Origin of the sequence: Amantichitinum ursilacus, from assembly GCF_001294205.1 — a bacterium.
Lineage (GTDB): Bacteria > Pseudomonadota > Gammaproteobacteria > Burkholderiales > Chitinibacteraceae > Amantichitinum > Amantichitinum ursilacus.
In genome coordinates, this window is record NZ_LAQT01000001.1 from 461371 (window position 1) to 568633 (window position 107263).

At 59.5% G+C, this 107263-nt stretch carries 96 protein-coding genes (1 of these 96 cut by a window edge); 48 read left to right on the forward strand and 48 right to left on the reverse strand.

Annotation, left to right across the window (positions count from 1 at the left end; translation table 11 throughout):
- A protein-coding gene (locus WG78_RS21960; RefSeq protein WP_083458701.1) for a DUF3761 domain-containing protein crosses the window boundary here: on the forward strand, positions 1 to 211 show its 3' portion. 86 nt of this gene lie to the left of the window's left edge; the window shows 211 of its 297 coding nt (coding positions 87-297); its start codon lies off the left edge, out of view; the stop codon is at positions 209 to 211.
- 285 nt (positions 212 to 496) lie between these two features.
- On the opposite strand, the gene WG78_RS22280 is transcribed toward WG78_RS21960, so the two are convergent.
- On the reverse strand, positions 497 to 1231 hold the full coding sequence (locus tag WG78_RS22280) for a putative endonuclease domain-containing protein (protein ID WP_152969019.1): 735 nt from the start codon (positions 1229 to 1231) through the stop codon (positions 497 to 499).
- Between the two features lie 199 nt (positions 1232 to 1430).
- A complete protein-coding gene (locus tag WG78_RS22620) occupies positions 1431 to 1598 on the reverse strand; it encodes a hypothetical protein (RefSeq protein WP_161805053.1) in 168 nt (55 codons plus the stop codon).
- Between the two features lie 205 nt (positions 1599 to 1803).
- Here WG78_RS22620 and WG78_RS01910 point away from each other — a divergent pair, with 205 nt between their 5' ends.
- Together WG78_RS01910 and WG78_RS01915 are read left to right on the forward strand one after the other, a co-directional pair.
- Positions 1804 to 3222, forward strand: a complete 1419-nt coding sequence (locus tag WG78_RS01910) for a DUF2252 domain-containing protein (protein WP_053936078.1) — start codon at positions 1804 to 1806, stop codon at positions 3220 to 3222.
- Positions 3223 to 3480: 258 nt separating this feature from the next.
- Complete coding sequence (locus WG78_RS01915; protein ID WP_053936079.1) at positions 3481 to 4050, forward strand: BPSL1445 family SYLF domain-containing lipoprotein; 570 nt, start codon at positions 3481 to 3483, stop codon at positions 4048 to 4050.
- A gap of 56 nt (positions 4051 to 4106) precedes the next feature.
- On the opposite strand, the gene WG78_RS01920 is transcribed toward WG78_RS01915, so the two are convergent.
- From WG78_RS01920 to WG78_RS01930, 3 genes are all read right to left on the reverse strand, one after another.
- Positions 4107 to 4811, reverse strand: a complete 705-nt coding sequence (locus tag WG78_RS01920) for a glutathione S-transferase N-terminal domain-containing protein (RefSeq protein ID WP_053936080.1) — start codon at positions 4809 to 4811, stop codon at positions 4107 to 4109.
- 168 nt (positions 4812 to 4979) lie between these two features.
- The gene (locus WG78_RS23295) at positions 4980 to 6062 is read right to left on the reverse strand and encodes an outer membrane beta-barrel protein (RefSeq protein WP_053936081.1); all 1083 of its coding nucleotides are present in this window, start codon (positions 6060 to 6062) and stop codon (positions 4980 to 4982) included.
- A gap of 302 nt (positions 6063 to 6364) precedes the next feature.
- A complete protein-coding gene (locus WG78_RS01930; RefSeq protein ID WP_053936191.1) occupies positions 6365 to 8575 on the reverse strand; it encodes an OsmC domain/YcaO domain-containing protein in 2211 nt (736 codons plus the stop codon).
- A 244-nt stretch (positions 8576 to 8819) separates the two neighbouring features.
- Here WG78_RS01930 and WG78_RS22625 point away from each other — a divergent pair, with 244 nt between their 5' ends.
- The 5 genes from WG78_RS22625 to WG78_RS01950 all read left to right on the forward strand — a co-directional run bounded on the left by WG78_RS22625 (position 8820) and on the right by WG78_RS01950 (position 12734).
- Positions 8820 to 8996, forward strand: a complete 177-nt coding sequence (locus WG78_RS22625) for a hypothetical protein (RefSeq protein ID WP_161805054.1) — start codon at positions 8820 to 8822, stop codon at positions 8994 to 8996.
- Between the two features lie 172 nt (positions 8997 to 9168).
- Positions 9169 to 9867, forward strand: coding sequence for a PEP-CTERM sorting domain-containing protein (locus WG78_RS01935; protein WP_053936082.1), 699 nt, complete (start codon positions 9169 to 9171; stop codon positions 9865 to 9867).
- Between the two features lie 64 nt (positions 9868 to 9931).
- A complete protein-coding gene (locus WG78_RS01940; RefSeq protein WP_161805055.1) occupies positions 9932 to 10678 on the forward strand; it encodes a PEP-CTERM sorting domain-containing protein in 747 nt (248 codons plus the stop codon).
- A 454-nt stretch (positions 10679 to 11132) separates the two neighbouring features.
- Complete coding sequence (locus WG78_RS01945; RefSeq protein ID WP_053936084.1) at positions 11133 to 11873, forward strand: M24 family metallopeptidase; 741 nt, start codon at positions 11133 to 11135, stop codon at positions 11871 to 11873.
- Between the two features lie 72 nt (positions 11874 to 11945).
- On the forward strand, positions 11946 to 12734 hold the full coding sequence (locus WG78_RS01950; protein WP_083458703.1) for a PEP-CTERM sorting domain-containing protein: 789 nt from the start codon (positions 11946 to 11948) through the stop codon (positions 12732 to 12734).
- Between the two features lie 62 nt (positions 12735 to 12796).
- Here WG78_RS01950 and WG78_RS01955 read toward each other — a convergent pair whose 3' ends face one another.
- A complete protein-coding gene (locus tag WG78_RS01955) occupies positions 12797 to 14296 on the reverse strand; it encodes a DUF1254 domain-containing protein (RefSeq protein ID WP_053936086.1) in 1500 nt (499 codons plus the stop codon).
- A 298-nt stretch (positions 14297 to 14594) separates the two neighbouring features.
- Here WG78_RS01955 and WG78_RS01960 point away from each other — a divergent pair, with 298 nt between their 5' ends.
- From WG78_RS01960 to WG78_RS01975, 4 genes are all read left to right on the forward strand, one after another.
- Entirely contained in the window at positions 14595 to 14957 is a 363-nt protein-coding gene (locus WG78_RS01960) for a DUF805 domain-containing protein (protein WP_053936087.1), read from the forward strand.
- A 2-nt stretch (positions 14958 to 14959) separates the two neighbouring features.
- Positions 14960 to 17176: an FAD-binding protein gene (locus WG78_RS01965; RefSeq protein ID WP_053936088.1), complete on the forward strand. Its 2217-nt coding sequence runs from the start codon at positions 14960 to 14962 to the stop codon at positions 17174 to 17176.
- Complete coding sequence (locus WG78_RS01970) at positions 17176 to 18210, forward strand: hypothetical protein (RefSeq protein WP_053936089.1); 1035 nt, start codon at positions 17176 to 17178, stop codon at positions 18208 to 18210. The genes WG78_RS01965 and WG78_RS01970 overlap by 1 nt, the downstream gene beginning before the upstream one ends.
- Positions 18211 to 18431: 221 nt before the next feature.
- The gene (locus WG78_RS01975; protein WP_053936090.1) at positions 18432 to 19679 is read left to right on the forward strand and encodes a dicarboxylate/amino acid:cation symporter; all 1248 of its coding nucleotides are present in this window, start codon (positions 18432 to 18434) and stop codon (positions 19677 to 19679) included.
- Between the two features lie 103 nt (positions 19680 to 19782).
- On the opposite strand, the gene WG78_RS01980 is transcribed toward WG78_RS01975, so the two are convergent.
- Together WG78_RS01980 and WG78_RS01985 are read right to left on the reverse strand one after the other, a co-directional pair.
- Positions 19783 to 21762: an acid phosphatase gene (locus WG78_RS01980; protein ID WP_053936091.1), complete on the reverse strand. Its 1980-nt coding sequence runs from the start codon at positions 21760 to 21762 to the stop codon at positions 19783 to 19785.
- A 214-nt stretch (positions 21763 to 21976) separates the two neighbouring features.
- Complete coding sequence (locus WG78_RS01985) at positions 21977 to 22618, reverse strand: TetR/AcrR family transcriptional regulator (RefSeq protein ID WP_083458720.1); 642 nt, start codon at positions 22616 to 22618, stop codon at positions 21977 to 21979.
- Between the two features lie 109 nt (positions 22619 to 22727).
- On the opposite strand from WG78_RS01985, the gene WG78_RS01990 reads away from it, so the two are divergent.
- Positions 22728 to 23966, forward strand: coding sequence for an alkaline phosphatase family protein (locus tag WG78_RS01990; RefSeq protein ID WP_053936092.1), 1239 nt, complete (start codon positions 22728 to 22730; stop codon positions 23964 to 23966).
- A 191-nt stretch (positions 23967 to 24157) separates the two neighbouring features.
- Positions 24158 to 25435, forward strand: a complete 1278-nt coding sequence (locus tag WG78_RS01995; protein ID WP_169788453.1) for a cytochrome-c peroxidase — start codon at positions 24158 to 24160, stop codon at positions 25433 to 25435.
- 67 nt (positions 25436 to 25502) lie between these two features.
- On the opposite strand, the gene WG78_RS02000 is transcribed toward WG78_RS01995, so the two are convergent.
- Together WG78_RS02000 and WG78_RS02005 are read right to left on the reverse strand one after the other, a co-directional pair.
- Positions 25503 to 26480 carry an aldo/keto reductase gene (locus WG78_RS02000; protein ID WP_053936093.1) on the reverse strand — a complete coding sequence of 326 codons (978 nt, stop codon included), beginning with the start codon at positions 26478 to 26480 and terminating at the stop codon, positions 25503 to 25505.
- A 149-nt stretch (positions 26481 to 26629) separates the two neighbouring features.
- Entirely contained in the window at positions 26630 to 27535 is a 906-nt protein-coding gene (locus tag WG78_RS02005; protein ID WP_053936094.1) for a LysR family transcriptional regulator, read from the reverse strand.
- 140 nt (positions 27536 to 27675) lie between these two features.
- On the opposite strand from WG78_RS02005, the gene WG78_RS02010 reads away from it, so the two are divergent.
- The 3 genes from WG78_RS02010 (at position 27676) to WG78_RS02020 (ending at position 30856) form a co-directional block, all read left to right on the forward strand.
- Positions 27676 to 28905 (forward strand): Bcr/CflA family multidrug efflux MFS transporter, encoded by a 1230-nt coding sequence (locus WG78_RS02010; RefSeq protein ID WP_053936095.1) that lies wholly within the window; start codon positions 27676 to 27678, stop codon positions 28903 to 28905.
- Between the two features lie 29 nt (positions 28906 to 28934).
- Positions 28935 to 29777 carry an SDR family oxidoreductase gene (locus tag WG78_RS02015; protein WP_053936096.1) on the forward strand — a complete coding sequence of 281 codons (843 nt, stop codon included), beginning with the start codon at positions 28935 to 28937 and terminating at the stop codon, positions 29775 to 29777.
- 86 nt (positions 29778 to 29863) lie between these two features.
- Complete coding sequence (locus tag WG78_RS02020) at positions 29864 to 30856, forward strand: aldo/keto reductase (RefSeq protein ID WP_053936193.1); 993 nt, start codon at positions 29864 to 29866, stop codon at positions 30854 to 30856.
- 60 nt (positions 30857 to 30916) lie between these two features.
- On the opposite strand, the gene WG78_RS02025 is transcribed toward WG78_RS02020, so the two are convergent.
- From WG78_RS02025 to WG78_RS02040, 4 genes are all read right to left on the reverse strand, one after another.
- Positions 30917 to 31966: an NAD(P)-dependent alcohol dehydrogenase gene (locus tag WG78_RS02025; protein ID WP_053936097.1), complete on the reverse strand. Its 1050-nt coding sequence runs from the start codon at positions 31964 to 31966 to the stop codon at positions 30917 to 30919.
- Between the two features lie 141 nt (positions 31967 to 32107).
- Positions 32108 to 32767, reverse strand: coding sequence for a carboxymuconolactone decarboxylase family protein (locus WG78_RS02030; protein ID WP_053936098.1), 660 nt, complete (start codon positions 32765 to 32767; stop codon positions 32108 to 32110).
- Between the two features lie 241 nt (positions 32768 to 33008).
- Positions 33009 to 33902 carry a LysR family transcriptional regulator gene (locus WG78_RS02035; protein WP_053936099.1) on the reverse strand — a complete coding sequence of 298 codons (894 nt, stop codon included), beginning with the start codon at positions 33900 to 33902 and terminating at the stop codon, positions 33009 to 33011.
- 17 nt (positions 33903 to 33919) lie between these two features.
- Positions 33920 to 34813, reverse strand: a complete 894-nt coding sequence (locus WG78_RS02040; protein WP_053936100.1) for a LysR family transcriptional regulator — start codon at positions 34811 to 34813, stop codon at positions 33920 to 33922.
- 148 nt (positions 34814 to 34961) lie between these two features.
- Here WG78_RS02040 and WG78_RS02045 point away from each other — a divergent pair, with 148 nt between their 5' ends.
- A complete protein-coding gene (locus WG78_RS02045; protein WP_053936101.1) occupies positions 34962 to 36119 on the forward strand; it encodes an MFS transporter in 1158 nt (385 codons plus the stop codon).
- A 612-nt stretch (positions 36120 to 36731) separates the two neighbouring features.
- On the opposite strand, the gene WG78_RS02050 is transcribed toward WG78_RS02045, so the two are convergent.
- From WG78_RS02050 to WG78_RS02075, 6 genes are all read right to left on the reverse strand, one after another.
- A complete protein-coding gene (locus WG78_RS02050) occupies positions 36732 to 37418 on the reverse strand; it encodes a YoaK family protein (RefSeq protein ID WP_053936102.1) in 687 nt (228 codons plus the stop codon).
- Positions 37419 to 37433: 15 nt separating this feature from the next.
- A complete protein-coding gene (locus tag WG78_RS02055) occupies positions 37434 to 37856 on the reverse strand; it encodes a DoxX family protein (protein ID WP_053936103.1) in 423 nt (140 codons plus the stop codon).
- Entirely contained in the window at positions 37853 to 38011 is a 159-nt protein-coding gene (locus WG78_RS02060; RefSeq protein ID WP_053936104.1) for a XapX domain-containing protein, read from the reverse strand. The genes WG78_RS02055 and WG78_RS02060 overlap by 4 nt, the downstream gene beginning before the upstream one ends.
- Complete coding sequence (locus tag WG78_RS02065) at positions 38008 to 38235, reverse strand: DUF1427 family protein (RefSeq protein ID WP_053936105.1); 228 nt, start codon at positions 38233 to 38235, stop codon at positions 38008 to 38010. Before WG78_RS02065 ends, WG78_RS02060 begins: the two co-directional genes overlap by 4 nt.
- Before the next feature lie 11 nt (positions 38236 to 38246).
- A complete protein-coding gene (locus WG78_RS02070) occupies positions 38247 to 40097 on the reverse strand; it encodes an amidohydrolase (RefSeq protein ID WP_053936194.1) in 1851 nt (616 codons plus the stop codon).
- A gap of 99 nt (positions 40098 to 40196) precedes the next feature.
- A complete protein-coding gene (locus WG78_RS02075; RefSeq protein WP_053936106.1) occupies positions 40197 to 40850 on the reverse strand; it encodes a hydrolase in 654 nt (217 codons plus the stop codon).
- Positions 40851 to 41141: 291 nt separating this feature from the next.
- Between WG78_RS02075 and WG78_RS02080 the strand changes: the two genes are divergently transcribed.
- Complete coding sequence (locus WG78_RS02080; RefSeq protein ID WP_053936107.1) at positions 41142 to 41777, forward strand: response regulator; 636 nt, start codon at positions 41142 to 41144, stop codon at positions 41775 to 41777.
- Between the two features lie 12 nt (positions 41778 to 41789).
- Here the strand turns inward: WG78_RS02080 and WG78_RS02085 are convergent, their stop codons facing one another.
- The 4 genes from WG78_RS02085 to pfkB form a co-directional block, all read right to left on the reverse strand.
- Positions 41790 to 43199, reverse strand: coding sequence for an alginate export family protein (locus WG78_RS02085; RefSeq protein WP_053936108.1), 1410 nt, complete (start codon positions 43197 to 43199; stop codon positions 41790 to 41792).
- Positions 43196 to 44107 (reverse strand): hypothetical protein, encoded by a 912-nt coding sequence (locus tag WG78_RS02090; RefSeq protein ID WP_053936109.1) that lies wholly within the window; start codon positions 44105 to 44107, stop codon positions 43196 to 43198. Before WG78_RS02090 ends, WG78_RS02085 begins: the two co-directional genes overlap by 4 nt.
- A 103-nt stretch (positions 44108 to 44210) precedes the next feature.
- A complete protein-coding gene (locus WG78_RS02095) occupies positions 44211 to 44582 on the reverse strand; it encodes a DUF4124 domain-containing protein (protein ID WP_053936110.1) in 372 nt (123 codons plus the stop codon).
- A gap of 130 nt (positions 44583 to 44712) precedes the next feature.
- Complete coding sequence (pfkB, locus tag WG78_RS21965; RefSeq protein WP_161805056.1) at positions 44713 to 47895, reverse strand: 1-phosphofructokinase; 3183 nt, start codon at positions 47893 to 47895, stop codon at positions 44713 to 44715.
- A 194-nt stretch (positions 47896 to 48089) separates the two neighbouring features.
- Between pfkB and WG78_RS02105 the strand changes: the two genes are divergently transcribed.
- Positions 48090 to 49343: a 6-phosphofructokinase gene (locus WG78_RS02105; RefSeq protein WP_053936111.1), complete on the forward strand. Its 1254-nt coding sequence runs from the start codon at positions 48090 to 48092 to the stop codon at positions 49341 to 49343.
- Between the two features lie 36 nt (positions 49344 to 49379).
- Here WG78_RS02105 and WG78_RS02110 read toward each other — a convergent pair whose 3' ends face one another.
- From WG78_RS02110 to WG78_RS02120, 3 genes are read right to left on the reverse strand one after another with little or no spacing between them, the layout of a single operon-like run.
- Complete coding sequence (locus WG78_RS02110; protein WP_053936112.1) at positions 49380 to 50852, reverse strand: efflux transporter outer membrane subunit; 1473 nt, start codon at positions 50850 to 50852, stop codon at positions 49380 to 49382.
- Positions 50849 to 54046 (reverse strand): efflux RND transporter permease subunit, encoded by a 3198-nt coding sequence (locus WG78_RS02115; RefSeq protein WP_201782326.1) that lies wholly within the window; start codon positions 54044 to 54046, stop codon positions 50849 to 50851. Before WG78_RS02115 ends, WG78_RS02110 begins: the two co-directional genes overlap by 4 nt.
- Positions 54043 to 55218 carry an efflux RND transporter periplasmic adaptor subunit gene (locus WG78_RS02120; protein WP_201782328.1) on the reverse strand — a complete coding sequence of 392 codons (1176 nt, stop codon included), beginning with the start codon at positions 55216 to 55218 and terminating at the stop codon, positions 54043 to 54045. The genes WG78_RS02115 and WG78_RS02120 overlap by 4 nt, the downstream gene beginning before the upstream one ends.
- A 165-nt stretch (positions 55219 to 55383) precedes the next feature.
- On the opposite strand from WG78_RS02120, the gene WG78_RS02125 reads away from it, so the two are divergent.
- The 3 genes from WG78_RS02125 to WG78_RS02135 all read left to right on the forward strand — a co-directional run bounded on the left by WG78_RS02125 (position 55384) and on the right by WG78_RS02135 (position 58635).
- Positions 55384 to 56013 carry a TetR/AcrR family transcriptional regulator gene (locus WG78_RS02125; RefSeq protein WP_053936113.1) on the forward strand — a complete coding sequence of 210 codons (630 nt, stop codon included), beginning with the start codon at positions 55384 to 55386 and terminating at the stop codon, positions 56011 to 56013.
- Between the two features lie 291 nt (positions 56014 to 56304).
- Complete coding sequence (locus WG78_RS02130) at positions 56305 to 57855, forward strand: methyl-accepting chemotaxis protein (protein WP_053936114.1); 1551 nt, start codon at positions 56305 to 56307, stop codon at positions 57853 to 57855.
- A 240-nt stretch (positions 57856 to 58095) separates the two neighbouring features.
- Positions 58096 to 58635 carry an isochorismatase family protein gene (locus WG78_RS02135; protein ID WP_053936115.1) on the forward strand — a complete coding sequence of 180 codons (540 nt, stop codon included), beginning with the start codon at positions 58096 to 58098 and terminating at the stop codon, positions 58633 to 58635.
- A gap of 93 nt (positions 58636 to 58728) precedes the next feature.
- Here WG78_RS02135 and WG78_RS02140 read toward each other — a convergent pair whose 3' ends face one another.
- Positions 58729 to 59511 carry an inositol monophosphatase family protein gene (locus WG78_RS02140; protein ID WP_053936116.1) on the reverse strand — a complete coding sequence of 261 codons (783 nt, stop codon included), beginning with the start codon at positions 59509 to 59511 and terminating at the stop codon, positions 58729 to 58731.
- Between the two features lie 174 nt (positions 59512 to 59685).
- On the opposite strand from WG78_RS02140, the gene WG78_RS02145 reads away from it, so the two are divergent.
- Positions 59686 to 60477 carry an RNA methyltransferase gene (locus WG78_RS02145; protein ID WP_083458708.1) on the forward strand — a complete coding sequence of 264 codons (792 nt, stop codon included), beginning with the start codon at positions 59686 to 59688 and terminating at the stop codon, positions 60475 to 60477.
- Between the two features lie 166 nt (positions 60478 to 60643).
- On the opposite strand, the gene clsB is transcribed toward WG78_RS02145, so the two are convergent.
- Positions 60644 to 61810 (reverse strand): cardiolipin synthase ClsB, encoded by a 1167-nt coding sequence (gene clsB, locus WG78_RS02150; protein ID WP_053936117.1) that lies wholly within the window; start codon positions 61808 to 61810, stop codon positions 60644 to 60646.
- A gap of 1 nt (position 61811) precedes the next feature.
- Positions 61812 to 62561: an endonuclease/exonuclease/phosphatase family protein gene (locus tag WG78_RS02155; protein WP_053936118.1), complete on the reverse strand. Its 750-nt coding sequence runs from the start codon at positions 62559 to 62561 to the stop codon at positions 61812 to 61814.
- Between the two features lie 283 nt (positions 62562 to 62844).
- Here WG78_RS02155 and WG78_RS02160 point away from each other — a divergent pair, with 283 nt between their 5' ends.
- Positions 62845 to 63405, forward strand: a complete 561-nt coding sequence (locus tag WG78_RS02160) for a hypothetical protein (RefSeq protein ID WP_053936119.1) — start codon at positions 62845 to 62847, stop codon at positions 63403 to 63405.
- A 118-nt stretch (positions 63406 to 63523) separates the two neighbouring features.
- On the opposite strand, the gene nudB is transcribed toward WG78_RS02160, so the two are convergent.
- Positions 63524 to 63982 carry a dihydroneopterin triphosphate diphosphatase gene (gene nudB / locus WG78_RS02165; RefSeq protein ID WP_053936198.1) on the reverse strand — a complete coding sequence of 153 codons (459 nt, stop codon included), beginning with the start codon at positions 63980 to 63982 and terminating at the stop codon, positions 63524 to 63526.
- Between the two features lie 55 nt (positions 63983 to 64037).
- On the opposite strand from nudB, the gene WG78_RS02170 reads away from it, so the two are divergent.
- Together WG78_RS02170 and WG78_RS02175 are read left to right on the forward strand one after the other, a co-directional pair.
- Entirely contained in the window at positions 64038 to 65252 is a 1215-nt protein-coding gene (locus tag WG78_RS02170) for an aminotransferase class V-fold PLP-dependent enzyme (protein WP_053936120.1), read from the forward strand.
- Positions 65249 to 65674 (forward strand): SufE family protein, encoded by a 426-nt coding sequence (locus WG78_RS02175; protein ID WP_053936121.1) that lies wholly within the window; start codon positions 65249 to 65251, stop codon positions 65672 to 65674. The genes WG78_RS02170 and WG78_RS02175 overlap by 4 nt, the downstream gene beginning before the upstream one ends.
- Positions 65675 to 65686: 12 nt before the next feature.
- On the opposite strand, the gene WG78_RS02180 is transcribed toward WG78_RS02175, so the two are convergent.
- The 9 genes from WG78_RS02180 to hemN all read right to left on the reverse strand — a co-directional run bounded on the left by WG78_RS02180 (position 65687) and on the right by hemN (position 76384).
- Positions 65687 to 66916 (reverse strand): PQQ-dependent sugar dehydrogenase, encoded by a 1230-nt coding sequence (locus WG78_RS02180; RefSeq protein WP_053936122.1) that lies wholly within the window; start codon positions 66914 to 66916, stop codon positions 65687 to 65689.
- A gap of 95 nt (positions 66917 to 67011) precedes the next feature.
- The gene (locus WG78_RS02185; RefSeq protein WP_053936123.1) at positions 67012 to 68574 is read right to left on the reverse strand and encodes a SpoVR family protein; all 1563 of its coding nucleotides are present in this window, start codon (positions 68572 to 68574) and stop codon (positions 67012 to 67014) included.
- A gap of 26 nt (positions 68575 to 68600) precedes the next feature.
- Positions 68601 to 69878, reverse strand: coding sequence for a YeaH/YhbH family protein (locus tag WG78_RS02190; RefSeq protein ID WP_053936124.1), 1278 nt, complete (start codon positions 69876 to 69878; stop codon positions 68601 to 68603).
- A gap of 66 nt (positions 69879 to 69944) precedes the next feature.
- On the reverse strand, positions 69945 to 71867 hold the full coding sequence (locus WG78_RS02195; protein ID WP_053936125.1) for a PrkA family serine protein kinase: 1923 nt from the start codon (positions 71865 to 71867) through the stop codon (positions 69945 to 69947).
- 347 nt (positions 71868 to 72214) lie between these two features.
- Positions 72215 to 73165, reverse strand: a complete 951-nt coding sequence (locus WG78_RS02200; protein WP_053936126.1) for a GGDEF domain-containing protein — start codon at positions 73163 to 73165, stop codon at positions 72215 to 72217.
- Positions 73165 to 73782: a chemotaxis protein CheC gene (locus WG78_RS02205; protein ID WP_053936127.1), complete on the reverse strand. Its 618-nt coding sequence runs from the start codon at positions 73780 to 73782 to the stop codon at positions 73165 to 73167. Before WG78_RS02205 ends, WG78_RS02200 begins: the two co-directional genes overlap by 1 nt.
- Positions 73779 to 74147, reverse strand: coding sequence for a response regulator (locus WG78_RS02210; RefSeq protein WP_053936128.1), 369 nt, complete (start codon positions 74145 to 74147; stop codon positions 73779 to 73781). The genes WG78_RS02205 and WG78_RS02210 overlap by 4 nt, the downstream gene beginning before the upstream one ends.
- A gap of 85 nt (positions 74148 to 74232) precedes the next feature.
- Entirely contained in the window at positions 74233 to 74913 is a 681-nt protein-coding gene (locus WG78_RS02215; protein ID WP_053936129.1) for a sulfite exporter TauE/SafE family protein, read from the reverse strand.
- Positions 74914 to 74962: 49 nt separating this feature from the next.
- Positions 74963 to 76384, reverse strand: coding sequence for an oxygen-independent coproporphyrinogen III oxidase (gene hemN, locus WG78_RS02220; RefSeq protein ID WP_152969021.1), 1422 nt, complete (start codon positions 76382 to 76384; stop codon positions 74963 to 74965).
- Between the two features lie 182 nt (positions 76385 to 76566).
- Between hemN and fnr the strand changes: the two genes are divergently transcribed.
- Positions 76567 to 77313, forward strand: a complete 747-nt coding sequence (fnr, locus tag WG78_RS02225; protein WP_053936131.1) for a fumarate/nitrate reduction transcriptional regulator Fnr — start codon at positions 76567 to 76569, stop codon at positions 77311 to 77313.
- 111 nt (positions 77314 to 77424) lie between these two features.
- Here fnr and WG78_RS02230 read toward each other — a convergent pair whose 3' ends face one another.
- A complete protein-coding gene (locus tag WG78_RS02230; RefSeq protein WP_053936132.1) occupies positions 77425 to 77631 on the reverse strand; it encodes a YjfB family protein in 207 nt (68 codons plus the stop codon).
- Positions 77632 to 77765: 134 nt separating this feature from the next.
- Between WG78_RS02230 and dnaE the strand changes: the two genes are divergently transcribed.
- The 9 genes from dnaE to WG78_RS02275 all read left to right on the forward strand — a co-directional run bounded on the left by dnaE (position 77766) and on the right by WG78_RS02275 (position 90580).
- Positions 77766 to 81212: a DNA polymerase III subunit alpha gene (gene dnaE, locus WG78_RS02235; protein ID WP_053936199.1), complete on the forward strand. Its 3447-nt coding sequence runs from the start codon at positions 77766 to 77768 to the stop codon at positions 81210 to 81212.
- A 253-nt stretch (positions 81213 to 81465) separates the two neighbouring features.
- A complete protein-coding gene (locus WG78_RS02240; protein ID WP_053936133.1) occupies positions 81466 to 83760 on the forward strand; it encodes an NADP-dependent malic enzyme in 2295 nt (764 codons plus the stop codon).
- Between the two features lie 109 nt (positions 83761 to 83869).
- Complete coding sequence (locus tag WG78_RS02245) at positions 83870 to 84139, forward strand: PhaM family polyhydroxyalkanoate granule multifunctional regulatory protein (RefSeq protein ID WP_053936134.1); 270 nt, start codon at positions 83870 to 83872, stop codon at positions 84137 to 84139.
- Between the two features lies 1 nt (position 84140).
- Positions 84141 to 85340: a murein transglycosylase A gene (gene mltA, locus WG78_RS02250; protein ID WP_053936135.1), complete on the forward strand. Its 1200-nt coding sequence runs from the start codon at positions 84141 to 84143 to the stop codon at positions 85338 to 85340.
- 363 nt (positions 85341 to 85703) lie between these two features.
- Positions 85704 to 87173: an anthranilate synthase component I gene (trpE, locus tag WG78_RS02255; protein ID WP_053936136.1), complete on the forward strand. Its 1470-nt coding sequence runs from the start codon at positions 85704 to 85706 to the stop codon at positions 87171 to 87173.
- 168 nt (positions 87174 to 87341) lie between these two features.
- Positions 87342 to 87911, forward strand: coding sequence for an anthranilate synthase component II (locus WG78_RS02260; protein WP_053936137.1), 570 nt, complete (start codon positions 87342 to 87344; stop codon positions 87909 to 87911).
- 45 nt (positions 87912 to 87956) lie between these two features.
- Entirely contained in the window at positions 87957 to 88997 is a 1041-nt protein-coding gene (trpD, locus tag WG78_RS02265; protein WP_053936138.1) for an anthranilate phosphoribosyltransferase, read from the forward strand.
- Positions 88998 to 88999: 2 nt separating this feature from the next.
- Positions 89000 to 89788: an indole-3-glycerol phosphate synthase TrpC gene (gene trpC, locus WG78_RS02270; protein WP_053936139.1), complete on the forward strand. Its 789-nt coding sequence runs from the start codon at positions 89000 to 89002 to the stop codon at positions 89786 to 89788.
- Between the two features lie 192 nt (positions 89789 to 89980).
- Complete coding sequence (locus WG78_RS02275) at positions 89981 to 90580, forward strand: PEP-CTERM sorting domain-containing protein (protein ID WP_053936140.1); 600 nt, start codon at positions 89981 to 89983, stop codon at positions 90578 to 90580.
- A 68-nt stretch (positions 90581 to 90648) separates the two neighbouring features.
- On the opposite strand, the gene WG78_RS02280 is transcribed toward WG78_RS02275, so the two are convergent.
- The 3 genes from WG78_RS02280 to WG78_RS22285 are packed head-to-tail and all read right to left on the reverse strand — an operon-like array spanning position 90649 to position 92922.
- Entirely contained in the window at positions 90649 to 92259 is a 1611-nt protein-coding gene (locus WG78_RS02280; protein WP_053936141.1) for a PepSY-associated TM helix domain-containing protein, read from the reverse strand.
- The gene (locus tag WG78_RS02285) at positions 92246 to 92506 is read right to left on the reverse strand and encodes a hypothetical protein (protein WP_053936142.1); all 261 of its coding nucleotides are present in this window, start codon (positions 92504 to 92506) and stop codon (positions 92246 to 92248) included. Before WG78_RS02285 ends, WG78_RS02280 begins: the two co-directional genes overlap by 14 nt.
- Positions 92503 to 92922, reverse strand: a complete 420-nt coding sequence (locus WG78_RS22285) for a hypothetical protein (RefSeq protein WP_152969023.1) — start codon at positions 92920 to 92922, stop codon at positions 92503 to 92505. The genes WG78_RS02285 and WG78_RS22285 overlap by 4 nt, the downstream gene beginning before the upstream one ends.
- A 12-nt stretch (positions 92923 to 92934) precedes the next feature.
- Here WG78_RS22285 and WG78_RS02295 point away from each other — a divergent pair, with 12 nt between their 5' ends.
- Both WG78_RS02295 and WG78_RS02300 read left to right on the forward strand, forming a co-directional pair.
- Positions 92935 to 93678, forward strand: a complete 744-nt coding sequence (locus WG78_RS02295) for a dienelactone hydrolase family protein (protein WP_053936144.1) — start codon at positions 92935 to 92937, stop codon at positions 93676 to 93678.
- Between the two features lie 194 nt (positions 93679 to 93872).
- On the forward strand, positions 93873 to 94733 hold the full coding sequence (locus WG78_RS02300) for a ZIP family metal transporter (protein ID WP_053936145.1): 861 nt from the start codon (positions 93873 to 93875) through the stop codon (positions 94731 to 94733).
- Positions 94734 to 94752: 19 nt separating this feature from the next.
- Here WG78_RS02300 and WG78_RS02305 read toward each other — a convergent pair whose 3' ends face one another.
- A complete protein-coding gene (locus tag WG78_RS02305) occupies positions 94753 to 95094 on the reverse strand; it encodes a hypothetical protein (RefSeq protein WP_053936146.1) in 342 nt (113 codons plus the stop codon).
- Positions 95095 to 95330: 236 nt separating this feature from the next.
- On the opposite strand from WG78_RS02305, the gene WG78_RS02310 reads away from it, so the two are divergent.
- From WG78_RS02310 to WG78_RS02335, 6 genes are all read left to right on the forward strand, one after another.
- Positions 95331 to 95939, forward strand: coding sequence for a paraquat-inducible protein A (locus WG78_RS02310; RefSeq protein WP_053936147.1), 609 nt, complete (start codon positions 95331 to 95333; stop codon positions 95937 to 95939).
- Positions 95936 to 96610 (forward strand): paraquat-inducible protein A, encoded by a 675-nt coding sequence (locus tag WG78_RS02315; RefSeq protein WP_053936148.1) that lies wholly within the window; start codon positions 95936 to 95938, stop codon positions 96608 to 96610. Before WG78_RS02310 ends, WG78_RS02315 begins: the two co-directional genes overlap by 4 nt.
- Positions 96603 to 98300 carry a PqiB family protein gene (locus WG78_RS02320; protein ID WP_083458710.1) on the forward strand — a complete coding sequence of 566 codons (1698 nt, stop codon included), beginning with the start codon at positions 96603 to 96605 and terminating at the stop codon, positions 98298 to 98300. The genes WG78_RS02315 and WG78_RS02320 overlap by 8 nt, the downstream gene beginning before the upstream one ends.
- Positions 98297 to 98941: a PqiC family protein gene (locus WG78_RS02325; RefSeq protein WP_053936149.1), complete on the forward strand. Its 645-nt coding sequence runs from the start codon at positions 98297 to 98299 to the stop codon at positions 98939 to 98941. Before WG78_RS02320 ends, WG78_RS02325 begins: the two co-directional genes overlap by 4 nt.
- A gap of 171 nt (positions 98942 to 99112) precedes the next feature.
- Positions 99113 to 100039, forward strand: a complete 927-nt coding sequence (locus WG78_RS02330) for a tetratricopeptide repeat protein (protein ID WP_083458711.1) — start codon at positions 99113 to 99115, stop codon at positions 100037 to 100039.
- Between the two features lie 39 nt (positions 100040 to 100078).
- A complete protein-coding gene (locus tag WG78_RS02335) occupies positions 100079 to 100546 on the forward strand; it encodes an Mpo1 family 2-hydroxy fatty acid dioxygenase (protein WP_053936151.1) in 468 nt (155 codons plus the stop codon).
- A 2-nt stretch (positions 100547 to 100548) separates the two neighbouring features.
- On the opposite strand, the gene ltaE is transcribed toward WG78_RS02335, so the two are convergent.
- The 3 genes from ltaE to WG78_RS02350 form a co-directional block, all read right to left on the reverse strand.
- Positions 100549 to 101583 (reverse strand): low-specificity L-threonine aldolase, encoded by a 1035-nt coding sequence (gene ltaE / locus WG78_RS02340; protein WP_053936152.1) that lies wholly within the window; start codon positions 101581 to 101583, stop codon positions 100549 to 100551.
- 66 nt (positions 101584 to 101649) lie between these two features.
- On the reverse strand, positions 101650 to 102630 hold the full coding sequence (locus WG78_RS02345; protein ID WP_053936153.1) for a glycosyltransferase family 9 protein: 981 nt from the start codon (positions 102628 to 102630) through the stop codon (positions 101650 to 101652).
- Between the two features lie 197 nt (positions 102631 to 102827).
- Positions 102828 to 103598, reverse strand: a complete 771-nt coding sequence (locus WG78_RS02350; RefSeq protein ID WP_053936154.1) for an HAD-IIA family hydrolase — start codon at positions 103596 to 103598, stop codon at positions 102828 to 102830.
- A 125-nt stretch (positions 103599 to 103723) separates the two neighbouring features.
- On the opposite strand from WG78_RS02350, the gene WG78_RS02355 reads away from it, so the two are divergent.
- The 3 genes from WG78_RS02355 (at position 103724) to WG78_RS02365 (ending at position 107208) form a co-directional block, all read left to right on the forward strand.
- Positions 103724 to 104731: a serine/threonine protein kinase gene (locus WG78_RS02355; protein WP_053936155.1), complete on the forward strand. Its 1008-nt coding sequence runs from the start codon at positions 103724 to 103726 to the stop codon at positions 104729 to 104731.
- 44 nt (positions 104732 to 104775) lie between these two features.
- Complete coding sequence (locus WG78_RS02360; protein WP_083458712.1) at positions 104776 to 105816, forward strand: TIGR03790 family protein; 1041 nt, start codon at positions 104776 to 104778, stop codon at positions 105814 to 105816.
- A gap of 114 nt (positions 105817 to 105930) precedes the next feature.
- Entirely contained in the window at positions 105931 to 107208 is a 1278-nt protein-coding gene (locus tag WG78_RS02365; protein ID WP_053936156.1) for an MFS transporter, read from the forward strand.
- Positions 107209 to 107263 lie beyond the last annotated feature (55 nt).

A 107263-nucleotide genomic window follows, 5' to 3' on the forward strand; every position in this document is an offset into this window, starting at 1 on the left:
GCAATCCGCTCAGGTTGGCGCTAACAATCAGCTGATCGAGCAAGGCAGCTACGTCAATAAGGCCGGGCAGACTGTTCATAGCCCGGCGCACACAAAAAACGGCGAGGCTCCGGACGGCGCAACAGCACGCTGTGAAGATGGCTCGTATAGCTTTAGCCAGAATCATCGCGGTACATGCAGTCATCATGGTGGCGTGAGCGATTGGCTTTGAGCGGAAGCCCGGATTGAGATGGTTTGTAGCAAGAGCCGCAAGTTCTCATTGGCTGGGAACTGCGGCTTTTGCTTTCAAAGCAAACTAATACTTAGTTCCTATAATGTATATTATGTAAAGTCATAGCCGTATTAAGCAACCTCAGCAAGGTTTGCATGAAGCCGCTGGGAGTGCCAAAACCACACCGGTCGTAGTTCCCCATACCAATCCGTCCAAGCCGTTTGATTGCCCTTCAACCGCAGAAGGATTCTTTACGATGCAATGTCCCAAAGAAACGTGTCTGGCCTACAGCGTCATTCCATCCTTCGCCAATAAATCCGCAAACATCGCCCGCAAATCAGCAGCGGGTGGTACGTGATAAAACCGTCGGGTGGAAATCCCCGCCTCTGCAAGAAAACCATCGCGAGTTCGGTCTTTTTCCTCTTTGCCGATATGCGTCACATCATCCAGTTCAATGACAAGAACAATATCCAGATTGCGGTTGCAGATCGACACCTGCACAAAAACAGCCCACTCTGGCGGCGCCAACTCAGTCAGCAGTCGATACATCTGGCGTTCATGCAAAGACAGCCATTTCTTTCGCATGAAATGCATTCGGGCGTCTGGCCCGGCTTTGCGGCGACCTGTTTTCCAGGGATTGCGGTTGGATCGCTGGCCAAAAATTCCAATCGCAATAGTGATTCCGGAAACCACTAATAAATAGGGTAGCAACGGTTTGATGAGTGAAAATGCATCGATCCGCACACTGCCAGGATGCGCCGTATTGACCACAGGTCCTGCATTTGCAGCAGGCAGTACCGGCGCGGCAGAGATTCGGGTGTCCGAATTGTTCTGCGGAAATCGTTGAGGAATAGACACGTTTTGCGAATTGACCGAATGGTTATCCGTATCATTCAAACAAGGTTTGTCCTGGAATACATGCACGCCATTGGGCGCGACGCATTCCCATACTTTGACCGCAAATACCGGTGTGGAATAAAGACTAATTAACGCAAGGAATAAGACGACAATTGATCGCATAACGCCCCCAAAGAGGGCGCTAGCATATCAAGCGATGGTTAAAGAAGGCTACGGAAGCCCCGCCCTGCGCCAATTGCAAGCGCGCCAGGCGCGTTTTGATCTGATTGCCGTGTACGCTGTTTGATGCGGCTGGACATCCTTGAGGGCGACCGCCGTGATAACACCGGACCCGCCAGGAGCCCGGTTCAAGGCGACGCAATTAATTGCTGGCTGCAGCCGAAGCGGCGGGCGTTTTGGTTTTCTTGTGTTTTACGCGTTGTTTTTGCGTTTTTTGGACGGAGTCCGGCGTGGCCTTCTCCGGCATTTCATCGGCAAACGAGACGCCTGCAAAGCAGAAAGCGACAGCGGCGGCGATCAGATATTTCATTGGGTGTGCTCCAGTCAGATTGAGTGCGGTTTGCGCTTTAACTTTAGTCATAAAAATGCCGCAGACAAGACGATAGGTAGATACCAGCGCGAGCGCCCTCTTCGCGTCGCGAGGTGGTTAACGCCCAAAGCAATTGCTACTGGCGCAGTAGCGTGGCTACGCCTATACCGAGAACGCCTCTTTTCAAAATCAAAAGGTTAACGCCATGCTTAGCGATACTTCGCCGGTACTTGATCGTTTTGAATTCGGTCGTTCAATTCGACAAACCATCAAACGATCCAGCCATACCCATACCGGCAACACGCGGCGTGACGTGATTGAACTGCTTAAAAGCAATAGTGAAGGTCGGGTGGAAAAACTGGTGCCGCTGCGTTATGCGCGCATGCTGGTTTCACCGTTTACGTTTTATCGCGGCAGCGCAATTATTCAGGCGCACGATCTGGCGGGTACGCCGGATAGCCAATTGCATTTGCAGATTTGCGGCGATGCACATTTGTCCAACTTTGGCGGCTTTGCCACGCCCGAGCGCAATCTGATTTTCGATTTGAATGACTTTGATGAAACCCACCCCGGCCCGTGGGAATGGGATTTAAAACGGCTGACGGCCAGTCTTGCCGTTGCGGCGCGGCACCTGGGCCATGGCGAGCGTAATGCGCGAGAAGCCGCGTTTGAAGCCGCCGTCAGCTACCAGGAAAACATGGCCAAATATGCGCAAATGGGCGTGCTCGATATCTGGTACGAGCGCATTACGTTTGAGCGCCTGGTCGACAGTGCGCGCACGGAAACCGGCAAAAAGATGGTGCGCAGCGGTATCGAAAAAGCGGGCAAGCGCACCTCGGCCGAGTTGCTGCCCAAGCTGGCGGGCCAGGCCGACGGCGCGTGGACGATCCGCGACACGCCGCCCGCCGTGTTTCATATCCACGGCAATACCACGCTGTTTGAGGCCGACGACGACTGGATGTTGCTGGGCAGCGGCGAGGCCTTGCTGGAGCGTCTGCGCAAGGAATATCTGGGCACCTTGTCCGGCAGCCATCGCAAGTTGCTGGAGCGATTTACCGTGCAAGACGTTGCCTTCAAGGTGGTGGGCGTGGGCAGTGTCGGTACGCGTTGCTTGATTGCCTTGATGATGGATAGTCAGCATCAGCCGCTATTCTTGCAGATCAAAGAGGCGCGCCCATCCGTACTGGCGAAATTTGTTAAAGAACGTAGCGGTTTTCAGCACGAAGGTCGGCGCGTGGTCGAGGGCCAACGCCTGATGCAGGCCTCCAGCGATCTGTTTCTGGGCTGGTCGACCGGGCCATCCGGGCGGCACTTTTTTGTGCGCCAGTTGCGCGATATGAAGGTCTCGGCCGAGGTGGAGTTGATGGATGCCACGCGCCTGCAAGGCTACGGCCGGATTTGCGGCTGGGTGTTGGCACGGGCGCATGCGCGGGCCAGCGGTCTGGCGCCGGAAATCAGCGGCTATATCGGCGAAAGTGACCGCTTTGCCGCCGCCCTCGCCCGCTATTCCACCGACTACGCCGACCAGGTTGAGCGCGATTATCAGGTGTTTGCCCAAGCCTGCCGCAGTGGCAAATTAAAGGCCCGCACCGACGCCGATTACGCGGCGGATTTCTCGGTCTAGCCACGGTGACATTGGTTGCCCGGAGGGGCCTTCAGCGCCTCAAGTGTGGGCAGAAATCTCCGCCTGACCAGGGCGCAGACACGTTAAGCATGAAAAAAGCCATCGACGGTGCCATGAAGAAGATGGAACAAGCGAACGGCAGCAGCAATTAATCCTTACCGCTCGCGCCGCCCATGGTCTGGCCTGCCCCGCTGCGTGCGCAAAGGCCGGGCTTCAACAAACAGTGACACGGTCAGTTGTTGTGTCGGGAGAACCATCGTGGAACGTCGTTATTTTGTAGGGCTGTTACTGGCCGCATCAATGCTGGCCGCAACGGGTTGTAGCACCACCAGCGGCAGCAAAGGCAGTGCGGCGGACAAGCGCACCGCAATCGATGCCAACGTCGATAGCGCACTGGCCAAACTGTATGCGTCGGCCAAAGGCTCGAAGGAACTGGTGGCCAAATCGCAAGGGGTGCTGGTCTTCCCCAGTGTGCTGGCAGCAGGCCTGGTGGTGGGCGGTGAATACGGCGAAGGCGCATTGCGCACCGGCGGCACCAGTAGCGGCTATTACAGCACGGCAGCAGTGTCGGTCGGCCTGCAGGCCGGGGCGCAGTCGAAAGCGGTGATCTTCTTGTTCATGACCAAAGAAGCGCTGAACAAATTTACTGCCAGCAAGGGTTGGACTGCGGGCGTGGATGGCTCGGTGGCGTTGGCCAAAATCGGGGCCAATGGCGACGTGGACACCAGCAGCGTATCCGCGCCGGTGGTGGGCTTTGTGCTGACCAATGCCGGCTTGATGGCCAACCTTAATCTGGAAGGCACCAAGGTCACCAAACTGGATCTGTAAACGACATCGGGCCGCTTTAATTGCGGCCCGATTCAAGTTACAGCGCCAAGAGATATTTAATCGCGCGCTGGAATCGCAATTCCTTTCTGCACCGCCGGACGCGCTTCAAATGCCTGCAATACCCGCAATACATTCGGATAATTGCTCAGGCCCACCACTTCGGCCGCATCATAAAACCCGCCAATAATGCGCACCCACGGAAAAATGGCCATATCCGCAATGGTGTATTCGCTACCCATGATCCAGTCGCGGTTTTGCAAACGTTGCTCCAGCACATTCAGCAATCGCTTGGTTTCGTTCACATAACGCGTTAGCGGGCGTTTATCTTCGATGTCTTTGCCGGCAAAGCGATGGAAGAAGCCTAATTGGCCAAACATCGGGCCGACACCCCCCATCTGGAACATCAGCCACTGTATCGTTTCATAACGCGCGGCCGGGTCGCTTGGCAAAAACTGGCCGGTTTTTTCCGCCAGATAAATCAGGATGGCGCCCGATTCAAACAAGGCCAGCGGCTGGCCATTGGGCCCATTCGGGTCAAGAATGGCCGGGATTTTATTATTGGGATTCAGCGACAGAAATTCTGGCGACATCACACCCTCCTGGTCCAACGTCACCAGATGGGGCTCGTACGCCAATCCGGTTTCTTCCAGCATCACCGAAACCTTGATGCCATTGGGTGTGGGCAAGGAATACAGCTGGATCTGGTCAGGATGCGCTGCGGGCCATTTTTGTGTGATGCGAAAGCTGCTGAGATCAGGCATTGATTGCTCCAGTAAAAACGCAAAATCAGACCGCCCAGAGCCTGCCATCATGCAGCCCGGACCGCAACGGTGCGGTGCAATCCGCCGAATATAAAAAGGCAAAGGCCGCCTTGATGACGGTCTTTGCCTTGATTTACCTCGCGTGAGCCTAACCCATGCCCAACGCGCTTATTGCGTGGAATTTTCCTGCATATGCACTTCTTCGTGCACGCCCTGCACGTCAATTTCCACGCGGCGATCGGGCGCCAGACATTCGATCAATTTCTTGCGATTCTTGATCTTGGCGCAGGTATCACCGGTTACCGGATCGGCCTTGCCCTTGCTTTGCGCGTCGATCTTGTCGGCCGGCACCCCTTTGGTGACCAGATAGTCCACCACCGCTTTGGCGCGACGATAACCCAGGTCCATATTGTATTTCTCGCTGCCGATGCGATCGGTATAGCCCACCACGATGGCCTTGCCTTCTTTCGGATCGAGACCTTTTACCTCGTCGTACAGCTTGTCGAGCTCATCCTTGCCCTCGGGCTTCAGCGCGTTTTTGCCAAAGGCAAACAGCACGTCGGTCTTCAGCGAGAAGTGTTTGGTCACCACTTGCGGCTGTGGTGCGGGCGCGGGCGTGGGTGCGGGGGCAGGTTCTGGCGCTGGAGCCGGTGCGGGCGCCGCTACCGGGACGGGCGCAGGCGCCGGGCTGCCAAAGTAGTAATTCAGATTAAGCGTATAGCTGTTGCTTTTGAATTTGACGCCGTTGTCGCCAACGCGCATTTGCGTCCATTCGGCCGCCAGACCCCAGTGTGGCGCCAGTTTGTATTCAAGGCCTGCGCCGCCATGAAAATCGTTGCCGCCAAAGTTGTTGATCAGGCCATCCCCGCCCGACCCTTCCAGCCGGCCATAACCCAGCTTGAGGTAAGGCAGAAATTTGTTAACCGGCACGCCCAGTTTGAAATCAGCGCCGCCCAGGCGCGCGCCGTAATTGCTGGTCAGGCCGGTGGTCAGCAAATTGTGGTCGGATTTATCGACGTAATCGTAAAACCCGCTCAGGCCAATCAAAAAGCTGTCCCATTGCACGTTGTAGCCAATCTCGCCCCCGGCGGTCACGGCGTTTTTGCTATCGGTCTGGAAATTACCCGAAGTGCTGGAACGGTTATCGCCGGCTTTAATCCCGACAAAGAAGCCGGCAAAGTCGTCGGCGGCAAGGGCTTGGGTACAAATCAAGGCAGTGAGTATCGACAGGCAGAGTCGCTGTTTAATCATTTTTTAAATCCCCTTCTCCAGAAACATAGCGGCCTGCATTCCGTCTTTTGACAGAATGCGCAGCGACGGCATGGGTAATACCGCCCGCGGCCACACAGATTGCGACTATAGGCAATGGGATTTATGACTGATTGTTACAGGTAGATGTGTTCTGATGTACGGTAGTAGAAAGCAATCTCGTTGCCTGGAAGCAACACGAATGGGTCACGCTAATCGCGCGCCCTTGACCCGGCGCCAAAACATACCGGGTGAATTCAATGGCTTGCGCAATCGAAATCCACCCGGCCTGATCCTTACGCTACTCAAGAATTGACGTTAATGCCCGCCGCGGTTGCCCGTGCGGTATGCAGCTTTTTATAGCTATCGATCAGCCGCTGATGCCGATCCAGGCCTTCCAGTTTCATGCTGGTGGGCGTCAAGCCGTAAAAGCGCACGCTGCCATCCACCGAGCCGAGCACCGCATCCATGCGCTCGTTGCCAAACATGCGCCGGAAATTGGCTTCGTAATCGGCGATATCCAGTTCGTCATTCAGCGTCACTTCCAGCACCACATTCAACGCTTGATAAAACAGACCGCGCTCTAGTGTGTTGTCGTTGTATTGCAGAAAAGCGCCCACCAGATCATGCGCGTCATCCAGGCGTTTTAACGCCAGATTGATCAGCAGTTTTAATTCCAGCACATTCAACTGGCCCCACACCGTGTTTTCATCGAATTCGATGCCAATCAGCGTAATGATGTCGCTGTAATCGTCGAGTTCGTTGTTTTCCAGTTTGCGCAGTAGAATCTTGAGGCCCGCGTCATTCAAGCGATGGATATTCAGAATATCTTCACGGAACAAAAGCGCTTTGTTGGTGTTGTCCCAGATCAGATCTTCCACCGGATAAACCTCGGAATAACCGGGCACCAGAATGCGGCAAGCGGTGGCGCCCAACTGGTCGTAGACCGCCATATAAGATTCTTTGCCCATGTCGTGCAGAATGCCAAACAGGGTGGCTGCCTCATCGGCATTCGAGTTTTCACCGTGCCCGGAGAAATCCCATTCCACAAAGTCGTAATCTGCGTTGGCGCTAAAGAACTTCCACGACACGATGCCGCTGGAATCAATAAAGTGTTCGACAAAATTATTCGGCTCAGTCACCGCCTGACTTTCAAAAGTAGGCTGTGGCAGATCATTCAAACCTTCAAAACTGCGGCCTTGCAGCAATTCGGTCAGGCTACGTTCCAGCGCCACTTCAAAACTCGGATGCGCGCCAAAAGACGCAAAGACGCCGCCGGTGCGCGGGTTCATCAACGTCACGCACATCAACGGATATTTGCCGCCCAGGGATGCGTCTTTAACCAGAACCGGAAAGCCCTGCTCTTCCAGGCCCTTAATGCCCGCCACGATGCGCGGATATTTGGCCAGCACGGCTTGCGGTACTTCGGGCAAGGTAATCTCGCCTTCCAGGATTTCGCGCTTGACCGCACGCTCAAAGATTTCCGACAGGCATTGCACCTGCGCTTCGGCCAAGGTATTGCCCGCGCTCATGCCATTGCTGACGTACAGGTTTTCAATCAGGTTGGACGGGAAATACACCACGGCGCCGTCCGAATGCCGCACAAACGGCAGCGAACACACGCCGCGCGCTTCGTTGCCGGAATTGGTGTCAATCAAATTGGATGCGCGCAATTCGCCATCGGGGTTGTAGATATCCAGGCAATATGCGTCGAGGATTTCGCTAGGCAAGGCATCGTGCGGCCCCGCTTTAAACCAGCGTTCATCCGGGTAATGCACAAAAGGGGCATTCGCGATCTCTTCGCCCCAATAATTGCCGCCATAAAAATGGTTGCAATTAAGCCGTTCGATAAACTCACCCAGGGCGGATGCCAGTGCGCTTTCTTTGGTTGAGCCTTTGCCATTGGTAAAACACATCGGCGAATGCGCATCGCGTATATGCAAAGACCACACATTGGGGACGATATTGCGCCACGATGCAATTTCAATCTTCATGCCCAAACCGGCCAGCACGCCGGACATATTGGCAATGGTTTGCTCCAGCGGCAGATCTTTGCCCGGAATATAGGTGGCAGCCTCGGCCGCGGGGTTCAGCGTCAGCAGTGCCTGCGCGTCGGCATCCAGATTCTCGACTTCTTCGATTACAAATTCCGGACCGGTTTGCACCACTTTTTTGACGGTGCAGCGGTCGATTGAACGCAAAATGCCCTGGCGATCTTTATCGGAAATATCGGCGGGCAATTCCACCTGGATTTTAAAGATCTGCTGATACCGGTTTTCCGGATCAACAATATTGTTCTGCGACAAGCGGATATTTTCGGTGGAGATATTGCGGGTTTCGCAATACAGCTTGACGAAATACGCCGCACACAACGCCGATGAGGCCAGAAAATAATCGAACGGGCCTGGCGCCGAGCCATCGCCTTTATAGCGGATGGGTTGATCGGCGATGACCGTGAAATCATCGAATTTGGCTTCGAGCCGAAGCTTGTCGAGAAAGTTGACCTTAATTTCCATAGCAAAAATCCAGATAGTGCCCAGTTGACTGGCCGCCATTATCCGGGTTTTTGCGGCAGGCAGCCTGCGCTTGTACATAAGCGCCGCCAACCGGCCCCGGCGCGGCATCCCGATGCGATCGCGCAGCCGCACATCGGATGCCGATTCTGTGGTCATGCTTTCACGACATGCGGCAAAACTTACTTCACGCTGTGTACTAAGGTGGTGATGCTGTACTCATCCAGCCCTCCGCAGGAACACCGTCATGCGCCTCACCCTGATTGCCTTGTTGTTGGCATCCGCGCCAGCGTTCGCCTTCGTCACGGTTGGCTACACCGGCTTTTTGGCCACTTTCAGGCATAGCCTTACGCCGACCGCGACGGGCGATGTGATTTCGGGAGGCCGCATTTCTGCCGTTAATGCGAGCGAGCTGTTTACGTAAGTGCAATTCGCTGCTTAGAACCCACCGTGCAACCGCTCTCGGCGGTGCCCGGGTGGGAAACCTGAGCGATGCCGGGCCGCGGTTTTGTTGCGCTCACCGCCCGCGATATCCGTGGGCGTGCACGCGGATTAATTGAACGCCTCTTCTTATTTGATCCAGCCAGGAAATCACCATGAGACTTGCCAATCGATGGGCCGCAATCGCGGCATTTTCCGTTGTTGCGACCAGCGCGCACGCAACCGCTTTACAAGCCAATTTCAGCGCCACCATTACCTTGAGCGGAGATATCAGCTTTGGCGCGTTAACCGTGTCGACGGAAGCCTATGTGGATGACGCTTACTTTACGGCGCCGGTGGCGTCGCTGTTTGACCAGTCCTACCACGGCGCCACCATGCTGGCAGAGACCAGCCATGACGCCAGCGGGTCACACCTCACCTTCAACGCATCTTCGTTTCAAACCTACCTGAGCCTGAGCGGTACTTTCGCGCAAGCCCTCCAAGTTGGCACGGGCGGCGGCACGATCAGCATTGCTTATACCTTTGATGGCGCATCGCCCGACACGGGCTACGCCGCCGGCTCCGTCACCAACTCGGGCTACATCATCGGCACGATAGGCGACCAGTACAGCCTGCCGTTGTCGTGGTCCCTCGGTAGCAAAGGCGATTCGCGGTTAACCAGCGATGTGTTCAGCTATACCCTTGCGCCGGGCCAGAACGTGGGACCGAAGACGTTTTATCTGGACATTCATGAGGGTCTGATCGACGAGGCGCCGCCGGCCGCAGTGCCGGAGCCGGAAACCTGGGCGCTGATGGGTCTCGGGCTGGTTGCTCTGGTCGCGGGCGCTGGTCGTAAACGCAAAGCGCGGCGCTAAGCCAGCACGCCACACCCGGTGCGGCCTGCAGCGGGTGTTTTTGATGATCAATACGGAGCGTTTCATGAACCGACTTGCCAAGTCAGTTGCCGCAGCCCTTAGCCTGACCGCCGCCAGCGCATTTGCCGATGTACACCTGCAAAGCGACACTGGGGTGCTGATCACCGCGTCGGGAGACGTCGTGCTGGGCGCGCCCGCGTTTTCGAATATGTATTCGGTGATCAATGAATTGACCGGAGCTCCCCAGCTCACCAACCAGAGCGGTAGTTTTGATTACCAGACTGCTGCGGGCAGCATTGCGCTGACCACCACCGCCGACGCTACAACGCAACGTATCCAGCTGGCCAGCACCGCCAAATTATTGGCGGGTAAGTCGCTCGGCAGCGCCAGCGGTTATTTTTCGTTTGAAGAGATCGTCAGCGTGGGCGCGGGCGGCGGGACCATCAATCTAAGTGACTGGTTTAACGCCAACCTGCCGGACACCGGATTCGGTCCCGGCTCGGTGTATGCGTCCAGCAGTTTCTTCGTGTTCACCATCGATGACGCGGGCAACCAGTTTCCGCTCAATTACAGTTATCACCTTACAGAGAAAGGGAGCTCGGCTGCATTGGGGGATGCCGGCGTTATCGATCTGGCGGCAGGCGATCCTCGCACCTTCAAGCTCGAATTCAGCCTGGTCAGCGAGCTGACTGATAGCCGTACCCCACCCACCTTGCCGCCTGCGGTGCCGGAGCCGGAAACCTGGGCGCTGATGGGTTTGGGTTTGGTGGCCAGCGTAGCGGCGGCGCGGCGCAAGCGCGTTCAGGGTTGATGGCGGGCCAGGTGATGACCTGGCTACGGACAAAGCAAAACGGGCGGCCCGCATCTGCGGCACCGCCCGTTTTTATGGCCGATCAGATTGAAATCAGACCGGCGTGGCCGAGGTCGATTCAGTCTTTTCCTTAACCAGTTTCTTCAGCAGAACGCCCATCACCAGGCCCGCAATAGCTGTACCAATCAACGACTTGATCATTGTGTTTCTCCATGAGCGAATGTGCTGACGCTAGTTTTGAGAAAACGCGTCCAGGCCGTTAGCAGGACAACGCCTAAAGCCGTGTAGTCGCTGTTCCGATGCCGCGTCATGCGAGTCCGCGTTGTCTTGATACACAGCGTTGCAACTTACAGTGCGCCGCATGGTTCCCGGCTGGCCCGGATTACGCCACACTGGGTGTCCAGCGTCAGCCGCACGGACCTGGCCCTCTGCATTTTCTGGAACCCCTCTCCTTATGAATAGCCCGATTCACGATCCGCGCGAAGCGGTCGGCAGTGTTTTTTCGCTTGATGCGATGCTGCATGCACGCGCCCAAACCATGGACGCCGTCCAGCGCATCGCCGCCGTGGTTCAACCCGGCATGACTGAACAACAAGCCTGCGATGCCGCTAAAGACATCCTCGACGGCATGGGCATGCAGCGCATCTGGCATCAGATCATCGTGCGTTTTGGCGAAAACACGCTCAAAACCTTTAAAGAGAAAATCACGCCAGAACAAACACTTGGCTCAAACGATATGTTCTTTATCGATTTGGGCGTGGTGTGGGACGGCCATGAGGGCGATGCCGGCGACAGCTTCTCGGTGGGCGATGACGCCGAAATGGCCGCCTGTGCCGAGGCCGCGCGCGTGCTGTGGCAGCAGACCGGTCAGTACTGGCATCAACATCGGCCGTCGGGCGAAGAATTGTATCGTTATGCGCAAACGCAAGCCGAGGCCGCGGGCTGGAAACTGAACCTGGATATCAAAGGCCACCGCGTCTCGGATTTCCCGCACGCCATTTACAAGGCAGGCAGCCTGGGCAGCTTTGATGCATGCCCCAATACCGGCTTGTGGATTCTCGAAATCCAGATCGCCCACCCCACCCGCCCGTTTGGCGCGTTTTACGAAGATTTGCTGGTGGCGGGCGAATGGCCAACGCGCCAGGCCTCTGCAGATGTACCCGCTGTGACTGCGCTCACGCAGCACGCGTTTTAGCACGGTGGCGCGCAGTGAAGATGCCACAACGCTTCATCGCATTGTAATCATGGCTTACTAGTAACTGATAAGATGACCGCGATTTACCCGCACAATATCTTACCTATTACGGAAAAGATCATGAGACTTGCCAAAACTCATTGGGCTGCAGCTGCGGCCCTACTACTTACGTTCGCGGCGCCTTCGCATGCTGCCGTGCAACTCAGCTACCCCGGCTTCAATCTCTATTTTGGTTACGGCGTTACGGCCGACGCCAGCTCAGGCACGCTGACGACCAGCAGTGGCCTGACTGGCGACTACGGCGGCTATCAATATCATTACGATAAAACTACGGTGTCAGGCATTACCTATACCGCCCGGGATCAAAGCAGCACGGGTGCGCTTTATACGCAGTATTCGCTTGCATGGCTGGCTGACAGCGGCTGGCAATTGAGCTCTTTTACCAACGTGACCACAGGCTTGGTAACGGGTGCCACGAGTTGGGCATCAGGCAGTTTTGTATCTGTGACGGGGGCCACGACGGTGGGTAAGGATACGGTGACGGTGTCGCCCCGCCAAGGTGGCCAGTCTTCGAGCTGGACTGAATCGTATAACAATACGATCGCCTCGGATCCATCCCAAGCGGGCTGGGTGGGCACGAACTGGAGCGGGGGTTCCCGGTTTGACGGCTATGGCAACGGCAACGTGCCGGTCGTAGCAACGGATATTAATGGCATTGCCAGCTTCACCGCTTACCGCTTCTACGACCCCATCCCGACGGCTGCCGTGCCGGAGCCGGAGACCTGGGCCATGTTGGGCATGGGCCTCGTCGGCGTGGTTGCCGCAAAGCGTCGTCGCGACCCACAAAGCCCCCGCGCCTGAGCATCAGGGCGTATACGGCTAGACAGCCGGGTGATGTCGCGGCGCAGCATCACCCGCAGCCTTTATTGCTTATGCAGATCGCCCGGCTTCCACGTCTGGTCAAAGAACGCCTGCTTGGGCCCATACAGCCGCACGATCACCAGCACGCCCTTGCCTTTGACCGTCTGAATCCAGTTTTTGCCCGCGCCGGGCGAGGTCGGGCCGAAATAGATGTCGGTTGAGCCATCGGCGTTCTGCACCGGCTTGTCCATCTGGTTCAGCGATGGAAACGCCTGGCCATTGGGCATGCCCGATGCGCTCAGGCCGTCGTACGCCGTCACCGACCAGAACAATGCCGCGGGCACGTCGGCGGGCAAGGTCATTTTGTAGCTTTTGCCGCCATCCAGATAATTGCCGTCCGCATCGCGTGAGGTGGCCGGGTATTTAGCGCCAGCGCCGACGATATTCATCACCATGCCCGGGCTATCCGAATACGCCGAGGTAAAGAACGCCACGCGTTGTTCCAGATTGGTATAGCTGCCGCTGGACTGGAATTCGGTGTTTTCGCCGGCAAAGGTATTCACGTATTGGCGATCTTTGTAATACAAGCCGCCCGCTTCATTGACCAGCAAATCATTGCTGATGACCTTGCTCATTTTAAAAGCGGTGCGTGCCGCCTGATCGAGCAATTTGCGACGTTTGGCGTCCGGGGCAAATGGTTTGCCTTTTTCAATGCCTAATGTATGCAGAAAGCCGCGCATATCCATATCGGCCGGGTCCACCGCTTCCGCTTCGATAAAGCGCGACAACATATCAAAGTAAGCGCCGTCATGCGGAAACAGCATATTGATTTGCGCGCCGGTCGCATCGGGAAATTGCATCGGCAAGGCCGTGTCTTTCTGGCCCAGCGGATAGATGTGCGTTTGCTCCACTTCAGCCACCGGCGTGGTCAAATCAGCCGGGTTTTTAAAGAAGGTGCGCCAGAACAAAAACACATTGTTGGTGCGCGATCGATAAACAAAGCCTTCCTTGGGCTCCGGGCCATTGTAGTCCGGCGGCAGCAGCACATAGGTGCCGCCTTTGCCTTTATCCGGGCCCGCCAGGCCCACATCGCCGCGCCAGGTTTTGCCCTCGATGGTCGGGCCTACCAAGGGCCTTTGAAAGAAATCATCAAACATACCCTGCACGCCCGGTGGCGCTTCCACCACCAGGGGGCCGTATTTTTTCAGATCCAGATAACTCATGGCGTAAACCAGATCGGAATTAGGCGTGGTGACCAGGGTTTTGGCGTTAATGCGCCCTTTCCAGGTTGGCAGAATGTTATATCCCGCGCCAAATTGCTTTTCAGAGGCCTCTTTCATGGCCCAGATATTAATGGCCGGTAACGACCATAAATAAGCTTGCGTTGCCCGCTGGAATATCAATTCATCCGCCAGTTTCTGGCTGGATGCTTTGGTGGGAAAACCGTTTTTAAAAGGCAGATTGGCTAGTTCGTCATAACGTGATGCGGCATACGCCTGGCTGGATAAAGCAATTGCCAACGCAATGGCGGTGACTTTGGGAAAGAATTGCGAACCATGCATTCGACGTTCCTCGCGATCTGTAGGGGCGGTTAAACCGCCCTGCGATTTGCGCGCAAGGACAGCCAACCGAAAGGTCAGCATAGTTGCGACGGCAGAATTTGCAAGAAGCGTGCAAATCGAGCTGACGTCAGTAGCGAGTTATCTGCCCGAGCTTGTTCGGATAGTGTCTGCGTATCGTAAGTCGATGCCTTGAGTATCGAAACGTTGCATGGTTGCATCGCCACCCGCCATTTCGTAGTAGCCCGCGCTGCGCCTGGGTAAGCTGCCGCTTCCACCATGTCGCCACCGATGAGTGCTCATGAACTATTTCGAGATGTTTTTCTTTGCGCAGGGCCGCATAACGCGATTGACCTATGCGTGGCGCTTGCTGGTCCTGGCCATCGCCTGCACCGCCTTGGGCAGTTTGTTTGGCGATGTTGCGGGCGCGCTGCCTGCCGCGTTGTTTGCGGCGATTTTTGTTTACGGCGCAGTCGCGCTCAGTGCAAAGCGTTTGCACGATATCGGCCGTGGCGCGTGGATATTGCTGGTGGCGGTGGTTCCGGTACTGGGCCCGCTGTGGTTGTTATTCCAATTGCTGCGCGCCGGGGTGACGGGCAGCAATCGCTTTGGCGCAGATCCGGCTGCCCGCGCGGGTTATCTGGTGGTGGAGCTGGGAAAATAACCATGACCACTGTCAATGACGTGACCGGCCTTAATCGCATCCCGGTATTTGCCATTACGCGCCCCACCAGCACCGAAGAAGTCGCCGCCGCAGTCCGCAGCACCACGCTGCCGGTTTCGGTGGGTGGCGGGCATTTCAGCATGGGTGGCCACACCGCCAGCCCCGGCAGTCTGCATCTGGACTTGCGCGCCCTGAATGCCATCCTCGCCTTCGAACCCGCGCGAGCCCTGTTGCGCGTGCAAGCGGGCACGCGGTGGTGCGATATCCAGCGCTTTATCGATCCGCATGGATTCGCCGTCAAAATCATGCAGACCTATGCCAACTTTACGGTGGGTGGTGCGCTGTCGGTTAACGCGCACGGGCGCTATATGGGACTGGGGCCGGTGGTGTCGTCGGTGCGCGCGCTAACGCTGGTGCTGGCCGATGGCCGCATTGTGGTCGCCAACCGGCAACAGAACGCCGAGCTGTTTCGCGCGGCGATCGGGGGCTATGGCGCGATTGGCATCATCACCGAAGTGGAGCTGGAACTGGCCAGCAACCGCCGCGTGGAGCGGCAGCACAAAACCCTGCCGGTGGCGCAATACCGTGCGTGGTTTGATGCCCATGTCGAAGGCCGCGCCGACGTGGTATTCCACAATTTTGATCTCTACCCGCCGCACTATCGCCATGGCCGCGCCGTCAGCTGGGTGCATACCGACAAACCCGCCAGCGCACCGCGATTGCAACCGTTGGCGCGGCGTTTCTGGCTGGCGCGCTATCTAATGTGGGCCATTACCGAAACGCCGATGGGCAAGCTGCGGCGGCAGCATGTTTATGATCCGGTCTTGTATTTGCGCAAGCCGGTGCACTGGCGCAATTACGAAGCCGGCTATGACGTGGCCGAGCTGGAGCCATTGGATCGCGAGCGCCGCACCTATGTGCTGCAGGAATATTTTGTGCCGGTGGCCCGCTTCGAGCAGTTTGCCGCAGCGCTGGGCGCCACGTTGCAGGCGCATCGAGTGAATGCGGTCAACGTCTCAGTGCGGCACGCCACTGGCGATGACACCACGCTGCTGAACTGGGCACGCGGCGACACCTATGCGTTTGTGCTGTATTACAAACAGCGCACCCGTGCCAATGCCCAGGAGCGCGTGGCGGTCTGGACGCGCGAGTTGATCGAGCACGTGCTGGCCGCGGGCGGCACTTACTATCTGCCGTATCAATTGCATGCGACGGCGGATCAGTTTCATCGCGCTTATCCCCGCGCTCGCGAGCTGTTTGCGCTCAAGCAACAACTGGATCCGGATTATCGTTTGCGCGGCGCGTTGTGGGATCGCTACTACGCGCCACAGCGCCAGGCCGAAATCCAGCCCGCGTCGGCGCCGGCCCAGCGCCCGCAGCTGTTTGCCGCGGTCTACGATCAGACCGAATCGGCCGATCGTTTTTATCGCTTTTTGCAGAACATCTTTAACGTGGTGCCGGAAGACCGCCTGCACACGCTGATCAAACAAGCGTTAACGCAGCATCGTGATGATGAAGCTATCTATCGCGCCATCCAGTCCGGCTTGCCCGCGATCACGCCCAGGCTGGCGGCGCTGACCCACGCCTTGCCGTCGCTGGCCACGCAAAAACAAGAGATGGGCCGCCAAACCGCGCAACTGATTGCGCGGCGCGATCTGGTTGATTACGTCGAGATTGGTTCCACCGGCCGCTACGTTAATGCGCTTAAAAAACATCTGCGCTTGCGTGGCCGCGTGACTCTGGCGCATGAGCTTGCACCGGGGATGTCGCCGGTAGATATCGTCGAACGCGGTCAGATTCGCCCCGTGGGCGAGTATGTCCCGATGCGCGCGTTTGAGCCCTTGTCGCTGCCCGACGCCAGTGCCGATCTGGTCAGCTGCTTTGTGGGTTTGCACCATATGCCCACCGCCAGACTGCAGCCGTTTTTGCGCGCGATTGCCCGGGTGTTGCGGCCTGGCGGTTATTTTGTGGTGCGCGACCATGATGTCACCACACCGGAGATGGACCAGTTTGTGGCGCTTGCGCACACCGTGTTCAACGCGGGCCTGGGCGAGCGCTGGGAAACCAATCAGGCCGAGCCGCGCTTTTTTAACAGCGTGCAGTACTGGGTCGAACAGATCGAGGCCGCCGGCTTGCGCCACACCGGTGACAAGTTGTTGCAGGCGGGCGATCCGTCGCAAAACGTGCTGATGGCGTTTGTTAAAGCGGAGTCCGTCTGATGTTGCGGCTACTTAAATATGGCGTGCTGAGCGGGCTGTTCTGGATGGCGGTGGCGCAAGCCAGCGCGCCCAGTCTGGTGCCGTCTGACCAGCAACGCAGCGCTGAGCAAACGTTGCTGACCTATCCCGAGTGGTTTCTGGTGCACAGCCCGGCGCAATACGCGCGCACCTTGCGCCAACAGCCCTCGCAGGATTTTCCGTTTGTGGCGCATGTGGGGCAGCTGTGGTCCAGCTATTACCTCGCCACGCGCGAACAATGGCGCGGCCACTATCCGTCCAACCCCGGCTATCACGTGATGATTGTGGTGTTGGCCAGCAGCACCACGCTCGAATACGGGCTGCGCGCCGCTTACGAAAACACCCTGGGCCGCATCAGTTGGGCCTTGGGCGGCAACCAGATGACGGCCGAAGATCGCTTTGCGGCGCAAGCGGCACAGGAATACGTCGACTTTATCCGGCAACAGCCGTGGTATCTGTTTGATTTCCGCAGCCGCCTGACCCGCCTGTGGCGCGATGTGCCGCTGACCGGGCCGGGGCTGCTGCGCAAATGGGAGCGGCGCTATGCGCTGACCACCGAATACCTGATCAAAGCCGCCTACGGCAAGCTGATCGAAAAAGCCACGCGCGCCACGTACGAGGTGGCATTGATGAATACCGATGTGGTGATTGCCGCCCCGCCCGCGCCGCTGCATCTGCCCGCCCGCGTTGACGTGCTGAAGAATTATGCCGATGGCCGCCAACTGTTAAGCCTGCCGCGCTATTTTGATTTTCGCATTGCCGCGACCGCGCTGGCGCAGCAAGGCGTGCGCTTTGACGATATTGCGGGCAATCAGGGCGACATTCTGGTGACGCTGTGGCAGCCGGATCAGCAGCCGTTGCCGCTGGACGCAGGGCGCATCCTGTTTACCCAGGCCATGGCGGAGCCGCGCCATATCCGCCGCGTGGGCGTGTTGCTGCCGGTGGCGCAACTGGCGGATCTATTACGCATTGCGCCCGCCCGCGGCTGGCAGATCGAACACGTGCACGATTACTGAACTCGATCCGCCCGTGCCGTCGGGCGCCGACAACAGGCGGCCCGGCGGCGGCACACCGCATGGCAGCGTTGCGACGCCACTACAGCGCGCCCCTGATGCGGAAACTACCTGGATACGGCGTTTCAAACGCAAGTTAATGTAGTTAATATTCCGGCACTACAAGACCGGTCGGTCGCACTTATAAACCCGAAACTTGCCAGCAAGCGATGGAGCGAATACGGATGAGGCAATTACATAAATCGTTGTATTTCTGGGTGGTGCTGGCCATTGTGGCCGGTGGTTTGATTGGTTATTTCGATCCCCCATTGGGCGTGGCGCTTAAACCCTTGGGTGATGGTTTTATTGCGCTGATCAAAATGCTGATTGGCCCGGTCATTTTCTGCACGGTGGTATTGGGTATCGCCAATGCCGGGGATATGAAAAAAGTGGGTCGCGTGGGTGGCAAAGCGCTGTTGTATTTTGAAGTGGTGTCGACCTTTGCCCTGGTGATTGGTTTGTTGGTGGCCAATATTCTCAAGCCCGGTAAAGGCTTTAACGTTGATCCGCATACGCTGGACCCCAAACTGGCGGCCGAATACGCGCAAAAAGCGCATGAGCAGCATGTGGTCGATTTTATTCTGCATATCATTCCCAAAACATTTGCCGATGCCTTTAGCGGCTCAGGCGATTTGCTGCAGGTGTTATTAGTGGCGGTGTTGTTTGCGTTTGCGCTTAACAAGATCGGCGCCAAAGGCGAACCCGTCCTGCGTTTTGTCGAAGGCCTGTCGGATATCTTTTTTGGTATGGTGCGCGCGCTAATGTGGCTGGCCCCGCTGGGCGCGGGCGGCGCAATGGCGTTTACGCTGGGCAAATATGGTCTTAAAGCGCTGCTGCCGCTGGCCAGTTTGATGGCGTGCTTCTATCTAACCTGCGTGTTGTTTGTGCTGGTGGTGCTGGGAGTGATTGCGCGATATCACGGCTTTAGCATTATCAAGTTTGTGATTTATATCCGCGAAGAATTGCTACTGGTATTGGGCACGTCTTCTTCCGAAAGCGCGTTGGTACAATTGATGCGCAAAATGGAAAACGCGGGTTGTCCCAAAGCAGTGGTGGGCCTGGTGGTGCCAGCGGGTTACAGCTTTAATCTGGATGGCACCAATATCTATCTAACGCTGGCAGCCTTGTTTGTGGCGCAGGCCATGAATATCGATCTTAGCCTGTGGCAGCAATTGTCGATTTTATTGGTGGCGATGCTGACGTCCAAAGGCGCATCGGGCGTGACCGGCGCGGGGTTTATTACGCTGGCCGCCACGCTGGCTGTGGTGCCCGATATTCCGGTGGTGGGCCTGACGTTGATTCTGGGCGTAGACCGTTTTATGTCCGAAGCCCGCGCGCTGACCAATATCGTGGGTAATGGCGTCGCCAGCATCGTGGTGTCGCAGTGGGAAAAAGAACTGGACCACGACAAGCTGAAACAAGCGCTGGGCTAAGCGAAAGCCTGCAGATTAAAACGGCGGTGCTGAGATTATCAGCACCGCCGTTTTTATTGCCGCGTGATCAACGCGCCCTGCCCGGCCAACAAACTGCCAAAGCTTAAGCCGCGCTATCCAGATGCAGCGTCAGGCCGGTCGCGCTATAGGTTGGCGTTGCCTTGAAGCCATTGACCGTGATGCTGCTGAAGGTGCCATTCAACGCCTTGGCATTGATCAGCGTCAGCGTGCTGCCCACGCTCGGCGTATAGCCGCTGGCGAAAGTGATATTGAGCGTGCCGCCGGCAAGAGTGACATTGCCGCTGGCCTTGATCTGGCCTTGCGTGCCGCTGCCCATCACCAGTTGCGACGCGCCGGTGGCCAGTTGCGTGTAGTTGGCCACGCTGAGCGCGCTGGCGGCGGCGATCACGGCCGTGCCCTTGCCCACATACACATCGCCATTGCCAAAGCCACTGACGCTATCCGCTTGCAAGGTGCCGCCTTCGATATCGGTGCCGCCGGTATAGCTGTTGGCGCCCGCCAGATGTAGCGTGCCGGTGCCTTTCAGCGTCAGCTTGCCGGCGCCCGCGATGTCGTTGCGCCAGGTGTCAGCGGCGTTGTAACCGCCCAGGGTGGCGTCCATGGTAACTGCCACGTCGCCGTTGAATGCGCCAAAGCCATCGCCCGCCTTGAACAGATCAATCCGGCCCCAGCCTTCGGCGTCGTCCATGACCGGATAGCCCGATGTCAGTGCGGTGGTTTTTAGCACCACGCGGCGCTGGCTGTAGGTCAGGTACGGGAAGCGCGTCTGGATCAGGATTTCCGCGCCCTTCGGCACCGTGGCTGGTTTGGTGGCATCACCGATCTGGCTAAAGCCATAGGTCAAACGGCGCGCATTGTTGGCCTTGTTGGTGGCGTAATCGGCAAAGCGGTCGGTACTGCTGCTGGCCGAATGCGCATAGCTGATGAAATCGGCTTCGGTGCTGACACCGGCCGCCGCCATCAACGTGCTGTGCGCCTGGGCATACGCCACATCGGCCACGCCGGTATTGGCGCGCAGGTTGGCGGCCACGGTGGCCAGCGCCTGGATGCGGCCGCCGATCACGTCCAGCGGCGAATGCATGCCGGCCAGAATGCGGTTTTCCCCGAGCTCCAGGCCGCGCGAAACCATTTCCTGGAAGCGCTCCGGCACCAGCCACGCCATGGTGAACGCATCGCGCCCGGCTTCGGCCGAGTGGCCGCTGGGGAAGCCGCCATCGGTGTTGGGCGTGCTGCTTTCGGCGGGCACCAGCGCGGGCACCACCACCACGCTGCTGCTCCAGCGGAACGGCCGTGCGTATTTAAAGAAGCGCTTGGCCGGTTCGGTCGAGGCATTGGTGCCCACGGTGGTGCCCAGCAGATCCACCACATTGCCAAAGCGGGTGTTGCTGGCTGCGCCCACGCCGACGTTATTGCCGCTGTCGTTGTAAACCACGCTGGTGGCATCGGCCGCCACGCTGGTGATGCTGGTGGTTTGTTGCGCGGCGGTGCGCCAGGCCGTGGTCAGCGGACCCATGCCATCGGTCACGCTATAGCCCTTGCCGCGGCGGTCATCCAGATACGCCGCCGTGGCCTGGTCGGCGGTGCGGCCGGTGGTGGCGGTGACCACGTACTGGATGTTTTGCGCCAGCACTGCGCTGTTTACCGCTTTGCCGTCGGTGCTGTCGCCCGGTATGCCGGTCCAGCTGCTGGCGACCACGGCCGGAAACGTGCCATAGGCCGCAGCGGTGACGCCCGCATCCACGATCAGCGAGCTGGGTGTCCACAGATCAAGGTATCGGGCCAGTACACGTACGCCCGCGTTGGTATCAATAGTGGCGTAACGCGCATCGCCGCGCTGGTTGGTATACGCGTAATCCACAAACGGCAACACGGTGGATACGTCTTGTACGCTGGCGATGTCCTCAGCACCGGTGCCGGTGGGCGCGGCCGGAATCGTCAGCGTGGGGTTGGTGACCACAGGCGTGCTGGTTGACGCATCGCTATCGCTATCGCCGCCGCAACCGGCCAGGGCCAGTGCCAGCGCCAAAGGCATGACGGCGAGGGTGAAAGATGTTTTTTGCATTATGAGTCCGTGTCAGTGAAGGAGTCGGCAGACCCCGGCTGTGTGAAAGCGGACTGAATGCTAGAGAGGCAACATGATCGAAAGATGACGGTTTTGTATCTGTATCGACCGGCACGGATACGTTTCCGCTGGGGTACAGCGGGCAAAGTCGCGCCAGCGCTGGGTTTGGCGCGCACAACGGCTTGCCGCAAATCAAAGCAAAAAAGTTAAACGCTTAACCCGCGTCGGCAGTATTGGGGGTGGATTCGCTGCTGGCGGAGGCAGTCGCCTCGGCCCGGCGCGCCGCCAGCTTCTGCTGCAGGCTCTCGGGCATGGGCCATTGCTTGAGCACCCATTGCAGCGCGGCGGTCAGTTTGGCGCGGTCGTAATCAAGGCTGAACACATGCAGGCTGGCGCCGTGCAGCATCAAGCGCCAGGCCAGCAAATCGGGTTCAAACGGGGCGTCGGGGGCAAAGCCGAAGATGCGGCGATCGGCGCTATCCATGATTGGATTCAGCCGCTCGGCCAGGCGTTCGTCCCCGCGCGCGGCCATCCACAATTCCAGCACCGCCAGCGAATCGGTCTGCCCTTGCGCATGCGCCAGGCCATACAGCGCCAGATACATGCGTTCACGCGGGTTAAACAAGCCGGCGGGGTCGATCTTGCCGCCTTCGATGTCGATCAACTCGTCCAGCAAGGCGGGCAATAAATCGAGCAAGCCTTCAGGAAAGTGGTAGCGCAATGCACCGCGACTGACTCCGGCACGGTCGCATACGCGCGTTTCGGCCAGCCGGGCATAACCCTGCTCGATCAGAAGCTGGCGGGCGGCATCGAGCAATGCCTGGCGGGTCTGGCTGGAGCGGCTCTGGCTATTCATGCGCGCCATTCTAACGGGCCACGCGCCCGCTGCCACGTCATAAAAAAGACATACATGTATGTTTACATGTGCGCCCCGATACACGATCAAAACACAGGGACACAACACGATGAGCATCAACTTAAAACGCTGGCTGACGGCGGCTCTTGGCGGCATCGTCATGGCCGGCGCGCTGGTGGGCTGTAACAGCGGCGACGACAGCGCAAGCGCCACGCCCACCATCAACAGCATCAAGCACGTTTTTGTGCTGACGCTGGAAAACGAAAACTACAGCACCACGTTTGGCGCCAATACGGTGGCCAAATATCTGGCGCAAGATCTGGCCAGCCAGGGCGCGCTGCTGCAAAAGTATTACGGCACCGGCCACGTTAGCCTGGATAACTACATCGCGATGATCTCGGGCCAGTCCGGCAATCCGGTCACCAATATGGATTGCCAGTCGTTTAGCGAATTTGCGCAAACCGGCACCGATGCGGACGGCCAGGCCATCGGCAGCGGCTGTGTCTACCCCGCTTCGATCAAAACGCTGCCGGACCAGCTGACGGCCGCAGGCCTGACGTGGAAAGGCTACATGGAAGACATGGGCAATGACCCGGCACGCGAAAGCGCCAGCTGTGGTCATCCGGTGATCGGCGCGGTGGATTACACGCAATCGCCCGAAGCCTCCAGCGTGGCCGTGGCCAAGGGTGACCAGTACGCCACCCGCCACAATCCGTTCATGTATTTCCATTCCATCATTGATAACAACGCCGATTGTGGCAAACACGTGGTCGAGCTGAACACGCTGAAGGCCGATCTGGCCAGCGCCGACACCACCGCCAACTTCAACTTCATTACGCCCAATCTGTGCCATGACGGCCACGATGCGCCGTGCGTCACGGGCGAAGCCGGTGGGCTGACCTCGGCCGACGCCTTCCTGAAAACCTGGGTGCCGATCATCACCAACTCACCCGCGTTCAAGAAAGACGGCCTGCTGATCATCAACTTTGACGAAGGCAGCTATGCCGCCACCACCGTGGCCAGCGGCGTCATGAAGCTGACCTACGCCGGCGAAACCTGCTGCAACCAGAAGAAAGGCCCCAACCTGGGCGACTATCCGCAAACCTCGGCGCTGGGTACGTACAACGGCCTGCAGATTCAGGTTTCGTACAACAGCTTTGGCGGTGATAACACGGGCGCGGTGTTGATCTCGCCGTTTATCAAGGCGGGCACGGTCAGTACCACCGCCTACAACCATTACTCGCTGCTACGCAGTATTGAAGACATCTTCAAGCTGGGGCATCTGGGCTACGCCGCGCAAGACGGGCTGACGCCATTCGGCGCGGACATCTTCACCAACCTCAAGTAGAGAGGACCACCGCAGCGCGACCCTCTTGCGACCCGGCGGTACTCGGAACCCTCACGTACAACACGTACGCTGCGGTTCCGCCGTTCCGGCGGTTCGCAACCTGGTCACGCTGCGCTGGCCCCGACACGGCTGTGGCAACCCATCGCAGCGCGGGGTTGCGCGCCGTTTACCTTTTCGCGAATCCAGAGCTCATGAACCTTATTTCTCGTCGTAATGCCTGGCTGGTACTGTTGCTGGCGGGCATGGCAGCGGCCTCGATCTTGCTGCAAGCGCGCGCTCGCGCCACCAACTCCCCTGCTGTGGCCGCTGCGCCTGCCGCCACAGCGACGCCGGACAAAGCGGCATTGGCCGCACTGGGCCGACAATTGTTTTTTGATCGCGGCTTGTCGGCATCGGGCCAGCAAGCCTGCGCCACCTGCCACGCCGCCGCGCGCGCCTACGGCCCACCGAACGGCCTGCCCGCGCAGTTTGGTGGCGCCGACATGACCCACCAGGGCATGCGCGCCGTACCGTCGCTGCGCTATACGCTTAACAAGATGCAGGCGTGGCACGTGGAAAGCCCGTCCAGCATGATGGAACGCGCCGAAGCGCAAGAATTGCCGCCCACGGGCGGACTGACGTGGGATGGGCGTTTTGATGCTTTGCACGAACAAGCCACCTTTCCGCTGCTTAACCCCGATGAGATGGCCAATGGCACGCCACAAGGCTTTGCCGAGCGCCTGCGCCACAGCAGCAGCGCCAGCGCGTTTAACCAACTATTCGGCCGCGCCATTCTCAATAACGATAAGCAAGCGCTGCATTACGCGGGCCTGGCGCTGGCGCAATTCCAGCTGGATGACGCCAGCTTTCATCCGTACAGCAGCAAGTTCGACGCGTGGATGGATGGCAAAGCCACGCTGACCCCGCAAGAAGCGCGCGGCAAGCAGTTGTTTGACGACCCGAAAAGCGGCAATTGCGCGTCTTGTCACTTTGATAATCAGGGCGCCAACGGCGCGCATCCGTTGTTTACCGATTATCAGTTTGAAGTGCTGGGCGTGCCGCGTAATGGCGAACTGGCGGTCAACAAGAATCCCCGATTCTTTGATATGGGTTTGTGCGGCCCGCTGCGCCAGGACCAGGCCAAACAAGACGGCTATTGCGGCATGTTTCGCACGCCCACGCTTCGCAATGTGGCAACGCGCGAAGTGTTCTTTCATAACGGCAAATTCCACGATCTGAAAACCGCACTGCAGTTCTACGTGCAACGCGATACCGCACCGCAAAAGTGGTACTCCAGCGTGCATGGCAAGGTGCAGAAGTTTGATGATCTGCCTGCGGACAAGCGCGCCAATGTCGATACCAACGACGAACCGCTGACACGCAAACGCGGCGGCACGCCTGCGTGGAATGAGCAAGATGTGGATGATGTGATCGCGTTTTTGAATACGCTGACCGACCGCGATGCGATGGTGGTTGCGGCGAAGAAGTGATTGCGTCAGGCGCGGCGATGCGACGGCCTGGATTGCCGCCGCCCACCGCCGCAAGCCGGGCTAGCGTTTAGCGATTCACCGTTTTCATCATCTCGGCCGGATAGCGTTCGCCCTGCACCGGTACGCGCGCCAGCATGTCGTTCAGCTCGCGCACTTCATCGGGCGAGAGCGTCAGCGCCGCCGCGCCGATGTTCTCTTCCAGTCGTTGCAGTTTGCTGGTGCCGGGGATAGGCGCGATCCACGGCTTTTGCGCCAGGATCCACGCCAACGCCACCTGCGCAGGCGTGGCCTGCTTGCGCTGGGCAAATTCGCCGATGGATTGCACCAGCTTGAAATTGGCAGCGCGCGCCGCGTCATCGTTAAAGCGCGGCAGTTTGTTGCGCATATCGTCGCTGTTAAACGTGGTGCTGGCGTCAATGGCGCCGGTTAAAAAACCACGCCCCAGCGGGCTGAACGGCACAAAACCGATGCCCAGTTCTTCCAGCAGGGGCAGGATTTTGTCTTCGGGCTCGCGCGTAAACATCGAGTATTCACTTTGCAGCGCCGATAAAGGTTGCACGGCATGCGCGGTGCGGATGGCAGCCACGCCCGCCTCCGACATGCCAAAACCGCGCACCTTGCCCTGCTGGATCAGATCGCGCACGGCACCGGCCACGTCCTCCAGTGGCACTTCGGGATCGACGCGATGTTGGTACAGCAGATCGATGTAATCGGTTTGCAGATGCTTAAGCGATTTCTCCACCACCGCACGAATGCGCTCGGGATGGCTGTCGAGCCCTTCGGCCGGATTGCCATTCTTGAAGCCAAACTTGGTGGCCACCACCACCTTGTCACGAAACGGCGCCACTGCCTCGCCGACAATTTCCTCATTCAACTGGCCATACGCTTCGGCCGTATCAAAAAAAGTAACGCCGCGTGCATACGCGGCGCGGATCAGCGCAATGGCGTCGGCCTTGGCGGTGGCGGTGCCATAAGCCATGGTCAGCCCCATGCAGCCCAGCCCGATGGCGGAAACCTCGAGTTGGCCCAGATGACGTGTTTGCATGATGGTGCTCCTGTGTAAGTAGCGGGCCGCACGGCGGTCGCAGCGCGGCGTTGCATGCTCAGAGTACACATTGCACCAGGTGTTCCTGGCTTTGTCGGATCAATCTCATAAAACGAACTGCGTGCCCCGCGTGCCCGCCCCAGTTCGCGCTAAGCAGCGTTGCCGTTATTCCAGTCGCGCACCGCCTGGGCAAACAAACGCAACACTGTGGGCGGATGCCGATTGGCCGGGTAATACAGGCACAGCCCCGGCTGGGCCGGGCTCCAGTCCGGCAAGACTTGCACCAGCTGCCCACTGGCCAATGCATCCGCCACCAGCGCCTGATTAACCCATGCAATGCCGATGCCGCGCAGCGCCGCTTCCACCGCCAGCCGCATGCTGCCCACGGTCATTGGTCCGTTTACATCCAGATTGATCGGCCGCCCGTGCAGTTGCAGATCCCAGCGATACAGCGCGCCGCTTTCAAAACGAAAGCGCACGCAGCGATGGTGCAGCAAATCCAGCGGCACTTGCGGTGGCGCGTGCCGGACAAAGTAGTCGGGCGAACCCACCGCCACAAAGCGCAAATCCGGGCCGAACTTGACCGCAATCATGTCTTTGGGCACGGCCTCCTGGATGCGGATGCCGGCATCAAAACCGGCGGCCACGATATCGACCATGCGGCTATCGACCACAAATTCGACGTGGATGTCCGGGTATTGCTGGAGAAAGCCGGGCAACACGTGCTGGATTAGCGGCAGCGCCGCCGCTTCTGAACTATTGATGCGCAGCGAGCCCGACGGCCGTTCGCGCGCGTTGGTGACTTCCTGCAGCGCCTCGTCGATATCGGCCAGGGCCGGGCGCAAGCGGTTGAGCAGTTTTTCGCCCGCCTCGGTCAGCGCCACCGAGCGGGTGGTGCGATTGAGCAAACGCGCACCTAGCCGTTCTTCCAGCGCGCGCATGGCGTGGCTGAGCGCGGACGGCGATACATCCAGCAAACGCGCCGCCGCGCGAAAGCTGTGCTGTTCGGCAATTACCGCAAAGGCCGTCAATTCCGAAATGCCGGTTTTTAACATTGATGAATTTTCCTCAGGAGCAGATGCAATCCACGCTGGATTGTTGAGGATATCACCCGCTTTTAGACTGTGCTTCATTCTGAATGCACGCTCGCGGAGCCATCCATGTTGTTACTTGCACGCTCAACCGGCCTTCAACGATGACGGACCCTCGCCAGCAAGCCGCTGCCCACAGCCTGCGCTTGATGCTGCTACTCAGCGCGTTGATGTCGTTTTCATCGATCGCCACCGATTTGTATCTGCCTGCCCTGCCCACGCTGGTACGCGATTTACATGCCGATATCGGCCGGGTGGAACTGACCATTTCCACTTTTCTGATCGGCTTTAGCCTGGGGCAAGTGTTATGGGGTCCGATCAGTGATCGCAAAGGTCGGCGCGGACCGATCGCGGCCGGGCTGCTGCTGTTTGCCATCGGTTCGATCGGCTGCGCCAGCGCCACCAGCATCACGCAGTTGCTGGTCTGGCGCGTGATCCAGGCCGTGGGCACATGCGCCGGGCCGGTGCTGGCGCGGGCGATGGTGCGTGATGTGTATCCGCGCGAACGCTCGGCGCAGATGCTGTCGTTGCTGATACTGATCATGGCGGTAGCGCCGTTGGCCGGGCCGTTGCTGGGCGCGCAAATCCTGCAGCGATCGACATGGCGCGCCATTTTTGGCGTGCTGGCCGTGTGTGGCGTGGCCGCGCTGGCCGCGTTGCGCTGGCTGCCCGAAACGCTGCCGGCCGAGCTGCGTCATCGCGCCCCGTTGCGCAATACCTTCGCCGAATACGGCCAGCTGCTGCGCGATCCGCGCTTGCTGACCTACGCCCTGGCGGGCGGCTGTTATTACGGTGGTTGCTACGCCTTTATCGCCGGCACGCCGTTTGCCTATGTTGGCTACTACCACGTCGCCCCCACCGCTTTTGGCTTGCTGTTCAGCGTCAACATCATCGGTTTGATGGCGATGAATTTCCTGAACACGCGGCTGATTCCGCGACTGGGCAGCGAGCGCCTGTTCCAGGTTGGCGCATTGATCGTCGCAATGGCGGGCGTGGCCCTGATCATCGATGCGCGCAGCGGCTGGGGCGGCGTGGCGGGCCTGGCGGTGCCGATCTTTTTCTTTATGGCGCCCAGCGGTTTTATCGTCGCCAATTCGGTGGCCAGCGCGCTGTCGTTCTTTCCGCGTCAGGCCGGCGCGGCCTCGTCGCTGCTGGGCGCGGTGCATTACGGCAGCGGCGTGCTGACCGCCGCGCTGTTGGGCTGGCTGGCCGACGGCACGCCGTGGCCGATGGGGCTGATCGTCGGCGTGGCGGGCATCGCCTGCCTGGCCATCGCCTTGTTGCCGCGCCTGCACCCGGCGTTCTCATCCCGGACCGCGCCAGCGCGTTCCTGAGCTTTCCACATCACACAGGAAAATATCAAATGACCCCACGTACCTGGCTGATCACCGGCATCAGCAGCGGCTTTGGCCGCGAAATGACCGAGCAATTGCTGGCTGCGGGCCACCGCGTCATCGGCACCGTGCGCGATCTGGGCAAGGTGGCTGATCTGAATGCGCAATATCCGCAAACCTTTAGCGCCGAATTACTCGACGTGACCGATACCGACGCCATCGGCAATCTGGTGGAACTCAGCTTTGCCCGCTTCAAGACCATCGATGTGGTGATCAGCAACGCTGGTTATGGCCTGTTTGGGGCGGCGGAAGAGCTCTCAGATAGCCAGATCGACCAGATGATCGCCACCAACCTGGTGGGCTCCATCCAGCTGATTCGCGCGGTGATTCCGCATCTGCGCGCGCAAGGCGGTGGTCGCATTATTCAGCTTTCTACTTACGGCGGCCAGGTGGCGTTTCCGGGCAACTCGCTGTACCACGCCACCAAGTGGGGTATCGAAGGCTTTGTCGAAGCGGTAGCGCAAGAGGTGGCGTCGTTCAATATCGGCATGACGCTGGTGGAGCCCGGTGGCGCGCGCACCGAATTCCGTTATGGCAGCGCCCAGGTGGCCAAACTGCTGCCGATTTACGACGGCACGCCCGCGCATGCGTTCCTGCGCATGCTCGACCCGGCCAACGGCCTGGCCCCGGGCGACCCGGCCCGGATGGCGGCGCGCATCATCGAAAGCGTGGAGCAGAACCCCGCGCCGTTGCGCATGGTGCTGGGCTCGCAAGCGCTGCACAGCACGATCAGCACCTTGCGCAAACGGCTGGCTGATTTTGAGACGCAAACGGCGCTGGCGGCGTCAACCGATTTTCCAGCGGGCGAATGAGCGCCCGCTCGCGTCAGCGCCCGCTTCCATCCATTGTTAAACCGGGCCCGCTGCAGCGTGCAGTGCGGTCCGACAAGGAGCCAACCATGCAATATCGTCAATTAGGTCAGGGTCTTGAAGTCTCGGCATTAGGCTTGGGATGTATGAGCATGAGCAGCGCCTACGGCCCGGCCGCTGAGCCCCAGGCCATGATCAAACTGATCCGGAGTGCGCACGACCTCGGCGTTACGCATTTCGACACTGCGGAAGCCTATGGCCCGTTTGCCAACGAACAACTGGTGGGCGAAGCCTTGCAGCCCATCCGCCATCAAGTGGTGCTGGCCACCAAGTTCGGGTTCGACATTGATCTGGCGACAGGTGAGCGCCGCGGCGGCACCAATAGCCGACCTGAACATATCCGCGCCGTGTGCGACGCGGCATTGCAGCGTTTGCGTACGGATTACATCGATTTGTTTTACCAGCACCGCGTTGACCCCGCGGTGCCGATTGAAGACGTTGCAGGCGCGGTGAAAGACCTGATCGCTGCGGGCAAGGTTAAACACTTCGGTTTGTCCGAAGCCAGTGTGCAAACCCTAAGGCGCGCGCATGCGATCCAGCCGCTGACCGCGGTGCAAAGTGAATATTCGCTGTTCTGGCGTGGCCCCGAAGCTGAACTGCTGCCCACCTTGCAGGAACTGGGCATCGGCTTCGTGCCGTTCAGTCCGCTGGGTGCGGGGTTTTTGACTGGCAAGATCGACGAAACCACGCAGTTTGACGCGAGCGATTTTCGTAATAGCGTGCCGCGGTTTGCACCCGCCGCGCGCAAAGCCAACATGGCGCTGGTGGAAGTGATCAAGGCCGTGGCAGCGGGTAAAAACGCGACGCCCGCGCAGGTGGCGCTGGCGTGGTTGCTGGCGCAAACGCCATGGATTGCGCCTATTCCGGGCACCACCAAACTGCATCGGTTGCAAGAGAATCTGGGTGCGCTGGATCTGGTGCTTGCCGATGCGGAGCTGAAGGCCATCACGGACCAGATCGCCCGGATCGAGGTGCAAGGCGCGCGCTTGCCCGAAGCGGTGCTGAAGATGACCAATCTGTAAACGCTACCCCAAAAAAACGCCCCTCGCGCGCGCTGCACGAGGGGCGTTTTGCGTGGCCGGTTACGCTGCCGGCAGCGACGCCATATCGATCACAAAGCGATAGCGCACATCGGCTTTTTCCATGCGCTCAAACGCTTCGTTAATCTGGTCCATACGGATCATTTCGCAGTCGGGCAGGATATTTTTTTCGGCGCAGAAGTCGAGCATTTCCTGCGTTTGCGCGATGCCGCCAATCGGCGAGCCCGCCACACGGCGACGGCCCAGCAACAACGGCACCGTGCTGGCTTCTTCTATCGGGCCCACCTGCCCGACGATGACCAGCGTGGCATCCACATCCAGCAGCGGCGTGTACAGGTCGAGGTTATGTTTGACCGGCACCGTATCGATAACCAGATCAAAACTGCTGCCCGCCTTGGCCATTGCATCGGCGTCCGACGACACCAGCAAACGCGCCGCGCCCAGCTTGAGCGCATCGGCTTCCTTGTCGGCGGTGCGGCTGAGCACGGTGACATCCGCGCCCATGCCCACGGCCAGTTTCACCGCCATATGGCCCAGCCCACCGAGGCCGATCACGCCCACGCGGCTGCCGGCCTTCACGCCCCAGGTGCGCAGCGGCGAATAAGTGGTGATGCCCGCACACAACAGCGGCGCGGCTTTTGAGATGTCCAGACCATCGGGCATGCGCAAACAAAACTCTTCGCGCACCACCAGATGTTTGGAATAACCACCCTGCGTGTTTTCGCCGGTGATGCGATCGCGGCCCGCGTAAGTGCCGGTATTGCCCTCGCGACACAACTGTTCTTCGCCTTTTTTGCATTGGTCGCATTCCATGCAGCTATCGACCATGCAACCGACAGCGACATGGTCGCCCACTTTGTAGCGCTTGACTGCCGCGCCGACGGCCAACACGCGGCCCACGATTTCATGGCCCGGCACGATCGGGTAATAACTCCAGCCCCAGTCGTTGCGTGCGGTGTGCAAATCGGAATGGCACACGCCGCAATACAGAATTTCCATCGAGACATCATTGGCGCGTAATTCGCGGCGCTGAAACACATACGGCTTGAGCGGGGTGTCGCGGGTATAAGCCGCATAACCTTGGGTCTGCATGGACTGACTCCGGTGAAGGTGTAACAAGAGAAAACAGCACGCCTGGGCTGATCATAGAACGTTGTGCCGCCCGCGCACGGCTGCTTGCCGTCATCAAATAGTAAGCGGCCACGGCGGCCGTCCTGCGGTGCTTGCGGGCGTTTATTGTTTCGCGCTGGCGGCCAGATTTTTTTCCAGCGCATCGCGCATGCGCTGGGCGGCGGCATCCTGGCTGGCATCACTCAGTCTTTGCGCCACCTGACGGATCTGCGCCGCGCTGATGCCCACATGCAGGCTGATGCGAACATGCGATTGCAGTTGCGATTCCACACCGGTCAATGCGGCCAATGCGCCGATGGTGGCCAGTTCGCGGCTGGGCCAGTCCAGGTTGTCACGCGCAAAAATATCGCCAAACAGATGCGCTTTTAAAAACTGGTCGATAGCGGGGGCAAAGTCGAACAAGGGGCCTTTGACGGGCGCGCCGGTCAGTTGCGTCTGGTTGGCTGTGCCTGCGGCCAAAGCCTGATCGCCCGCGGGCACCGGGCCCGGCTCGCGCCCCGGCGCATCGCTTATGCCGCGCTGCTTGCGCGCCTTCAGTACTTTCATCAATGCACTCAAACCGTTCAGGCTGCGCGGAAAGCCGGTGTAGGCATACATCTGCACCAGAATTTCTTTGCTCTCGCTGATCGTCAGACCCGCATCGAGCCCGCGATTGAGCGCGGCATCCAGCGCGGGCATATCGCCGATGGCCGTCATCGCAGCGATGGGGGCGATGGCGAGTTGCTTGTTGGAAAGCGGGCTTGCGGTGTGTTCGGCAGTCATGGTCGTGGGGTCTCCGGAATTCGTGGCGGCAGCCGGGCTGGCGGACGCATTCACCACCCCTGCCGCCGCCAGAGCGAGGGCGACGCCCAGGCGTTGAACAAACGTTGATGTGCGCATCAGTCAGGGCTCCCGCCGGGGTAAGGGTCGGTCGCCTATTCTTCCGGGTTTGAGCCAGCGCGATAAGCCGCATAAACGGCATGGGCTTATGCGGTTTATTCATCAATGCCGCGCGCCGCTGCGGTTATGCGTGATACCGCAGGGTTTCGATGACCAAGGCCAGCGCAGGCGAAGCCTGATGCCGATTGGCGTAATAGATGTGCAGCGCGGGAAACGTCGGGCAAAAATCGGGCAACACCGTCTGCAGGTGGCCGCTTTCCAGCGGCGCGCGCACCAGGGCCACGGGCACGTAAGCGAGACCGCAGCCGGCCAGCGCGGCTTCCACCGCCATGCTGATCTGGTTAAATACCCACGGCCCGTCCACGCGCACTTGCAGGCTGCGGCCGTCTTGTTGCAGCTCCCAGGCATATAAGCCGCCGCGCAGGGCAAAACGCAGATTAATGCATAGATGTCGGGTCAGGTCGGCGGGGGTTTGGGGCGTGCCGTGTTGTGCCAGGTATTGCGGCGTGGCCACGATGCACACCGGCGTTGCCGCGGAAATCGGTATCGATGTCATGTCTTTGGCAATCTGGTCGCCAAAGCGCACGCCTGCATCAAAGCGTTCACTCACGATGTCGGTCAGGCCTGTATCGATATTCAATTCGATCCTGATATCGGGGTGTTGCCGCTGCAGGCCGGACAGTTTCGGCCACAACACCGTCTGTGCCGCAAAATCCGAGGTGGTGATGCGCACGGTGCCTGCGGGTTTGTCACGTAATTCGCCCAGCGCGGCCAGTTCGCGGGTGATGGTGTCAAAGCGCGGCGTGACGCTGGCGATCAAGCGTTCGCCCGCCTCGGTGGGCGCCACGCTGCGTGTGGTGCGCGTGAGCAAGCGCAAACCCAGTCGGGCCTCTAACGCCCGGATCGCGTGGCTTAATGCCGATTGCGATACGCCCAGTTGGGCCGCAGCGCGCGTAAAGCTGCGCTCGCGCGCGACCACCAGCAGCGCATAAATGTCTCGAAGGTTTTCGCTGGACATGTGCTGACGCTCCTCGCTCAGGCGTTGTAGCGCAACGCGTCGATCAGCAGGCTCATCGCGCGCGAAGGCTGGCGTCGGTTGGGGTAATACAAATGCAAACCGTCCCAGGTTGGGCACCAGTCTTGCAACATCGGCGCTAACAAGCCGCTCTGGATGTCGGCCGCCACCATGTCCGCGGGCAGGTACGCCAGGCCAAAGCCGGCTCGGGCGGCGTCGAGAATGTCGTAGGCGTTATTAAAAACCAGTTGCCCCTCCACCCGCGCACCCAACGCCCTGCCGTCGTTGACGAATTCCCATTCATACAGCCCGCCATAGGTAGAGGTGCGCAGATTGATGCAGGTGTGCGCAGTCAGGTCGTGTGGTGTTTGCGGCAGTGTGCGCCCGGCCAGGTAAGCGGCCGCGCCGACCACCACGTTGCGAATATCGGGGCCGATGCGTACTGAAATCATGTCCTGCGCCAGTTCCTGGCCAAAGCGCACGCCCGCGTCATACCCCTGCGCGACGATATCGACGCTGGCGTATTCGTTGATCAGCTCGACTTTGATATCAGGGTATTGCGGCAGAAATGCGGCCAGCCGCGGCCATAGCGTGCTGCGAATCGCGTAATCAATGGCGGTGATGCGCACCGTGCCGGTGGGCTGATCGCGTAATTCGCCCAACGCCAGAATATCAGTCTCGATGCCGTCGAACTCCGGCGCCAGTCGGTCGATCAAGCGTTGCCCGGCTTCGGTCGGGGCCACACTGCGCGTACTGCGTGTGAGCAACTGCACGCCCAGCCGCGCCTCTAGCTGGCGCACTGTATGGCTAAGCGACGGTTGCGACACGCCCAGTCGAGCCGCAGCGCGAGTAAAGCCGCCGGCCCGCGCCACGGCAAAAAAAGCCAGCAAATCGCCGAACTGATCGCGCGCCATTAATGAATTTCTCCTATAAGTGCATGCCCATTCTAGCGACTAGTGGGGGTGAAGGCGACTGCGTAAAGTGCAGCCTGAACCCGAGCCAGCTGGGCCGCCGTTGCCGTCGCCTGCGGGCCTGTCCCACTCAACCCATGGATTTTCAAGTATGGATAAAAGCAGTAACGCGCTGGTCTGGAAGCTCACGTTTGGCGTGTTCGGCATCCTGACCACCGAACTCGGAATGGTCGGCATCTTGCCGCTGGTGGCCAGGGTGTTTCAGGTGAGCGTGGCCCAGGCGGGGTGGACGGTCAGCCTCTTTGCGCTGGGCGTGGCGGTGGCAGGCTTGTTTATGCCGGCGGTGTTTGCTGGCGTTAACCGCAAATACGCAATGTTGCTGGTGCAGGCGATTTTTGTGCTGGGCAACCTGACCGCGATGTACACCAACGACTTTAACGTGCTGCTGGCCAGCCGACTGATCCCCGCGTTGTTCCACCCGATTTATTGTTCGGCGGCCTTTGTGCTGGCCGCACAAGCAGGTGGCGCGAAAGAGGCGCCCAAAGCGGTGGCGCGCGTGATGATGGGGGTATCGGCGGGCATGGTATTTGGCGTGCCGGTGACGAGCTACATCGCCAGTCTGTCGTCATTTAAAACCGCGATGCTGTTCTTTGCGGCCGTCAACGGCATTGCGTTGCTGCTGACCTTGCTGACCGTGCCGTCACTGCCGGTCGCGCAACGCGCGTCGTACGGTGCGCAATCAAGCGTGCTCAAGCGCGGCGTGACCTGGGTATCGCTGGCCACGGTGGCTTTGATTGCGGCGTCCATGGCCAGCGTGTACAGCTATGTGGCGGATTATCTGCAAAACATTACACATGTGTCGCCCTCCATGCTGAGCGCCATGTTGTTGCTGTTTGGCATCGCCAGCATTTACGGCAACCCGGTTGCCGGCAAAGTACTGAGCAAATACACCACGCGCCCGGTGCTGCTGTTTCCGTTTGCGCTAGGTGCCATCTACCTGGCGCTACTCGCGCTGGGCCACTACGCCTTACCGATGTGCGCGCTGATCTGCCTCTGGGGCGTTATTTACGGTGCCGGCAATAACTTCCAGCAATACTGGATCAGCTCCGCCCTCCCCACCGCCCCCGACCTGGCCAATGGCTTGTTTTTGTCGTTCGGCAATATCGGCATCGTGCTCGGCACCTCCATCGGCGGCGCATTAATCGCAGACCGCGGCGTGCAATCCATCCTCGCAGGCGGACTGGCGCTGCTGGTGCTGACGTTTGTTTCGGTGGTGATGCGGTTGCGGTGGTTCAACCAACCCGCGTGATATCGCGCCCGACTGTGCAGCGGCTTTGAATCGCAAGCGTCCAGCGACCATCCGAACGAAGCAGGCCGAGACGCCAGCATCCCCCTTTTGCTCCGGCCACTTTGGGTGGTGGGTCTAGACCCACCGTATGGGACCGCCGCGTAGCAAGCCCAAAGCGTTAAGCAAGCGCACCACTCATTCACAGTCACGGCCCAGCCCCCACGCCCACCCGATGTTGCGCAGCAACGAGGCAGCAATCGTGGCTATGCCGCGCCATCTCCTGAGCGCGCGAAGGTAGGAGACCAGCTTTACCGGGCTCCGACTGAGCGTCGCGTCCGCGGAGCGGCAGCTATGCAACCCAAAGGATGTGCTTGAGGCTTTTGACCTACCCCCGCATTGCGGCAGCTAAGGGCGGCCTCTTTGGTTACTTTCTCGGCTGTAGGAGAAAGTGACGTGCTCCCGGGCACCCCCGGGTATCAAAACGCGCCGCAGGCTACGCGTTTAAAGGTTTTGACCGCCAAAACCCAAAACCCAAAACCCAAAACCCAAAACCCAAAACCCAAAACCCAAAACGCGAGCACCCGAACACACGAACACCGAGACACCTCAACACCTCAACACCCGCCACAACACTCAAACATTCACAGCCCGCCCACCCAATCCCACCCGATCAACCCCCACCAACGCCAGCAAAACCGCCATCGGCAAAACCAACCCGACAAACCCGAACTCCATCCACGCATAAGCGCCGCCAATCGCCCCGCCCGCAAACGCCACCACCGGCCAGAAAAAGTGACTGATACGCTTCTTCACCTCCGCCGACGCCGCGCAGCGCAGCACGTCCACCACATCAATCACCAGTTGCGTCACATTGCCCGTCATCACCGTGGTCGGCGCAATGCTCGGCAACAAAATCCGCGATACCGCATTCTGCACCGCCATCGCCGCCGCCCCGGTCGCACCACAAACCAGCGATAGCGGCGCGTCCAGTTCCAGCCCGCGCGACGCGATGCCCAAAGCCATAAACCCCGCCAGCAACGCCACTTGCAACACGCGCGTAAACGTCAGCGCGTGCGCCGTGGGCACCGCCAGTAGCAGCAGCCGCGTCAGCGCCACCATCAACACAAACGCGGCAAACGCCACCAGCTTGAGCAGCACGCCATGGCCAAAGTGCGCCAACGTCGCGCCAATCAGCACAAAGTTGCCCGTTACATGCGCGGTAAACAAACCGCTAAGCGCGATAAAACCCAGCGTGTCGACATAGCCGGCCACAAAGCCATAACTTACGCCCAGCGTGATGTCTCGTTCGGGCAACTTCATGCGATTTCCTTGTGCTTATGCGCTGACGCGCGCCAGCCGCGCGTCCAGCGAAAACGCGCCTGGTCCGGCCAGTGCGATGGTGCCGTAGATGATGAGCAACAGCCATGCAAACTGGCCATCGGCAATGCTCCAGTCCGCATGCACAAACACCAGCGCCACGCCCAACACCACCAGCACCGGCAAGGTGGCTAGCCGCGTCAGCAAACCCAGCGCGATGCCGATCGGGCACAGCACTTCGGCCAGCACGGCAAACCACAGCGAAAACTGCGCGCCCAGGCCAAACGGATCTTCGATATGTTGCAGCTCGCTGTGGTAGTGGATGATCTTGGGCCAGCCGTGCACGTAAAACAGCAGCGCGCTGCCCGCCAGCCGCAAGAACAGCAAACCCACATCCAGGCTGATGGGCGAACTGATCAGCGCCCGCTTCAAACTATTCATAGATGCACCATCCCTGCCAGTACAAAGCCCAAGGTCATCGCCACCACCAACGAAGCGCCGATCGGCGACGGCGGCGCGGGTGACGGGATATCCAGCGCGCGGCACAACGCGCCCACGGCAAACGACAGCACGATGCCCACAATCAGCATGGTCATGGCCGCGCCTCCCGCGTCAGATCATGGCCGGCGCAGTTTTTCTTTTGCTCGGCCGGATGCTGCGCCAGATATTTATCGACCAGCCAATAACCCAGGCTCATCACAAACACCAACAATGCGCCGGTTAACACCGGCGGCGACGGCACCGGAATGCGCGCCAGCTGGCAGGCCACGCCAACGATAAACGACAGCAACAGCCCACCCGGTACTTTAAATTTATCCATGTACACGCTCCTTAAACCGCAAAACAAGAGCAGCCCAATGCGCCCCAGAAACCGGTGAAATCGCGCACCGGCACGTTTGATTTACGCGCCACGTCGTGCGTATGCGCATGCACCTGGCACGGGCCGCCGCATTGATGCGCGATGGCTGCGCTGGCTGTCTGCGGCGCGGCCCGATAGTGGCCCGGCACTTTCTGCACCGGCGACCAATCCGGCATCACCGGCAAGGTGGGAGGTGCAAGCGACCGAAAGCGATCGGCCGCGTACACAATCTTGCCGTCGACCACGGTCAGTACGGATTCGATGGCCTTGATGGCGTCTTCCGGCACGGTAAAAAAATCTGCCGACAACACCGCCAGATCGGCAAATTGCCCCACTTTGATCTGACCCTTTTTGCCTTGCTCGCTGGAGAACCACGCGCTGCCCGCCGTCCACAGGGCCAGGGCGTCTTCGCGCGTCAGGCGGTTGGCGTCGTCATACAGCTGGAGCCCGCCCACGGTACGGCCGCTCACCAGCCAGTACAGCGCGGTCCACGGGTTGTAACTGGCCACGCGCGTGGCATCGGTGCCCGCGCCCACCGGCACGCCGGCGCTACGCATTTGTTGAATGGGTGGCGTCAGTTTTGCGGCCTCGGCGCCGTAACGCTCGGCAAAATATTCGCCCTGAAAAGCCATGCGGTGCTGGATGGCGATGCCGCCGCCCAAAGCTTTGATGCGATCGATATTGCGCGGCGTGATGGTTTCGGCGTGGTCGAAAAACCAGTGCAAACCATCAAACGGCATGTCGCGATTCACCTTTTCGAACACGTCCAGCATGCGGCTGATCGATTCGTCATAAGTGGCGTGCAAACGGAATGGCCAGCGCTGGCTGACCAGATGGCGCACCACTTGCTCCAGCTCGGCTTCCATGCCCGCGGCCAACTCGGGGCGTGGTTCCAGAAAATCTTCGAAGTCGGCGGCGGAGAACACCAGCATTTCGCCTGCGCCATTCAGTCGCAGAAAGTCGTCGCCGCCGCCGATGCGCGCGGTGTCGGTCCAGTGCTGGAAGTCGTCCAGTTCCTGGCCTTTGCGCTGGGTGAACAGGTTATAGGCGATGCGGATAGTCAGTTGCTGCTCGCGCGCCAATTGCTGCACCACCGCGTAATCGTCGGGGTAGTTCTGAAAACCACCGCCGGCATCGATGGCGCTGGTCAGGCCCAGCCGGTTAAGTTCGCGCATAAACTGGCGCGTGGAATTGACTTGATACTCCAGCGGCAGCTTGGGGCCTTTGGCCAACGTGGCGTACAGAATCATGGCGTTGGGGCGCGCAATCAGCATGCCGGTGGGGTTGCCGGCGGCGTCTCGCACAATTTCGCCACCGGGTGGATTGGGCGTGTTTTTGTCGTACCCAACCACGCGCAAGGCGGCACGGTTGAGTAAGGCGCGGTCGTACAAATGCAGAATAAACACCGGCGTATCAGGCGCGGCGGCGTTGATCTCGTCCAGTGTGGGCATGCGGCGTTCAGCAAACTGGAATTCGCTCCAGCCACCCACCACGCGCACCCACTGTGGCGCGGGTGTTACGCGCGCCTGTTCTTGCAGCAGGCGCAGCGCATCGGCCAGCGACGGTACGCCTTCCCAACGTAATTCCAGGTTGTAGTTAAGCCCGCCGCGGATCAGGTGCAGGTGCGAATCGTTTAGGCCTGGGATGACAGTCTGACCTTGCAGATCGATTACTTGCGTGGCGTCGTCGCGCAGCCGCATGACGGCCTCGGCATCGCCCACTGCCACAAAGCGGCCTTGATCAATGGCGACGGCGCTGGCCTGCGCTTGGGTCGGGTCTACCGTATGAAAACGGCCGTTTAACAAAATAAGTTGCGCGGGCATGGCGGGCTTGGCTCCTTGCATGCAAGCAACGCGCCCGCGTCAAAACGATGCGGGCCACGTGGTGGAAATGACGAGTTACATCGGTTGCTCGGTCAGCGCTTAGTGGCCTTCGGAGGCACCGAACATGGTCTTGGCGTAGATCAGGCCCAAGCCATAGGCGCCGCCATGTTCAATCGCGGTGGCAACGGTCTGGTTATAGGATTCGCTGCGTGACCAGTCACGTTGCAATTCCAGCAGGTATTGCAGCGAGGTCATCGGCTGCGCGCCGGCCTGGATCATGCGTTGCATGGCGCGTTCGTGCGCTTCGTCGCTGACGTCGCCGCAGGCGTCGGCAATCACATACACCTCAAAGCCTTGTTCGATGGCGGACAGCATCGGGCCGACGATACACACGCCCGTCCACAGGCCCGCCAGCACGATCTTGTTTTTGCCTGCGGCGTTAACGCGCACGGAAATGCGCTCGTCTTCCCACGTATTCATGCTGGTGCGGTCGATGACCACTTCATCGGGAAACACGCTTTTGATCTCGGTAAAGATCGGACCCGAAAAGGTCTTTTCGGCCACCGTGGTCAGAATGACCGGCACTTTGAATTCCTTGGCCGCTTTGGCCACCAGCGCGGCGTTGTTGCGCAGCGTAACGGCATCAATCGACTTGGTGGCAAACGCCATTTGCGATTGATGGTCGATCATGATCAGCGTGTGGTTGCTGGGGCTTAACAGTTTGGGGCCGGCAACGGCCTGGGCTTTGGACATGGGGTTCTCCGGGGACGGTAGGTGGGTTTGCCAGACGCTCAAGGTGGCGTCGTGGGGTGAGGCAAACTGTACGCGGCGGCCCCGCGCGCCGAATCGCCGTTGTGGCCATGCGGCGTGTTACCCGGATGGGTTAGGCGCTTCCCTGCCCGACTGGCGCGACGGCATCCCGTGCTGACGATGCGGGTAGTTACGCTGACCAGACGTTCCGACACGCGCATCCCTCCATCGGGTGACTGCCAGCGGGCCAGGTGCGCGATATGCTGGCAGCACCCTCGCCCCCGGAGTACCGCTATGACTTTGCTACAGCACAATCGCCCGATCTCGGTGCTGGCGGTCGACGACCACCCGCTCATCCTGGAAGGCATTGCGGCGGTGTTTGAAGGCATGAGCGAAATGAATCTGGTGGGCGCGTGCGACGGCCGCCAGGCGCTGGCACTGTACCAACAGCATCTGCCCGATGTAACGCTGATGGATTTGCAAATGCCGGGCGTGAGCGGGCTGGAAGCCATCGAGCTGATCCGCCAATACGATCCGCACGCGCGCATTGTGGTGCTGACCACCTACAAAGGCGACGTGCACGCTTTACGCGCCATCAAGGCCGGTGCGGTGGGTTATGTGCTGAAGAACATGATGCGTACTGATTTGCTGGAGACCATACGCGGCGTGCATGCCGGGCATCGGCGCATTCCGGCCGAGGTGGCGATGGAGCTGGCGGAGTATATGTCGGAGGTGTCGCTCACCCCGCGTGAAACCGAGGTGTTAAAGCTGGCGGCGGTGGGCAAATCCAACAAGCGCATCGGTGCGGGGCTGGATATTTCGGAAGACACCGTCAAAGTGCATATGAAAAACATCCTGGCCAAACTGCACGCCGCCGACCGCACCCACGCGGTGACCATCGCGGTGCGGCGCGGCATTCTGCAGTTTTGACTGGCGCAAGCGCTACCACAGCAGCTTGAGTTCGGCGCTGGCGTAGTTGCCGTTATGCCCACCGAGATCGCGCAACGTGCCGCCGATGGCGTAATGCACCAGCTCGACCGCGCCGGTCAGATTACGATTAAAACGCGTGTCCAGACGCAGCTGGTCATACGCGCCAGTCCAACTACTGCCCGCCCCTGCGCTGCCAGCCACCGCGATGTTGGGCTGTGTGTAGATGGCGTCGGCGGTGCTTTGCCGCCACAAGCCGCCCACCGCCAACTGGAGTGTGGCGGCTGGTGCAACGGTCAGCGTCACCGATGGCTTTAGCTGGTACAGGTTGGCGTAACCGGTATAACCCGCCAGCGCAAAGTAATTGCCGTTGGGAAAGAGCGGGTTGAACGTGCCGACCGTGCCGTCGCCGGCTTTGTGGTCTCCCGAGGCGGCATCCAGTTGCAGCCCGACTCGCGGCTTGAGCGCTACGTCGCTCCAGCTATAACCGACGCGGCCACCCACGGCCCATGCACGAATAGTGGTGTTGCCCACCCAGCCGAGCTGGCCCATGGCTTCCAGATCCCAATCGATGGCACCGCGTTTGCCGGCGAAACGCGCATCCAGGATATGCCGGGTTTCATCGCCTTTGGCATCGCCATAACGCGCGCTGTCACGGGCATAGCGCGAGTAATAGGCGGACAATTCGTTGCCACCGAGCACATGGCGCTCCATGCGCAAGGTATCGAAGCGGAAGTGCCGGTTGGAGGTGTCATCAAATGGCGCATCGGCCGCGTACTGCACGGGCTGGCTGATAAAGCCGATCAAGCGCCAGTCGGTGGTTTCCCAATCCAGCCATGCGGCGTCAAACGATTGCCGCACATTGGGGCCGTCACGCGAAGAGACAAAACGCTGCAAATCAAAGGCGAAATCCTGACGGCCGACCCGGGCCTTGAGCGTGCTGCCATCGGGCAAGGGCGTGGTGTATGCGACAAAGGCCAGGCGCAAATCAAGCGGGTTTTTGTCCGCGCCGCCGACGGCTTGCTTGCCATAGGCGCGGTCGTCTTCCAGCTGGATAAACGCTTGCCAATGCGTGCCGAAACGCGCATCGGCATGCACTTGCGCGCGCTGCAGCAGCCAGCTATCGGGCTGGCCGCCGCCGATGCCAAAGTTGGCGGCGTTGTTGTATTCAAAGCGCTCGCGCAAGGTAAGACCCAACGACAACCACGCCGCGTTATCGTCAGCCAGCGGCAGATATTTGAGTCGGTCCAGCGGCTGCGTGCGCAAGGCCGGGTCGGCCAGCGCGGACCAGTCTTCCATCCAGCGATTGCTGTTAAGCGACGGCCGCGCGGACGTGTCGTCGGCATAGGCGCAGGCGCTGATCAGCCCGCCCGCCGCCGCGCTCAGCAGCAGCGTCAGGGCGGCAACCGGTTGCGACGCGCTCATTGCGCTTCCTGATGAATTTCAGCGATATAGCCGCCGGGAAATTGCACCATCGCCGCAGTGCGGCCATCCACGACATAGGGCGCAACCAGCAATTGCGCGCCTGAAGCCTGCGCTTTGCTGAGCGTGTCGCGTAATGACGGCACGGCATAGCCGGCCATTTCGCGGCCATATGGCCAGGGTAGATGGCCATCGGTGACCAGCACGGTCATCCGCCCGAACGTGGAGCTGATGCGCACGCGCCGGTAGCTGCCACTGCTGCGGCCGATTTCGGTGGCGGGCGCAGTGGCGCTGTCTTGCGTAATGGTGCCGTGGGCGAACTTGATAAAGTCGCCGATAAATTCGTCGGCTTTATCGGGTGAGACATACACGCGGTTCTCGGGAATCAATGCGAAGGGCGCGTAGTGTGGCGCGGTGGTGTGCCAGTACAGCTGCATATTGACGCCGCCCGGCCACTGGATGACCACATCGCGGCCAATCGGATCATCAAACGGCGCCACCACCACCGCGGCGCCCGCAGCCTGGGCCGCTTTGACCGCGGTATCGAGATCGGTGACCAGATAGCCCGTGCGCTCAGAACCAAAGCCATACGGAATCGGCGTTTTAAAGCCAAACAAGGACACGGTGCCATACGGCGTTTGCAGCAATTGCGTGGTGGTGCTGCTGGCGGTGGGCGTCACCGTGGCGACGCCTTGAGGCGTGCTCTTGCCGCCAAAGGTGGCGACAAAACTACTGGCAAATTGATTGACGTCGGCCAGCGGCACATACACGTGGGTGGTGTCATATTGCGCGCCGACGGCCACGCTGTTGGCGTCATCGGCGTAAGCGACGCTGATCAAAGCGCTGGACAGCACGGCGGCCAGCGCGCTCGCGCGCAGCGTGGGCAATAGCAAAACAGTATGAATGCGCATACAAGATCGTCCCGAGCAGGAAAGCCCTGACGATAGTCCGATGCGCGCCGTGCCGAATCATGGAAACGGCCCGGCCAGGGCTAACCCGAATGGGTGGGTCGGCTTATTCGGGCTGGCAGCTGATGGTGGCCATGCGCTTGATCATCCAGTCGTGATCGGCCTTGAGCCAGGCATCCGGGTGCGTGCGCATTTTTTCTTCGTTGCGTTTTTTGTCTTCACGCAGCAAACGGCATTCGGAAGACGTGGGATCGACGGGCTGGGCCGAAGCCAGTTGCACTGCGCTGGCCGCGGGCTGGTTAAGCCGTGGTGGCGCGGTGACGGCTTTGACAAAACGGCCTCCGCTGATTTCACAGGGATCGCTTTGATACACCGTGCGCCCGCGCGCATCCTTGCATTTGTTGACGCTATCCGCCTGCGCGCCGGCCGCGAGCACACACAGACCCACCACACCAATCACACTTAACAGCCGAACCATAATCACCCCGAAGAAGATTGTGTGAGCATACCGTGGGCTTGGTGACATATGTATACGGCATAGAACGGAATGAGGCGAAAGGCACACACCGTGTGGCGTCCGCGCTTACGGACGCCACATTACACAGCGTTTAAGCAGCGACTACGGCCTGTTTGTTAAGCGGCGGCTTCAATACAAACAACGCCAATGCCGTTACGCAGGTGCCAGCCAGCAAAGCAACCACATACATGCCCAGGTGGCTGATCGCATCGGGAATCGGCAGCACAAAGATGCCACCGTGCGGCACTTTAAGCGCTGCGCCAGACGCCAGCGAAATCGCGCCGGCCACGGTCGAACCCAATACGCACGATGGGATGACGCGCATCGGGTCGCGTGCGGCATACGGGATCGCGCCTTCGGTGATAAACGCCAGGCCCAGCACGGCGGCGGCTTTAGCGGCTTCGCGGTCTTCCGCGCTAAAGCGGTTTTTGAACAACCAGCATGCCAGCGCGATCCCTAATGGCGGCGTCATGCCCGCAGCCATGACTGCGGCCATCGGTGTGCAAACGCCAGTCACCACCAGCCCGGTACTGAACGCGTAAGCCGCTTTGTTGACCGGGCCGCCCATATCGATGGCCATCATTGCGCCCAGAATCGCGCCCAACATCAGCGCGCTGCTGCCTTGCAGACCTTTTAACCAGCCCGACATGGCCTGCAGCACCACTGCCACCGGTTCGCCAATCACATACAGCATCAGCAGGCCGACGATCAGCGTGGAAAGCAAAGGCAGAATCAGCACCGGTTTCAGCCCGGCCAGATTGCGCGGCAAACGGATGTACTGGTTGAGATAACGCGTGGCATAACCAGCGATAAACCCGGCTACGATGCCGCCGAGAAAACCCGCGCCGGTCGTGTTGGCCAACATGCCGCCAACCAGGCCAGGCGTGAGGCCCGGCCTATCGACGATCGACCACGCGATGTACGCCGACAGCACCGGCACCATCAAGGCAAACGCGCCCTTGGCGCCGATCTGGAACAGCGCCCACGCCAGCGTGCCTTTGTGGCTGTCGTCGTAGGCGTAGATGCCGCCCACGGCAAACGCCAGCGCAATCAGCAAACCGCCCGCCACCACCAGCGGCAACATATACGAAACACCGGTCATCAGATGTTTGTACGGGCCATTGCCTTTGTTGCTGGCAGCGCTTTCTTTACTGGCGGATTCGGCCGGGCTGCCGGCGGTGTCGCTTTGCCACACGCTAGCCTCGGCGGCGGCCAGTTTGATCAGTGCCTGACCATCGTTGATGGCGGCCTTGGTGCCACTGCGATATACGCGTTTGCCGGCAAAGCGCGCCTGATCGACCTGGGCGTCGGCCGCAATGATCACCAGATCGGCATCGGCAATCTGTGCGGGTTTGAGCGCATTTTGTGCGCCGACCGAACCTTGCGTTTCCACATGGATGGCGTGACCCAACTGGCGTCCGGCTTGTTCCAGCGCTTCGGCCGCCATAAAGGTATGCGCGATGCCGGTGGGGCATGAGGTGATCGCGATAATGCGCAGTGGGTTTTGCCCCGGACCGGCGGACATTGCGGGGACGGCCGATGCGACGGCGCTGGCGACAGGCATGGTGTGGTCGACGTGCACGGTGCTGGCCATTTGCTGGATGTGCGCGCGTTGCAGCGGCCATTCGCGGTTGAGCGACAAGCGTGCGCCCGCATAGGCCATGGCCTGGCACAAGGCCGAATCAGGCGGCAGTTGCGCGATTTGCGCGGCGACAAAGCCCGCCAGCATCGCATCGCCGGCGCCCACCGTACTGCCACTGGCCAGCGCGGCAGGTTGCGCCCACCAATGGCCGTCGGCGGTGACCAACAAAGCGCCTTCCGCGCCCAATGACACCAGCACCTGGGCAATGCCGCTGCGCTGTAAGGCTTGCGCGGTTTCCAGCACCAATGCAGCGGTCGGCAACGGTTTGCCCGCCCATTGTTCCAGCTCGTGGCGGTTGGGTTTGATCAGGTCTGGCAGACCGGCATCGCCTGCGGCCAGACTGGCTTGCAGCGCTGCGCCACTGGTATCCAGCGCCACTTTCACGCGGTGCTGATGCAGCATCGCGGTCAGATAGCGATAAAACGCGGCCGGCACGCCCGGCGGCAGGCTGCCCGACAACACCACCCAGCTTGCATTGGCGGCGTGCACATCGATCAGTTGTTCCAGCGCTTCTTGCTGGCTGGCGGCAACGGTAAACCCGGGCAGATTGATATCGGTGGTGCCTTGCGCGTCTACCAGTTTGATGTTGGTGCGCGTGGCGCCGGCAACTTCGACCAGCGCATGCGCGATGCCGCGTTGCTCCAGCCAGGGCACAAATTGCGCCAGATTGTCTTTGCCAAACAGACCGGTCAGCGTAACCGCATGGCCCGTTGCGGCGAGGCCCGCCGCCACGTTGACGCCCTTGCCGCCCGGCTGCAGCACGCTGTTTTCGGCTTGCTGCACTTCGCCGGGCTGCAATGCGGATACGGTGACGGTCTGGTCGAGCGCGGGATTGCAGCTAACCACCAGCACCGCGGCGGAGTCGCTCGACGGGCCTGCGCCTTCAACAGTGCGCAGTGCGCTGGCTTCATGCAGCAAGGCTTCGACGGCTTGCGGGGCATCGGGCCCGACCGCGCTGAACGTGACCAGCGCGCCGGTTTCCAGACCCAGTTGCAGCAAGGCCAGCATGCTTTTGCCATTGGCGGTCTGACCGGCGTGGCTGACGTCGACCGTTGCCTCGTAACGCTTGGCCGTTGCCGCCCACACGGTAGCGGGCCGCGCATGCAGGCCGGTGGCGTAATCCATGATAAAGCTGGCGCGCACACTGTTCGGGTCGCCTGTTGCCACGCCCACGCTGTTTGTGGCTTGGGGTGTAGCGATATCCGCTTGCAACGCATCGATAATGTCTTGCGGTTGCAAGGTGGCGGCCAGGCGATCGATCAGCGCGCCGTCGCCCAGAATGCGTGTGAGCTGGCGTAGCACACCAATATGTTCATCGCCACGTGCGGCAATGCCGATGATCAGCCGGGCGCGTTCGCCCTCGGCCGACCACGCCACACCCGCAGGCACTTGTAAAACCGCAATCCCGGTCTTGAGGACGAGATCGCGCTGGGCCGGACTGCCGTGCGGAATGGCCACCGCATGGCCGAGCCAGGTATTGGCTTGTTGCTCGCGGCTGAGCATGCTTGCGGCATAGCCAGCTTGCACATGGCCCGCACGTTGCAGTAGCGCAGCCAGCATCTCGATGGCGTGTTCTTTATGTGTTGGCGCGGCGGCCAACTGGATCAGATCGGGTGTAAGGGCTAAGGGCATGGATGGGGCTCCGGTCAAAAACGCACCCATTTGCTTATGTGCGCCAGGCATGGTCAATAGGCCCTCAGCCCCATTTCAACCTGCCTTGATCCAGATCGAATTCCGGCGAAATCAGCCCGAAATAAAATCTGCCACGACGCGCAGTGGCCCTCGTATAGTGACCAGCGTCCTTTCTTTTGCTCGCGGAGTTACGCATGTCCCCCAAGCCCAGAAATGCCCTGTATGCCCAGTCTGGCGGCGTTACCGCCGTGATTAACGCGTCCGCCTGGGGCGTGATCAGCGCGGCGCAACAGCACCCCGACCGCATCGGCACGGTGCTGCTGGCGCGCAACGGTATTCTGGGCGCGTTGCAGGAAACGCTGATCGATGCGGCCACACTCAGCCCGCAACAACTGGGGGCGCTGCAAACCACACCGGCGGGTGCATTTGGTTCCTGCCGACACAAGCTCACGCGCACGCAAGAATTTGATCGGCTGGTGGCCTTGTTTGCTGCGCACGACATTGGCTATTTCTTTTACAACGGCGGCGGTGACTCGGCCGACACCTGCCTGAAGGTGGCCGAACTCGCCCGCCAACGCGGGCTGGACCTGACCGCCGTGCACGTACCCAAGACGCTGGATAACGATCTGCCACGCACCGATTGCTCGCCTGGCTTTGGCTCGGCGGCGCGTTACGTGGCGACATCGGTGCGCGAGGCCGGGCTGGATGTGGCCTCAATGGCCAGTACCTCAACACGCGTCTTTGTGATGGAAGTGATGGGCCGCAACGCGGGCTGGCTGACCGCCGCCGCGGGTCTGGCCGCCAGCGATGCCACCACGCCGCCGCATATTCTGCTGGTGCCCGAACGCCCGTTTGACCGCGGCCATTTTCTGGACGAAGTGCAGAAGACGGTGGCGCGCATTGGCTATTGCGTGGTGGTGGCCTCGGAAGGCTTGCGTTCCGCCGACGGCAAACTGCTGGCCGAAAGCGAGCACAAAGATGCCTTTGGTCATGCGCAACTGGGCGGCGTGGCACCGTTGCTGGCGGGTTTGATCAGCGACCAGCTGCAGTTAAAAACGCATTGGGCCGTGCCGGATTATCTGCAGCGCGCGGGCCGCCATCTGGCGTCGGGCACCGATCTGCAGCACGCCATCGCGGTGGGCCAGGCGGCGGTGCAATTTGCGCTGGAAGGCAAGGCGTCGGTCATGGCGGCGATTGTGCGCGAGCAAGACGCGCCGTATCGCTGGCATATCGATGCAGTGCCGTTGGCCCATGTGGCGAATCAGGAAAAGAAAATGCCGCGCGAGTTTCTCGATGAATCCGGCTATCGATTGACCGACGCGGCACGCGCTTACTTTGCGCCGCTCATTCAGGGTGAAGCGCCCATCCCGTATGTGGATGGCTTGCCTGCCCTGCCCGATTGGCGCTTTGACGACATCCCGCAACGGCTGCCGCTCTGGCACGGCTAAACCTGCACGCCGACCAGAGCGACTGCGACGCGCTGATTACGGTGTGCCGCGTACCGTCTGGCGCAGGCTGTTGCCTGCGTAGTCCTCGGGCGGATTGCCCATCGCATCGTACAAGGTGGCGGTATCGGCCAGGCGGGCGGCGCGCGCGCGGATGCTCTGCACTTGCGCGTTCTGATATTGCTGGCCCGCCGTCAAGGTGGCGTAGAACGGCAATGCCCCCAACTGATAACGCGATGTGGTGTTGCTGGCGGTTTGCTGCGCCGCCGCGGCCGCGCGCTCGGTCTGGTTGAGCGTGTTGGCATCCTCTTCCAGCGACACCAGCGTATCCGCGACATTCTGGAATGCGCTCAGCACGGTTTGCTTGTACTGCGACACCGCCGCGGTATAGCTGGCTTCGTACTGATGTTTACGCGCCACCAATGCGCCGCCATGGAAAATCGGCTGCGTCAGCGAAGCGCCCACACCCCAGATCACGCCCGCAGGCGACGTAAAGGTCGACCAGTCGAAACCACCCCGACCATAACTGGCCGACAGCGTGAGCGACGGAAACATCGATGCCGTCGCGGCGCCTGCTGCATCGGCCGCCGTGCGTACCGCGGCTTCGGCCGCCAGAATATCGGGGCGCTGGTGCAACAACTCGGTCGGCACCGAAACCGGCACTGCGGTGGGCAAATGCAGATCGCTGAGCGCCACCACGTCGGGCGCCTGGTCCGGCGTGCGGCCCAGCAACACGGCCTGCGCATGCCGCACGGCCAGCCATTGCGCGCGCAAAGTCGGCAAGGTGGCGGCGGCATTGGCAGCGTCTTGCTCGGCTGCCAGTGCGTCATCATGCGATGCACTGCCCGCTTGATAACGCTGCTGCATTTGCTCGGCGCGTGCTTCGCCTAAACGCACCAGTTCAGTGGTGGCATCCAGTTGCGCCTGCAGCGAGCCGACGTTGATGGTGGCCGCCACGATGTTGGCCGCGATGGCGCGGCGCGTGGCTTCCAGCTGGAAGGCCTGCTGTTGCACCTGCTCGGCCAAGGCCCGGTCTGCCAGCAATGCCGCGCCAAAAAAGTCGAACGTATACGAGGTTTGCACCTGCGCGGCAAACACGTTCTCGACAAAGGTTTGCTGCGGCAAGGTGGGCAAGGCCAAGGCACGCTGACGTTGCGGCTTGAAACCCACGTCCACCGCCGGATACAGATTGTCGCCAATCTGCGAACGCAATTGCTCGCGCGCGGCCTGCAGATTGTGTCTGGCAGCGGCCAGCGACTGGTTATGCGCCAGGCCTTCTTCCACCAGCGCGTTTAGCGCCGCCGATTGGTAGGCCTGCCACCACGCCGGCACGGGCGTTATATCGTGGCGGATTTCTTGCGTAACACCGTCGGCGGTGGGCAAGGCAGAAGCTTGCACCGCGTAATGCTCGGGTGACGGCATGGCGGGCGGATTGCGTTCGGGGCCAAAGGCGCTGCACGCAGACAGCGTCAAGGTCGCAGCGCTGGTCAAAATCAAAGCGGCGCGGGTCATGGTTGGGCCTCCGGTTGAGCGGATTCGTCGCGTTTAACGCGGAACCACAAAGCGTACAAAGCAGGCAGATAGAACAGCGTCAGCACGGTGGCCACCGTAATGCCCCCCATCAACGCCGTGGCCATCGGGCCAAAAAAGTTGCTGCGCAACAGCGGGATCAGCGCCAGTACCGCAGCGGCTGCCGTTAAGGTAATCGGGCGGAAACGGCGCACGGTTGCGCCAATAATCGCCTCAAAACGACTATGCCCGGCGCGGATATCCTGCTCGATCTGGTCCACCAGAATGACCGAGTTGCGCATGATGATGCCGAACATGGCAATCGTGCCCAGCATCGCCACAAAGCCAAACGGCATATGGAACAGCAGCAAGGCAAACACCACGCCGATCAGCCCCAGCGGCGCGGTCAGCACCACCATCAGCACGCGGCTAAAGCTCTGCAACTGCACCATCAGCAACACCAGCACCACAATCAGCAAGACCGGCATCTGCACGTTGATGGACGCTTGCGCCTTGGCGTTTTCTTCCACGGCGCCGCCGATTTCCACGCGATAACCAATCGGCAATTCGGCGCGCAAGCTGGCCAGTTGCTTGTCCAGCGTGTTGGTGACATTGATGCCCTGCGCGCCATGCTGCACATCGGCTTGCACGGTAATGGTCGGCTGACGGTCACGTTCCCACACCACGCCGTATTCCAGCCCGTAGGTAAAGTGGCCCAATGCAGCCAGCGGGATAGCGTTGCCATTGCCGCCCGGCAAAGCCAGCCGTTCGATCTGGCCCGGGTCGATGCGGTCGTGTTCCGGCGCGCGCAGATCAACGCCGATCAGCTTGTCGCGTTCGCGGAATTGCGTAACGGTGTAACCCGTCAGCGACATCTGCAGATAATCGGCCACGTCTTTCGACGACACATTCAGCGCGCGCGCTTTCACCTGATCAATCTCGAAATGCACCGAGCGCTCGGCCGGTTCGTCCCAGTCAAATTGCACGTGGGTGGTGTCGGGATTGGCGCGCATCACGTTGGCGACTTTCTCGGACCATTCGCGCACCACGGCAATTTCGGGGCCGGTTACGCGGAACTGCACCGGAAAGCCAATGGGCGGGCCGTTTTCCAGTCGGCTGATCCGCGTGCGCAGGGTCGGAAATTGCTCGCGCAATACGGCGTCCAGCGACTTGGCCAGCGCCTCGCGGTCTTCGATGGTTTTGGCCGTAATCACCACCTGCGCCAGATTGGGCGATGGCAATTGCTGGTCCAGCGGCAGATAGAAACGTGGCGCGCCAGAACCGACAAAGTCGATGAAATGATCAATGCCGTTCTGTTTGGCCAGGATGGCTTCAAAGCGCTGCGTTTCACGCAAGGTGGCGGCAAAGGAGGCGCCTTCTTGCAAGCGTAGATCCACCAGCAGTTCAGTACGGTCCGAGCTGGGGAAAAACTGCTGCGGCACCAGCGTAAACGCACCCATGCTGAGCAGAAACACGGTCAGCGTGACCAATAGCACGGTCTTGCGCCGGGTAACGCACCAGCCTATCCAGCCACGCAGACGTTTGTAGAAGCCGGTGTCATAGATATCGTGATGCTGCGCGTTAGGGCCGTCGTCATGCTGGCCGGTCGCGCGCCGGGTGGGGTGTTCGGACAGAATGCGATAGCCCAGCAACGGAATGACGATGACCGCCGCCAGCCACGACAACAGCAGGGCAATGGCCGACACCTCAAAGATCGAGCGCGTGTATTCACCCGTGGCCGATTCGGCCAGCGCAATCGGCAAAAAGCCCGCGACCGTGACCAGCGTGCCGGTCAGCATCGGAAACGCCGTGCTGGTATAGGCAAAGGCGGCAGCGCGCATCCGGTCGTAACCTTGCTCCAGCTTAACCGCCATCATTTCGACCGCGATGATGGCATCGTCTACCAGCAAACCCAACGCCAGAATCAGCGTACCCAGCGACACTTTGTGCAAGCCGATGCCAAAAAAATGCATCAGCAAGGCCGTGCCCGCCAACACCAGCGGAATCGACAGCACCACCACCATGCCGGTGCGAAAACCCAGGGTGATCAGGCTGACCACCAGCACGATGCCAATGGCTTCGGCCACCGCTTCGACAAACTCATCCACCGACAGGGACACCGCGTGCGGCATGCTGGCCACCGGCACCAGCTTCAGGCCAGCGGGCAACAGTTGCTGCAGATGGGCGGTTTCGCTATCGAGCGCTTTGCCCAGCGCAATTACGTCGCCCGACGGCGCCATCGTCACACCGATGCCCAGCACAATCTGATTGTTATGCCGCATGTATTCAGTGGGCGGATCGGTATAGCCGCGTTTGACCTGCGCGATATCGCCAAGCCGGATGACGCGACCATTGACGCGGATCAGCGTATCGGCCAACTGGTCCACCGATTTGAACTGGCCGCCCGGGCGCACATAAACGCGGTCATCGGCCGTGGTAAACACACCTGCCGCAGCCACGCTGTTCTGCGCGTTGACCGCATTACCGATCTGTTGCGGCGTCAGTCCCAGTTTGGCCAGTTGCGCGTTGCTGATCTCGATATAGATGCGCTGCTCCTGATCAGCAATAAAGTCGACCTTGGCGACACCCGCCACGCGCAGTAGCTCCGTGCGCAAGCGCTCGGCATAGTTGTGCATTTGCGCAAACGAAAAGCCGTCGCCTTCCAGCGCATACATATTGGTGTAAACGTCGCCAAACTCGTCGTTAAAAAACGGCCCCTGCACGCCGGGCGGCAAGGTGTAGCCGATATCTCCCACTTTTTTGCGCACCTGATACCAGGTATCCGGCACGTCTTTAGGTGGCGCGGCATCCTTGATGGTAAAGAACAGTTGCGATTCGCCGGGGCGCGAATAACTGCGCAAGTAATCGACGTTGGGCGTTTCCTGCAATTTGCGCGCGATGCGGTCGGTGACTTGTTCCTGCACCTGGCGCGCCGTGGCGCCGGGCCACAGTGTGCGGATGACCATTACTTTGAAAGTAAACGGGGGGTCTTCCGACTGCGCCAGTTTGCCGTACGACAAGATGCCGAAAGTGGTCATCAAAATCAGCAAAAAGATCACCAATGCCTGATGCCGCAAGGCCCAGGCGGACAGATTGAAGCGGTGCTCTTTTTCCGAAGGCGTCAGTGCGGGCTCGCCGGGCGGCGCCTGGTCGGGGCCGTGCGGGTCGGAATAATCAGAATCGGGCAGCCGGCTCATTGCGCGGCCCCTTCTGCGGCTTGCTCGGCGGCAAACAGCGGCTTGACTGGCTTGACGGCCTGGCCAGCGAACACGGTATGCACGCCAGCCTGCACCACTTGTTCGCCATTCTTGATGCCGCCGCTGACGGTGGCCGAACGCTCGTCATAGCGCAGTACATTCACCTTGCGTAGCTCCAGTTTGTTGCTGCCATTCACTACCCACACGGCGGGATCTTTGCCTTGGTGGAAGATGGCGGTGGCAGGCAACTGGAACGTGCCGCCATCGGCATTGGCGCTGGCTGGGCTATTGGCCGGTTGCAACACCGCATCGCCAGTCATACCAAATTTAACCGCGTCGCCCGGCTGCACCAGCGTCAGTTTGACGCGCCACGTGCGGCTTTGCGCATCGGCCGCCGGCGCCACTTCGCGCACCTTGGCGGCGAAATGCTGGCCCGGCAATGCGGGGAAGGTAATCGTGGCGTTCTGGCCCACCTTGATGCGTGCCAGATCTCGCTCGGAGGCATCCAGATACAGATCGGTATCGCCGCTCCACGCCAGGTTGTAGATGGTCTGCCCGGCCGATACCACCGCGCCGGTATCGGCGTTTTCGCTGGTGATGACGCCATCGTGGTCGGCCACCAGCGTGTTGTACTGCAGATTGTTTTGCGCCAGCAGCAATTGCGCCGCAGCTTGATCACTCCCCGCCACGGCGGCGGTGTAATTGTCCTGGCTTTGTTCCAGCTGATTGGCGGCAATCAGGTTCTTTTGCGCCTGGCCCTGGTCACGCTGCAATTGTTGCTGCGTAAACACAACTTTATGTGCGGCGGCATCCAGCTGGGCTTGTGCGCTGGCGACTTGTTTTTGCGCATCGACCGCATCCAGTCGCGCCATCAACTGCCCTTTGCGGACGCGATCGCCCAGTCGTACTTTGCGTTCGATGATCTTGCCGGCGACGCGAAAAGACATCGCATTGGTGTAACGCGACGCCACTTCCACCGGATAGCGCAAAGCGTCGCCGGCTTGCGCGGTACTGGATTGCGCGGGCATCGCCACCACCAATGTCGGCGGCGCGGGCGGTTCTTCGTGGCGCTGGCATGCGGCCAGTGCGCCCGCCAGCATAAACGCCAACGCGGGTAAAACAAACGAGCGGCGTTGGCGCAGGGCAACGCGGCGGATGAGGCTGGGCTTCACTTCGAAACTCCTGATGGCTGATCGGATGGGTAGATCCGTGATCGGTCCGCGGCTGACGTAAGCGTTGCGCGGATCTTGTCTGATGCGACGTCGCATCCTAATACACACCTGTATCTGAATACAACCCGGTTTTTCTGAGCAATAGCCCGTGCTAATATTGCGTTCATGACCCGCAAACGCCTCACCCGTGAAGAAAGCCGTGACCAGACCCGCCAGCGCCTGCTGGATGCCGCCTTGGCGCTGATCGCGCAAAAAGGCCTGGCCGCGACCAGCGTCGAAGATATCGCTGAAGCCGCGGGCTATAGTCGCGGCGCGGTGTATTCCAATTTTGGCGGCAAGGGTGATCTGTTTATCGAGCTGCTGCGGCGCGACCATCAGCAGGCCACCGCCGAATTTGATGCCGTGTTTGATGACGCCCTGCCCATCGCGGAAATCCGTGAACGCATGCGCGAGTTGTACGTCAGCCTGTATGCCGACACCGCCTGTTTTATGAACTGGACCGAAGCGCGCATGCTGGCCGCGCGTGATGCCGATTTCCGCGACAAATTTGCGGCGCTGATCAGCGAGAAATGCGGCCAGGTGGCCGGTTACGTGGGGTACTTCTATCAGCGCCTGGGTGTTGAGCCGCCCGCTTCCCCCGAGGTGATCGCCATGGGTTTTATGAGCCTGATGGAAGGCGTGAAATTGTTCATGTTGTCCAGCCCGCTGGAAATGCGCGCGCAACACGCTGAAGCGGCACTGGCCGTGTTTATGGATTCGATCACCGAGCTGGCTACGCTTAAATCCACGCCTTGATCACGCGCGGTGGCGTTATTTGCCGCGCCCAACGCTGCGCGGTAAGGGTCCTGCCCCAGCCTGTTGCGCCAGGAGCCCTCCTGGCTTATCCGCTGCTTGCGCGCGGCCCACAATAGCGGCCATTCGTTGCAACCTGCCGCCATTTCCTTCGATGTTCACGAGCCCGTTCATGCCAGCAAAAAAACGACTGCTATGGTTCGCGCTAGCCCTATGGCTGATCGCGTCGTGCGTCACCTTGATCAAGCTGGACGCGGATTCGATGTTTCCTGGCGGCTTCTGCGGAACCAGAAAATGACCCAAAACAGCGGTATTTCCCTGTCCACCAGCGGCATGACACTCTCCCGGCGCGGCCCGGATCTGATCACAATGTTGCGCGGCACGGCCGATCGCATGTTCGTGCCGATCAATACGCTGTACTGGCTGGTGTCGGTGGTCGAGTCTTTTGTGACCGGACATATGCTTGCGGTATGGCTGATTGGATTGCCTGCCGTCATCGTGCCCGCCTTGCTGGCGTGGCGCGACGCGGGCGCTTTAAGTACGCGGCTGGTGGTGGCGTGCGCCTTGATGATTCAGGCCATCGTGTCGATTCTGACGTCGGGCGGCGCCATCGAGGCGCATTTTGGTGTGTTTGTCGTGCTGGGTTTGCTGCTGATTTATTTTGACTGGAAACCGATCGCTGCCGCTGCGGTACTGATTGCCGTACACCACTTGGGGCTGAATTTTGCCGCCGGGATGGGTGCGGGGTATTTGTTTAAAGAAGGCCCGTCGCTGAGCCGCGTGATGATCCATGCCGCTTATGTGGTGGTGGAATCGGGCATGTTGGGCTGGCTGGCTTTCAAGATGGAAGGCGCCTTGCGCGCCAGTGGTTCGATGGGGCGCTTTGCGTCGCTGGCGGCCGAGGGCGATCTGACCATGGAATTTCCGGCGGATTTGCTGGAGCTAAGCCCGATGTTGCGCGCCGCCAGAACCATGCAGACGCGGATGACCGATGCGCTGCACAGTGTGCAGACCAGTGCCAGCACGCTGGCCGACGTGGCGGGCAGCCTGAGCAAGGAAAGCGCTAATCTGCAGGCGGGCATTGAATCGCAAGTGAATGAAACCCGCTTGATGGCCGATGCGCTGCAAGACATCAGCGCCGGCGTAGGTCGCGTGACCGAGGGCGCGAATGCGGCCAGCGCGGCCATTGCCGAGTCGGTGCGCATGGCCGCCGAAGGCGACGCCGCCAGCGTGGGTGTGAACGCTGATCTGGACGCCATTAGCGGCACCATTCAGGGCTTGTCGAGCAATATTGAGGTGCTGAATACCCGCACCACCGAGGCCATGGCCATCGTTGATCTGATCAAAGCTATTACCGACCAGACCAATTTGCTGGCGCTGAATGCGGCGATCGAAGCGGCGCGTGCAGGTGAGCACGGTCGCGGCTTTGCTGTGGTGGCCGATGAAGTGCGCAAGCTGGCCAATAAAACCAGCGAAGCCACCATCTCGATCCGCGACACCATGAGCACGATTGCCGGCAGCATGGATGGCACGCATCAGGCGGTGGGCCAGGCGCTGGAGAAAGTCTCCGCCGGGCTAGAGAAATCGGCGCGGGCACGGACGACGATTTCGGAGATGGCGCGCATGACCGCGGCCACCGGTGCGGGCGTGCAGGAGATGACCGAATCGCTGGAGCGCCAGTCGCGCAGTAGCGCGGATGTGGCAGACCGTTTGCAGCGCGTGGTGTCGCAAGCCCATGCCGCCACGGACACCTTGCGGGACGTGACGGAACAGATTGCGCGGCTGAAGTCGCAGGCCGATCGCATGCAGGACAGTAGCCAGTTCTTTACGATCAACCGCAATTGATGTCAGCAGAAACATGGCTTGACGTCAGGCCGGCACAGTCTGTACGGTAAAGGCCATGCGTTCCTTAGTCTTCGATTTTGCGACTACCACGACCACCACGACCGCCATGGGCGGGCTGTGGTGCGAATCGGTGTGGCGCAAATAAACGCAAGCGACGCAAACCGATTTCCACTCGCCCCGCCCGCTCAGGACGGGGCTTTTTAATGGGCGTCGTCCGCGGGTATACCCCGGAGTAATGCCATGTCTGATGCTTTGTCGCGTAGTGCCTTGTTGATTATCGATATGCAGGTGGGTCACTTGCACGGCCCTGAAGTCGCGTTCGAGGGTGATCGGGTGGTCGCCAATATCAATGCGCTGATCGCCCGCGCCCGCGCCGGCGATAGTCGGATCATCGCCGTGCGCCATACCGGCCCGGACGGTTCGCCCATCGCCAAGGGCAGCCCGCTCTGGCAAATTGCGCCGGAACTGGATATCGACCCGGCGCGCGATCTGATCATTAACAAAACACGCGCCAGCGTGTTTGTCGGCACCGGTCTTGCCACGCAACTGGCTGATTTGGGCGTGGGTCGGGTGCTGGTGACGGGCATGAAGACGCAATATTGCATCGACACCGCCTGCCGTGCTGCACCCGAGCATGGCCTGCAGCCGGTGCTGATCGCGGACGCGCATACCTGCATGGACACGCCGGAGTGGTCGGCGGTGCAGATGATCGCGTATCACAATCGCGTGCTGGCTGGGCCGGTAGTGCAGCTGGCGACGACGGCGGATGTGCAGTTTTAAGCGGCAGAAACGACAAAGCCGCGGCCACATCTTGCGATGTGGGCGCGGCTTGTTGGCTTGATCCCGACGCCCGCCGCCAAGCGGGCATATGGTTTAGCGCAGGTGCGTGCGGATGACTTGCAGCATCTGGCCGAACACGCGCGGCGTGCCGCAGATGACGTCGCCGCTTTGCAGGAAGTTTTCTTCGCCCTTCATGTCGGTAATCAGACCACCGGCTTCTTGCACCAGCAGCGAACCGGCGGCGATATCCACCGTTTTGAGGTCGAATTCAAAGAAACCATCAAACTGGCCCGCCGCCACATACGCCAGATCCAGTGCAGCCGCGCCCGGACGACGCACGCCAGCAGCTTTTTGCGTCATATCGCGGAAGATATTGATATAGGTTTCCAGATTGCCGAACTGGGTGTACGGAAAGCCGGTACCGATCAGCGCATCCGACAGTTCCCGCGTGCGCGAGACGCGCATACGGCGGTCGTTGCGGAACGCGCCCACGCCGCGGGTGGCGGTAAACATGTCGTTGCGGTTGGGGTCGTACACCACGGCCTGAGTAACCACGCCTTTGTGCGCCAGCGCAATCGAAACGGCGTATTGCGGAAAACCATGCAGGAAGTTGGTGGTGCCATCCAGAGGATCGATGATCCATTCGAATTCGGACTCGCCGGTCTGGCCCGATTCCTCTGCTAGAATCGCGTGCTTGGGATAAGCCTCAAGGATGGTTTCAATAATGGCTTGCTCTGCGGCACGATCCACTTCCGACACAAAGTCGTTGTGACCCTTTTTTTCGGGTGTGATCAGATCAAGATTATTGGACGCGCGCTGAATGACTGAAGCGGCGCGGCGAGCGGCACGAACGGCCGTATTGAGCATCGGATGCATGGCTTACCCCTGATTGTAAAAGGCTGACGGCAAAGGTGAGCCCCGACCCTGGTGGTCGGGCTGCGATACGATGCGGATTGTCACCAACCCGGCGGCGTGTGCGCCTGCCCGGTCAGCCTTAAAGAACGAAAAATACGAATAGCGCGCATTCTACTGATTTTCCGGCATTTTTGCATGACTACGACACAGAACCCTTCGCAAGACCCCGCTTTGCTGGCCGGCCTGGCCGCTAACGATGCCCTCGACGTATTTCGCGTGGTGCTGTCGCATACCTCGCACCCCGGCAATATCGGGTCCACCGCCAGAGCCATGAAAAACATGGGCTTGCGCCACCTGGTGCTGATCAACCCGAAAGAATTTCCGTCCGAGGTGGCGACCTCACTGGCGGCGGGCGCGGATGATGTGCTGGCCAACGCGCGTGTGGTTTCGACCATGGAAGAAGCGCTGGCGGGCACCACGTTGCAAGTGGCAATGACAGCGCGCCGCCGTGAACTGGTGCTGCCGCTGCAAACGCCGCGCCAACTGGCGCCGGAGCTGCTGCACGAAGCGCGCCAGGGCCAGCAGATTGCCTTGGTGTTTGGCACCGAAATGAGCGGCCTGACCATCCCGGAAGTGGCTGCGTGCAACCGGCTGGTCACCATCCCCACCAATCCGGATTATTCCAGCCTGAATCTGTCGCAAGCGGTGCAGGTGCTGTGCTACGAGCTACGCGCCGCGCAACTGGATGACGTGAGCTATCTGGAAGAAAAGCGCGAACATGCCACGCATGAGCAACTGGAGTTGTTCTATACGCATCTGGAGCAAACGCTGACGGATATCGGGTTTTTAAAGCCGCACGCGCCAAAGCGGCTGATGGCGCGTATGCGCCGGATGTTCCAGCGCGCCACGCTGGAGAAAGATGAAGTGGATATCCTGCGTGGCGTGCTGCGCGCCGCGCAAGAATATCGCGGCCCCAAAGCGGATTAACGCTAACCCATAGGGTGGGTCGAGACCCACCATCCAGAGCCGTACAGAAGATACAGAAGAACGCAGCACGCGGACCAGTTCTTCTGCCCGGCTTTGCTGGGTGGGTCTAGACCCACCCTATTTCGCCTGCGCGCATTCATGCATGATCCGCCCGATTCGCGAGCGGCTATTTGAGATAGTGCTTCTCGCCATAGCCCGAAATCGCCATCAAAAACCGCACCACCCCGTGGCTTAGCCATGGCACTGCGCGCTGATACCATGGTGCGGCCAGCCATTTTTGCGGGTCGAGCGGCCGCGCGGCGTGTTCCAGTGTGTCCAGCACATCGCGCCGCAACTGGCTGGCAAACGCTTCATCCTGCACAAACACATTGCCTTCGCGCGCCAGCAACAAGCTGAACGGATCGATATTGGACGAACCGACCGTGGCCCATACGCTATCGATAATCGCTACTTTGGCGTGCATAAAGCCGGCGCTGTATTCGTGGATTTGCATGCCTGCCGCCAGAAATTGCCGATAAAAGCCACGGCTGGCGGTTTGCAGTAAAGCGTGGTCGCGCAAGCCTTGCAGCAATAGCACCACGCGCACGCCCCGTTCAGCCGCATCCACCAAGGCATGGCGAAAGCGAAAGCCGGGCAAAAAATAAGCGCAGGCGATGATGATTTCTTCCTGCGCAGCCTCGATGGCGGTTAGATACTCATGTTCGATATCGTGCCGTCGGCGGAAGTTGTCGCGCACTTCAAAGCGCGCCGCCGCGCCGCCCGCCATCTCGACCGGACCACGCAAGGCGCTCGGAATGGCCCAGTTTTGCTCAAGCTGCGTCCAGGCCGTCTGGCGCCAGAGCCGGTCCGCCGCGTCGTGCATCTCGGCCACCAGCGGACCACGCACCGCCACCATATAGTCGTAGCGTGGTTCGGGTCCGGGCTGACCCGTAAAGTCGGAGACGATATTGATGCCGCCGGTATAAGCCACTTCGTGATCAATGACGGCCAGCTTGCGATGCATGCGGCGCAGCCGCTGCCGGTTAAATGACAGCGCTTTGACTTCGGGGCGAAAGAACAAAACGCGCACGCCGGCATGCAACAGGTTCTGTTGCCACTGCGGGGGAAAGCGTCGCACACCAAAGCCATCCAGCAGCACATTGACTTCCACACCCCGACGCGCTGCAGCGATCAAGGCAGTGACGACAGCCAGGCCAATTTCATCGCTCGCGAACAGATAACTTTCGAGAAAAATCTCATGCCGGGCGTGATCGATCGCGTGCAGCAAGGCGGGGAAATACATCTCACCGTTCTTAAGCAGCGTGAGGTGATTGCCCGCCATATAGCCCGGCATGTCAGGTTTTCCGCAAAACCGTATACAGCGGCGCGTGGTCGGATAAACCCGTCCACGGCGCGCCGCCCAGCACATTGGCCAGCTCGATATTGAAACCGCGCACATAAATGCGATCGAGCGACAGCACGGGCATCTTTACCGGAAAACTGCGCGCGGGTGCGCCATGCAGCGCTTCGAAGGCCTCGACCACGTGCACGTCGTGCTGCAGCACGTGTGTGGCCTCGCGGCGCCAGTCGTTAAAGTCACCGGCAATCACCAAGGGCGCATCGTCGGGCACTTCGTGATGAATCTGGCTGACCAGCTTGTTGAGCTGCTTGCGACGATCCCGCCCGAGCAGGTTTAAATGCACGCAAAACGCATGCAACGGTTGTTGCCAACCCGGCACATCCAGCACGCAGTGCAACAGACCGCGTTGCTCAAAACGGTTGAGCGTGATGTCGTGATTGCCCCAGCGCACCACCGGAAAGCGGCTAAGTAGTGCATTGCCGTGGTGGCCTAGCTTGTGCACCGCATTACGGCCGTACACTGACTTCAGATCACCATGCTCCAGAAATTCATGCTGCGGCGACTCTGGCCAATAGGTAAATTGCTGCGCCCGGCGCTCGTGCGAGCCCTGCACTTCTTGCAGGAATACGACGTCGGGCTCCAGCGCTTCCAGCGCCTTGCGCACGTCGTGCACTACCAGCCGCCGGTTGAGGGCGCTCATGCCTTTGTGGATGTTGTATGAGGCGATTTTTAGTGTTTTTGCCATGAATCCAGTCACTTACGTTGCTTGATCAAGGCCGCGCCAGCACGCGGGGATGCTGCTGGCGCTTGATACCTTCAGGCAGGTTAGCACGTAGCAAGGGTGGCTGAAGCAGGCGAACGGCTGACTTTCTGTAAGGACTGTGCCCGGCACGCCAGACTGAACGCATTTCGCCGACGTGGCGACCGTCAGCATTCACATCCCACGCCGTAAGAAATGGGTTTAGCCTAAGCATTTTCTTAAGCAGCACTGGCTGCGGTAAACGGATGTGAGAACGGAAATGACCCCAATGGCGCTCGGATCGCCCCTCTATCGAAAACTTTCCGGCGCGCGCGACGCCAGCGCCGACGCGCCATGTGATTGCACGCATTCCCGCTACGTGCCACGCGCCGAATTCAGCTCGCGCATCGATGCCGTCGAGGCCAGAACTGATGCGCGCATCGCATCCATGCAAACCACGACCAGCAGCATCCAGGCGGAGATGCGTACGTTTCGCGAGGAAATGCGCACTTTTCGCGAAGACATGCGCCGCTTGCGCGAGGAGATCAAGGAAATCTGGACCACCATCGCCGAGCTACGGCGCGATATGAAAGTGGAAAGTCGTCAGCTCAAGTTCTGGATGGTGGGTACGGGGATAGGCGTGGTGCTGGGGATTGCGGCGTTTAATGCCACGGTGCTGTCCAGCATGGTGGCTTCGTTTGAATCAGGCAAAAACCTGACCGCCGTGCAAATACAGCTGCAGCAGCAAGGCGCAGAAAATCAACGGATGCTGGAACGCGTGCGAAACCAGCTGGAACTGATTGAAGCGCGCACCGCAGCACTGCACACCGTGGCCTCTTCCGCGCAATGACCTTACGCTCAGCGCGCCCCAGGAACCGTCCTGGCTGGCAGCGCGCGTGGTCGATGGCACTATGTATTCAACGCGCAGGCAGGCGCGTTATCTCCGTGTAAGAGGTTGGTTAGGCCCGTTACTTTGGTAACGGGCTTTCTTTTTTGCGCCCGATCAACGCCCGGATGGCTGCGGCATTCGACGGTGAGAACACGGCGTCCGCCGCCTGCTGCCACGGCATCCAGCAAAAGCGCGTGTGCTCGGCCGGGGCCAGCGTTACCGGGATGTCCGTGGGTACTTGCACGCTAAACACATGTTCGGTGTTGTGCGTGACGCCCGGCGCATAACGATGCCGCCAGCGCTCAAAAATCTCGTACACATTTTGTTGCTGCCAGTCTTGCAGGCCGAACTGCGCGACGGTGATCCCGGTTTCTTCAAAAACCTCGCGCGCGGCCACTTCAGGCAGCGCTTCATTGTTTTCACGACTACCCGTCACCGATTGCCAGGTGCCGGGATAATCTTTGCGCTCAAGCAGCAGCACGTGCAGGTCGGCCGTATGGATCACCACCAGCACGGAGAAGGGTTGTTTGTAGGGCATGGCGGCATTATACAATCGAGCGTCCGCCGCCAGGCCCATCCCATTAGAGCCCGCTATGTCTGTCTGGTCTGCCGCCCAACCGCGCGCCTGCTTTCCCTTGTTGACGCAACAGTCAGAACTGATCTGGCTGGACAGCGCCGCCACCACGCAAAAACCGCTGGCCGTGCTGGATGCCGAGCGTGCGTTTTATGAGCAGATCAACGCCAATGTGCATCGCGGCGCGCACCGTCTGGGGCATGCGGCCACTGAGGCGTTCGAGGCCGCACGCAGCAGCGTTGCCCATTTCATTAATTCCCCGTCGCGCCAGCAGGTGGTGTTTACGCGCGGCGCCACCGAGGCCATCAATCTGGTGGCGCACAGCTGGGGCGGCAGCCAGTTGCAAGCTGGCGATGAAATTCTGATTTCGATGCTGGAGCATCACGCCGACATCGTGCCGTGGCAGATGCTGGCGGCCCGCACCGGCGCGATGGTCAAGCCGATTCCGCTGACCGATGCGCTGGAGCTGGATCTGGATGCGTTGGCCGCAATGCTGAGCCCACGTACGCGGCTCGTCTGCGTCACCGCCATGTCGAATGTGCTGGGCACGCGCCCGCCCCTGTCCCGCATCATTGCCATGGCCCATGCCGTCGGCGCGCGCGTATTGGTGGATGCGGCACAGGCGCTGGCGCATGACGTGATCGACGTGCAGGCGCTGGACGCGGATTTTCTGGTGTTTTCGGCGCACAAGGTGTTTGGCCCTACCGGCATCGGCGCATTATGGGCGCGCATGGAATTGCTGGAAGCGATGCCGCCGTGGCAAGGCGGCGGCGAGATGATCGCGCGCGTCTCGTTTGACGGCACCACTTACGCGCCACCGCCATTGCGGTTTGAAGCCGGAACGCCTGCCTTCGCCCAGGCCGTCGGCTTTGCCGCAGCGCTGAACTGGCTGCAACAGCAAGACCGCAGCGCGATCGCGGCGCACGAAACTGCGCTATACCAACAGCTCGCTGCGGGCATTGCGCACATCGACGGCGTGCATATTCTGGGGGCGCCACACGACAAAGGCCCCATCGCCTCGTTGGCCTTTGCCACGGCGCACCCCTACGATGTGGCGCAATTTCTCGATAACGCCGATATCGCGGTGCGCGTCGGCAATCATTGCGCCGAGCCCTTGATGCAAGCGCTGCAACAGCACGGCACATTACGCGTCTCGATTGCCGCGTATAACAGCGCGCACGACATTACGCGCTTACTGGCCGTGCTGGCCGAAACCCTGGAGCTATTGGCTTGACCACACTCAGCATTCCCGCACTGCCCGCCTCGCTCGAACTGACCGCGCTGCGCCAACGTCTGGCTGACGCGCAGGGTTGGGAAAACAAAAACCGCACGCTGGTGCAACTGGCGCGCGATCTGCCTTCCTTACCTGAAGCATTTCGCACCGAGGATCATCGCATTCAGGGCTGTGAGGCGCGGGTGTGGCTGTATACCGACGACCAGAACGGACAGATAGCGCTATGGGTGGACAGTGATTCGCGCGTCGTGAAAGGGTTGCTGGCGCTGGTGTGGTCCGCTTACGCGGGCCGCAGCGCGGACGAAGTTCGCAATTTCGACTTCGCCGCGCTTTTGCAGGAGCTGGGATTAAGCCGCTTTTTATCCAGCTCGCGCGTCAGCGGGCTGAGCGCCATTGTTCGCGCAATTCAGCGCGCGGTTTAATCCCCGCCTGGTTTATTTGGCGTCCCCATTGGGCGTCAGCGCCAATAACGTGCCATTGCGATCTTCCGTCACCCAGATTGTGCCTTTGTTATCGGCTTTAAGATCGGTGGGCGCGCCCATGGGATGTTTGCCCGGCGCATCGGCCCAATCGCCAACCAATTCCGTATAGTCGCCTTGCGGCTGGTTATTCGCATCAAAGTGATACGCCACAATACGATGTCCATTATTGCGATAGCCATGCCAGCCAATAATCAGGCTATTGCGCCACGCGGCAGGCGCTGCATCGCCGCTGTAAAACAGCATGCCTAATGGCGCAGCGTGGCCCGGCATCAGGCGCACCGGCTTGCTATAACGGCTGCAATCGGCGTTCGGGAATTCCGGCGCGGCCATATTGTTGTCATAGCAATAGGGCCAGCCATAATGCGCGCCCTGCTTCAGCAAATTCACCTCTTCATGCGGCAGGTTTTCATCGTTTTCAAGGCCCGGCATTTTGCGATTGATATAGTCGCGACTATTTTCCGCTTGCCACACTGCACCACTGACCGGATTAACGGCCAGCGCCATCGAATTACGTAAACCGCGCGCAAAAATCTCGTCCTGCCATTGGCCGTCTTTAAAGGTGTAGTGATGCACTACGCCACGTGGCTGATCTGACTCGGTTTCGCTGCAGGATTGATTGGCCGGCTTGCCCGCTTCGATATGGCCATCGCAATTGTCGGTTGCGGAACCAAAATTAACGTACAGGCTACCGTCTTTGCCGAACACAAAGGTTTTAAGCGGGTGGCGGCCTTCATCGGGCAGATTGGCCAATACTGTTTCCAGCTTAGGTTTCGCGGCGTCGGCTTTGAAGCGGCTAATACGGCCCGCCTCGCCCAGATACACCAGCCCATCTGGCCCCAATTGCAAGGCATGGGGGCGATCCAGTCCTTCCAGTAAGACCTTATTGCTATAGCCGTTCGGGCCCCGCGTTAATTGCAATAACCTGCCTTTGCGTTTGCCCCAGCCGCCCATATCCGTCACCAGGATATGGCCATCCTGCAAAGGCAATACGCCGCGCGGCATGCCCAGGCTGCTGGCCGCTAATCCAACGCAAAAGCCCGCTGCCGTTTTAACGGGTAATTGCGGCAAACCGCCGCATTGCCCGTTGGTCACATAACCGGCCCCCTCTGCGGCAAAGGCAGCCCCGGTCATCAAAAGGCCCGCAGTGGCCGCGGCGATGCAGGTCTTATCAAATGCGCTCATACGGTTTACTCACAAAAAACAATGGCCTGATTGTAGCCGCGCCGCGCTGCCGCATTGCTACATTCAGGCCATTCCGGCAAACCGGTCACTCATACTCAGAAGAACCCGCCGCGTTTTTCCATTTTGCATTCATACGACAAGACCACTTCGCCTTTATCGTCGACGCTATCGAGCCGCACCGAAAAGCCCCACAGCCGTGCAATATGCTTCAGGACCTCATGCACGCTATTGGCCAACGGCCGGCGTTGATGTTGGAAATGCCGCAGCGTAAGCGATCGATCGCCGCGCGTATTGACGTCGTAAATCTGGATATTGGGTTCGCGATGCGCCAAATTATATTGCGCCGCCAGCATCGAGCGAATATCGGCATAACCTGCATCGTCATGGATCGCTGAAACCTTGAGTTGCGGATTCTCGTCATCATCCAGAATCGCAAACAAGCGAAAATCACGTATCAGCCGCGGCGACAGGTATTGCGCAATAAAACTCTCATCCTTGAAATTGCGCATGGCAAAGTCCAATGCTTTGCGCCAGTCCTTACCGATCAAATCGGGAAACCAGCGTTTGTCTTCATCGGTGGGTTCTGTGCAAATGCGCTGGATATCGCGGTACATGGCAAAGCCCAATGCATAAGGATTGATGCCGCTGTAATACGGACTATCCACGCCGGGCTGCATGATGACGCTGGTGTGGCTATGCAGGAATTCAAACATCGCGGAATCGGTGATTTTGCCCTCGTCATACAGCTTGTTCATCAGCGTGTAATGCCAGAATGTGGCCCAGCCTTCATTCATCACCTGGGTCTGGCGTTGCGGATAAAAGTATTGCGCCACTTTACGGATAATGCGGACGATTTCGCGTTGCCATGGTTCCAGCAAGGGCGCGAATTTCTCGATGAAATACAAAATGTTTTCTTGCGGCTCAGCCGGAAAACGTGACGGCGCATCGGCTTGCGCTTCTTCAGCGCGGCGCGGCAAGGTGCGCCAGATATCGTTGATTTGCGATTGTAGATAGACCTCGCGCTCGGCCTGGCGTGCCCGTTCTTTTTCCAGCGACAATTTCTGCGGCCGTTTATAGCGGTCAACACCGTAATTCATCAAGGCATGGCAAGAATCGACCAGTTCTTCGACTTTGTCTTCGCCATACCGCGCTTCGCACTCGGCGATATAGCGTTTGGCAAACACCAGATAATCAATAATGGCATCGGCTTCCGTCCATGTGCGGAACAGATAATTGCCTTTAAAAAAGGAATTGTGCCCAAAGCTGGCATGCGCAATCACCAAAGCCTGCATCGTCATGGTGTTTTCTTCCATGAGATACGCAATGCAGGGATTGGAATTGATCACAATTTCATAGGCCAGCCCCATCATGCCGCGCTGGTAATTCTTTTGCGTCGACAGGAATTGTTTGCCAAAGCTCCAATGATTGTACATTACGGGCATGCCGACGGAGGCATACGCATCCATCATTTGTTCGGCAGAAATAATCTCAAGCTGATTGGGATAATAATCCAGACCAAACTCATCGGCGATGCGTTTGATCTCCTGGTAATACTGATCGATCAGCTCAAAATTCCATTCCGACCCGGTCGATATTGGCTGCCGTACCGGTGCTACCGGTTCTTCACGGGGCGTACTGGGGCGCGTTGAAGTGGCCATATTTGTCCTCTCGCACGGTGGCCCGATCAGGCGGCGGCCTTTTCGGGATGCTTGCTGAACAGATCGCGGAATACCGGCCAGATTTCGCTCGGATCCTTGATACGGCGCATCGCAAATTGCGCGTGCGTTTGCGCGATCATTTCGTATTCATACCAGAGGTTTTGCGGCTCCCCTTCGGTGATTTCGACATAGGCGTAATACTGCAACGCGGGCAATAACTGATTGGCAATAATCTCGCGGCATTGTGGAGAATCCGAATCCCAATTATCGCCGTCCGAAGCTTGCGCCACGTAGATATTCCAGTCGGACGAAGGATAGCGCGCTTCAATAATTTGCCGGGTAAGCTTGAGCGCACTGGAAACCACCGTGCCGCCAGTATCGCGGGCATGGAAAAATTCTTCTTCGTCCACTTCAAATGCCTGCGTATGGTGGCGGATAAATACCACTTCAATTTTTTCATACACGCGCGTTAAAAACAGATACAGCAGGATAAAGAAACGCTTGGCGATATCCTTTTTGTTCTCGTCCATTGAGCCCGATACATCCATCACGCAAAACATCACGGCTTTGGTGGTGGGCAATGGCACGCGGATACGATTGGAGTATTTAAGATCAAATGGATCAATAAATGGAATGCTGCCTAGCCGCGCTTTCAAGCCATGGATCCGCTCCATTGCCGCTTTGACCACCGGATCGTGTTCGTCGCGCGTTTCCAGTAATTGATCGAGGTCTTCCTGCGCTTCATTCAATTCACGTAGCGGTTCAGCAGTCAACGCAATACGGCGACCCAAGGCGCTGCGCAAGCTGCGCAAAACATGAATGTTGGTGGGCGTGCCATCACTGGTGTAGCCCGCACGTTGTGGCTTGAAGGTAATCGTCTCGCGTAATTGCCGCTTGATCAGATTGGGCAATTCCAGATCTTCAAAAAAGAAATTGAGGAATTCATCGCGTGATAATTCGAAGGCAAATTCGTCCTCACCGCCGCCGCCATTGCCGGAGCCGCCATTGCCTTGCCCGCCGCCACCGCCATCAGGTCGATCAATGCCATCGCCGCGCAGATATTCCTTGTTGCCCGGAAATACGCGTTCCCATACGCCGCCCTGGGCATGGCCCAGCGTCGGTTCGTTGATGTCACGTACCGGAATCGAAACTTTTTCTCCCCGTTCTATATCGGTAATGGAGCGGTCTTTAACGGACCGGGCCACCGCGTCGCGGATCTGGCTTTTAAAGCGTTTTAAAAAACGCTCCCGGTTTACCGCCGATTTGTTTTTGCCGTTCAAACGCCGGTCTATCAAATGATGCATAGTACCCCCGAGCGGACAAGCCGCTTGCCGCGCCAGCGCTGACGCAGCAAGACGGCTCGTATTGCCTTAAGACGACTTGCGAACGCGCAAATACCATTCGCACAACAAACGCACCTGCTTCGGTGTATAGCCTTTGGTCACCATACGGTTAACAAAGTCTTCATGCTTTTTCTGGTCCTCTGCGCTGGCCTTGGCGTTAAACGAAATCACGGGCAACAATTCCTCGGTGTTCGAGAACATCTTCTTCTCAATCACCGTGCGCAATTTTTCATAACTGGTCCAGGCGGGGTTTTTGCCATTGTTATTGGCGCGTGCCCGCAGCACAAAGTTAACGATTTCGTTGCGAAAGTCTTTCGGGTTAGAAATGCCGGCCGGCTTTTCGGTTTTCTCCAGTTCGTTATTCAGCGCGTTACGATCAAAACTCTCCCCCGTATCCTGATCGCGGTATTCCTGATCCTGAATCCAGTAATCGGCAAACGTCACATAACGATCAAAGATATTCTGGCCGTATTCTGAATAGCTTTCGAGATAGGCGGTCTGGATTTCCTTGCCGATAAACTCGACGTATTTAGGCGCCAGATATTCCTTGATATACGCGATGTAACGTTGCTCGGTTTCTTGCGGAAACTGTTCGCGCTCCACCTGTTGTTCCAGTACGTACAACAAATGCACCGGGTTGGCCGCCACTTCTTGATGATCAAAGTTAAATACGCGCGACAAAATCTTGAAGGCAAAGCGCGTTGACAAACCACTCATGCCTTCATCTACCCCAGCAAAATCGCGATATTCCTGCAGTGATTTGGCTTTGGGGTCGACGTCTTTCAGATTGTCGCCATCGTAGACCTGCATTTTAGAATACGGGCTGGAATTCTCCGGTTCGCGCAGTCGCGACAAAATGGCAAATTGCGACATCATTTTCAGTGTGCCCGGGGCGCATGGCGCGTCAGACAATGAAGAATTCCGCAACAATTTATCGTAGATTTTGACCTCTTCTGTCACACGCAAGCAATACGGCACCTTGACGATATAGATACGATCGAGGAAGGCTTCGTTGTTTTTATTGTTGCGAAATTGTTTCCACTCCGATTCATTCGAGTGAGCCAGAATGACGCCTTCAAACGGAATGGCGCCAAAGCCTTCCGTGCCTTTGAAGTTGCCTTCCTGCGTGGCCGTCAACAATGGATGCAGCACCTTGATCGGCGCTTTGAACATTTCGACGAATTCAAGCAAACCCTGATTGGCCAGGCATAAACCACCGGAATAGCTATACGCATCCGGATCATCCTGCGCGTATTTTTCCAGCTTGCGGATATCCACCTTGCCGACTAGCGAGCTGATATCCTGGTTGTTTTCATCACCCGGTTCGGTTTTGGCAATGCCCAATTGCCGCAAGACCGACGGATACCGTTTGACGACGCGAAACTGATTAATGTCACCATTAAATTCATGCAACCGTTTAACGGCCCATGGGCTGGGAATGGTTTTTAAATAGCGCAGCGGGATACCATATTGTTCTGCAAGGATGGCGCCGTCTTCATCAGGATTAAACAATCCTAATGGCGATTCATTAACCGGCGAACCCTTGATGCAATAAAACGGCACTTTCTCCATCAATTCTTTCAGTTTTTCGGCGATCGACGATTTGCCGCCGCCGACCGGGCCGAGCAAATACAGGATTTGTTTCTTTTCTTCCAGACCTTGCGCGGCGTGGCGGAAATAAGAAACAACTTGTTCGATGACCTCTTCCATACCGTAAAACTCACGGAATGCCGGATACAGCCGGATCACCTTGTTCTGAAAAATGCGCGAGGCGCGCGAATCGAGCCGGGTGTCGATCATTTCCGGCTCACCAATGGCCATCAACATGCGTTCAGCAGCGGTGGCATACACCGAAGGATCCTGGCGACATAACTCCAGGTACTCTTTGAGGGTTAGTTCTTCTTCGCGGGTGCGCTCGTAACGCGAGGCGTAATGATTGAATACATCCATGACGCATCTCCAGACAGCGGTGGGAGGGGCTGCAACGGCATTGCCGAGTTCGTGTTGCGGCACGGCAATGCAGGTGAGACGACCAGGAATCGTCCCAGTTCTCGTTATAGACGAGCTAATTTCGAGAAGAGATATAAAATGTGACCGGGTGTACTGTCGCGGCGTGGATGCAACACTCGGCCAGGCCGTCAAAACGCGACAGGGCAAGCCCGAGCGCAGCGCAGCAAAAGCCGTGCTCCGGCAGATGCGGTACGCCCGCGGCGCAATAAAAAAGAGCCCATTGCGGGCTCTTGTCGTTGCCGGCGTCGCGCCATCTGGCGGCCGGACTTTACGTGTTACAGATGTGCCTACGCGGCTTGCGAAGCCTCGTAAAAGGTGACGCGATTGCGGCCGCTGCGTTTTGATGCGTAAAGCGCTTCGTCAGCCTGTTGTTTGACTTCTTCCACATTCTGCGAACCGGGCACGTACACGGCCACGCCCAGGCTGGACGTCACACGGATTTCGGTGTCATTAAACTGCACCGTCTCAGAGCCAATGGCGAAGCGGATCCGCTCGGCCACCACCATCGCGCCTTCGCGATTGGTTTGCGGCAGCATCAGCAAAAATTCTTCGCCACCGTAGCGGCCAAACACGTCGGTATCGCGCAACACGCCGCGCACACGGTCGGCCACGACGCGCAATACCTCATCGCCGCCGAGGTGGCCGTAGGTGTCGTTGACTTGCTTGAAATGGTCCAGATCCAGCAAGACCACGCTGAACGGATCGTGGTGATAGCGTTCCACACGACCGATTTCGTCGATCAGGCGCGCTTCGGTAAAACGGCGGTTGTACACGCCGGTCAGACCGTCGCGACTTGAGCTTTCTTCCAGCTTGGCCATCGCCTGCTTCAGCATGCTCTGGTACACGGCCGCATCAGTCACATCAAACAAGGTGACCGCCACGGCGCTGACCTCGCCATCCGCATCGCGCACCGGCATGAAAGTGGCGTTTTGCTGCATGTAATCGATGCCGCCCGTAATCGGCCGGTTGTGCCGGAACGGGAACAGATAGGGGCGTTGTTCCCACGAGGTAAACGCAAAATTGCGCAGCACAAAAACGCTGTCGATTTTTTTCGACAGCCATTTTTGCGGCAGCTCGGGAAACAACTCGAACAGGTTGCGCCCGATGGCGTTCTCGGCCGAAATTCCGCTGTGGTCAGCCATAAAGCGGTTCCAGACCAACACGTTATACGTCTTGTCGAGCGCGAAAATGCCGACACTGACTTCGGTTACGATGAAATCGCCAATCTCACCGAGCATCACAGGTTATCCATGAAAGTATCGAGCGCATTTTTGAGCTGGATAATTGATTCTTCGGGCATCAGCGTCAGCAGATGACAGGTGAAATCACGAATTTCGAGCGTAAAGCGTACTTCGACCAGCAGCGCGTAATTCCACGTCAGCTGCTGCGTATTGATCAGCCGATCAACGCCGGCGTTTTCTGCAATCAGCGTCGGCGCCGAGAACGACAAGGTGGCGTTGAGCAGATCGGCCACGCCATTCAAGCAAGCCCCCACCAGCACATTGCCGACATCGAGCAGCAGTTCGCGCTCTTGCGCCTGGCCCATGTCGTCTTCGTAGCCCATCAGGTCGGCCAGATTGCGGCAGCCCAGCTCGTCGTACACCACCATTGCTTCGCCATGCAACGTGCCGCCAAACGATTGGCGGATGGCGGTAATGCTGGCGCCAGAGCCCACCATGTGCTCGATGGCCTGAGTAATCTGCGCCGAGCCGGTGATATTGATGCGCGGCACAGACAGATGCACGAAGGTGTCGAGAATTTGCGCCAGACGCGCGCCCGCCTGCCCCATGGCGATATTGGTGACTTCCTGCAGCGCGTCGCGCTGATCTTCGGAAAGCAGCAATTCGGCAGTCATAGTTCGATTCCGTACTCGCGCAGCACGCGTTCGATCTGAACCGCGTCGACCGGCTTTTTGATAAAGGCAGCCGCGCCCAGTGCCCGCACGCGCTCGCGCGCCAACGGCTGGATATCGGCCGAAACCACAATCACGAACGAGTCGAGGCCTTCGTGCTGCAAGGTTTCCAGCACCGCGTAGCCATCCATTTCTGGCATGGTCAGGTCCAGAAACATCACATCGGCCTTGCCGGCATGATAGGCGGCCACGGCTTCACGGCCATTGCTGGCCTGCGTGATTTCGACATTCCAGCTAGCGGGTAGCGCCTTGATGAGCATTTTCCGCGCCATGGCGGAGTCATCTACAACGAGAATGGGCGTTGGCATACGTCGGGTTGGGTTCCGGATTAAACAATGCTAAAGGCATAAACTGACAGAGTTTAGAACAACCCTGCATTGCTGAACAGGGCTTTCAAATGAATGTCTGATTGAAGCCCAGCCCCTGTATTAGTTGATAGAGCGCAAACAGGATTAGCAATATTCCTGCCGCACGCCTGACAAATTGCTTTCTAAGTAAGGAGCCTGTGGCGCTCGCGGCAAAGCCGATCAATAGCAGATTGGGCAATGTACCCAGGCCAAACACCAACATGGTTAATGCACCGCGGCCCGGGCTGCCGCTGGCCAAGGCACCCAGACTGGCAGTGTAGACCAAGCCACAGGGTAGCCACCCCCACAACGCGCCGATCAAAGGCGTCTGATACCAATGTCTGACCGGCAGCAGACGCGCCAGCAGCGGTTGCACCTTGCGCCAGACGGGCCGCCCGGCCATCTCCAGACGCGCCACCCAGGTCGACCAGCCAGCCATATACAGGCCCATGCCGATCAATAACAGATTAGCCAATACAAACAGGGCCGTTTTCAGCCCTTGTAATGAGATCAACGCAGGAATGGAACCGAGCGCGCCGGCCAGCACGCCAATCAAGGCATAGCCAGCGATGCGGCCGAAGTTAAAGCCGAGGTAATACTTGAGGCGCGGCCCGGGCGGCAGTTGCAGGCTAAAGGCGGTCACGATGCCGCCGCACATGCCAAAGCAATGGCCGCCGCCCAGCAAGCCCGCCAGGAAATACGCAAATAGATCAAGGTTGTGCAACATCAGGCCCTTGGGTAATACGCTCCGCGGCGTCAGTGCCGCGCACTTTACCTCAAACCAGGCGGGAATATCTGGCCTGGCTGCGCCCCAGTTGCAGGTGACGATCAAATACCATCGCAATCGAACGGATCAGCATGCGACCTTTGGCGCTGACCTGCAGGCTGCCTTTGGGTAACGGCAATGCCGAGATATTCAGCAGGCCATCTTCGGCGAGCGGCAGCAACGCCATCAGCTCGGCGGCAAAATAATCGGCAAAATCAATCTGCCATTTTTGCTCGAACGCGTTGACGTCCAGGCTGAATTGACACATCAGTTGCTGGATCGCATCGCGCCGCACCTGGTCGTCGTACGTGAGGGTGTAGCCACGGACGATGGGCAGCACGCCTGCGTCGAGTTTTGCGTAATACGCTTCCAGCGATTTTTCATTCTGCACAAAGCCCTGCGCCGGCTTGCCGATAGCGGAGACGCCGAAGGCAAACAGATCACAGTCGGCATAAGTGGAATAACCCTGAAAGTTGCGCTGCAAGGTGCCATTTTGCTGGGCTCGCGCCAGGTCGTCTTCGGGCAGCGCAAAGTGATCCATGCCGATATAGACGTAGCCCGCGTTGGTCAGCAGATGGATGGCGGCATCCAGAATGTCGAGTTTGGCCGCGGCAGGCGGCAGCGCCGCACCATCAATACGCCGTTGCGGCATAAAGCGTTCGGGCAAATGTGCGTAATTGTAGAGTGCGATCCGGTCAGGCCGCAGTGTCAGTACACGCTGCAATGTACGCGTTACGCTGGCGACGGTTTGATGGGGCAAACCATAGATCAGATCGATGCTGACCGAACTAAAACCGGCCTGACGGCCCGCGTCGATGACCATGCGGGTGATGTCTTCGCTTTGCACGCGATTGACGGCTTTTTGCACGATCGGGTCCAGATCCTGCACGCCCACGCTCATGCGGTTAAAGCCCTCGTGCGCCAGATGTTGTACACGTGCGGCCGTCAGTTCTCGCGGATCCAGCTCAATTGAAAACTCGCCGTCATCCTGCAAATCAAAATGCGTGCGCAGGATATTCATCACTTCGGTAATTTGCGCATCGGACAGAAAGGTGGGCGTGCCGCCGCCGAAATGAATCTGGCTGACGCGCGGCTTCTGAGGCAAAATGGCGGCCTGCAATTCAATCTCTTTGCGCAGGTATTCGATATAGATGGCCGCCCGGCTGCGATCCTTGGTGGCCACCTTGTTACAGCCGCAATAAAAACAGACCGTGTCGCAAAACGGCACGTGGATATACAGCGATGCCGGCCGCCCTGCACGGCTCGCCAGCTCGAGCGCCGCGCGCGCCAGCAGATCAGCGCCCTCTGCCGCGCTAATGGGTCCAAAGCGGTCTGCGGTGGGGTATGACGTGTAGCGCGGCCCATGACCATCGTATTTTTCGATCAGCGCGCGGTCGAATTCCACGCGCGACGTACAGGCCTGCGATTCCATTTGTCTCATCCACCTTGCATAAGCAAGCGATTGTGTCAGGATCAAACCAGAATTTTTTTGATCTAAATCAACAATTGCCAATTGTTCACTGTTGAATGTTCGTAAGTCGCGGCAGAATGCCATGTAGGGTCTAGTCCTACTTCGACCCGACCGCTAACCGAACCTCATCGACGAAGGCACTTATGCTCGCCCCCATCAAAATTCGTGACGCCAGCCTCAAGCAGATCCGCCACGCCTGCTCTAATTGCAGTCTGCGCGAACTATGCCTGCCCGTCGGACTTTCGCGCGACGAGATGAAACAAGTTGACCAATTGGTCACTCAGGGTCGCCCGATTCGTCGTGGGGAATATCTGTATCGGGCGGGCCAGCGTTTTCATTCCATCTACGCGGTACGGTTGGGTTTCTTCAAGACCAGCGTGATTTCGGAAGACGGGCGCGAGCAGGTCACCGGCTTTCATATGAATGGCGAGCTAATGGGGCTGGATGCGATCAGCACCACGCGCCACACCTGCGATGCAGTGGCATTGGAAGACGGGGAAATCTGTGAATTGCCGTTTGATGATTTCGAAAGCCTTGCGCGGCGCATCCCCGCGTTGCAGCACCATTTGTATCGGATGATGAGTCGCGAAATTGTGCGCGACCATGGCGTGATGCTGTTGCTAGGCAATATGAAGGCGGAAGAACGCATCGCGGCTTTCCTGCTAAATCTGTCGGAGCGTTTTGAACAGCGCGGCTATTCGCACAGCAGCTTTCATTTACGCATGACCCGGGAAGAGATCGGTAGCTATCTGGGGCTGAAACTGGAAACCGTCAGTCGCACCTTGTCGCGCTTTCAGGAACAAGGATTGGTGAAGGTGCAAAACCGCCTGATCAATCTGACTGATGAAGCCGGCTTGCGCCAATTGGTGTCGAGCTGCGTACGCGACTAGGCCTGCCGGACAGCCCGGGCGGTTGGCCCTCGTCCCGCGCCGCAAAGCAAAACGCCCCGTGCTGACGGGGCGTTGTTGTTTCTGGGGTAACCCGCGCGAATGTCGCCGGACTCAGGCCTTGGTATCGACCGAATTGCCCAGATTGGACGGATTGTTGTACTGCGGCTGCGGAATGGATTGCAGCAGGCTGACCGCGCCTTGTTGCTGCAAATCAAGCGCTTTGCGCAGCACATTGGTGCTGACCGATTCGCGCAAGGTCTGCGACGGCGCATCGCTTGCGGCGCTGGCTGCAGAACTAACCGCGGAGGACAAATCCATAAGAGGTCTCCCAAATGAGTCTGTAACAGTAAATGTCTTGGCAAACAGCCGCAAGTGCTTGACGACAAAGGGGCGTACACAGAGGTTGAAGTGCAGTGCCAACAGTACCCGCCGCCAGTGGTAAAATGCGCCGCATGAATACGCCCGCCTTTATCCATCTCCGCTTTCACTCCGAATTTTCTGTCACCGATGGCATCGTGCGCATCGATGACGCGGTGGCCCGCGCCAAAGCGCTGGGCATGCCCGCGCTCGGGATTGCCGATCTCAGCAACCTGTTTGGCTTGGTCAAACATTACAAAGCCTGCCGCAGCGCGGGTCTGAAGCCCATTGCCGGCGTTGATGTCTGGATCGAAAACGACGAGGACCTCAACAAGCCATTCCGCGTGCAGTTGATCGCCAAAGATCGTAATGGCTATGGCCGTTTGTGCGAATTGTTAACCCGCGCCTTCCTTGAAAACCAGAGCCGCGGCAAGGCCGAAGTGCGCAAGGAATGGTTGGATAGCGGCGACAACAGCGGTCTGATCTGCCTGTCGGGCGCACACATGGGCGAAGTGGGTGTGGCTTTGCTCAACGGCAATTACGAGCAAGCAAAGTTACTGGCGCAATGGTGGCAGCGCCGCTTTGCCGGCGCCTTTTACCTGGAACTGCAACGCACCGGTAAGCCCGAATGCGAGCCGTCGGTGCAGGGCCATCTCGACTTGGCGGTCGAACTTGATTTGCCCGTCGTCGCCACGCATCCGATCCAGTTTATGGATCAGGATGATTTCAAGGCGCACGAAGCGCGCACCTGCATTGCCGAAGGTTATGTGGTCAACGACAAACGTCGTCCGCGTCTGTTTACCGAAGAACAGTATTTCAAGACGCCGGAACAGATGGCGCAACTGTTTGAAGATGTGCCTGAAGCGCTGGCCAATACGGTTGGCATTGCACAGCGCTGTAATTTGCAGATTGTGCTGGGCAAAAACTTCTTGCCGCTGTTCCCCACTCCCGACGGCATGACGCTGGACGATTTTCTGGTGCATCAGGCCAAAGAAGGCCTGGAGCAACGTCTCGTCGCGCTCTACCCGGACGCCGCCCAACGCGATGCCGAGCGTCCGCGCTATCAGGATCGGCTCAAGTTCGAGACGGACACCATCATCCAGATGGGCTTTCCCGGCTACTTCTTGATCGTGGCGGACTTTATCGTCTGGGCCAAACACAACGGCTGCCCGGTTGGGCCCGGCCGGGGTTCTGGCGCTGGCTCGCTGGTCGCCTATTCGCTGGGCATTACTGACATCGATCCAACGGCTTACGCGCTGCTGTTCGAGCGGTTTCTTAACCCCGAACGCGTTTCGATGCCCGACTTCGATATCGACTTTTGCCAGGATAACCGCTGGCGCGTCATCGAATACGTGCGCGGCAAATATGGCGCAGAGGCCGTCAGCCAGATTGCCACGTTCGGTACGATGGCCGCCAAGGCCGTAGTGCGCGACGTCGGCCGCGTGCTCGATCTGCCGTATATGTTCTGCGACGGCCTGTCCAAGCTGATTCCGGCCGCACCAGGCAAGCAATACAGCCTGGATGACGCGGTCGAGATGGTGCCCGAGCTGGCCGAGCGCGTTAAAAACGAAGAAGAAGTGTCCGAGCTGTGGATTCTGGCCAAAAAGCTGGAGGGCTTGACGCGCAATATCGGCATGCACGCGGGTGGCGTATTGATTGCGCCGGGCCAGATCACCGATTTCTGCCCGGTGTACCAGGCGGGAGGCGCCGATTCTTCGCCCGTCTCTATGCTGGATAAAGACGACGTCGAGCAAGTCGGCCTGGTCAAATTCGACTTTTTGGGCCTGCGCAACTTGACGATTATCGAGTTGGCGCTGCAGTACATCAAACAGCAAACCGGCGAATATCTGGATTTGATGAGCCTGGGCTTTGGCGATCAGGCGGCGTATCAGGTTTTCCGCGACGCCAACACCACTGCGGTATTCCAGGTGGAGTCGGACGGTATGAAACGGCTGCTGGAAAAACTGCAGCCCGACCGTTTTGAAGACATCATCGCTGTGCTTGCGCTGTATCGGCCGGGCCCGTTGGGCTCGGGCATGGTCGACACGTTTATCAACCGTAAAAAAGGTCTGGAGCAGCCGGACTACTTCCACCCCGATCTGGAAGCGTGCCTGGAGCCCACTTACGGCGTGATCGTGTATCAAGAGCAGGTGATGCAGATTTCGCAGATTATCGGCGGCTATACGCTCGGTGGCGCGGATATGCTGCGCCGGGCCATGGGCAAGAAAAAGCCCGAAGAAATGGCCAAGCACCGCGTTACCATCGCGGAAGGCGCCGCCAAAAAAGGCTACGACCCGCAGCTGGCCGAGCATCTGTTCGATTTGATGACCAAGTTTGCCGAGTACGGCTTCAACAAATCGCACACGGCTGCTTACGCCGTTGTCTCGTATCACACGGCCTGGCTAAAGGCGCATCACACCGCTGCATTTATGGCCGCCACCATGAGTTCGGAACTGGATAACACCGACCAGCTCAAGGTGTTTTACGACGATTGCGTCGAGAAAAACAAACTCGAAATCCTGCCGCCTGACGTTAATGCCAGCGTCTATCGCTTTGTTCCAGTGGGCAAAAAGCAGATTCGCTACGCTTTGGGCGCGATCAAGGGCGTGGGTGAAGGCGCGGTCAATATGATTGTGGCTGAGCGCACCGAGAACGGTCCGTTTAAAGACCTGTATGACTTCTGCATGCGTACCGACAAGAAGGAAGTCAACAAACGCGTGATCGAGGCCTTGATCCGCGGCGGCGCATTCGACGCGCTGGAACCCAACCGCGCACAACTGCTCGCCAACGTCGAACAAGCGATGAGCCTGGCCGAACACGCGGCCGCCAATGCCAATCAGGGCAGCCTGTTTGATGTGTTCGAGCCGTCGGCTGCGCCCACCGTGGAATGGATTACCGCGCCCGCATGGGATGACAAAACGCGGCTGGCCGAAGAAAAGCCTGCGATTGGCTTCTATCTATCGGGCCACCCGTTTGATGCTTATGCCAAGGACGTCAAATCATTTATCAAAACACGGCTGGATCGCTTGCAGCCTACGCGCACCAAAGACACGCAATTTATTGCCGGGATCGTGATCGGCGTGCGCGTCAAAAATGGTGATCGCGGTCGCATGGCGTTTGTGACGTTGGATGACGGCTGGGCCAAGCAGGATGTGACCGTGTATTCCGAGGTGTACGAGGCCAACCGCACCAAGTTCACTGAAGACGCCCTGCTGGTGATTGCCGGCAAGATCAGCGAAGACCGCTTTTCGGGCGGTTTGCGCGTGATTGCCGATGGCGTGATGGATATCGCCGAGGCGCGCAGCCAGTTTGCCCGCGCGCTGACGCTCAAGTTCAACGGCAATGCCGATGCAGCGCGTTTGCAGCAAGTGCTCGATACTCACTCGGGCGGCCAATGCCCGGTGGAAATCGAATATCACAACGCCAACGCGCGCTGCAAACTGGAGCTGGGCCGCAGTTGGCAAGTTACCTTGCATGACGAGTTGGTCGACAAGCTCAAAACATGGCTGGGCAACGATGCGGTTTCGGTGCGTTTCCAGTAAACCAAAGCACAAAAAGGGGACGCGCGTCCCCTTTTCGTTTTGCGATCAAAGACTCAGTTTTTTAAATCGATGCACCAAATGGACGCCGCCATCATCCACGCAAACCTGCCATTCCGGCGCGCCTTACACGCCGAAATAAACGCTGGCTACACCGGTTTCCCTATTCGGCAAAACCCTGGCTTGTATTGGCCACGCCGCGCGTCCAGCATTCAGCACAAATACAACCATCTCACGCAATCCGTCGGAGCCAGACATGGATGAAGAACTGAAAAAACAAGCCCTCGATTATCACCGCTGGCCCCGCCCCGGCAAGATCCAGGTCATGCCCACCAAAGGTCTGGCCAGCCAGCGGGATCTGGCGCTGGCTTATTCGCCCGGCGTGGCGGCGGCATGTATGGCCATCGTCGAAGACCCGGCCGAAGCGCGCAATATGACTGCCCGCGGCAATCTGGTGGCCGTGGTCACCAACGGCACCGCCGTGCTGGGCCTGGGCAATATTGGCCCCCTTGCCGGTAAGCCGGTAATGGAAGGCAAAGGCGTGCTGTTTAAAAAGTTTGCCGGTATCGACGTGTTCGATATCGAAATCAATGAAAACGACCCGGACAAGCTGGTTGAAGTCATCGCCGCACTCGAACCTACGTTTGGCGGCATCAACCTTGAAGACATCAAGGCACCGGAATGCTTTGTAGTCGAAAGCAAACTACGCGAACGCATGAAGATTCCGGTGTTCCATGATGACCAGCACGGCACCGCCATCATCGTGGGCGCCGCGGTCAAAAACGGCCTGCGTCTGGTTAGCAAGAAAATCGAGGAAGTAACGCTGGTGTGTTCCGGCGCGGGCGCTGCAGCGATTGCGTGTCTGGATTTGCTGGTCTCGCTGGGCATGCGCCGCGAAAACATCCTGGTGTGCGATTCCAAAGGGGTGATCTGGCAAGGCCGTGACGAAAAAATGGACCCCACCAAGGCCCGTTACGCGCGCGACACACCGCATCGCAGCGTGGGCGACGCCATGGACCAGGTGGATATTTTCCTCGGCTTGTCTGGCCCGGGCGCGGTGTCGCAAGACATGATCAAGCGCATGGCGCGCCAGCCGCTGATTCTGGCGCTGGCCAATCCCGACCCGGAAATCACCCCGCCCGACGCTCACGCCATCCGCCCGGATGCGATTGTGTGTACCGGCCGCTCGGACTATCCGAACCAGGTTAATAACGTACTGTGCTTCCCGTTTATCTTCCGCGGCGCGCTGGATGTCGGCGCCACCACCATCAACGAAGAGATGAAGCTGGCTGCCGTGCACGCGATTGCCGATCTGGCGCACGCCGAGCAATCCGATGTGGTAGCGGAAGCTTATGCCAACGAAGACCTGCATTTTGGCCCGGATTATCTGATTCCCAAGCCGTTTGATCCGCGCCTGATTATCAAGATTGCCCCGGCTGTGGCGCAGGCCGCCATGGATACCGGCGTGGCCAGCCGCCCGATCACCGACATCCCCAATTACGTGGAAGAGCTGACCCAGTTCGTCTACAAATCCAACTTGTTCATGCGCCCGGTATTCAACGCCGCGCGCAAGGCCAGCAAGCGCGTGGCGTATTGCGAAGGCGAAGACCAGCGCGTGCTGCACGCCGCGCAAGAAGTGGTGGATATGAAGCTGGCGCGCCCGATTCTGATCGGCCGTCCGCAAATCATCCTCAAGCGCATCGAGCAGCTCGGCCTGCGTATGGTGGAAGGCCGTGATTTCGAGATTTGCAACCAGGATAGCGATCCGCGTTATCGCGATTACTGGACGCAATACCACCAACTGATGATGCGCAAAGGCGTATCGGAAGAACAAGCGCAACTGGAAGTACGCAGCAAGCCCACGCTGATTGGCGCGCTGATGGTCAAGCGTGGCGATGCGGACGCCATGATCTGCGGCACGCAAGGCCGTTATCACATGCACCACTGGTATGTGCAGAACGTGCTGTGTCCCAGCCAGGGCAAAGCCACCACCGCCGCGATGAACGCGCTGCTGCTGCCCACCGGCAACATCTTTATCGCCGATACCTACGTCAACCAGGATCCGACCGCTGAACAGCTGGCCGATATCACTCTGATGGCCGCCGAGGCCGTGCGCAACTTTGGCATCGTGCCAAAGGTGGCGCTGTTGTCGCACAGCAGCTTTGGCTCGGTGGACTCACCGTCAGCGCACAAGATGCAGCAAACGCTGACCTTGGTGCGTGAACGTGCGCCCGATCTGGAAATTGAAGGCGAAATGCATGGCGACGCCGCATTGTCGGGCGAGGTTCGTAATCGCGTGTTCCCGCAGTCGCAGCTGAAAGGCGAAGCCAATGTGCTGATCATGCCTAACCTGGATGCCGCCAATATCTCGTTTAACCTGCTGAAGATGACCGCGGGCGAAGGCGTAACGGTGGGCCCGATCCTGCTGGGTATTGCAGCACCGGCCCACATCCTGACGCCGACGGCATCGGTGCGCCGTCTGGTGAACATGACTGCGCTGGCCGCCGTCGAGGCTGCCAAGCACGAACTGGCCACACCGCAAGTGCGTTAAACCCGGCGGGAACGAAACACGGCGCGATCCGCTCAACCGGACTCGCGCCGTTTTTTTTGAAGCGTAGCGTGTAGCATGCGGCGCAGACGCAGCGAGGAGACGACAAACCATGAGCGAATTCAATCCGGCCGATCCATTCGGCTTTTTTAGCCAGTTTCTGAACCCCGGCGCGGCCCCGACCACGCCCAACCCGTTTCTGCCCCCGCTGAAAGAAGAAGAGATCGAGCAAAAGCTGGCCGAGCTGCAAGTGGTGGAGCAATGGATGACCATGCAACTGGGCATGCTGCAAATGACGCGCAAGACGCTGGAAATGCAGAAAGCCGGGCTGGCCGCGATGCGTCAGGGGCTTGATCCTAACCCATCTTCCGGAGGGCGTTGATTTGCCTGCTGTATTAACGAAGTCCCTGCCCGGCTGGTGCATTGTTGCGCTGGCTGGACTATTGATTCTGGCGGGTTGCGCCACGCCGCCTGCCACTCCACCGACGCCCACGCCCACGCCGACCGAGCCCACCAAACCCGCGCCGTTAACCTACCAGCCCGGCAACTGGACCGATTTGCCCGCCGCCAGCGACGCCGATCTGGTCAATGGCTTTGCAGCCTGGCGCAATGGTTGCAGCAAGCTGGCCCGCAATGAAGTCTGGTCCGCGCCGTGCAAAGCTGCGGCCGAGGTCAGCCTGGATGCCGTCAGCGTGCGCGCCTTTATGCAGGCCAATCTACAACCGTATGCCCTGCAAAACCCCGACGGCAGCCAGAACGGTTTGATTACCGGTTATTACGAACCCATCTATCCAGGCAGCCTGACGCGCACCGCCAAAGCCGTGGTGCCGGTGTATGCGGTGCCCGATGATCTGATCACGGTGCAGCTGGACGACGTGTACCCCGAGCTGAAAGGCAAGCGGCTGCGCGGCCGCCTGCAGGGCAAAAAGCTGGTGGCATATCCTGATGCCGCCGCCATCGGTGCGAGCGGTCTGAACACCGCGCCGGTATTGGCATGGCTGGAAAATCCGATGGATTTACAGTTTCTGCAAATCCAGGGTTCGGGGCGCGTGCGGCTGGCCGATGGCAGCCAGTTGCGTCTGGCCTATGCCGACCAGAATGGCCGCCCGTTCAAGCCCATCGGTCGCTGGCTGATTGAACAGAAAGAGCTGAAGTCCGGCGAGGTTAGCATGCAGGCGATCCGTGGCTGGGCGCAGCAGCACCCGGATCGCATCAACCAGATGTTGGGCAGCAATCCTAGCTATGTGTTTTTCCGGACGCTGCCGCCCGCCAATGAAGGCCCGCAAGGCGCGCTGGCGGTGCCGTTAACCGCAGGCTATTCGGTGGCGATCGATCCGAAGGCGGTGCCGCTGGGCAGTATGTTGTGGCTGGCGACGACGCGGCCGGATACCGGTGCGGCGCTGCAAGGGCCGATGGCGGCGCAGGATACCGGTGGCGCCATCAATGGCAATGTGCGCGCGGATTTGTTCTGGGGCACCGGCGACGCGGCAGGGGAAGTCGCGGGCAAGACCAAACAGAGCGGCAAGATCTGGTTGTTGTGGCCCAAGGGAGCGGCGTTGCCGCTGGCACCTTCGGTTAATTGAGGGTCCGTTGTTGCATGGGTCGGCCGCCAGATGTGCGCTGCTCTAAAGTAGTCGTGCTGCATCGAAAAGTACGCCGTCCTGTATCCGGCGACAAACTCCCTCCGACAGCGCACTCGCGCCGCGCGCCCGTTGAGCGCGCGGCGATTTGAAATGCGCTCAAAGGCATCAAAAGGCGCGGCCAGCTTGACCGTCGCGTCCGCCTTGGGCAAGATTGACGCCACTTTTCCAACTGCTCACGCACCCTCCTTTCAAAATGGCATTTCACTCCAACGAAATCTGGCTCGAATGGCGATGGCGACGCTGGTGAACCCGGCCGCAAGCCCATTGCATTGTTCATCCCATTGATTCGTTCGGAGTTGCATCATGCTCACGCGTGACCAGTTTGCAGCGCTCGCTGCGCAAGGCTACAACCGTATTCCCGTCGTTCTCGAACTGTTTGCCGATCTCGATACCCCGCTGTCGGTGTATCTGAAGCTGGCCAACAAGCCGTATTCCTATCTGCTGGAATCAGTAGTCGGCGGCGAACGTTTTGGCCGCTATTCATTTATCGGCCTGCCCGCCCGCACTCGCCTTACCGTCACAGGCGAACACGTGGACGTCATCCATAACGGCAAGGTTGTCGAACAACACGACGGCAACCCGCTCGATTTTATTCATAGCTATCAGGGCCGCTTTAAAGCCGCCGTCCCTACCGGCATGCCGCGCTTTATGGGTGGCCTGGTTGGTTATTTTGGTTATGAAACCATCCGCTTTATCGAACGCAAACTGGCGCATGTCGAAAAGCCCGACGTGATTGGCGCGCCTGATATCCAGTTGCTGCTGTCCGAAGAACTGGCCGTGGTCGACAACCTGTCGGGCAAGCTGTTGCTGGTGGTCTACGCCGACCCGGCCCAATCTGAAGCGTACGAGAAAGCCCAAGCGCGCTTGTGGGAACTGCGCATGAAGTTGCGCGAACCCGCGCCGATGCCGCTGCAAGGCCCGGCCGAACGCGTGACCACGCCCAATTCTGAATTTGGCGAAAGTGCGTTTAAAGACGCCGTACTCAAAGCCAAGGATTACATCAAAGATGGCGATGTGATGCAGGTGGTGCTGTCGCAGCGCATGCAACTGCCCTTTAACGAATCGCCGCTGTCCTTGTACCGTGCACTGCGTTCGCTGAACCCGTCGCCGTATATGTTTTTCTATCACTTCGACGATATGCATATCGTCGGCGCGTCGCCCGAGATTCTGGTGCGCCTTGAGGGCGAAACCATTACCGTGCGCCCGATTGCCGGCACCCGTCCGCGCGGCAAAACGCGTGAAGAAGATGTGGCGCTGGCCGAAGAATTGCTGGCCGACCCCAAGGAAATTGCTGAACACGTCATGCTGATGGATCTGGGCCGTAACGACACCGGCCGCGTGGCGCAAACCGGCAGCGTGAAAGTGCAAGATCGCATGACCATCGAACGTTATTCGCACGTGATGCATATCGTATCCAGCGTCGAAGGCAAGCTCAAACCTGGCCTGAGCGCCATCGATGTGCTGAAAGCTACCTTCCCGGCTGGCACGGTATCGGGCGCGCCCAAGGTGCGGGCGATGGAGATCATCGACGAACTAGAACCGAGCAAGCGCGGCATCTACGCCGGTGCGGTCGGTTATCTCGGCTTTAATGGCGATATGGATGTGGCCATTGCGCTGCGTACCGCCGTCGTCAAGAACGACACGCTGTATATGCAGGCTGGGGCAGGCATCGTGGCCGATTCGGTGCCTGAGAGCGAATGGCAAGAAACGCTGAACAAGGCCCGCGCCGTGCTGCGCGCCGCCGAGTTGGTGCAACGCGGGCTGGACGCATGATGCGGCAATTTGCGGCGGCGGCCCCAACCCACCCATCGCGCGTGCCCGCGCCGCGATGGCGGGCCTGCGCCTGATTGTGCCTTGCCGCATCGCGCCGCGATGTGGCACTTGCTCGCGGTCGACCCCTACGACTGCCCGTTCCGGAATTTGCTAGAAAGGTGACCAGCCATGCTGCTGATGATCGACAACTACGACTCTTTTACTTACAACCTGGTGCAATACTTTGGCGAGCTGAAACAAGACGTTGTGGTGCACCGCAACGACGAAATCAGCCTTGCGCAAATCGAAGAACTCGACCCGCAATACATCGTCGTGTCACCCGGCCCGTGTTTTCCGCATGAAGCCGGTATTTCAATCGACGCCATCAAACACTTTGCCGGCAAGAAACCGATCATGGGCGTGTGCCTGGGTCATCAAGCCATCGGCGAAGCCTTCGGCGGCAAGATCATCCACGCCAAAACGCTGATGCATGGCAAGACGTCGCCGGTGGAACACACCGATGTGGGCATGTTCCACCAACTGCCCTCGCCGTTTATTGCCACGCGCTATCACTCGCTGGTTATCGAGCGCGAAAGCCTGCCCGATTGCCTCGAAGTAACCGCCTGGACCGACGACGGCGAAATCATGGGCGTGCGCCACAAAACGCTGCCGATCGAAGGCGTGCAATTTCACCCCGAATCGATCCTGACCGAACACGGTCATCAAATGCTGGAAAACTTCCTGCGTGAGTGGGCCTGACGCCACTGCCTGCGCGTCGCCTCCACTCCAACCAGGAAAAACAAAATGATTACCGTACAAACCGCGCTTAACCGCCTGATTGATAACAACGAATTGTTCTATGACGAAATGCTGCATCTGATGCGGCAGATCATGTCGGGCGAAATGCCGCCGGTACAGATTGCCGCGCTGCTAATGGGCCTGCGCACCAAGGTCGAATCGGTCTCCGAGATTGCCGCTGCCGCCACTGTAATGCGTGAATTCGCCACCCCGGTGGCGGTGCAAGATCGCAGCCATCTGGTCGATATTGTCGGCACCGGGGGCGACAAAGCCCACACCTTTAATATTTCGACCACGGCGATGTTCGTCACCGCTGCCGCTGGCGCCCGTGTGGCCAAACACGGCAATCGCGCCGTGTCGTCCAGCAGTGGCAGCGCTGATGTGCTGGAAAAACTGGGCTTGCGGCTGGATCTAACGCCGGGCCAGGTGGCGCGCTGTATTGATGAGGTCGGCGCCGGCTTTATGTTTGCGCCCAACCACCACAGCTCGATGAAGCACGTGGCCGCCGTGCGCAAAGAAATGGGTGTGCGCACCATCTTTAATATTCTCGGCCCGCTCACCAACCCGGCGCAGGCCGATAACCAGTTGATGGGCGTGTTCCACCCCGATCTGGTGGGCATTCAGGCGCGCGTATTACGCCAGTTGGGCGGCAAACACGCACTGATCGTGCATGGCAAAGATGGTCTGGATGAAATCAGCCTGTGTGATCGCACGCTGGTGGCCGAGCTGAAAGACGGCCAGATCACCGAATTTGAATTTGATCCGCGCGAGCTGGGATTCGCCTTCTGCCAACCCGTCGACTTGCAAGCCAACAGCGCCGAACATTCGCGCAGCATTGTGCTGGCCGTGCTCGATAATCAAGCTGGGCCGTGCCGCGACATCGTGCAGCTGAATGCGGGCGCCGCCATCTATGCCGCCAATGTCACCAGCACGCTGGCCGATGGCGTCAAGCTGGCGGGCGAAACGCTTGCAAGCGGCATGGCGCGCGCCAAACTCGACCAGCTGGTCACCTTTACTCACCAGTTTTCTACTCAGGCCGAGGCGTAATCATGTCGGACATTCTTAACAAGATCCTGGCCACCAAGGCCGAAGAAGTCGCCGCCGCGCGCAAACTGATTCCGGCCGCCCGCATCCGTGCCGAGGCCGAAGGCAACCGTGATGTACGCGACTTTGTTGGCGCAATCCACGCCAAACATGCCCAACAGCAAGCGGGGGTGATCGCCGAAGTTAAAAAGGCCAGCCCGTCCAAAGGCATTATCCGGCCCGACTTTGACCCGGCCGCAATTGCCGCCAGCTACGCCGCGCATGGTGCTGCCTGCTTGTCGGTGCTGACGGATGTCGAGTACTTCCAGGGCCACGCAGACTATCTGAAAGCCGCACGCGCCGCGTGTGATCTGCCTGCGTTGCGTAAAGACTTTATGATCGACGAATACCAGGTCTTCGAAGCCCGCGCATGGGGTGCTGACTGCATTTTGTTGATCGCTGCGGCGCTGACGCTATCGCAGATGCAAGACCTGGAAGCCACCGCGCATGCGCTTGGCATGGCTGTATTGGTGGAAGTGCATAACGGCGCGGAGCTGGAACAGGCACAACGACTGAAGACGCCGCTGATTGGCATCAACAACCGTAATCTGCGCACGTTTGAAGTGAGTTTGCAGACCACCATCGATTTGCTGCGCGATATCGACGGCAACCGCACGGTTGTGACGGAGAGCGGCATCGTTACGCCGGATGATGTGGTGTTGATGCGGCAAAACCAGGTGCATACCTTCCTGGTGGGCGAGACCTTCATGCGGGCGGACAACCCCGGCGCGGCATTGCAGGCGCTGTTCTTTTAAGCCGACCGTCTGGCTAGCAAAGTAAGCCTTCCCTGTGGAAGGCTTTTTTCGTTTTTGCTCGCCGCAATGCGGCTTACAGCTCGCTAGCGCCTGCGCGGCACGCCGGTCTGGCCGCTCATCTTGCGCGCATTAATAGCGATGGCAATATATTCAAGTCAGGCTATGTATTAATTTCCATACATGGAGACTTGCATGAAACCAACTCTAATTGCAATCGCACTGGCCGTCAGCGGCTCTGCCCACGCCGATATCCTGACTTTTGACAACTACGACGGCAGCGGCACCTACCCGATCTACAACACGCTTACCATCTCCGGCTTGGGCGTGCTGAATTCCGGCGATGGAGGCACCACACCCCTACCCAATGGCACCACCAAAGCGTTGGTCGGCGCTGCGCCCGATTATCCGGCTACCTATAGCGGCAGCATCAGTTCGCAATTCGGTTTTATTTTTAATGGCGCGTATATCGCCGGGTATTTCTCTGATGGCTATCCACTGAATGCAGATTGGGTGGGCATTACCGGCTATTACAACGGCCAGTATGTGGGCCAGGTGTCAATCAATCCGTACGAAGACTTTAAATGGACTGGCGGTATCAGCGGCGTAGTCAATCAACTGGTGTTTGATGCCACGCCGTCGCGCCAGATTGCGCGCGGCTGGGTGCTGGACGCCATTGATTACCAACTGACCCCGGTGCCCGAACCGGAAACCTGGGTACTGGCTCTGGTCGGTTTGGTGGGCATTGCCAGCCGCTCTCGCGCCAAGGCGCGGCGCCAGGGGGTTGTGGTTTAAGACTTGCGCTGCGGCCAAAACAAAACCCCGCTGCGGCGGGGTTTGCACTTGTTTTGATCAAGCCGGAGTCAAGCTGGATTGGTCACGGCCTGTTCTTCGCGCGCGGGCGGCGCTGACATCGCCCATACGCTATTGCTCTGGCCGTGCAGCAAACGCAGTCGCGTCAGCTTGGCCAGCCACAGAAAGCCTGCGCCCAGCACCAGCCCCATCGCATCGACACTAAACACCTGCCACTGGCCGTGCCACGGCGTCAGCAACATATGGTCGCCCGTCGCCACGCCATTGGCGACCGGAATCAGCATCGTCAACACACCCGCCACGCGCAACAACATGATCGCCGCCACAGCGGGCGGCCGCACAAAGGCGAAGACCACTGCCAGTGCAAAGGTCGAGTACGCCGCGACGCGCTCCCAATGCGGGATATCCAGCGCGCCCATGGCATGCGCCGCTTGCGTGGCCACAAACGCGGCCGAGATGCCGATGCAGGTACCGATGCAAATGCCGACGGTGGCTTGCGCCATGCGATAGCTGGATGTGGTTTGCCGGTTTTGCCGCGCTTTGCGGCGTGATTCCACCCAGAGCAGATTGCCGGAATAAAACAGAAACGCCCCGCCCAAGCCCAGGATGAAATACAGCCACTTGACCATATACGCGCCATAGCTGCCGAAATGCAGGCTGTACATGCCCGACATGGTGGCGTGGTTGGCATCCCGTTCGCGCGCGGCTTGCACGTCGGTGATCACTCCATCCGCCATGCGGATGCCGACATTGCCATACGGCGCCAACGATCGATCGCTATCGCCGCGCACGGCCATTTCAGCATTGGCGTCACCGTAATTAAGGATGGTGAGTGAGGTCGGCTCAAACCCTGGCGCGCGTGCTTCGGCCTTCTTGAGCAATACGTCCAGCGGCAGCATCGGCGCGGCTTTATTGGCCGGTTGGACTTCGCCGATCACGTCCAGCGCCATATTGACCTTGGGTTCCAGCTTGCCGTCGAAACCCAGCGTATTAAAGCCGGCCAGCAGCAGCGCATACAGGCAGAACACTGCGCCGGTAATGGCAAAGATCAGGTGGAATGGCAGGCTGACAATGCCAATCAGATTATGCGTGTCTTGCCACAGTTTTTTCAGGTTCTTGCCGGGCCGCAATGACAGCAGATCTTTGGTCAGCCGCGGCAAATGAATAATCACCCCCGACACCAGGGCCAGCCCGTACAGCACGCTCACCACGCCCATAAAATAAATGCCGCCCGCGCTGATGCCCAGCGAGTAATGCACGGCGTTTACAAAACTGGTGAGATCGGCGCGGGTGCCGCCTTCCGGGCCATCCAGCGTGGCCAGCGAGGCATTCGACCACGCTTTCTTCTTCAGGTCGTACCACCACGCCACATAAGCGCCGCCAGTCTCAGCCGGCAATTGCAGGCTGACGCGCGATTTGATTTCGGGATGCGCCACCAGCACGCGTTCCAACAGGCGTTCGCCGTCTTTGGGCGTTTCTTGTGCCACGTTGCGCGTACTCGGATCTTGCCAGGCGCGGATGTCATCCTGGAATACCGTAATCGCACCGGCATAAAACGCGACAAACAAGGCAAAGCCCGCCAGCAGGCCAGTCCAGGAATGCAGCGCGGTGTACAGACGCAATGTCAGGCCGCTTAACGACGAAATCTCAGACCAACGCATGGCGCGTACTCCACAAAGCCAGAAAAATCACCGCATTGAACACGAGCAGCACGCCCCACACTGGCAGCGTGCGCTGCACCCGGGCGCAGATGATCATGATGGCCACCCACAGCGGAAAGAAAAATGCGACGGCCGGCACCAGCAACGACGGCCACGGTGCGGGCCACAGGCGCATGACGGCGCTAATCAGCGCAATACATAAAGTCAGACCCAAAGTCGCCCCGGCGGCGACGCGCGACCACATCATGATGCGGCTCCCTTGCGGGCAAACAACGCCAGTACCGGCAGCGATAAGGTGCTGAGCATGGCGCAGGCCAACCAGCCCGAGATGCCCGCGCCGATTCCTTCCGCCCATATCCATAACGCAGCGGCCGGCAATAACAATCCGGCAGCCAGCCAGCGATGACTGCGGTGAAGCGGCACGCTGCGCAGACGCTGGTTGGGCGAAGTTAAATACATCAGCGCCATGCCTGACCAGGTCAGGGCCAGTGCAATCAATTTGATCATTCGGTCGACAGTTCTTGTTTTTTGATAAGGCTTACAGATGCACGAGTTTATTTGATAACCGTTATCATTACCAACTGATTTTTTTGTGTGGAAGTCTGACCGCCCGGGTGGCTGCCTGACGCGCTTTGCGCTACGCTGCTGCGCATCGTCAGCCAAGGAAGCCCGTTCATGATCATCCAGAGTGCAAGCGTCGATCTGCAAACCCCTACCGGCACCATGCGCACCTATGTGCATCGCCCCAAAACCGATGGCAAAGTGCCCGCCATCCTGTTTTATTCCGAGATTTTTCAGCAGACCGGCCCGATCGAGCGCGCTGCGCGTTTTCTGGCGGGCCATGGCTACGCGGTGTTGGTGTCCGAGGTGTTTCATGAGCTGAACCCGATCGGTACGGTGCTGGCTTATGACGACGCGGGCCGTGACAAGGGAAACGCCGACAAGATGGCCAAGGATGTGCAGGGCTACGACAGCGACAATCGCGCCATGATTGAATGGCTAAGCCAGCAAGCGTGGTATGACGGCAAGTTGGGTGCCATGGGTTTCTGCATTGGCGGCCATCTGGCGTTCCGCGCCGCACTGCAACCGGAAGTGCGCGCGACGGCCTGCTTCTATGCCACTGACCTGCACTCGCAGGTAATTCCCAACCAACCGGGCCAGCACAGCATGGAACGTCTGGCCGATATCGGCGGCGAACTGCTGATGCTGTGGGGCAAGCAAGATCCGCACATCCCCGCCGCGGGCCGCGCGCAGGTTTATCAACGACTGGTGCAAGCCGAACGCAACTTTACCTGGCACGAAGTCAACGGCCAGCATGCATTTATGCGTGATGAAGGCGACCGCTATGACGCGCAACTGGCCAGCATCGGGTATCAGCTGGCGTTTGATTTGTTTGATCGTAATCTGCGCATCGGCTGATGCCCTGATCCAGCCAGGCGGGTTGGCAAAAGCACGGCTCGAACTTCTGGTTCGGGCCGTTTTTGTTTGTGCATGATCGCGATCGACTAATTAATAGGCAAAAACTAACAAACCGCTCGGCAAATACAATTTCTCTTGTTGAGAATGATTCGCAATAATGCAAGTCACGCTCAAAAGACCACAGGCATAGCGCCATGACCACGCTCATTCTCGATTTCGGCCAGAAACTGACCCAACCCGCCCCGCCCGCGTGGACGCGCCGGCATTCGCTGTTGGCGGTCATCGCCGCCGCAGTGGTTGCCATGTTTTATTTCGCCACGGCTCACAGCTTGCGCGCAGGCTGGATTGCCGGTGCGGGTGTGGCGCTGGCCACCAGCGTGGGCGCGGTGCCGGTGGCTTTCGCGCGCAAGTTGCCGCGCTGGCTGGCCGATGGATTGATGCTGGTCGGCAGCGGCCTGATGGCGACGGTGGCGGTGGCCTGGGTGATTCCGGATGCGTATCACAGCATGAGCAAGCTCGTCGGCAATACGCAGGAAGCGGCGTATGCCATCGGCACGGTCGTGCTGTTAGGGGCGATGGTGTTTGGCCGTTGGCAGGCTGGCGCCGAGAAAATTGCACAGACCAACTCGGGCAATCGCGAACAACTGGGTTTGCTGATGTTTGCCTTGGCCATTACCTTGCATAACCTGCCGGAAGGTTTGGCGGCGGGCATTTCGATGGCGAGTCATGGCGCGGGCTTGACGCTGGGCATCGGCTTGCAGGACGTACCCGAAGGCTTTGCCGTTGCGACCGCGTTGTGGCGTGCTGGTGTTAGCCCGGCCCGGGCGGCCATGGGCGGCGTAGTCAGCGGCCTGGTCGAATGGGCGGGCGCATTGCTGGGTGCTGCGGCAATTTCGGTCTCGGTGAGTCTGTTGCCGGTGCTGACTGCGTTGGCGGCGGGCGCCATGCTCTGGGTGATCGGCAAAGACGCCTTGCCGCGCCTGCGGCACGGCCGGCCGCGCGATCTGGCCTATTTTGCAGTGGGTGTTGCGGTGGCTGTGGCGGTGCAGTGGTAATCGCGCGCAGCGACTCAAATCAAACCGAAGTGTGGAGCACCGAGCCGCGCTGATAGTCATCAAAGCCGGTTTCCTGGCCATTGGCGGACACAACCGTCAACGCCACGGTCAGATCGGGGCTTTTCTTGACGCTGATCCAGCCGCCACTGCCTTGATTAAGTTGTGCAATGGCCGCTTGCAGATTGCCGCCCTGCCCGCCGCTAAACTGATCCGCCGCCGCGTCTTCAGTGGGTGTGGCCGGGGGCAAGCGTGACGTCGCCGGCGTGTCAGGCTTGCTGGACGGCGGCTGATAAGCCAGCGCCTCAGCCTGCAGACTGGCCGGGGTGTAAGTGAGCGCCGGGCTGCTGGTGGCGTTTAACATGGCACGTAAACCCTGTAATTATCAATATGGGTCGTAAGAACTTTCCGGGATTTTAATCGCCCCGGTGCGCCGTTGCCAGCCCCGCCTGCGCCGTCTGGCGGCCGCAATCGCGCTGATGGCAAGGCGCAAGAGTGATCGCGTTATCCGAGCTACGCTTACAGCGGCCAGCTCCATATTCCCACCCGACTGTCGCTATATTTATGTCATGCTGTCGCCCGAACTGAGCGCCCTGAGCCATGATCGATAGCCATTTAATCGCCTGCCATGACTGTGACCTGCTACTGAAACCGCCTTCGCTGCGGCCCGGTGCGGTCGCCTGCTGTCCGCGTTGCGGCGCCACGCTGTACCGCGAAATCAAACATGGCCACGAACGGGTGCTGGCGTTTGCGCTGGCGGCCGTGGTGCTTTATCTGTTGGCCAATTGCTTTCCGATCATGTCGCTGGAGATTTCTGGCACCAAGGTCTCGTGCACGCTGGTGGGCGCGGCTTTGGCGTTGTGGAATCAAGGCATCCAGACACTTTCCATTCTGGTCATGGCCACCACCGTGATTGTGCCGGGCCTGCAATTGCTGATCCTGCTTTATCTATTGATTCCGATGCAATTACGCCATATGCCACCCTATGTGCCCGAACTGTTGCGCACGCTACAGTTGCTGCGGCCGTGGAGCATGATCGAAGTGTTCATGCTGGGCATTCTGGTGTCGCTGTCCAAGCTGGCGGCGATGGCGCAGGTGATTCCCGGCATCGCCTTGTGGTCGTTTGCCGTGCTGATGTTCATGATGACGGCGGTGTTTGCCGCGTTTGATGCACGCCGCGTGTGGCGTTTGCTGCCGGTGATGCAATGAGCGCCGATCAGCCACACATCAATTCGGATGCCGACAGCGCAACTGCTAAAGCGCCGCTGACCGCAGTACGCGCCGGGCTATTGAATTGCCACGCCTGCGGCTTGCTAAGCCGACCCACCGCACACGAGGCCAAGCGCTGTCCGCGCTGCGGCGCGCATCTGCATTCACGCAAGCCCGACAGCATTACCCGCACCTGGGCGCTGCTGGCAGCGGCGTTCATCCTTTATATTCCGGCCAATCTGCTGCCGGTGATGCATACCTCGTCGATTCTGTATTCCGAGGACGACACCATCATGAGCGGCGTTATTTATTTGTGGACCTCCGGCTCGTGGCCGCTGGCCATTCTGGTGTTTTGCGCCAGCATTACCGTGCCGCTGGCCAAGCTGATTGCGCTGACCACACTCAACTGGTCGGTGCAGCGCAGCAGTCGCTGGAAGCAGCAAGAACGCGCCAGGCTGTATCGGCTGGTAGAACTGGTCGGGCGTTGGTCGATGCTCGATATCTTTGTTGTTGCGTTGATGGTGGGGCTGGTGCATTTCCGGGCCCTGGCCACCATCACCGCTGGCCCGGGCGCGATTGCGTTCGGTGCCGTGGTGGTTATCACCATGTTTGCCGCCATGACGTTTGATCCACGTTTGATCTGGGACCCCGAGAATAATCAAGATGAATGATCCCCAAACACCTGCCGCACCCCCGCCTCCGCCTCCACCCGCGCCTGCCCCGGCCGGGCAAGGCCCGGTTATTCCGCCTGATGTGCCGGTTGCACGCGTCAAACCGCCGCGCCGTTGGCCGTCACTGGTCTGGCTGATTCCGATTGTGGCGGCACTGGCCGGTGGCTTTATTGCCGTGCGCGCCATCATGCAGCATGGCCCCTCCATCACCATTACCTTTGAAAGCGCAGAAGGCCTCGAAGCCAACAAAACCAAAATCAAATACAAGGATGTGGATATCGGCAATGTCACCGCCGTGGCGCTGACTAAAGACCGTAAACATATTCAGGTAACGGCGGAGCTGTCGCATAACACCGATGATCTGTTGGGCAAAGACACCCGCTTCTGGGTGGTGCGCCCGCGTATCGCCGGGGGCTCGGTCAGCGGGCTGGGCACTTTGTTGTCCGGCGCGTATATCGGCATTGATCCGGCCCGCACCGCAGGCGATGAGCGCGACTTTACCGGTCTGGAATCGCCCCCCGTGGTCACCGCCAATCAGTCTGGCCGCGAATTCATCTTGCATGCCGACGATATGGGCTCGCTCGATATCGCCTCGCCATTGTTCTTCCGCCGCATTCAGGTCGGCGAAGTGACCGCGTATTCACTCGACAAGAATGGCCAGGGCGTCACCGTCAAAGTGTTTGTGCATGCGCCGTTTGACCAGTACGTGACGTCCAATACCCGCTTCTGGCACGCCAGCGGCATCGACGTCACCATGGATTCGGGCGGCCTTAAAGTAGACACCCAATCGCTGGCGTCGATCGCGATTGGTGGCATCGCCTTCCAGGCCCCGCCTGATCAGCCGGTCGCGCCGCGCGCCAATGCGGATAGTCCGTTCAAGCTATCGGCAGATCGCAACGCCGCGATGAAAGAACCGGATCGGGAGCGCACGCCGTTCGTGCTGTACTTCAAGGAATCGCTGCGCGGTCTGGCGGTGGGTGCGCCGGTGGATTTCCGCGGCATTACCATCGGCGAGGTCAAATCCATCAATATCGAGCTGGTGCGCAAAACGCGCGAACTGCTGATGCCGGTGACGATTGATCTGTATCCGGGGCGCTTACGCTCGCGCATCAAAGAGCGGGCCCAGCCGGAAGAAGAAGTCAACGCGGAGAAAGTGCTGGATGCCATGGTGGCGCATGGTCTGCGCGCGCAACTGCGGACCGGCAACTTGATTACCGGCCAGTTGTATGTGGCGCTTGATTTCTTCCCGGGCGCGCCGGAAGCCAAAATCGACTGGAAGCAAGACATGCCCGCGTTGCCGACCATGGCCGGTAGCCTGACGCAGCTGCAACAGACGATGATTTCGATCGCCAAAAAGCTCGATAGCTTGCCGCTGGAATCGATGGGCCAGCAAGCCGACAAGGCGCTGCACAACATCAACAGCACGCTGGACAACACCAATGTGTTGATCAAACGGCTGGATGGCGAAATTTCGGCGTTGTCGCCCGAAGCCCGCGCCACGCTGAAAGACGCGCAAACCGCGATTGATGCCGCGCGCAAAACGCTGCAGCCCGATGCGCCGGTGCAGCAAAACCTGCAAGACACGCTGCAGGAAGTCTCGAAGGCCGCGCAATCGATCCGCGATTTGTCCGACTACCTGAGTCGCCACCCCGAAGCCTTGATCCGGGGCAAAAAGGAAGACCAACCATGATGCGTCCGCTGTGTTCTGCCTCTGCGGTTGCCGCGCTGTTACTGTTAAGCGCGTGCGGCTCCGTCCCGCCGGATCATTTTTACGCGTTGAACGCGGTCGATCCTGGTGTCGCCGCGCCCACGTTGGCCAGCAAACCGGTGGTGGCGATCAGTTCGGTGAATGTGCCGGGCACGGTGGACCGTCTGCAACTGGTCATCAGCCAACCCGATAACACCATCGCCTTGCTGGAGCACCAGCGCTGGGTGTCGCCGCTGAAAACGCAAATCGCCAGCGCACTGGCATTGGATCTATCACGGCGGCTGGATAACGCAGTGGTCACCACGTGGCCGCAAGTGCCGCCGGCGGGCACGGCCTTGACCATCAATGTGGGCGTGCAACGGTTTGAATCGCGCCCCGGCGTTAGCGCCACGCTAGAGGCCGTGTGGCAGTTGCTGGACGACCAGGGCAAGCCGGTGCAAAGCGGGCGCAATCTGATCATCGAGCCTACCCAAGGTACCGATTACGTGGCCTTGGCCGCCGCGCATGATCGGGCCATCGCGCAACTGGCGGACCAGATTGCCGCCGCGATCCGCGCCGCGCCTGCGCCAGGTACCAGTCCGACGCCGCTGGCGGCATCCACGCCCGTGGCCGCTAACCCCTGATCGCACCGCCCATAACATCACAAGCGAGTGCGCCCTTGATTCGCCTGGCCACGCCCCCACGTGAGGGGCGTGTATGCACACTCACAGTGTGCCTATGCCGTCAGCCGCCATGGCGCGGTCGGCGTTATCACAGCAAGCAGATTCGGGCTCAACCGCCCTGGAGGTAACACGATGCGTTGGATAAACAGTGTGTTGTTTGCGGTACTGACCACAACCGCCGCGTTGGCGTTGGCATTGCCGACGCTCAAAGACGTCGAGGCTACGGTGCGGCAAGGCAATTACACCGAAGCCCAGCAGATGATGCAGCAAGTGGTCGAGGCCAAACCCGGCAGCGCCAAAGCGCATTACATCTATGCCGAGATCCTGGCGCACAACGGCAAATTTGAAGACGCCACCGCGCAGGCGCTGCAGGCCAAACAGCTGGACCCGAAGATTACGTTTACGGATCCGCAAAAATTCCGTCGTTTTGAGGCGCTGCTGCTTAACTCGTCGCAAAAAGTCCCGGCGCCGCAGTCCACCACATCGGGTGCGCGCGCGCCGCAGAGCACCATTGTCAATGCGCCCGCAGTGCCGATGCAGCAGGCGCGGGAACAACAGGCAGAACAACCTCGTGGTGAAAACACCGGTTTTAGCTGGGCCGCGATCGGCCTGATCGTGATTGCGGCCGTCGGCATCTGGATGATGGTGCGGCGGCGTCGCCAGGCGGCCGTGGTGTACCCGGCAGGCAACTACGGCCCGGCGGGTAGTTATGGCAACGGCGGCAATTACGGCCCAGCGGGTGGTTACGGCCCTGGTCCGGTTGGCAATCCAGGCGGCGGTAGTGGCATCGGTACCGGCATTGCAGCGGGTGTCGGTGGCTTTGCCGCTGGCATGTTGGCCGAAGAGCTGCTAAGCCGTCATAACGGCGGTGGTGAACGCATCGTCGAGAACAACACCACCTACATCACCGAAAACAACAACGGCGCACCGTATGGCGCCGACGCTGACCAACAACTGCGCAATGACCAGATCGACTTTGGTAACGGCAGCGACTGGGACAGCGGTGGCGGCGACAGCGGCGGCGGTTTTGATTCGGGTAGCAGCGACGACAACTGGTAAACCGCTGACCCGGCTAACGACAAGCACGGAGATCACGGCATGCGCACGCAACAACAATGGTTCGATGGCTACAGCGCAGTGCACCAGCATCCGCGCAATGTGGCCTTGCATTGGCTGTGCGTGCCGTTGATTTTGTGGAGCGCCATCACCTGGCTCACGCTTGCGCCGGTGGGTGTATTGGCCACCGCCTTGTTATTGGCGGTGGCTTTTTACTGGACCTTGTCCGCGCCCATTGCGGCCAGCATGTTGGCGTGGTTGCTGGCTAATATTGCGCTAAGCCATATGCTGATTACCGCGCAGGGCACGCAACGCGCTGCGGTGATCGCGCTGGCGGTGTTTGTTATTGCCTGGGTGGGCCAGTTTATCGGCCACGCTATTGAAGGCCGTAAACCGTCGTTTCTGACTGACCTGGCCTATTTGCTGGTCGGCCCGGCGTGGCTAATGCACAAGTTGCTACGCCGCAGCGGTCTCTATCGCAAAGAGCTGGCAGAAACCGCCGCGCCATAGGTTTATTGCTGTTGTTCCAGCGCGCTGCGCAATGCGGCCGCCACCTTTTGTACCTGCTCTGCACCCACTTGCCAATGCGTTACCAGGCGCATCAAGCCCTGATCCGGCGGATTGGCTTTCACGCCCTGTTCGGCCATCGCTTCGACCAGCGCGTTACCGTCCACGGCGCGGTTAAAACGCAGAAAGACCATATTGATGTCCAGCGCTTGCTGGTCGACCACCACACCGGGAATCTCGGCAACCAGGCGGGCCAGCGTCTGCGCATTCAGATGATCATCCACCAGGCGCGCGCTCATCTCGTTCAAGGCCAGCAAACCCGGCGCTGCCAACACACCCACCTGGCGCAAACCGCCGCCCATGAGCTTGCGTTTCTTGCGCGCGATTTCGATAAAGTCGCGGCTACCCACCAGCATCGAACCAATCGGCGCGGCCAGGCCTTTGCTCAGGCAGAACATCGCACTATCGGCGTATTGGGCGATTTCGCGCGCGGGCACTTGCAGATGCGCAGCGGCGTTAAACACGCGTGCGCCATCCAGATGGACCGGCAAGCCGGCGTCTTGCGCGGTCTCCCACACGGCGCGCATATCATCCAGGCTAACGACGTGGCCGCTGGAGTACGCGTTCTCCACGCAGATCAGCGCGGTGCGCGGCAAATGGATGTCGCCCGACGGCCGAATCCGGGCCTTGATTGCCTCGGGGCTCAGCACGCCTTTGGGGGCCGGAATCGGGCGCAGATTAACCCCCGCAATCACCGCCGCCGCGCCCACTTCGTGCCAGACGATATGACTGTCTTCGCCGGCGATGACTTCATCGCCCTGTTGGCAGTGCGTAAACAAAGCCAGCTGATTACCAAAGGTGCCGGAGGGAACAAACAGCGCGGCTTCTTTACCCAGGCGTTCGGCCGAGGCGCGTTCAAGTTCTGCGGTGGTGGGGTCGTCGCCGTATACATCGTCGCCCACTTCAGCGGCTTGCATGACCGCGCGCATGGCCGGAGTGGGATGAGTAACGGTATCGCTGCGGACGTCAATCCAGGACATGAAGGGTTCTCCGTGTAATTGCAGCGCAGTTTACCCGCCCGCACGCCGGAAGTGGAACGCCCTGGCTTATGTCGCGTGTAACTGCCGCAGCAAGGCCGTCACGATATCGCTCTCGGCAATGTGGTTCACGCCGCGCTCATCACGCAGGCACACGGCGCGTTCACTCATGGGCGCCCATTCGGTGACCAGCGTGCTGCCAAACACCACCACCTGCGGGATATCCAGCGCGGCCGCCATATGCATGATGCCGCCATCGCCCACCAGCACCAGATCCATATCGCTCAGCGCCGCCATAAATTCACCCAGCGACGGCGTATCCAGCACTTCCGCCGGCACCGGCATCGCGGCGGCCAGTTGCACCGCCTTGGGCTGGTCCTGGCCCAGCCAGCACACAAACACCTGCAGCGGAATCTGCTCGGCCAGCGCACCAATCACGCTGATCAGTCGCGCCGTATCCATACGGGCATCGGCGCGATTATTGGTGGCAGAAATCAACAGCCGCACCGGCTCATCGGGCTGGCGCGGTTGCGTGCGTGTCAACGCGCTGGGCGGTATACGGAATACGCGACGCACATCGTCAAAGCGCGGAAACCGGCTGGGGTCGACCACGGCATCGGGCTCGAACACGCGCAAAATGTATTGCGCATGCCGCATCTGCCGCATGGCCGGAATATCAAATTTAACCGGTTGGCTAATCAGGCGGCCGTGCCAGTTGTCTTCCACATAAGCAATCGTGGGCGCGCCCAGTACGCCAAACAGGATATGGTCCACCTTGCGCGGTTCCAGCCCGCACACCACCAGATCAAACTGCTTGCGATAGCCCCAGCCATAACGCAGCACCGCCAGATATTTCTTTTTGCCGACAAAGTCCGGCATCACCACCACGTGATCGCATAAATGCAGTAGATACGGCGCCAGCTCGCGGTTACGCCATGCCAGAAACGCCGTAATCTCGGCCTGCGGATAACGCTTGCGCACGGCGGCAAACAGCGGCCAGTTGCAGATTAGCGTGCCGATGTGGGTGTGGCTGAAGATGGCGATTTTCATTGCGCGGCAGGATTTCGATAATTGAAAGTTGCGAAGGCCGCAAATCTTAGCATTTGCGCCGCGCAATTTTCTCAGAACCTATGTATCTGCCTTACAACTTGCCAAATATGCACACATCCGCTGCGCCAGACGTGCCGAAGGCCCGCAAATTCAAGCTGTTGCGGGCCTTCTGGGGTGTTACATGGATTGTCGCACGCTTACAACGCGTTCAGGTCGATCTCGCCGACGTTGTTGAACACGTGGTCAGGTTTGTACGGAAAATGCTCAATCGATTCCCGCGTGCTAACGCCCGACAGCACCAGCGCCGTGGTCATGCCCGCTTCCATGCCGCCCACAATATCGGTGTCCATACGGTCGCCCACCATGACCGCGTTGTCCGGGTGCACGCCCAGCTTGCGCGTGGCCAGCGTCATCATCAGCGCGTTGGGTTTGCCTACGATATACGGCTGCTTGCCGGTGGCCGCCGCAATCGCCGCCAGGATGGTGCCGGCGGCTGGCTCGTTACCCCCTTCCACCGGGTCGATCATGTCGGGGTTGGTGCCGATGAATTTGGCGCCGCCATCAATCAGGCGCACGGCTTTTTTCATTTGCTCAAACGTAAAGCTGGTGCTTTTGGCCACCACCACATAATCAGGGTTGGATTCCGAAATCGAATAGCCGACGTTATACAGTTCGTTGATCAGACCGCCGCCGCCCACCACGTACACCGTGGCGCGTTCTTTCTGGTTTTTCAGGAACATGGCCGTGGCCATGGCGCTGGTAATAAAGTTGTCTTCCGTCAGACCTTTAATGCCCAGATGTTCCAGCTTCAGTTTCAGGTCCAGCGGCGTTTGTTCAGCGTTGTTGGTCAGAAACAGAAATGGTGCGTCGCCCGCCAGCAAGCGGTCGACAAACTCGGTGGCGCCCGGGATCAATTGCTTGCCCCGATAAATCACGCCGTCCATATCTGAAATAATGCTTTTAGTCATGGGTCTTTCCGTTCAGAGATACAGGCAGGATGCGGGCCAGGCCCGGATTGAAGACAGCATGACGTGAAAGCGTGGCGCACTGCAAGCGGCTCGCAGCTTTAGCGCCACACTGGCATGATGCGGGCATGACTTCAGAAACCGCAGCACCGTCCCTTCCGCCCTTCAGCGGCCTGACCCCCGATTGCGTGCTCGACGCCATCGAATCGATTGGTCTGGCCGTCGATGGCCGTCAGCTCGCGCTCAACAGTTTTGAGAATCGCGTTTATCAAATCGGCATCGACGATGGTCCGATGATTGTCGCCAAGTTCTATCGGCCGCAGCGTTGGTCCGACGCCGCCATTCTCGAAGAACACGCCTTCAGCGCCGAACTGGCCGATGCCGAAATCCCGGTAGTGGCCCCCACCATTATTGATGGCCGCACCTTGCACCAGCACGCGGGCTATCGCTTTGCCGTATTCGCCCGCCGCGGTGGCCGCGCGCCCGAGCTGGATGATTTTGAAGTACTGGAATGGTTGGGCCGCTTTATGGGCCGCATTCACGCCATCGGCCAGCTCAAACCGTTTACGGATCGCCCCGCCATCAATCCGGAGACCTTTGGCGTTGCGCCGCGTCAATGGCTGTTACAGAACAACTTTATTCCCGCTGATTTGTTGGCAGCGTGGGAAAGCGTTAGTGCGCAGGCATTAGAGGGCGTGCAGCGTTGCTTTGAGCGCGCTGGTGACGTCAGCGCCATCCGCCTGCATGGCGATTGCCACGCTGGCAACATTTTGTGGACGCCCGATGGCCCGCATTTTGTCGACTTTGACGACTGCCGCAGCGGCCCCGCCATTCAGGATTTGTGGATGATGCTGTCGGGCGAGCGCCAGGACATGGCCTTGCAACTGGACGCCGTACTCGAAGGCTACGAATCATTCTGTGATTTCAACCCGCGCGAATTACATCTGGTCGAAGCCTTGCGCACCTTGCGCCTGATTCATTACAGCGCATGGCTGGCGCAACGCTGGCAAGACCCCGCCTTCCCGGCTGCATTCCCGTGGTTTAACTCGCAACGTTATTGGCAAGACCGGGTACTGGAATTGCGTGAGCAGATTGCATTAATGGACGAACCCCCGCTGGCCCGCCCCGGCTATTAAGGCCCGGCCGCCACGGCTGGCCTCATTAACATCGACAGAGACCGATGCTTAAACTATTTGCCTTGTTATTGCTTGCCAGCGCGCCCGTCTGGGCCGCACCCGCGCCGGCCGCCGCAGAACCTCCGCCGTATCGCCTGGGCGCGGACGACATCGCGGTGGTCATCAACCGCAATGACCCGTACTCACAAGAAGTCGGCGCGTATTACGCCAAAGTGCATCAGGTGCCGGCGGAAAACATCATCGAGATTGATCTGCCGGTGAAGGCCGAAATCACGCCGGCCGAACTTGAGAAAGCGCGTACGCAACTCAATAACCGGCTCGGCCACAACATTGAGGCGCTGGCCTTGGCGTGGACGCAGCCGTGGAAAGTGTCGTGCCAGTCCATCACCTCGGCGTTTACTCTGGGCCTGACAACGGGCGTGTGCCAGAACAGCTGCGCGCCCACGCCGCCCTCCGCGTATTTCAATAGTCCCAGCGTGCGGCCGTGGCAGGAAGTCGGCCTGCGCCCCAGCATGTTGCTGGCGGCGGACAACGTCGCCAATGCGCGCGCCATGATCGACCGCGGCGTGGCCGCCTGGGGTACGCAACCGCGCGCCAATGCATGGTTTGTGCAGACGGCGGACAAGGCGCGCAGTGTGCGTGCGCCGATGTTTCCGCGCGACCAGTACATCGCGCAACTCAAGCTGACGGTGCATCGCGTGCAGGCCGAATCCATCAGCAATCAGAAAGACATTGTGGTTTACGAGACCGGCCGCGCCACCGTCGACGACATCAATACGCTAGGCTTTGTGCCCGGCGCGCTGGCTGATCATCTCACTTCGTACGGCGGCGTGATTACCGGACCCAACGGCCAGATGTCGATCCTGCACTGGCTGGATGCGGGCGCGACCGCCAGCTATGGCACCGTCAGCGAACCGTGCAGCCATCCGCAGAAATTTCCGCACCCGCAAGTGTTGCTGCTGCATTACCTGGCGGGCGCCACGGCGGTCGAGGCCTATTGGAAAAGCGTGGCGTGGCCGGCGCAAGGTTTGTTTGTGGGCGATCCGCTGGCCGCGCCGTATCGTCGTTTAAGCGCCTTTAAATAAGCGCTGGCCGTGCGCCAGTCAAAAATGTCATCCGCATAAAATGCTTGTCATCGGCAGACTTGCCTGGGCATCATCGCGCACTAGACCGATCGACTACTTTTTGCGAGATTAAACATGCAACAGCTGCTGGTGCGCCGCCTGCCCCCCAAGGTCCATTACGCCTGGGTCGCCATTGCCGTGGTGTTTCTGGTAATGCTGGTCACCGCGGGCATGCGCTCCACGCCCAGTGGGATGATGCAGGCGATGGAGCACGACCTGGGCTGGAGCCGCGCCACCATCTCGGCCGCCTTGTCGATCAATCTGGCGCTGTTCGGGCTTACCGGCCCGTTTGCCGCCGCGGCCATGCAACGCTTTGGCATCCGCCCCACCGTGCTGACCGCGTTGTTGATTCTGGCCGGCAGCATTGGCTTGTCGAGTTTGATGACGGCCAAATGGCAGATGCTGCTGATCTGGGGCGTGGTAGTGGGCCTGGGTACCGGCGTGACGGCCATGACGCTGGGCGCAACCGTGGTCAGCCGCTGGTTTTCCGCGCGCCGTGGCTTGGCAATGGGCTTGTTGACGGCCAGTTCGGCTACGGGCCAGTTGCTGTTTCTGCCCGTATTGGCGGCGGTGGTGGAACATCACGGTTGGCGGCCGGTGGTATTGATTGTGGCGGCGGCCGCCACGCTGGTGCTGATTCCGGTAGCGCTATTGCTGCCCGAGCAGCCCGAGAACGTCGGCGCGCGCAAATTTGGCGAAGCCGCCGACGCACCCCTTGCGCCAGCCACGCGAGCCGGCAATCCGATTGCGGTGGCGTTTAACGCTTTGAAAGAAGCGGCAAAAGTGCGCGATTTCTGGCTGCTGTTTTTCAGTTTCTTTGTTTGCGGAGCCAGCACCAACGGCTACATCGGCACGCACTTTATCGCCATGTGCGGTGACCACGGTCTTAACGAAGTTCAGGGGGCCAGCATTCTGGCCACCATGGGCGCGCTTGATCTGGTGGGTACCACCGCATCCGGCTGGTTGTCTGATCGCTTTAACGCGCGCGTGCTGCTGTTCTGGTATTACGGTTTGCGCGGGCTGGCGCTGATGTTTCTGCCGTGGGCGTTTGGCATCGAATACTTTGGGTTGCCGGTGTTCGCGCTGTTCTACGGGCTGGACTGGATTGCTACCGTGCCGCCCACCGTGCGCCTGACCACCGACATCTTCGGCAGCCAGAAAGCCCCGATCGTATTTGGCTGGATTGTGGCGGGCCACCAACTGGGCGCGGCGTTTGCGGCGCTCGGCGCGGGCTTGCTGCGTTCCAGCCTGGGCAATTACACGCTGGCGACCATGATTTCCGGCGGCTTGTGCGTCATCAGCGCCCTCGTGGTGCTGCGCATCTACCGCCAACCCGCGCTTGCCACCGCGTAGGGTGCGTTACCCCTTTGGGGCAACGCACCCTACGCTGATCGCCGCCCGGGTCCCC

Coding starts and splice junctions, on each gene's coding strand:
- WG78_RS01955 (WP_053936086.1), bottom strand. CDS start 14,296: ATGCATGGTTCGCAATTCTTTCCCAAAGTCACCGCCATTGCGTTGGCA.
- WG78_RS02295 (WP_053936144.1), top strand. CDS start 92,935: ATGATCATCCAGAGTGCAAGCGTCGATCTGCAAACCCCTACCGGCACC.
- WG78_RS23295 (WP_053936081.1), bottom strand. CDS start 6,062: ATGATTAAACAGCGACTCTGCCTGTCGATACTCACTGCCTTGATTTGT.
- WG78_RS02050 (WP_053936102.1), bottom strand. CDS start 37,418: ATGAAGTTGCCCGAACGAGACATCACGCTGGGCGTAAGTTATGGCTTT.
- WG78_RS02365 (WP_053936156.1), top strand. CDS start 105,931: ATGCAACAGCTGCTGGTGCGCCGCCTGCCCCCCAAGGTCCATTACGCC.
- WG78_RS02145 (WP_083458708.1), top strand. CDS start 59,686: ATGACTACGACACAGAACCCTTCGCAAGACCCCGCTTTGCTGGCCGGC.
- WG78_RS02110 (WP_053936112.1), bottom strand. CDS start 50,852: ATGACCCGCGCCGCTTTGATTTTGACCAGCGCTGCGACCTTGACGCTG.
- WG78_RS02065 (WP_053936105.1), bottom strand. CDS start 38,235: ATGGATAAATTTAAAGTACCGGGTGGGCTGTTGCTGTCGTTTATCGTT.
- WG78_RS02330 (WP_083458711.1), top strand. CDS start 99,113: ATGCGTTGGATAAACAGTGTGTTGTTTGCGGTACTGACCACAACCGCC.
- WG78_RS02300 (WP_053936145.1), top strand. CDS start 93,873: ATGACCACGCTCATTCTCGATTTCGGCCAGAAACTGACCCAACCCGCC.
- dnaE (WP_053936199.1), top strand. CDS start 77,766: ATGAATACGCCCGCCTTTATCCATCTCCGCTTTCACTCCGAATTTTCT.
- WG78_RS02045 (WP_053936101.1), top strand. CDS start 34,962: ATGGATAAAAGCAGTAACGCGCTGGTCTGGAAGCTCACGTTTGGCGTG.
- WG78_RS02105 (WP_053936111.1), top strand. CDS start 48,090: ATGTCCCCCAAGCCCAGAAATGCCCTGTATGCCCAGTCTGGCGGCGTT.
- WG78_RS02030 (WP_053936098.1), bottom strand. CDS start 32,767: ATGACTGCCGAACACACCGCAAGCCCGCTTTCCAACAAGCAACTCGCC.
- hemN (WP_152969021.1), bottom strand. CDS start 76,384: ATGGAATCGCAGGCCTGTACGTCGCGCGTGGAATTCGACCGCGCGCTG.
- WG78_RS01995 (WP_169788453.1), top strand. CDS start 24,158: ATGAACCTTATTTCTCGTCGTAATGCCTGGCTGGTACTGTTGCTGGCG.
- nudB (WP_053936198.1), bottom strand. CDS start 63,982: ATGCCCTACAAACAACCCTTCTCCGTGCTGGTGGTGATCCATACGGCC.
- WG78_RS02350 (WP_053936154.1), bottom strand. CDS start 103,598: ATGACTAAAAGCATTATTTCAGATATGGACGGCGTGATTTATCGGGGC.
- WG78_RS02010 (WP_053936095.1), top strand. CDS start 27,676: ATGACGGACCCTCGCCAGCAAGCCGCTGCCCACAGCCTGCGCTTGATG.
- WG78_RS01935 (WP_053936082.1), top strand. CDS start 9,169: ATGAGACTTGCCAATCGATGGGCCGCAATCGCGGCATTTTCCGTTGTT.
- pfkB (WP_161805056.1), bottom strand. CDS start 47,895: ATGCCCTTAGCCCTTACACCCGATCTGATCCAGTTGGCCGCCGCGCCA.
- WG78_RS02015 (WP_053936096.1), top strand. CDS start 28,935: ATGACCCCACGTACCTGGCTGATCACCGGCATCAGCAGCGGCTTTGGC.
- WG78_RS01945 (WP_053936084.1), top strand. CDS start 11,133: ATGAATAGCCCGATTCACGATCCGCGCGAAGCGGTCGGCAGTGTTTTT.
- WG78_RS02190 (WP_053936124.1), bottom strand. CDS start 69,878: ATGCATCATTTGATAGACCGGCGTTTGAACGGCAAAAACAAATCGGCG.
- WG78_RS22280 (WP_152969019.1), bottom strand. CDS start 1,231: ATGCGATCAATTGTCGTCTTATTCCTTGCGTTAATTAGTCTTTATTCC.
- WG78_RS01960 (WP_053936087.1), top strand. CDS start 14,595: ATGAACTATTTCGAGATGTTTTTCTTTGCGCAGGGCCGCATAACGCGA.
- WG78_RS02185 (WP_053936123.1), bottom strand. CDS start 68,574: ATGGCCACTTCAACGCGCCCCAGTACGCCCCGTGAAGAACCGGTAGCA.
- WG78_RS02040 (WP_053936100.1), bottom strand. CDS start 34,813: ATGGCGCGCGATCAGTTCGGCGATTTGCTGGCTTTTTTTGCCGTGGCG.
- WG78_RS01910 (WP_053936078.1), top strand. CDS start 1,804: ATGCTTAGCGATACTTCGCCGGTACTTGATCGTTTTGAATTCGGTCGT.
- WG78_RS02090 (WP_053936109.1), bottom strand. CDS start 44,107: ATGCGCATTCATACTGTTTTGCTATTGCCCACGCTGCGCGCGAGCGCG.
- WG78_RS02315 (WP_053936148.1), top strand. CDS start 95,936: ATGAGCGCCGATCAGCCACACATCAATTCGGATGCCGACAGCGCAACT.
- WG78_RS01980 (WP_053936091.1), bottom strand. CDS start 21,762: ATGCAAAAAACATCTTTCACCCTCGCCGTCATGCCTTTGGCGCTGGCA.
- WG78_RS02215 (WP_053936129.1), bottom strand. CDS start 74,913: ATGTTGCACAACCTTGATCTATTTGCGTATTTCCTGGCGGGCTTGCTG.
- WG78_RS02170 (WP_053936120.1), top strand. CDS start 64,038: ATGTCTGTCTGGTCTGCCGCCCAACCGCGCGCCTGCTTTCCCTTGTTG.
- fnr (WP_053936131.1), top strand. CDS start 76,567: ATGCTCGCCCCCATCAAAATTCGTGACGCCAGCCTCAAGCAGATCCGC.
- WG78_RS02025 (WP_053936097.1), bottom strand. CDS start 31,966: ATGCAGACCCAAGGTTATGCGGCTTATACCCGCGACACCCCGCTCAAG.
- WG78_RS02205 (WP_053936127.1), bottom strand. CDS start 73,782: ATGACTGCCGAATTGCTGCTTTCCGAAGATCAGCGCGACGCGCTGCAG.
- WG78_RS22620 (WP_161805053.1), bottom strand. CDS start 1,598: ATGAAATATCTGATCGCCGCCGCTGTCGCTTTCTGCTTTGCAGGCGTC.
- WG78_RS02200 (WP_053936126.1), bottom strand. CDS start 73,165: ATGCTCGGTGAGATTGGCGATTTCATCGTAACCGAAGTCAGTGTCGGC.
- WG78_RS01990 (WP_053936092.1), top strand. CDS start 22,728: ATGAGCATCAACTTAAAACGCTGGCTGACGGCGGCTCTTGGCGGCATC.
- trpE (WP_053936136.1), top strand. CDS start 85,704: ATGCTCACGCGTGACCAGTTTGCAGCGCTCGCTGCGCAAGGCTACAAC.
- WG78_RS02355 (WP_053936155.1), top strand. CDS start 103,724: ATGACTTCAGAAACCGCAGCACCGTCCCTTCCGCCCTTCAGCGGCCTG.
- WG78_RS02125 (WP_053936113.1), top strand. CDS start 55,384: ATGACCCGCAAACGCCTCACCCGTGAAGAAAGCCGTGACCAGACCCGC.
- WG78_RS02210 (WP_053936128.1), bottom strand. CDS start 74,147: ATGCCAACGCCCATTCTCGTTGTAGATGACTCCGCCATGGCGCGGAAA.
- WG78_RS02000 (WP_053936093.1), bottom strand. CDS start 26,480: ATGCAAACACGTCATCTGGGCCAACTCGAGGTTTCCGCCATCGGGCTG.
- WG78_RS02085 (WP_053936108.1), bottom strand. CDS start 43,199: ATGAGCGCGTCGCAACCGGTTGCCGCCCTGACGCTGCTGCTGAGCGCG.
- WG78_RS01950 (WP_083458703.1), top strand. CDS start 11,946: ATGACCGCGATTTACCCGCACAATATCTTACCTATTACGGAAAAGATC.
- WG78_RS02305 (WP_053936146.1), bottom strand. CDS start 95,094: ATGTTAAACGCCACCAGCAGCCCGGCGCTCACTTACACCCCGGCCAGT.
- WG78_RS02240 (WP_053936133.1), top strand. CDS start 81,466: ATGGATGAAGAACTGAAAAAACAAGCCCTCGATTATCACCGCTGGCCC.
- WG78_RS02135 (WP_053936115.1), top strand. CDS start 58,096: ATGTCTGATGCTTTGTCGCGTAGTGCCTTGTTGATTATCGATATGCAG.
- WG78_RS02180 (WP_053936122.1), bottom strand. CDS start 66,916: ATGAGCGCATTTGATAAGACCTGCATCGCCGCGGCCACTGCGGGCCTT.
- WG78_RS01930 (WP_053936191.1), bottom strand. CDS start 8,575: ATGGAAATTAAGGTCAACTTTCTCGACAAGCTTCGGCTCGAAGCCAAA.
- WG78_RS02155 (WP_053936118.1), bottom strand. CDS start 62,561: ATGGCAAAAACACTAAAAATCGCCTCATACAACATCCACAAAGGCATG.
- WG78_RS02230 (WP_053936132.1), bottom strand. CDS start 77,631: ATGGATTTGTCCTCCGCGGTTAGTTCTGCAGCCAGCGCCGCAAGCGAT.
- WG78_RS01965 (WP_053936088.1), top strand. CDS start 14,960: ATGACCACTGTCAATGACGTGACCGGCCTTAATCGCATCCCGGTATTT.
- WG78_RS02320 (WP_083458710.1), top strand. CDS start 96,603: ATGAATGATCCCCAAACACCTGCCGCACCCCCGCCTCCGCCTCCACCC.
- WG78_RS02360 (WP_083458712.1), top strand. CDS start 104,776: ATGCTTAAACTATTTGCCTTGTTATTGCTTGCCAGCGCGCCCGTCTGG.
- WG78_RS02325 (WP_053936149.1), top strand. CDS start 98,297: ATGATGCGTCCGCTGTGTTCTGCCTCTGCGGTTGCCGCGCTGTTACTG.
- WG78_RS02020 (WP_053936193.1), top strand. CDS start 29,864: ATGCAATATCGTCAATTAGGTCAGGGTCTTGAAGTCTCGGCATTAGGC.
- WG78_RS02130 (WP_053936114.1), top strand. CDS start 56,305: ATGACCCAAAACAGCGGTATTTCCCTGTCCACCAGCGGCATGACACTC.
- WG78_RS02035 (WP_053936099.1), bottom strand. CDS start 33,902: ATGTCCAGCGAAAACCTTCGAGACATTTATGCGCTGCTGGTGGTCGCG.
- WG78_RS01940 (WP_161805055.1), top strand. CDS start 9,932: ATGAACCGACTTGCCAAGTCAGTTGCCGCAGCCCTTAGCCTGACCGCC.
- WG78_RS02160 (WP_053936119.1), top strand. CDS start 62,845: ATGGCGCTCGGATCGCCCCTCTATCGAAAACTTTCCGGCGCGCGCGAC.
- WG78_RS02115 (WP_201782326.1), bottom strand. CDS start 54,046: ATGAGCCGGCTGCCCGATTCTGATTATTCCGACCCGCACGGCCCCGAC.
- WG78_RS02285 (WP_053936142.1), bottom strand. CDS start 92,506: ATGATGTGGTCGCGCGTCGCCGCCGGGGCGACTTTGGGTCTGACTTTA.
- WG78_RS02280 (WP_053936141.1), bottom strand. CDS start 92,259: ATGCGTTGGTCTGAGATTTCGTCGTTAAGCGGCCTGACATTGCGTCTG.
- ltaE (WP_053936152.1), bottom strand. CDS start 101,583: ATGTCCTGGATTGACGTCCGCAGCGATACCGTTACTCATCCCACTCCG.
- WG78_RS01985 (WP_083458720.1), bottom strand. CDS start 22,618: ATGAATAGCCAGAGCCGCTCCAGCCAGACCCGCCAGGCATTGCTCGAT.
- WG78_RS02345 (WP_053936153.1), bottom strand. CDS start 102,630: ATGAAAATCGCCATCTTCAGCCACACCCACATCGGCACGCTAATCTGC.
- WG78_RS02245 (WP_053936134.1), top strand. CDS start 83,870: ATGAGCGAATTCAATCCGGCCGATCCATTCGGCTTTTTTAGCCAGTTT.
- WG78_RS02060 (WP_053936104.1), bottom strand. CDS start 38,011: ATGACCATGCTGATTGTGGGCATCGTGCTGTCGTTTGCCGTGGGCGCG.
- WG78_RS02310 (WP_053936147.1), top strand. CDS start 95,331: ATGATCGATAGCCATTTAATCGCCTGCCATGACTGTGACCTGCTACTG.
- WG78_RS02075 (WP_053936106.1), bottom strand. CDS start 40,850: ATGTCCAAAGCCCAGGCCGTTGCCGGCCCCAAACTGTTAAGCCCCAGC.
- WG78_RS02080 (WP_053936107.1), top strand. CDS start 41,142: ATGACTTTGCTACAGCACAATCGCCCGATCTCGGTGCTGGCGGTCGAC.
- WG78_RS02005 (WP_053936094.1), bottom strand. CDS start 27,535: ATGTTAAAAACCGGCATTTCGGAATTGACGGCCTTTGCGGTAATTGCC.
- WG78_RS02260 (WP_053936137.1), top strand. CDS start 87,342: ATGCTGCTGATGATCGACAACTACGACTCTTTTACTTACAACCTGGTG.
- WG78_RS22625 (WP_161805054.1), top strand. CDS start 8,820: ATGCGCCTCACCCTGATTGCCTTGTTGTTGGCATCCGCGCCAGCGTTC.
- WG78_RS02095 (WP_053936110.1), bottom strand. CDS start 44,582: ATGGTTCGGCTGTTAAGTGTGATTGGTGTGGTGGGTCTGTGTGTGCTC.
- WG78_RS01975 (WP_053936090.1), top strand. CDS start 18,432: ATGAGGCAATTACATAAATCGTTGTATTTCTGGGTGGTGCTGGCCATT.
- WG78_RS02275 (WP_053936140.1), top strand. CDS start 89,981: ATGAAACCAACTCTAATTGCAATCGCACTGGCCGTCAGCGGCTCTGCC.
- clsB (WP_053936117.1), bottom strand. CDS start 61,810: ATGCCGGGCTATATGGCGGGCAATCACCTCACGCTGCTTAAGAACGGT.
- WG78_RS02195 (WP_053936125.1), bottom strand. CDS start 71,867: ATGGATGTATTCAATCATTACGCCTCGCGTTACGAGCGCACCCGCGAA.
- WG78_RS02070 (WP_053936194.1), bottom strand. CDS start 40,097: ATGCCCGCGCAACTTATTTTGTTAAACGGCCGTTTTCATACGGTAGAC.
- WG78_RS01970 (WP_053936089.1), top strand. CDS start 17,176: ATGTTGCGGCTACTTAAATATGGCGTGCTGAGCGGGCTGTTCTGGATG.
- WG78_RS02140 (WP_053936116.1), bottom strand. CDS start 59,511: ATGCATCCGATGCTCAATACGGCCGTTCGTGCCGCTCGCCGCGCCGCT.
- WG78_RS01920 (WP_053936080.1), bottom strand. CDS start 4,811: ATGCCTGATCTCAGCAGCTTTCGCATCACACAAAAATGGCCCGCAGCG.
- trpC (WP_053936139.1), top strand. CDS start 89,000: ATGTCGGACATTCTTAACAAGATCCTGGCCACCAAGGCCGAAGAAGTC.
- WG78_RS02055 (WP_053936103.1), bottom strand. CDS start 37,856: ATGAATAGTTTGAAGCGGGCGCTGATCAGTTCGCCCATCAGCCTGGAT.
- trpD (WP_053936138.1), top strand. CDS start 87,957: ATGATTACCGTACAAACCGCGCTTAACCGCCTGATTGATAACAACGAA.
- WG78_RS02335 (WP_053936151.1), top strand. CDS start 100,079: ATGCGCACGCAACAACAATGGTTCGATGGCTACAGCGCAGTGCACCAG.